Annotated in this window: 96 protein-coding genes, 3 tRNA genes, 2 rRNA genes, 2 pseudogenes and 1 riboswitch (2 of these 104 running past the window's edge); of the genes and pseudogenes, 46 read left to right on the forward strand and 57 right to left on the reverse strand. The window is 24.2% G+C overall.

The features are described from left to right. Positions 1 to 548: the 5' portion of a hypothetical protein gene (locus NX772_RS02125; protein WP_027123548.1), read on the reverse strand. Its footprint begins 178 nt before the window's first position; the window shows 548 of its 726 coding nt (coding positions 1–548); its start codon is at positions 546 to 548; its stop codon lies beyond the left edge, outside the window. A gap of 9 nt (positions 549 to 557) precedes the next feature. Continuing rightward, the gene (locus NX772_RS02130; protein WP_027123547.1) at positions 558 to 1,214 is read right to left on the reverse strand and encodes a uracil-DNA glycosylase; all 657 of its coding nucleotides are present in this window, start codon (positions 1,212 to 1,214) and stop codon (positions 558 to 560) included. Between the two features lie 60 nt (positions 1,215 to 1,274). Between NX772_RS02130 and NX772_RS02135 the strand changes: the two genes are divergently transcribed. From NX772_RS02135 to NX772_RS02160, 6 genes are all read left to right on the forward strand, one after another. Beyond that, entirely contained in the window at positions 1,275 to 2,642 is a 1,368-nt protein-coding gene (locus tag NX772_RS02135) for a glycine--tRNA ligase (protein WP_027123546.1), read from the forward strand. 9 nt (positions 2,643 to 2,651) lie between these two features. Further along, positions 2,652 to 4,376: a DNA primase gene (gene dnaG, locus NX772_RS02140; RefSeq protein WP_027123545.1), complete on the forward strand. Its 1,725-nt coding sequence runs from the start codon at positions 2,652 to 2,654 to the stop codon at positions 4,374 to 4,376. A 67-nt stretch (positions 4,377 to 4,443) separates the two neighbouring features. Further along, on the forward strand, positions 4,444 to 5,766 hold the full coding sequence (locus tag NX772_RS02145) for an RNA polymerase sigma factor (RefSeq protein ID WP_259429340.1): 1,323 nt from the start codon (positions 4,444 to 4,446) through the stop codon (positions 5,764 to 5,766). Continuing rightward, positions 5,753 to 6,538, forward strand: a complete 786-nt coding sequence (locus NX772_RS02150; protein ID WP_027123543.1) for a Nif3-like dinuclear metal center hexameric protein — start codon at positions 5,753 to 5,755, stop codon at positions 6,536 to 6,538. The genes NX772_RS02145 and NX772_RS02150 overlap by 14 nt, the downstream gene beginning before the upstream one ends. After that, positions 6,531 to 7,649 carry a hypothetical protein gene (locus tag NX772_RS02155; RefSeq protein WP_027123542.1) on the forward strand — a complete coding sequence of 373 codons (1,119 nt, stop codon included), beginning with the start codon at positions 6,531 to 6,533 and terminating at the stop codon, positions 7,647 to 7,649. The genes NX772_RS02150 and NX772_RS02155 overlap by 8 nt, the downstream gene beginning before the upstream one ends. Position 7,650: 1 nt before the next feature. Then, positions 7,651 to 8,478, forward strand: coding sequence for a deoxyribonuclease IV (locus NX772_RS02160; protein WP_027123541.1), 828 nt, complete (start codon positions 7,651 to 7,653; stop codon positions 8,476 to 8,478). A gap of 61 nt (positions 8,479 to 8,539) precedes the next feature. Here the strand turns inward: NX772_RS02160 and rplL are convergent, their stop codons facing one another. From rplL to NX772_RS02175, 3 genes are all read right to left on the reverse strand, one after another. After that, positions 8,540 to 8,908, reverse strand: coding sequence for a 50S ribosomal protein L7/L12 (rplL, locus tag NX772_RS02165; RefSeq protein ID WP_027123540.1), 369 nt, complete (start codon positions 8,906 to 8,908; stop codon positions 8,540 to 8,542). A 1-nt stretch (position 8,909) separates the two neighbouring features. After that, positions 8,910 to 9,419, reverse strand: a complete 510-nt coding sequence (rplJ, locus tag NX772_RS02170; protein ID WP_027123539.1) for a 50S ribosomal protein L10 — start codon at positions 9,417 to 9,419, stop codon at positions 8,910 to 8,912. A gap of 260 nt (positions 9,420 to 9,679) precedes the next feature. Then, a complete protein-coding gene (locus tag NX772_RS02175; RefSeq protein ID WP_051542211.1) occupies positions 9,680 to 9,985 on the reverse strand; it encodes an HNH endonuclease in 306 nt (101 codons plus the stop codon). A 274-nt stretch (positions 9,986 to 10,259) separates the two neighbouring features. Between NX772_RS02175 and NX772_RS02180 the strand changes: the two genes are divergently transcribed. The 3 genes from NX772_RS02180 to NX772_RS02185 all read left to right on the forward strand — a co-directional run bounded on the left by NX772_RS02180 (position 10,260) and on the right by NX772_RS02185 (position 11,700). Next, on the forward strand, positions 10,260 to 10,550 hold the full coding sequence (locus tag NX772_RS02180) for a plasmid mobilization protein (RefSeq protein ID WP_036450306.1): 291 nt from the start codon (positions 10,260 to 10,262) through the stop codon (positions 10,548 to 10,550). 315 nt (positions 10,551 to 10,865) lie between these two features. After that, a complete protein-coding gene (locus NX772_RS03995) occupies positions 10,866 to 10,952 on the forward strand; it encodes a hypothetical protein (protein WP_465223510.1) in 87 nt (28 codons plus the stop codon). Positions 10,953 to 11,010: 58 nt separating this feature from the next. After that, positions 11,011 to 11,700 (forward strand): IS30 family transposase, encoded by a 690-nt coding sequence (locus tag NX772_RS02185; protein WP_259429341.1) that lies wholly within the window; start codon positions 11,011 to 11,013, stop codon positions 11,698 to 11,700. Positions 11,701 to 12,073: 373 nt separating this feature from the next. Here the strand turns inward: NX772_RS02185 and NX772_RS02190 are convergent, their stop codons facing one another. From NX772_RS02190 to NX772_RS02220, 7 genes are read right to left on the reverse strand one after another with little or no spacing between them, the layout of a single operon-like run. Beyond that, positions 12,074 to 13,021, reverse strand: a complete 948-nt coding sequence (locus NX772_RS02190) for a hypothetical protein (protein ID WP_027123568.1) — start codon at positions 13,019 to 13,021, stop codon at positions 12,074 to 12,076. 51 nt (positions 13,022 to 13,072) lie between these two features. Then, positions 13,073 to 13,495, reverse strand: a complete 423-nt coding sequence (locus NX772_RS02195) for an iron-sulfur cluster assembly scaffold protein (RefSeq protein WP_027123567.1) — start codon at positions 13,493 to 13,495, stop codon at positions 13,073 to 13,075. 1 nt (position 13,496) lies between these two features. Next, positions 13,497 to 14,657 carry an aminotransferase class V-fold PLP-dependent enzyme gene (locus NX772_RS02200; protein ID WP_027123566.1) on the reverse strand — a complete coding sequence of 387 codons (1,161 nt, stop codon included), beginning with the start codon at positions 14,655 to 14,657 and terminating at the stop codon, positions 13,497 to 13,499. Beyond that, entirely contained in the window at positions 14,650 to 15,381 is a 732-nt protein-coding gene (locus NX772_RS02205) for a TlyA family RNA methyltransferase (RefSeq protein ID WP_027123565.1), read from the reverse strand. The genes NX772_RS02200 and NX772_RS02205 overlap by 8 nt, the downstream gene beginning before the upstream one ends. Then, a complete protein-coding gene (locus NX772_RS02210) occupies positions 15,381 to 15,824 on the reverse strand; it encodes a hypothetical protein (RefSeq protein WP_027123564.1) in 444 nt (147 codons plus the stop codon). The genes NX772_RS02205 and NX772_RS02210 overlap by 1 nt, the downstream gene beginning before the upstream one ends. Beyond that, positions 15,793 to 16,224 carry a transcription antitermination factor NusB gene (locus tag NX772_RS02215; RefSeq protein WP_027123563.1) on the reverse strand — a complete coding sequence of 144 codons (432 nt, stop codon included), beginning with the start codon at positions 16,222 to 16,224 and terminating at the stop codon, positions 15,793 to 15,795. The genes NX772_RS02210 and NX772_RS02215 overlap by 32 nt, the downstream gene beginning before the upstream one ends. Before the next feature lie 2 nt (positions 16,225 to 16,226). Beyond that, a complete protein-coding gene (locus NX772_RS02220) occupies positions 16,227 to 16,973 on the reverse strand; it encodes a YebC/PmpR family DNA-binding transcriptional regulator (protein ID WP_027123562.1) in 747 nt (248 codons plus the stop codon). Between the two features lie 179 nt (positions 16,974 to 17,152). On the opposite strand from NX772_RS02220, the gene NX772_RS02225 reads away from it, so the two are divergent. Continuing rightward, positions 17,153 to 17,368 carry an MAG6790 family protein gene (locus NX772_RS02225; RefSeq protein ID WP_027123561.1) on the forward strand — a complete coding sequence of 72 codons (216 nt, stop codon included), beginning with the start codon at positions 17,153 to 17,155 and terminating at the stop codon, positions 17,366 to 17,368. A 727-nt stretch (positions 17,369 to 18,095) separates the two neighbouring features. Here NX772_RS02225 and NX772_RS02230 read toward each other — a convergent pair. From NX772_RS02230 to NX772_RS02240, 4 genes are all read right to left on the reverse strand, one after another. After that, complete coding sequence (locus tag NX772_RS02230) at positions 18,096 to 18,419, reverse strand: hypothetical protein (RefSeq protein WP_259429342.1); 324 nt, start codon at positions 18,417 to 18,419, stop codon at positions 18,096 to 18,098. Beyond that, on the reverse strand, positions 18,353 to 18,574 hold the full coding sequence (locus NX772_RS04000; RefSeq protein ID WP_416388940.1) for a helix-turn-helix domain-containing protein: 222 nt from the start codon (positions 18,572 to 18,574) through the stop codon (positions 18,353 to 18,355). Before NX772_RS04000 ends, NX772_RS02230 begins: the two co-directional genes overlap by 67 nt. Before the next feature lie 230 nt (positions 18,575 to 18,804). Then, positions 18,805 to 19,068 (reverse strand): HPr family phosphocarrier protein, encoded by a 264-nt coding sequence (locus tag NX772_RS02235; protein WP_027123488.1) that lies wholly within the window; start codon positions 19,066 to 19,068, stop codon positions 18,805 to 18,807. Positions 19,069 to 19,137: 69 nt separating this feature from the next. Then, positions 19,138 to 20,442, reverse strand: coding sequence for a phospholipase D-like domain-containing protein (locus tag NX772_RS02240; protein ID WP_259429343.1), 1,305 nt, complete (start codon positions 20,440 to 20,442; stop codon positions 19,138 to 19,140). Between the two features lie 384 nt (positions 20,443 to 20,826). Between NX772_RS02240 and rpsB the strand changes: the two genes are divergently transcribed. The 6 genes from rpsB (at position 20,827) to NX772_RS02270 (ending at position 29,656) form a co-directional block, all read left to right on the forward strand. Further along, entirely contained in the window at positions 20,827 to 21,702 is an 876-nt protein-coding gene (rpsB, locus tag NX772_RS02245) for a 30S ribosomal protein S2 (RefSeq protein ID WP_259429418.1), read from the forward strand. A 2-nt stretch (positions 21,703 to 21,704) separates the two neighbouring features. Beyond that, positions 21,705 to 22,616 carry a translation elongation factor Ts gene (gene tsf / locus NX772_RS02250; protein ID WP_027123485.1) on the forward strand — a complete coding sequence of 304 codons (912 nt, stop codon included), beginning with the start codon at positions 21,705 to 21,707 and terminating at the stop codon, positions 22,614 to 22,616. A 65-nt stretch (positions 22,617 to 22,681) separates the two neighbouring features. After that, on the forward strand, positions 22,682 to 23,242 hold the full coding sequence (gene hpt, locus NX772_RS02255) for a hypoxanthine phosphoribosyltransferase (protein ID WP_027123484.1): 561 nt from the start codon (positions 22,682 to 22,684) through the stop codon (positions 23,240 to 23,242). Between the two features lie 61 nt (positions 23,243 to 23,303). Further along, positions 23,304 to 25,172 (forward strand): type I DNA topoisomerase, encoded by a 1,869-nt coding sequence (topA, locus tag NX772_RS02260; RefSeq protein WP_027123483.1) that lies wholly within the window; start codon positions 23,304 to 23,306, stop codon positions 25,170 to 25,172. Between the two features lie 48 nt (positions 25,173 to 25,220). After that, positions 25,221 to 28,658: a hypothetical protein gene (locus tag NX772_RS02265; RefSeq protein WP_027123482.1), complete on the forward strand. Its 3,438-nt coding sequence runs from the start codon at positions 25,221 to 25,223 to the stop codon at positions 28,656 to 28,658. 173 nt (positions 28,659 to 28,831) lie between these two features. Continuing rightward, complete coding sequence (locus tag NX772_RS02270) at positions 28,832 to 29,656, forward strand: GIY-YIG nuclease family protein (RefSeq protein ID WP_027123481.1); 825 nt, start codon at positions 28,832 to 28,834, stop codon at positions 29,654 to 29,656. Positions 29,657 to 29,734: 78 nt separating this feature from the next. Here NX772_RS02270 and NX772_RS02275 read toward each other — a convergent pair whose 3' ends face one another. After that, a complete protein-coding gene (locus tag NX772_RS02275; RefSeq protein ID WP_027123480.1) occupies positions 29,735 to 30,757 on the reverse strand; it encodes a YhjD/YihY/BrkB family envelope integrity protein in 1,023 nt (340 codons plus the stop codon). A 106-nt stretch (positions 30,758 to 30,863) separates the two neighbouring features. On the opposite strand from NX772_RS02275, the gene NX772_RS02280 reads away from it, so the two are divergent. From NX772_RS02280 to NX772_RS04040, 9 genes and pseudogenes are all read left to right on the forward strand, one after another. After that, on the forward strand, positions 30,864 to 31,628 hold the full coding sequence (locus tag NX772_RS02280; RefSeq protein WP_027123479.1) for a DNA-processing protein DprA: 765 nt from the start codon (positions 30,864 to 30,866) through the stop codon (positions 31,626 to 31,628). Beyond that, positions 31,621 to 31,920 (forward strand): Mbov_0395 family pilin-like conjugal transfer protein, encoded by a 300-nt coding sequence (locus tag NX772_RS02285; protein WP_051542191.1) that lies wholly within the window; start codon positions 31,621 to 31,623, stop codon positions 31,918 to 31,920. The genes NX772_RS02280 and NX772_RS02285 overlap by 8 nt, the downstream gene beginning before the upstream one ends. A 2-nt stretch (positions 31,921 to 31,922) precedes the next feature. Continuing rightward, positions 31,923 to 33,125 carry an Mbov_0396 family ICE element transmembrane protein gene (locus NX772_RS02295; protein WP_408605428.1) on the forward strand — a complete coding sequence of 401 codons (1,203 nt, stop codon included), beginning with the start codon at positions 31,923 to 31,925 and terminating at the stop codon, positions 33,123 to 33,125. Further along, positions 33,112 to 35,694, forward strand: a complete 2,583-nt coding sequence (locus tag NX772_RS02300) for an Mbov_0397 family ICE element conjugal transfer ATPase (protein WP_027123475.1) — start codon at positions 33,112 to 33,114, stop codon at positions 35,692 to 35,694. Before NX772_RS02295 ends, NX772_RS02300 begins: the two co-directional genes overlap by 14 nt. An 8-nt stretch (positions 35,695 to 35,702) precedes the next feature. Beyond that, entirely contained in the window at positions 35,703 to 39,641 is a 3,939-nt protein-coding gene (locus NX772_RS02305; RefSeq protein WP_027123474.1) for an Mbov_0399 family ICE element protein, read from the forward strand. Positions 39,642 to 39,726: 85 nt separating this feature from the next. Then, positions 39,727 to 41,808 (forward strand): PTS fructose transporter subunit IIABC, encoded by a 2,082-nt coding sequence (locus NX772_RS02310; protein WP_027123473.1) that lies wholly within the window; start codon positions 39,727 to 39,729, stop codon positions 41,806 to 41,808. After that, a complete protein-coding gene (locus NX772_RS02315; protein WP_027123472.1) occupies positions 41,801 to 42,724 on the forward strand; it encodes a PfkB family carbohydrate kinase in 924 nt (307 codons plus the stop codon). The genes NX772_RS02310 and NX772_RS02315 overlap by 8 nt, the downstream gene beginning before the upstream one ends. Before the next feature lie 103 nt (positions 42,725 to 42,827). Next, positions 42,828 to 44,024: a phosphopentomutase gene (locus tag NX772_RS02320; RefSeq protein ID WP_027123471.1), complete on the forward strand. Its 1,197-nt coding sequence runs from the start codon at positions 42,828 to 42,830 to the stop codon at positions 44,022 to 44,024. A 163-nt stretch (positions 44,025 to 44,187) separates the two neighbouring features. Next, positions 44,188 to 45,196, forward strand: a pseudogene (locus NX772_RS04040) (IS30 family transposase). 264 nt (positions 45,197 to 45,460) lie between these two features. Here NX772_RS04040 and NX772_RS02330 read toward each other — a convergent pair. The 20 genes from NX772_RS02330 to NX772_RS02425 form a co-directional block, all read right to left on the reverse strand. Beyond that, positions 45,461 to 46,681, reverse strand: coding sequence for a DUF2179 domain-containing protein (locus tag NX772_RS02330; RefSeq protein WP_051542203.1), 1,221 nt, complete (start codon positions 46,679 to 46,681; stop codon positions 45,461 to 45,463). 52 nt (positions 46,682 to 46,733) lie between these two features. After that, on the reverse strand, positions 46,734 to 48,170 hold the full coding sequence (locus tag NX772_RS02335) for a DEAD/DEAH box helicase (RefSeq protein WP_051542205.1): 1,437 nt from the start codon (positions 48,168 to 48,170) through the stop codon (positions 46,734 to 46,736). A gap of 12 nt (positions 48,171 to 48,182) precedes the next feature. Next, positions 48,183 to 48,887: a pseudouridine synthase gene (locus NX772_RS02340; RefSeq protein WP_027123527.1), complete on the reverse strand. Its 705-nt coding sequence runs from the start codon at positions 48,885 to 48,887 to the stop codon at positions 48,183 to 48,185. A gap of 49 nt (positions 48,888 to 48,936) precedes the next feature. Next, positions 48,937 to 49,203 carry a DivIVA domain-containing protein gene (locus tag NX772_RS02345; protein WP_027123528.1) on the reverse strand — a complete coding sequence of 89 codons (267 nt, stop codon included), beginning with the start codon at positions 49,201 to 49,203 and terminating at the stop codon, positions 48,937 to 48,939. A 2-nt stretch (positions 49,204 to 49,205) separates the two neighbouring features. Continuing rightward, complete coding sequence (locus NX772_RS02350; protein ID WP_027123529.1) at positions 49,206 to 49,937, reverse strand: TrmH family RNA methyltransferase; 732 nt, start codon at positions 49,935 to 49,937, stop codon at positions 49,206 to 49,208. Further along, positions 49,938 to 50,459 (reverse strand): tRNA (cytidine(34)-2'-O)-methyltransferase, encoded by a 522-nt coding sequence (locus NX772_RS02355; RefSeq protein ID WP_027123530.1) that lies wholly within the window; start codon positions 50,457 to 50,459, stop codon positions 49,938 to 49,940. Positions 50,460 to 50,477: 18 nt separating this feature from the next. Beyond that, a complete protein-coding gene (rsmI, locus tag NX772_RS02360) occupies positions 50,478 to 51,221 on the reverse strand; it encodes a 16S rRNA (cytidine(1402)-2'-O)-methyltransferase (RefSeq protein ID WP_036450290.1) in 744 nt (247 codons plus the stop codon). After that, complete coding sequence (locus tag NX772_RS02365) at positions 51,214 to 52,014, reverse strand: hypothetical protein (protein ID WP_027123532.1); 801 nt, start codon at positions 52,012 to 52,014, stop codon at positions 51,214 to 51,216. The genes rsmI and NX772_RS02365 overlap by 8 nt, the downstream gene beginning before the upstream one ends. After that, positions 52,001 to 52,648, reverse strand: a complete 648-nt coding sequence (gene tmk, locus NX772_RS02370) for a dTMP kinase (protein WP_027123533.1) — start codon at positions 52,646 to 52,648, stop codon at positions 52,001 to 52,003. The genes NX772_RS02365 and tmk overlap by 14 nt, the downstream gene beginning before the upstream one ends. Position 52,649: 1 nt before the next feature. After that, positions 52,650 to 53,225, reverse strand: a complete 576-nt coding sequence (locus tag NX772_RS02375; RefSeq protein ID WP_027123534.1) for a toprim domain-containing protein — start codon at positions 53,223 to 53,225, stop codon at positions 52,650 to 52,652. Positions 53,226 to 53,228: 3 nt separating this feature from the next. Then, on the reverse strand, positions 53,229 to 53,513 hold the full coding sequence (locus tag NX772_RS02380) for a YbaB/EbfC family nucleoid-associated protein (RefSeq protein WP_027123535.1): 285 nt from the start codon (positions 53,511 to 53,513) through the stop codon (positions 53,229 to 53,231). Positions 53,514 to 53,527: 14 nt separating this feature from the next. Further along, complete coding sequence (dnaX, locus tag NX772_RS02385) at positions 53,528 to 55,681, reverse strand: DNA polymerase III subunit gamma/tau (RefSeq protein WP_051542207.1); 2,154 nt, start codon at positions 55,679 to 55,681, stop codon at positions 53,528 to 53,530. Positions 55,682 to 55,816: 135 nt separating this feature from the next. Next, positions 55,817 to 56,815, reverse strand: a complete 999-nt coding sequence (gene gap / locus NX772_RS02390) for a type I glyceraldehyde-3-phosphate dehydrogenase (protein ID WP_027123536.1) — start codon at positions 56,813 to 56,815, stop codon at positions 55,817 to 55,819. Positions 56,816 to 56,958: 143 nt separating this feature from the next. Next, positions 56,959 to 57,034: transfer RNA gene (locus NX772_RS02395), tRNA-His, on the reverse strand. A 102-nt stretch (positions 57,035 to 57,136) separates the two neighbouring features. Then, positions 57,137 to 57,637 (reverse strand): redoxin domain-containing protein, encoded by a 501-nt coding sequence (locus NX772_RS02400; protein ID WP_027123537.1) that lies wholly within the window; start codon positions 57,635 to 57,637, stop codon positions 57,137 to 57,139. Between the two features lie 344 nt (positions 57,638 to 57,981). Next, the gene (locus tag NX772_RS02405) at positions 57,982 to 59,013 is read right to left on the reverse strand and encodes an MAG5620 family putative phospho-sugar mutase (protein ID WP_259429344.1); all 1,032 of its coding nucleotides are present in this window, start codon (positions 59,011 to 59,013) and stop codon (positions 57,982 to 57,984) included. 32 nt (positions 59,014 to 59,045) lie between these two features. Further along, positions 59,046 to 59,119: transfer RNA gene (locus tag NX772_RS02410), tRNA-Trp, on the reverse strand. A 111-nt stretch (positions 59,120 to 59,230) separates the two neighbouring features. Next, positions 59,231 to 62,123, reverse strand: a 23S ribosomal RNA gene (locus tag NX772_RS02415). Positions 62,124 to 62,398: 275 nt separating this feature from the next. Next, a 16S ribosomal RNA gene (locus tag NX772_RS02420) occupies positions 62,399 to 63,923 on the reverse strand. The 16S and 23S rRNA genes sit together here with 1 tRNA gene alongside, the layout of an rRNA operon. A 210-nt stretch (positions 63,924 to 64,133) precedes the next feature. Next, positions 64,134 to 65,687: a hypothetical protein gene (locus tag NX772_RS02425; protein ID WP_259429345.1), complete on the reverse strand. Its 1,554-nt coding sequence runs from the start codon at positions 65,685 to 65,687 to the stop codon at positions 64,134 to 64,136. Between the two features lie 216 nt (positions 65,688 to 65,903). On the opposite strand from NX772_RS02425, the pseudogene NX772_RS04045 reads away from it, so the two are divergent. Then, positions 65,904 to 66,914: pseudogene (locus NX772_RS04045) on the forward strand (IS30 family transposase). Between the two features lie 205 nt (positions 66,915 to 67,119). Here the strand turns inward: NX772_RS04045 and NX772_RS02440 are convergent. The 11 genes from NX772_RS02440 to NX772_RS02490 all read right to left on the reverse strand — a co-directional run bounded on the left by NX772_RS02440 (position 67,120) and on the right by NX772_RS02490 (position 79,213). Beyond that, the gene (locus NX772_RS02440) at positions 67,120 to 68,781 is read right to left on the reverse strand and encodes a hypothetical protein (protein WP_259429347.1); all 1,662 of its coding nucleotides are present in this window, start codon (positions 68,779 to 68,781) and stop codon (positions 67,120 to 67,122) included. An 18-nt stretch (positions 68,782 to 68,799) separates the two neighbouring features. Further along, positions 68,800 to 70,626, reverse strand: a complete 1,827-nt coding sequence (pepF, locus tag NX772_RS02445; protein WP_027123448.1) for an oligoendopeptidase F — start codon at positions 70,624 to 70,626, stop codon at positions 68,800 to 68,802. Between the two features lie 33 nt (positions 70,627 to 70,659). Beyond that, positions 70,660 to 72,813: an NAD-dependent DNA ligase LigA gene (gene ligA, locus NX772_RS02450; RefSeq protein ID WP_051542186.1), complete on the reverse strand. Its 2,154-nt coding sequence runs from the start codon at positions 72,811 to 72,813 to the stop codon at positions 70,660 to 70,662. Positions 72,814 to 72,820: 7 nt separating this feature from the next. Further along, the gene (locus tag NX772_RS02455) at positions 72,821 to 73,744 is read right to left on the reverse strand and encodes an energy-coupling factor transporter transmembrane component T family protein (RefSeq protein ID WP_027123450.1); all 924 of its coding nucleotides are present in this window, start codon (positions 73,742 to 73,744) and stop codon (positions 72,821 to 72,823) included. 1 nt (position 73,745) lies between these two features. Beyond that, entirely contained in the window at positions 73,746 to 74,651 is a 906-nt protein-coding gene (locus tag NX772_RS02460; protein WP_027123451.1) for an ATP-binding cassette domain-containing protein, read from the reverse strand. Next, positions 74,636 to 75,442 carry an energy-coupling factor transporter ATPase gene (locus NX772_RS02465; RefSeq protein WP_027123452.1) on the reverse strand — a complete coding sequence of 269 codons (807 nt, stop codon included), beginning with the start codon at positions 75,440 to 75,442 and terminating at the stop codon, positions 74,636 to 74,638. The genes NX772_RS02460 and NX772_RS02465 overlap by 16 nt, the downstream gene beginning before the upstream one ends. A gap of 32 nt (positions 75,443 to 75,474) precedes the next feature. Then, positions 75,475 to 75,825 (reverse strand): YigZ family protein, encoded by a 351-nt coding sequence (locus NX772_RS02470; RefSeq protein WP_027123453.1) that lies wholly within the window; start codon positions 75,823 to 75,825, stop codon positions 75,475 to 75,477. After that, positions 75,825 to 77,033 (reverse strand): YbhB/YbcL family Raf kinase inhibitor-like protein, encoded by a 1,209-nt coding sequence (locus tag NX772_RS02475; protein ID WP_169733382.1) that lies wholly within the window; start codon positions 77,031 to 77,033, stop codon positions 75,825 to 75,827. The genes NX772_RS02470 and NX772_RS02475 overlap by 1 nt, the downstream gene beginning before the upstream one ends. A gap of 62 nt (positions 77,034 to 77,095) precedes the next feature. After that, positions 77,096 to 77,362, reverse strand: coding sequence for a 30S ribosomal protein S15 (gene rpsO / locus NX772_RS02480; protein ID WP_027123455.1), 267 nt, complete (start codon positions 77,360 to 77,362; stop codon positions 77,096 to 77,098). Between the two features lie 96 nt (positions 77,363 to 77,458). Beyond that, positions 77,459 to 78,187, reverse strand: a complete 729-nt coding sequence (gene tpiA, locus NX772_RS02485) for a triose-phosphate isomerase (protein WP_027123456.1) — start codon at positions 78,185 to 78,187, stop codon at positions 77,459 to 77,461. Positions 78,188 to 78,343: 156 nt separating this feature from the next. Next, entirely contained in the window at positions 78,344 to 79,213 is an 870-nt protein-coding gene (locus NX772_RS02490) for a DegV family protein (protein WP_027123457.1), read from the reverse strand. A 109-nt stretch (positions 79,214 to 79,322) separates the two neighbouring features. Here NX772_RS02490 and tyrS point away from each other — a divergent pair, with 109 nt between their 5' ends. Genes tyrS through greA form a run of 10 tightly spaced genes read left to right on the forward strand, consistent with a single transcriptional unit; the run spans position 79,323 to position 90,132 of the window. Continuing rightward, positions 79,323 to 80,573 (forward strand): tyrosine--tRNA ligase, encoded by a 1,251-nt coding sequence (gene tyrS / locus NX772_RS02495; protein WP_027123458.1) that lies wholly within the window; start codon positions 79,323 to 79,325, stop codon positions 80,571 to 80,573. Further along, complete coding sequence (locus NX772_RS02500; RefSeq protein ID WP_027123459.1) at positions 80,573 to 82,690, forward strand: Tex-like N-terminal domain-containing protein; 2,118 nt, start codon at positions 80,573 to 80,575, stop codon at positions 82,688 to 82,690. The genes tyrS and NX772_RS02500 overlap by 1 nt, the downstream gene beginning before the upstream one ends. Positions 82,691 to 82,736: 46 nt before the next feature. Then, the gene (locus tag NX772_RS02505; protein ID WP_027123460.1) at positions 82,737 to 83,816 is read left to right on the forward strand and encodes a nicotinate-nucleotide adenylyltransferase; all 1,080 of its coding nucleotides are present in this window, start codon (positions 82,737 to 82,739) and stop codon (positions 83,814 to 83,816) included. Continuing rightward, positions 83,791 to 84,474 carry a phosphorylase family protein gene (locus NX772_RS02510; protein ID WP_027123461.1) on the forward strand — a complete coding sequence of 228 codons (684 nt, stop codon included), beginning with the start codon at positions 83,791 to 83,793 and terminating at the stop codon, positions 84,472 to 84,474. The genes NX772_RS02505 and NX772_RS02510 overlap by 26 nt, the downstream gene beginning before the upstream one ends. A gap of 44 nt (positions 84,475 to 84,518) precedes the next feature. Then, on the forward strand, positions 84,519 to 85,628 hold the full coding sequence (mnmA, locus tag NX772_RS02515; RefSeq protein ID WP_027123462.1) for a tRNA 2-thiouridine(34) synthase MnmA: 1,110 nt from the start codon (positions 84,519 to 84,521) through the stop codon (positions 85,626 to 85,628). Between the two features lie 9 nt (positions 85,629 to 85,637). Continuing rightward, positions 85,638 to 88,268 carry an alanine--tRNA ligase gene (alaS, locus tag NX772_RS02520; RefSeq protein ID WP_027123463.1) on the forward strand — a complete coding sequence of 877 codons (2,631 nt, stop codon included), beginning with the start codon at positions 85,638 to 85,640 and terminating at the stop codon, positions 88,266 to 88,268. Then, positions 88,261 to 88,680 carry a Holliday junction resolvase RuvX gene (ruvX, locus tag NX772_RS02525; RefSeq protein WP_027123464.1) on the forward strand — a complete coding sequence of 140 codons (420 nt, stop codon included), beginning with the start codon at positions 88,261 to 88,263 and terminating at the stop codon, positions 88,678 to 88,680. The genes alaS and ruvX overlap by 8 nt, the downstream gene beginning before the upstream one ends. Beyond that, complete coding sequence (locus NX772_RS02530) at positions 88,680 to 89,015, forward strand: hypothetical protein (protein ID WP_027123465.1); 336 nt, start codon at positions 88,680 to 88,682, stop codon at positions 89,013 to 89,015. Before ruvX ends, NX772_RS02530 begins: the two co-directional genes overlap by 1 nt. A 1-nt stretch (position 89,016) precedes the next feature. Next, entirely contained in the window at positions 89,017 to 89,589 is a 573-nt protein-coding gene (locus NX772_RS02535; protein ID WP_027123466.1) for a BC85_0335 family putative methyltransferase, read from the forward strand. Between the two features lie 45 nt (positions 89,590 to 89,634). Beyond that, positions 89,635 to 90,132 (forward strand): transcription elongation factor GreA, encoded by a 498-nt coding sequence (gene greA / locus NX772_RS02540; protein WP_027123467.1) that lies wholly within the window; start codon positions 89,635 to 89,637, stop codon positions 90,130 to 90,132. A 73-nt stretch (positions 90,133 to 90,205) separates the two neighbouring features. Here greA and NX772_RS02545 read toward each other — a convergent pair. Further along, positions 90,206 to 90,291 (reverse strand) — tRNA-Leu (locus NX772_RS02545). Between the two features lie 36 nt (positions 90,292 to 90,327). On the opposite strand from NX772_RS02545, the gene NX772_RS02550 reads away from it, so the two are divergent. The 5 genes from NX772_RS02550 (at position 90,328) to NX772_RS02565 (ending at position 95,446) form a co-directional block, all read left to right on the forward strand. Next, entirely contained in the window at positions 90,328 to 92,826 is a 2,499-nt protein-coding gene (locus NX772_RS02550) for a DUF31 family putative serine protease (RefSeq protein WP_027123468.1), read from the forward strand. After that, positions 92,826 to 93,725: an RluA family pseudouridine synthase gene (locus NX772_RS02555; protein WP_036450248.1), complete on the forward strand. Its 900-nt coding sequence runs from the start codon at positions 92,826 to 92,828 to the stop codon at positions 93,723 to 93,725. Before NX772_RS02550 ends, NX772_RS02555 begins: the two co-directional genes overlap by 1 nt. Before the next feature lie 55 nt (positions 93,726 to 93,780). Next, a complete protein-coding gene (locus NX772_RS02560; RefSeq protein ID WP_027123470.1) occupies positions 93,781 to 94,593 on the forward strand; it encodes a hypothetical protein in 813 nt (270 codons plus the stop codon). Positions 94,594 to 94,845: 252 nt separating this feature from the next. Continuing rightward, the gene (locus NX772_RS04010; protein WP_465223510.1) at positions 94,846 to 94,932 is read left to right on the forward strand and encodes a hypothetical protein; all 87 of its coding nucleotides are present in this window, start codon (positions 94,846 to 94,848) and stop codon (positions 94,930 to 94,932) included. A gap of 58 nt (positions 94,933 to 94,990) precedes the next feature. Continuing rightward, positions 94,991 to 95,446, forward strand: coding sequence for a hypothetical protein (locus NX772_RS02565; RefSeq protein WP_259429348.1), 456 nt, complete (start codon positions 94,991 to 94,993; stop codon positions 95,444 to 95,446). 598 nt (positions 95,447 to 96,044) lie between these two features. Here the strand turns inward: NX772_RS02565 and NX772_RS02570 are convergent. The 5 genes from NX772_RS02570 to NX772_RS02590 all read right to left on the reverse strand — a co-directional run bounded on the left by NX772_RS02570 (position 96,045) and on the right by NX772_RS02590 (position 105,357). Further along, positions 96,045 to 97,235, reverse strand: coding sequence for a fibronectin type III domain-containing protein (locus NX772_RS02570; protein WP_027123372.1), 1,191 nt, complete (start codon positions 97,233 to 97,235; stop codon positions 96,045 to 96,047). Between the two features lie 203 nt (positions 97,236 to 97,438). Next, positions 97,439 to 99,268, reverse strand: a complete 1,830-nt coding sequence (gene pepF, locus NX772_RS02575) for an oligoendopeptidase F (RefSeq protein WP_027123373.1) — start codon at positions 99,266 to 99,268, stop codon at positions 97,439 to 97,441. Further along, on the reverse strand, positions 99,255 to 100,985 hold the full coding sequence (gene ptsP, locus NX772_RS02580) for a phosphoenolpyruvate--protein phosphotransferase (RefSeq protein WP_259429349.1): 1,731 nt from the start codon (positions 100,983 to 100,985) through the stop codon (positions 99,255 to 99,257). Before ptsP ends, pepF (NX772_RS02575) begins: the two co-directional genes overlap by 14 nt. Before the next feature lie 93 nt (positions 100,986 to 101,078). After that, on the reverse strand, positions 101,079 to 103,754 hold the full coding sequence (locus NX772_RS02585) for a cation-translocating P-type ATPase (RefSeq protein ID WP_051542172.1): 2,676 nt from the start codon (positions 103,752 to 103,754) through the stop codon (positions 101,079 to 101,081). Beyond that, positions 103,741 to 105,357, reverse strand: a complete 1,617-nt coding sequence (locus NX772_RS02590) for a CTP synthase (protein ID WP_027123375.1) — start codon at positions 105,355 to 105,357, stop codon at positions 103,741 to 103,743. The genes NX772_RS02585 and NX772_RS02590 overlap by 14 nt, the downstream gene beginning before the upstream one ends. Before the next feature lie 208 nt (positions 105,358 to 105,565). Between NX772_RS02590 and NX772_RS02595 the strand changes: the two genes are divergently transcribed. Beyond that, positions 105,566 to 108,697, forward strand: a complete 3,132-nt coding sequence (locus NX772_RS02595; protein WP_027123376.1) for a hypothetical protein — start codon at positions 105,566 to 105,568, stop codon at positions 108,695 to 108,697. Positions 108,698 to 108,818: 121 nt separating this feature from the next. Here the strand turns inward: NX772_RS02595 and NX772_RS02600 are convergent, their stop codons facing one another. After that, entirely contained in the window at positions 108,819 to 109,937 is a 1,119-nt protein-coding gene (locus NX772_RS02600; RefSeq protein ID WP_051542174.1) for a DUF4116 domain-containing protein, read from the reverse strand. 88 nt (positions 109,938 to 110,025) lie between these two features. Beyond that, a riboswitch (SAM riboswitch) is annotated at positions 110,026 to 110,113 on the reverse strand. Positions 110,114 to 110,275: 162 nt separating this feature from the next. Next, the gene (locus NX772_RS02605; RefSeq protein ID WP_027123377.1) at positions 110,276 to 110,629 is read right to left on the reverse strand and encodes a hypothetical protein; all 354 of its coding nucleotides are present in this window, start codon (positions 110,627 to 110,629) and stop codon (positions 110,276 to 110,278) included. A 469-nt stretch (positions 110,630 to 111,098) separates the two neighbouring features. On the opposite strand from NX772_RS02605, the gene NX772_RS02610 reads away from it, so the two are divergent. Then, a complete protein-coding gene (locus tag NX772_RS02610) occupies positions 111,099 to 111,392 on the forward strand; it encodes a hypothetical protein (protein ID WP_027123378.1) in 294 nt (97 codons plus the stop codon). Further along, positions 111,379 to 111,651 carry a hypothetical protein gene (locus NX772_RS02615; RefSeq protein ID WP_259429350.1) on the forward strand — a complete coding sequence of 91 codons (273 nt, stop codon included), beginning with the start codon at positions 111,379 to 111,381 and terminating at the stop codon, positions 111,649 to 111,651. The genes NX772_RS02610 and NX772_RS02615 overlap by 14 nt, the downstream gene beginning before the upstream one ends. Positions 111,652 to 111,885: 234 nt before the next feature. On the opposite strand, the gene NX772_RS02620 is transcribed toward NX772_RS02615, so the two are convergent. Further along, positions 111,886 to 113,694 (reverse strand): hypothetical protein, encoded by a 1,809-nt coding sequence (locus NX772_RS02620; RefSeq protein ID WP_027123380.1) that lies wholly within the window; start codon positions 113,692 to 113,694, stop codon positions 111,886 to 111,888. Between the two features lie 322 nt (positions 113,695 to 114,016). Between NX772_RS02620 and NX772_RS02625 the strand changes: the two genes are divergently transcribed. Then, a complete protein-coding gene (locus NX772_RS02625) occupies positions 114,017 to 114,988 on the forward strand; it encodes a phosphate acetyltransferase (RefSeq protein WP_027123381.1) in 972 nt (323 codons plus the stop codon). After that, a protein-coding gene (locus NX772_RS02630; protein ID WP_027123382.1) for an acetate/propionate family kinase crosses the window boundary here: on the forward strand, positions 114,988 to 115,343 show its 5' portion. The gene runs 850 nt beyond the window's last position; only the first 356 of its 1,206 coding nucleotides appear in the window; its start codon is at positions 114,988 to 114,990; the stop codon falls past the right edge of the window. Before NX772_RS02625 ends, NX772_RS02630 begins: the two co-directional genes overlap by 1 nt.

A 115,343-nucleotide genomic window follows, 5' to 3' on the forward strand; every position in this document is an offset into this window, starting at 1 on the left:
ATATTTTTGATAATTTTTTCAATATCTACTGATTCATAAAAATTGTCAAAAACTATAAATAATGTATTTTGGCTTTTAATATTTTTTAAATCATCATTTATTAAAATTTTATTTTTGTTTGTTGTTAAAAATTTTTCTAAATTCAATGTAGAAAAATCAATATTACTATATTTGACAATTCCTATATTTTCTGCTTTTGAAAATGAATTGTAAATTTGTAGCATAAATTTATTATCTATAAGCAAAGAATTTATATATTGTTTTATGTCATAATAAATAGAAGTTTTAAAAACTGAATTAGTGAAAGGATTTTTATCCTTTTTCTTTTGTTCATCATAGTTTTGAATAACTTGTTGTTGAAATTCTTTATAATTTTTATAACCTATCTTTTTTATATATACACTTATAGCAGAGGGCGTGGTTAAAATATAATCGGCTAATTCATTTTCTCTTAAATTTATAAAAGTTTCTATATTATTTTCTATTCATTCTTCTAATGAATTTTCTATAGATGTTAGTCTTACTCTTTTTTTATGTACTATTAACATATAATAATTTTATCAATTTATTTCTTCTTTTTTCATATTTTTTAATAAAATATTAATTTTTTTAAATACTTTTGAATTTTTAAAACTTTTTGAATAACTAAAGGGTGAAGGGTGTGAATATTCTAAAATTATCTGACTTTTTAAATCTATGATATTTTTTAGTTTTTGAGCTTTATTACCTAATAATAAAAAAATTATTTTTTCTTCTTTTTCAATTAAAAAATTTAGAAAGTTTATAGAAAATTGTTCTCAACCTTTATCATAATGTGAACCTGGTTTACTTTCTTCGACTGTAAGTACCATATTTCATAATAAAATACCTTGTTTAGACCAATCTTCTAAACTAGGATTTCTAGTGACTTTAAAATTAGGATAACTATTTTTTACTTCCTTAAAAATATTTTTAAGAGAAGGTGGAATTTTATTTATTTTTGAAGAAAAAGCCAATCCATCTGCTACATCTTTTGTATGATAGGGATCTTGTCCAATTATAACCAACTTTAAATTTTCAAAATTTGTAACTTCTAGAGCTTTAAAAATATCGATTTTATTAGGATAAATTTTCTTATTTTTATATTCTTTTTCTAGAAAATAGCTTAATTTCATAAAATATTTTTTTCTTCTTTCTTTATCCAAAAAAATATCAATTTCTTCTTTTTTTAACATATAGAAAAATTATAGATAATAAAAATAAAAAATGCATTTTTTTTATTATAATTTTAAATTATGAACAATAAAAATAAAGATATTCAAGAAATAATTAATCATTTAAAAGCAACAGGTTTTGTTTTTCAAGGATCAGAAATTTATGGCGGTTTAGCTAACACATGAGATTATGGTCCGCTAGGCTCTTTATTATCTAGAAATGTAAAAAATATGTGATGAAAAGAGTTTATAACCAAAGATCCTTCTAATTATGCTTTAGACACCAAAATTCTTATGAATCCTAAAGTGTGAGAGGCTTCTGGGCATGTGGCTAATTTTTCAGATCCATTAATAGAAAATAAAAAAAATAATAAAAGATATAGAGCAGATCACATTGTAGAAGAACTATTTCCAGAAATTGATGTTAACAAATTTACAAAAAAAGAGTTAAGCGATTTCATAAAGGAAAATGTTAAAAAATATGATAATTCAGATACCGATTGAAGTGAAATAAAAGAATTTCACCTAATGTTTGAAACTTTTCAAGGTGTTGTTATTGATAAAAAAGAAAAGATATATTTAAGACCAGAAACAGCTCAAGGAATTTTTGTAAATTTTAAAAATGTTTTGCGTTCAACTAGAAGTAAATTGCCTTTTGGTGTAGGCCAAATTGGAAAATCTTTTAGAAATGAAGTAACTCCTGGTAATTTTATATTTAGAACTAGAGAATTTGAACAAATGGAATTAGAAATTTTTTCTAAACCCGAAGAATCTATGGAAATTTATAAAAAATATTTAGAAAAGGTTTGACAATTTATTTTAAAATTAGGAATAAAGGAAAAATCTATAAGGTTTAGAGAACATAAAGAAGAAGAATTAGCTCATTATTCAAAAGCTACAAGTGATATTGAATTCTTGTTCCCTTTTGGTTGGGGAGAATTATTGGGAGTTGCTCATAGAGGTGATTTTGATTTGAGTGCTCATAGTAATTTTTCAGGGGAAAACTTAGAATATTTAGACCCTATAACAAATACTAAATATTTACCTCATGTGATAGAACCTTCTATAGGTTTAGATAGATTAATTTTAGCTTTAATTGTAGATTCTTTTGAAAAAGAAACAATAGAAAACAATGAAACTAGAATAGTGCTAAAACTGAATAAAAATATTTCTCCTTATAAAGTAGCCATATTACCTTTAGTTAAAAAACTTTCTGAAAATGCTTACAAAATTTTTGAACATTTATTAGAACATGATATAAGTGCTACTTTTGATGATAGTGGTACTATTGGTAAAAGATATCGTCGTCAAGATTCTATAGGTACATATTATTCCGTTACTTATGATTACGATTCTTTAGAAGATGGAAAAGTGACTGTTAGAAATAGAGATACAATGGAACAAGAAAGAATTGAAATCAAAAATTTAGTTAATTATCTAAGAAAATAAGGAAGGTAAATGTATAAAAATATAACAGAAGAAATTATTGATAAAATAGATATTGTATCAGCAATATCTTCTTTTATTCCTTTATCAAAAAAAGGTAATAATTATTTAGCGGTTTGCCCATTTCATGGAGATAGTAATCCATCTTTAACAGTTTCCCCTGCTAAAAAAATTTTTAAATGTTTTAGTTGTCAAATTGGCGGAAATATAATAGATTTTATAATGAATTATAATTCATTTAATTTTACTCAAACATTAAATTATATAAATGAAAATTTTAATTTAAATTTAAATATCTTTCAAAGTAATGAAAAAAAACCAGAATATTCTAATTTAGATAAAAAAATTATTCGTGCAAATCATGATGCTAACACATTATTTAAATTATTTTTGAAAAAAGAAAAAAATAATTTAGAAGTGGAGTCCTTTTTAAAATTAAGAAAACTAGATGAAGAAATAGTAGAAACATTCGAAATAGGTTTTTCTAAAAATACAGAAGAATTTAAAGAAATATTGCAATTAAAAAATAATACTAAAGATATTTTAATAAATGCTTCTTTAATAACTTCTGAAGAACAAATATTTTTTAAAAATAGAATAATCTTTCCAATAAAAAATGAATATGGTGATATTGTTGCCTTTTCTGGAAGAATTCTAAACAGTAGTGATAAAAACAACCCTAAATACATAAATTCAGCACAAAATAGTGTATTTTCAAAATCAAAAATATTATTTAATTTTCATCAAGCAGAAAAATTTTCTACTAAAACAAACGAAATAATAATTTGCGAAGGATTTATGGATGTTATCGCCCTTCATAAAATAAATATAAAAAATGCAGTTGCTTTAATGGGTACATCTTTAACAGAGTATCATATTGATTTATTAAAAAATAAAAAAGTGCTTCTTTTATTAGATGGTGATAGGGCTGGTACTGAAGCTACTAAAAAGTCCATATATACACTTTTAAAAAACAATATAAAAGTTGAAATAATAAAAAATAATGAAGAATATGACCCTGATGAAATATTAAATATATTCGGAGCAGAAAAACTAAATGAAATGTTAAAAAATAGAGTTTCACCTCTGTCTTTTGTTTACGAAAAATTTAAATTAAATTTAGATTCTACAAATTTTATTTCAGTAAATACATTTATAAATAACATGAATATATTCTTAAAATATTCTGATTTAAAAGAAAGAGAATTTATTTTGAATAGAATAGAATCAGAATATTCTATTAAAAAAGAACAATTTTATTCACTAGAAAATAAAAGTAAAAATATTAATAATGACAATAATAATTTTTATTCGAAAAAAAATAATAAAAATACTAATAAGATAGAAAATTCATTAGATAATTTAAGGTCTTTAATTATCTCGAGTTTAATCTTAAATCCTTCCATAGAGAATATATATATAAACAAAAGTCAAAATAAACTAACAATTAACGATTTAAAGATTTTTGAAAAAATTAGAAAATTAAATTCAAAAGAAGAAAAAATAAAAAAATTAGTAAATGAAAAACTATTTTCTGAAAAATTATTAAATAATGAAGAAGATTTTAAGAGAGCTTTTATTAATTATGATCAACAAACACAATTTCTAAACGCACAAAAAATACAAAAGAAACTAGCTATTTTATATCATGAATTAAAAGTAACAAATAATGAAGAAGAAAGAGAAATAATTTATAAAAAAATAGAAAACTTAATAAATATAAAAAGAAATTTTTAACTTTTGTGTTATAATTTTTATATTTTTAAAAAAAGACTATAAATTATAAGAAAAGGCGGATTTATATATGATTAAAGAAGAAAAAAATAATTCTTATATAACAATAATAAATGCGTTAAAAAAAGAACTAAATAGAAAACAAAAAAAAGAAAAAAATAAAAACTTTTTAACACAAGAAGAAGTTTTTAATTTTTTATTAGCTAAAAAATTATCTGTAGATGAAGAAAAATCTATGGACTTTTTACAAGTTTTATTAGAAGAAAAAATAATAAAAAATGAAACTGATAAAGGTGATATGGATGAAGTTAGTGAGTCTGATCTAAAAGAAGAAATATCTAAATCCAAAAAAAATAAAAATAAAAAAATTTCTAAATCTTCAGAAGAGTTAGAAGGATTAGAAGATGACGAATTAGAGTTAAAAGATTATGATAATGATGAAACTTTAAGTATTGAAGATGAAGTTATTTATGAAGAAGATTTTAGTTATAATGATTCTCAATATAGAAATAAATTAACAGAAACTAATGATATTATCAAATGATATATGAGGTGAATAGGTAAATATGGTAATTTACTATCACAAGAAGAAGAAATTGAATTAGCTAAACAAATAAAACTCGGTGGAAGAAAGGGTAAAAAAGCTCGTTATACTTTAATAAACAGAAATTTAAGATTAGTTATAAACAACGCTAAAAAATATAAAAATAGAGGGCTTTCATTTATTGATTTAATTTCAGAAGGTAATTCAGGAATTTTAAAAGCCGTTTCTAAGTACGAAGTTGAAAAGGGTTATAAATTTTCAACTTATGCAACTTGATGAATAAGGCAAGCTATTACAAGAGCAGTTGCCGATCAAGCTAGAATAATAAGAGTTCCTGTTCACATGGTTGAAACAATAAATAGATTGACTAAGATAGAAAGAGAACTTAATCAAACTTTAGGAAGAACACCTACCGACCAAGAAATAGCGGAAAAAATGGAAGATGATTTTACAGCCGAAAAAGTTCAATATATTAGAAAAATTAACATTGATCCTATTTCTTTAGATAAACCTATCGGTAAAGAAGATGATTCATTCTTTTCAGATTTTATTAAAGATGAAAGCGTTATGTCTCCTATAGACTTTGCTTCAAATAAAGAATTAGAATTAATATTAAAAGAAATGTTAAACAATCATCTAGAAGATGATGAAAGAATCTTAATAATGAAAAGATACGGAGTTGGCGAAGATGAAAATGGACAAAAATATAGAATACATAGCCTTGATGAATTAGCTAGTGAAAAAGGTGTTTCAAAAGAAAGAATAAGGCAAATTGAAGCTAAAATATTAAGAAAATTAAAAGTTACACATAAGAAAAGAAAATTAAAAGATTACTATGAAGGTGAATAATTCTAATGAAATAGCTGATTATCTAGATTTTCTTTTTCCTCAAAAGGAAAAAGAACAATGAGATAAAGTTGGATTTTCTTATAATTTTAATAATAAAGTTAACAAAATTCTAATTTCTTTAGATCTAACTAAAGAAGTTTTGGATTATGCTATAAAAAATGAATTTAATTTTATTTTAAATTATCATACTTTTCTTTTTTATAAAACTAGTTTAAAAGAAACTTTTCTAAAAGATCCATATAAAAAAAATATGCATAAAAAAATCAGAAAACATAAAATTAATGTTTTTTCTGTTCATACTAATCTTGATACCATACCTAACACTGGATCTACATTAATTATTAAGGCGCTAAACTTAAAAGGTAAAACTATTTCTATTGACAAATTTAATTCAGTAATAGAATTAGATCAAAAAATGATTTTTTCTAATTTTATTGAGGAAATTAAAAAAGTTTTTAAATTTGAATCTTTACAAACTAATATAAATAATAAAAATAGAAAAATTAAAAATATAGCAATATTACCAGGTTCTGCTGGAATGGAAAATATTTTAAAAACTTGAAAAATATATAAAAAAAACGCTTTGTATCTAACCTCTGATTTAAAATGAAATGAATTAATCGCATTAGAAACGATGGGGATATATTTTCTTTTGGTGCCACATTCAATAGAAAAAATAAATTTGTCTTTTTTAGAAAGTAAACTTAAAGAAAAATTTAAAAATACCATTATAGAAATCTTTGAAAGTAAGGAATTTATTAAAAATGTTTAAAAGAAATAAAAATAAAATACTTTTAGTTTCATTATTTTCTTCTTTAATTTCTTTTACATCTTGTAGTAATTCTTTTATTAATAAGCAAGAAGAAGATAAAGTAGTGGTATCTAAAAGTGATAATAATTCAACAAATAACAATAATTCTAATATTACTTCTTCGCAAAACGAAAGTAATAAGGAAATAAAGGTTGAAAATTCAAAAGAAAATGAAAATTATTTTTCTCCTGGATATTTTGTTGAAAATAACTTATTTTTAACAACTATAGTTGATGAAAAGTTGTCGAATTTTGATAGCTTATCTTTTTGAAACATTAAAACAAATGAAGTTATAGAAATGGGTAATTATATTTCTAATGCGAAAATAGAAAAAATATCCGAAAATACAATTAATGTTTTAATATATTTTAAAAATTCAGATTTTTTTTCTTTGAAAAAAGATGTTGAAATTCGCTTTTTTGAAGAAAATAATGAAAAATATTTTAAAAAATTAAAAATTGGAGATATACAATATTTTAGTTACCCTTACTCTATAATGGAGACAAAAGATTTTATAGATTTTAATTTTAAGGTTCCTACATTAGAATTTTCAATTTTAGAAGAAAAGCGATTGAAAATTAACTTTAAAGATTTTGAAAGTGATTTTACTTTTTCTATTATTCAAAATGTAGATGAAGATCTCGATGAAGAAGATATTATCGAAACTGGTCATACAATAAAAATTAGATTAAGTAAAGATTTATTTAAAAGTTCTAATAAGCTTTTTATAGAAAGCATAGATATCAAAGATAGAACATTGAAATTTAGATCTGTAAAACCTTTTATTTTTAAAGAAAATAAAGAAAATTTCTATTTTTTTCAACAAGATAATGAAAACGAAAATAAATATTACTTAAAAAATTTCGACTTAGAATTTGAAGAAGTTAACTTAGAAATTCAACATATTAATTCTAAAAATGAAAAAGAAATTAAATTTATTAAAGCACAACTAACAAAACAAAATGATGATGTATTTTTTATTTTTGACGGTTTTATAAATGAAAAAAAATACAAAATTAATAGTATCCAAATAAATCACGCTGATAAGACAATTAAAATTGAAAGTAGATAAAATGATAAAAATAGGTTCACATGTTTCTTTTAAAAAACCAGATTATTTGTATGGCGCAATAAAAGAATCAATAAAAAATAATGCAAATTGCGCTATGATCTATTTAGGAGCACCACAAACAACATTACGAACACAAGTAACAAACTATAAACTTTTTGAATATTTAAGAGATCAACAAGAAATTATAAAACCAGAAGATATTATAGTTCATGCGCCCTATATTACTAATCCTGCAAATCCAGAAAAATATGACTTTGCAAATGATTTTTTAATTAAAGAGATAGAAAGAATGAATTATATAGGAGCTAAATATTTAGTTTTGCATCCTGGTTCTTATACTAAATTTTCTAAACAAGAGGCATTAAATCAGTTAATAAATTCAGTAAATTATATTTTAAAAAATACAAAAGATGTAGAAATAATCTTAGAAACAATGTCTGGAAAAGGTACTGAAATTGGTGTTACTTTTGATGAATTAAAATATGTATTAGAAAATGTAAAAAGCGATAGAAAAGGTATATGCATCGATACTTGTCATGTATGAGATGCTGGTTATAACTTAGAAAAATACGATGAATTTATAAATATTTTAAAAGAAAAAGACGTTTTAAAATATGTAAAAGTTATTCATTTAAATGATTCTAAAAATCCCTTAAATTCTCATAAAGATAGACATGCAAATATTGGGCAAGGCTATATAAATAAAGAAATACTTAAAAAGATAGTACATGATCCTTTATTTGATAATATACCTATTATATTAGAAACTCCTTGAACAGAAGAAGGTCCTATTTATGATAAAGAAATAGAATACTTACTAAAGAAATAATTTAAAAAAAATATGACACTTAAAATAAAGTGTCATATTTTTTTAAATAGAATTGTTTAAATTATCCTAAAACAACTTCTGCACCAGCAGCTTCTAATTTAGCTTTAATTTCTTCTGCTTCTGATACTTTAACATTTTCTTTAAGAACTACAGGAATTGAATCAACCATTTTTTTAGCTTCCATTAATCCTAATCCTAATACTTCTTTAACCACTTTTATAACATTAACTTTTTGTCCACCATCACCTTTTAATGTAATGTTTACTTCTGATTTAGCTTCAGCAGCTTCAGCAACAGGAGCTGCAGCAACAGCAACAGCAGAAGGATCAATTCCAAATTCTTCTTTCATTGCTTCTACTAATTCCATAACTTCTTTAATGTTCATTTCTTTTAAAGATTCTATAAATGTTTCTTTTGTTAATTTAGCCATTTTATTTTTCTCCTTCTGATACTAATTTATTTTCATCTACTAACATTTTAAATCCAACTGATAGTTGTCTTAATGGTCCCAATAATGAAGATGCAAGCATTGTAAGAGCTTCTTCATAACTTGGTAATGATGCAACTTTTTGCACTTCAACTGAATCGATAACTTGATTTTCGTAAATACCACCTTTTAAAATAACTTCTGGGTATTTTTTACTGAATTTAGAAATAATTTTTGCTGGTGAAATCGCATCATCTCCACCAAAAGCGAAAACATTAGGTCCAACTAAAGTTGATTCTAAAGCTTCATAACCTAAATCTTTAGCTGCTATTTTAAATAATCTGTTTTTGTAAACTTTTATTTTTACACCAGCTGATTTTAATTCTTTTCTTAATTCTTCAAAATTTGCAACTGATAATCCACGATATTCAGCAATAACTAAAGAAGAAGAATTTTCAATGTTTGATTTTACTTCAGCAACAATGTTTTCTTTTTCTTTTCTAAAAGAATTCATTCAACCTCCTTTTATATTAATTATTTTTGCAATTTTATAGAGGAAAATATATTCAAATAACAAATTAAGTATTTTTTATACAGTTATTATCTCCATATATTGCTATTGAATTATAACATATTTTATAATTATGCATCTTAAATTATTTTATTAGAAACTTTATTAATAAAAGCTTTGTATTAAAAAAAATAAATAAAACACCTTGCAGGTGTTTAAAAATGATATGAATATGTATTGATTTTTAATAATATACAATAATGTTATATTTCTTTAATTTTTCATTCACCATTTTCTTTTTTAAGAATTTTGAATTTTTTACCGTTTGCAGAAAATTCAGAAAAATTATCACCTTTTTCTTGGTTAGTCAAAATATGCGCAACAATAAGGTTTTCAGTGTTATTTTTACCATCCTTAGATTTTGGTAGAATATGATCTATATTTCAACCATATTTACTCTTTTCATCGCCATAAGCAGATTTAACTATTTCTCTTCCTGCGTAATCTATTCCTCGAGATGTGTTTCCTATTATTTTGTTTCAAATTTTAAAATGTTTTTTATTTTCCATAAATTTCCTCCTTGTTCAAATCATAAAACAAAAAAAAAAAAAAAAGAAAATAGGTAAAAAATCTATTTTTTAATGTATTTTTTGTGTAAAAATACATTTTTCATAAAAGTATATCAGTGAGAGGGAAATATCGTTAGAACTAAAAAATCTAAATGAAAAATTAAGTGAAACGGTATAGTGTAAAGTTAAAAAGTTATTGTGCTGGATTTTTTTAAGTAAAAATACAATTAACTAAGTTATAATTAAAATATATATTAACAAACTTAAAAAAGGTATGAAAATCAAAATGACTGTAAAAAAAACTATATCATTATCAAAAGAAGATTATGATCTAATTAAAATTAATGCGCAAGAGCGTGGAAAAAGTTTTTCACAATTCTTAAGAGAAACCGCGCTAATAAGAATAAGAGAAGATGATAAATTAACTTTAGCAGAATATCTAAGAAAATATATTGAACCCATTGATGAAGAAGAACAAGCAGAAATTGACGAAATGAGAAGAAACGGTAAACTAGATATAGATCCGGAAGAATGAGAGCAAATTAAAAAAGAGCATGGAATTTAATATTGCTTTTTTTAAAAGACGCTAAAAAAACTTAAAAAATAATTCTGCAATGAATATTAATATTAAAAAAGCGCCGTTTTTGTTTGGCGCATTTTTCCCTGAATGCAAAATCAAGTGCACCACTATAATGTAAAATTAAAAAGTGGTTGCACTTGATTTTTTAAATAAAAAAACAGCTTCATAAAAATTTAAGACAACATACTTTTTATTGAAAGGATCATATGAATTATAATACAACAAAGCATTATTCCCATTTAAATGCTGAAAAAGATTTTTAATAGAGAAATTGTTTTATAAAAATATTCAATTAGACAAATTGCTAATTTTCTTAATGTCAATCACTCAACAGTGTCAAGAGAATTAAAAGAAATTCAAATTTTTACGGATTTTATGATCATTTAATAGCAAATGAAAAAGCCAAAATAAGACATAAACATAAAAGATTGTTTTCTTTTCTCAAATGGATGATTATAAAGAATTTAGCAAACTTATTAAAGATAATTTTAACAAAGCAACATGCGGAATAAAAATGACTTACAACTTAATAAAAGAAGGTATTAAAAATATTAAAATCCCTTCGCTAAGGACTGTTTTTAATTGGATTAATACAGGAAAATGAGTATTAACTAATAAAGATAGATTAAGAAAGCACTATACAAAAGGCGGAAAAAGAAAAAATAATGTTATTGAAAGACTTGTACAATCAAATTATGTTTTTCCTATTTGAGCTAGACCAAAACATATTGATTTAAGAGAAACATTTGGGCATTGAGAGGGTGATTTAGTTATAGGTAAAAAATCCGCAGGGCATTCTAGTCTTTTAACTTTAGTTGAGAGAAAAAGCAGATTAGGAATAATTGTGAAAGTATCAAGTAAAAATCCTTTTTACATTAATAAAGTGCTTTATGAAAGAATAAATACACTAGAATTACCTGTTGAAAGTATTACTTTTGATAATGGAATTGAATTTAATGCGGTTGGAATATTAGCGAAAAAATTAGGAATTAAAATTTATAAAGCCGATAAATACGCTTCTTTTCAAAGAGGAACCAATGAAAATTTTAACGGAATTGTAAGAAGGGTTTATAAGAAAGGAACTGACTTTAATAAAGTTTCTAGAGAAGAAATATTAAATCTTGAAAAAGAATAAATTTTATGAATAGAGACATACTAGAAGGAAAATGCGCTTTTGACGTATATGAAGAAGAAATAGAAAAATTAAATAAATATTAATTAAAACTATTAAAAATTACAAGATTATTACAAGAAAATAATGAAAGGGTCGAAAAATTTTGCCCCATAATTTTTATTAACTTCATTAATAAAAAACCGCTTTACAAGCGGAATTAAAAGAAGGGGATATCCCCTTCACCCCTTAATAGTAAATAGGGGTATAAAATATTGTAAATTGTAGTACAATGTTTTTATAATAAAAACTACTGGTGCACTTCAATTTGCATTTTAGGAAAAAGCGCCGTTTTTGTTTGGCGCATTTTTTAATTAAGAATAAATCAAAATTATTTTTATATCATTTTTTTAACTATGTAAAATCTTATAGGACAAATCATAAAAGGATATAAGAAAATAACTGAAAAGTAAGATAATATAATTAAATTAATATCACTAATTGAGCCATTTACTGTAAATATAGTTATTAAAGTTAATGGTGCAATGAAAAAGATAATAAAAGTTAATCAATTAAAGAAAATAAATTTTTTAATACTAATTTTTTCAGCATATTTTTGATAAACATTTTTTACAAAAAATAATTTATGAGATAAAAATAAAAAAAGAAATATTCATTTTATAAAGAAGCCTTTAAAGTGAAAAATATTATTATTTTTATAGATGATTTTTAAATTTTTTTGCTCATTTTTTCATTCTAATGTATTTTCAAAATTTATTCTAATAAAATTTTTATTTTTAGCAACTAGATAATCAGAAGTTAAAAATCAAATTTTTGTTTCTTTGTTTCTGAAAATTTTAAAATATGATTTTTTTCATTCAGTTAAATCTGTTATATAGTAGTTTTTTACAATTGGTTCTTTTAAAAGATTAAAATGTTCTTTGTAATAGTTTTTATAATATAGTTGAATCATGCTTTTTTTGGCTCAAAAAATTAATAATGGATTTAGTAATATTATTAAAATCGGAATGATTAAGCAAATAACTATTAATCCTACATCGTTAATATATTGATTTATCACTGTTTTATTTAACATTAAAATAACAACGTTAAAGATAGAGATTAAGAATATCATAAGAGGTAAAAAATAAAGTTTTAATACCATTTTTAGATACAATTTTTGAGCTAATTCTCTATCTATTAATCTGTTTCAATAAAAATTCATGAAATTTAAAAAGAATAAAAATGAACCAGAAAATAAACGTAAATATAAAGAACTAGTTATTTTTTCATTTTTAAAATTTTCCATTACTGTAAAATCATTATTTAAATATTCTTGTTTCATTTTATTTCCCTAAAAACAATAGTTATTAAAAAGCAAAAATATTGAAATATTTTAATTACTATCTATATTATCTTTTACAATTTTATAAATCATAGATGCACACTCTAGTCTATTTAGATGAGTTTTTACATCATTAAAAACTATTAAATTACCTAAAATATCTTTGTTAAAATTTTCATTTTCTTTGTTGATCATTATTTTATAATCATTTATTATTTGATTAACTTGTTCTAAATTTTTATTTTTTATTTCATTTAAAAATATATCACATGAAGAAAGGAAAACTGCACAACCAATTCCTTTAAATTTCGCATCTTTTATCACATTATTATCTTTTTTTAAAGATAATCAAATTTCATCTACACAATTTGTGCTATGTAAATAATTATTACTTCAATTAGGTAACTCAGTTAATTTATTATCAGGTTTTGAATAATGATGCATTATTATTTCTCTTTTTTTATTATTGTCCATATTATAAAAAACTTAAAAAGTCTCCTCCTTCTTTAAGTGCTTGTATTAATTTATCAATATCACTTTTATCATTATAAAAAGCCAATGATACTCTAACATAATCATTTTCATCTTCTACTAACGGAATTAATTTAGAACAGAAATTACCACTTCTAACGTAAATATCTTTATGCCCTAAATATGAAGCAATATCTTGAGAAGCATAATTTTTTATATTAAACAAAGTTATAAAATCTCCTCTTTTTGAAGCAATTTTTATATCTTTGATTGTTAAAAGTTGATCATATAAATATTTAGAAAGTTCTAAATTTAATTCGTGAATATTTTCAATTTTTATTTCATTTATTAAATCGATAGATTTTTCAAATTGTCAAATTGCTGCTAAATTTGGAGTTCCCGGTTCAAAAGCGGAAACACCTTTTTTAGAAACTCAATCATTTGAACTTTCTATTTTTTCTACAGCTCCGCCTCCAAAAAATACTGGATTTATATTTTTTAAAATTTTATTTTTAATAGCTAAAACTCCTAAACCGGTAGGTCCGTACATTTTATTAGCACTAAAAACAACTACATCAGAATTTTTGAAAGTTACTTTTTCATGAGCGATAGCTTGTGCTGCATCATTTAAAACAATAGCGTTATTTTCTTTTGCTTTTTTGTATATTTCATCACTATTAAAATTTTGATTAAGATTATTAGTTACTTGTGAGTAACAAATCAGTTTAGTTTTTTCGTTTATATCTTTTAAAATGTTTTTAGAAAAAACTATTTTTAATTTTAATTCTTTAGCTATTTGCATTCACGGAACTATATTGGATGAATGATTATAATATGAAAGTAATATTTCATCATCTTCTTTTAAAAATTGTTTAGCCATTAATGAGAAAAAATTAATAGATTCAGTAGTTCCTGAGCTAAAGATGATTTCATCACTTTTTGCATCAATTAATTTAGCTATTTTTTCTCTAACTAAATCTACTTTTTGTTGAACTAAAATACCTATTTTTGAGTCCGAAGTTCTTGTGCTAATGGAAAATTTAGAATAAAATTCTACTCCAGCTTCTATAACTGATAAAGGTTTTTGCGCAAGTGCTGCACTATCGAGATACACTATATTTTCTAACATAGGGAACATTTTTTTGAACTTATTATTTTTAATCATTTTTTACCTTCTCAAATAAACTAATATATTCAATGTTTTTAGATTTATTTCCTAAAATAGGTGATCTATCGATTTTAGTCATCTTAAAACCGTGTTCTATTCCATATTCTTTAACTCTATTAATTAAAAAATCGTGATACTTTTCTTCTACAAAACCACCTTCTTTTACATATTTTCTACTTGCTTCGAACTGCGGCTTTATTAAAAGCATTAATTTACTATCATCGTGTATTACAAAATTAATTACTTTAAAAACTTCTTTTAAACTTATAAAAGAAACATCGCAAACTACAATATCAATATATTCATTAAATAACGAAAAGTTAATATTTTTTAAGTTAGTTTTTTCATACACTTCAACTTTAGGATTGATTCTTAGTTTATAATCTAGTTGGTTAGTTCCAGAATCAAGAGCAAAAACTTTTTTTGCTCCATATTTTAAAGAAACTTCTGTAAATCCCCCTGTAGATGAACCTATATCTAAAACAATCTTATCTGTAAAATCTAAATTAAATTTTTTAATCGCTTCAATTAATTTAAAAGCCCCTCTAGACACCCATTCTTTTTCATTATTTTTTACTTCAATTTTAGATTGTAATTCATTAACAATAAATCCAGGTGTTGTAATAATTTCTCCATTAACTATTACTTTGGACGTTCTTATTAAAGATTCTGCATTAGCTATGTTTTTTTCTTTTAAAATATCTATAAGTTTCTTTTTCATTAATTAATAACAACCTCTAAAATTTTTATTATGTAAAAATTAAAATTAGGAGTTAATTCCATTAAATCATTAAAAACTTCATTTAAAATATATCTACTTTTATCTTCTAAATCAAAGTCCTCTTTTTTGATTGATAATTGCATTCTTAAAAAGAAAAAAAAAGATATCTTTTCTGCAATTTTTTTTATTTTAGAAGCAGACAAATTTTCTTTAGATAATATTTTAAGAAATAATGGAGTAAAAAAATTTTCATCCACATTGTTCAAAAAGGATAATTCATTTTCTAATAAAGTTTCGTTTGAAAAATTTAAATCAAAATTCAATGCAATTTTTGTAAACAAAAAACGCATGTTTTTGTCACGAATTTCTTTTTTATAACTTTTTCATTTTCTTTTATTTCTTAATAGGTTTTTAATTTTTACTATTTGTCAAGTTTTCTTCATAATATTTGCTAACTTTATCTAAAATGGCATTAACTAATTTAAAATCTTTATCTCCTTTTAAGGTAAAGTCTTTGGTTATTTCTACGAATTCATTAATTACAATTTTTTTATCCAAATAATTTAGTTCAAAAACTCCTAATAAAAGGATTGATCTTATTAAGGGTTTTATTTTGTTTCAGTTAGAATTTTCACTCAAAAATGGAATTATAATGTTTTTGAAAAAATCATAGTGTTTTTCTATAAATTCAATTGTTTTTATTTGTTGATTATCTAAATCAAAATCATCAAAAATCTTATTACTATCTAATTTAATATCTTGTAGTTCAAAAGGGTAGATAACAGAAATAATTTCTTCTCTATAAACCCTTCTAGTCTTATGGTTTTTTACTTTTTGTTCCATAATTAATCATTTTCTAAAACTACTGATAAGTCCATGTTATGAAATACTTCTTGTATATCATCATCGTCTTCGAATTTTTCTAAATGCTCTAATAATTTTTGTGTTTTCTCTTTATCTAATTGAATTTCTTGGTTTGGTATATAAGTAACCTCTGCTGTTTTATATTCGAATCCATATTTTTTATCAATAGCATTTTTTAATTCTAAGAAATTAGATGGACTAGAATAAATTTCATAAAATTCATTTTCTGATTTAAAATCATCCGCTCCATTTTCTAAAGCAAAAAGCATTAATTCTTCTTCATCAACTAATGATTTTTCTATTTCTAAAATCCCTTTTTGATCAAAAACATAAGGAATAGATCCTTGTTTTCCTATTTGTCCGCCAGCTTTTTTAAAAAGAGATTGTACATTTGCGCTTACTCTATTCATATTATCTGTTAAACAAATAACAAGAAAATTTACTCCTCCTGCTAAAGTTCCTGAATAAATAACTTCTTTAAAATCAATTCCTTCTTTTGAAGCTCCAGTAGCTTTTGCTATAGCTTTTTCAATATTAGCTTTTGGCATAGATTTAGCTCTTGCTTTAGATACAACCATTCTTAAAGCTGGGTTAGTATCAATATCTCCACCGCCTTTAGCTGCTGCTACCATTATTTCCTTTGAAAATTTAGCAAAAATTTTTCCTCTTATTGCGTCTTGAGCACCTTTTCTGTGTTTTATATTAGCTCATTTTGAGTGTCCGGCCATTGTTCTCCTTTTTATTCAAGTGGTTATTTAACAATATTATAAATTATAATAAATTTTTATTTTTTTCTTTTTCTTTTTTGAAAAAAGTTTTTTTTATTAAATTTATTTATTTTTTATTCTACTTTGAAAGTAAAACAATGAGAAAGTTTTATAATTATATTGTATGAAAAGAGGTAAAAATGTATCAATATAAAGCCGTTTTAAAATCAACAAAAGAAATTATTGCAAAAGGGCATACATTAGAAGATATTGAGAAAGAAATTGTTCACTTTATAAGAGAGCAAAAAAAGGGAATACACACAAACAGTAATGTTCCTATAGAAGTTTATCACATTCAAAGAAACAAGACAGATGGAACAAATTTGTCTAAAGAAAAATTAGTTAAAACAATTTAATACACTTATATTTAAAAAATAAAATAAAAAAAACCCTTTTAGGGGTTTTCCTAAAATGCAAATTGAAGTGCACCAGTAGTTTTTATTATAAAAACATTGTACTACAATTTACAATATTTTATACCCCTATTTACTATTAAGGGGTGAAGGGGGATATCCCCTTCTTTTAATTCCGCTTGTAAAGCGGTTTTTATTAATGAAGTTAATAAAAATTATGGAGCAAAATTTTTCGACCCTTTCATTATTTTCTTGTAATAATCTTGTAATTTTTAATAGTTTTAATTAATATTTATTTAATCTTTCTATTTCTTCTTCATATATGTCAAAAGCGCATTTTCCTTCTAGTATGTCTCTATTCATAAAATTTATTCTTTTTCAAGATTTAATATTTCTTCTCGAGAAACTTTATTAAAATCAGTCCCTTTTTGTAAACTCTTCTTATAAGTCCGTTAAAATTTTCATTAGTTCCTCTTTGAAAAGAAGCATACTTATCGGCTTTATAAATTTTAATTCCTAATTTTTTGCCAATATTCCAACCGCATTAAATTCAATTCCATTATCAAAAGTAATACTTTCAACAGGTAATTCTAGTGTATTTATTCTTTCATAAAGCACTTTATTAATGTAAAAAGGGTTTTTACTTGAAACTTTTACAATTATTCCTAATCTGCTTTTTCTCTCAACTAAAGTTAAAAGACTAGAATGCCCTGCGGATTTTTACCTATAACTAAATCCCCTCTCAATGCCCAAATGTTTCTCTTAAATCAATATGTTTTGGTCTAGCTCAAATAGGAAATACATAATTTGACTGCACAAGTCTTTCAATAACGTTATTTTTTCTTTTTCCGCCTTTTGTATAGTGCTTTCTTAATCTATCTTTATTAGTTAATACTCATTTTCCTGTATTAATCCAATTAAAAACAGTCCTTAGCGAAGGGATTTTAATATTTTTAATACCTTCTTTTATTAAGTTGTAAGTCATTTTTATTCCGCATGTTGCTTTGTTAAAATTATCTTTAATAAGTTTGCTAAATTCTTTATAATCATCCATTTGAGAAAGAAAAACAATCTTTTATGTTTATGTCTTATTTTGGCTTTTTCATTTGCTATTAAATGATCATAAAATCCGTAAAAATTTGAATTTCTTTTTAATTCTCTTGACACTGTTGAGTGATTGACATTAAGAAAATTAGCAATTTGTCTAATTGAATATTTTTATAAAACAATTTCTCTATTAAAAATCTTTTTCAGCATTTAAATGCGAATAATGCTTTGTTGTATTATAATTCATATGGTCCTTTCAATAAAAAGTATGTTGTCTTAAATTTTTATGAGGTAGTTTTTTTATTTAAAAAATCAAGTGCAACCACTTTTTAATTTTACATTATAGTGGTGCACTTGATTTTGCATTCAGGGAAAACCCTTTTAGGGGTTTTTTAAATTAAATTATTTTCCACCATTGTCGCTTTTAAAGTTTCTATCGCTTCTTTTTTGTCTTCTCCTTCAGCAACTATAGAAATTTCTTGACCTTGTTTAACTGCTAAAGACATAATATTCATAATTGATTTTGCATTAGCTGTAGCTGCTGATGTAACGATTTTTATGTCTGATTTAAATTTTGATGAAACTGATACTATTTTAGAAGCAGGTCTAGCGTGTAAACCAATTGGATCAGAAATTACTACTGTTATTTTTTCCATAATGACCTTTCTTAATTTATATTTTATATTTGTAAAATGTATAATAAAATTTTAACATATTTTTTGTCTTTATAATAGAGATTTGAAAAAATCTATTAAAAATTTTTTAAATAGTTTTTTATTTTTTTTCATATTATTTTTTTTCTCATTAATTATTTTTTTTCTTTTTAAATAATCTAAATTTTCTATAAAATCACTAACAAATTTTCCGCTAATTAATAAATTAATTTCATATTGTGAATAAAGACTTCTTACATCTAAATTCATAGTTCCTGTATAACCTATTTTTTCATCTATAATTAAAGCTTTTGTATGAGAAAAAATATTTTTGTATTCATATATTTTAGCACCTAGTTCTTCTAATTGAGTAGAAAATTCTTCAGTGAATCATTTAACATATTTCTTGTCATATTTTCCCGGAAGAAAAACTTCTATTTCTTTTTTAGTTAATAAAGCTTCCTTAATTGCTAAAAATATTCTCTTTGTTGGCACGAAATACGGAGTAAAAATTTGAATTTTATTTTTTGCTTTATAAATTAAATTTATCAAAGCAGTTTCTAATAATGATTCATAATCATCAGGACCACCCTCGAATAATATTCCTAAGTTTTCTGATGAAATTTTAGGATCTATATTTTTTTCAAAATAATTTTCCAAATTTTCTATTTTATTTTTAGATCATTTATTTCAATCAAAGATAAATGATTCTAAAATATCTAAAACAACATTTCCAGTAACTTTTAAATTTGTATCAAATCAAATTCCATATTTTTTTGAAAAATTATTATATTCATCACTTATATTATTTCCGCCTATATACGAGATTTTTCCATCAATTAAAAAAATCTTCTTATGGATTCTATAAAAATTATTAGAATGAATAAAAGGATAATAAATTTTATTATAAAAGATAATATTAATACCTAATTTTTCTAATTCTTTCCATTCTTTTCTTTTTATATATGATGTACCAAAAGAATCTAGAATCATCCTTATTTCTATACCTTCTTTTGCTTTTTTAATCAAAACATCTCTTATTTTGTTTCAAATAAAATGATTTTTTATTATAAAAATTTCTATGAAAATGTATTTTTTAGCATTTTCCATATCGTTAATAAGTTGTTTAAAAAATAAATAACCATTAAAAAAAGTTTCAGAATTAAAATTTTTAACATTTCTTTTGAAAATATTTGAAAAATTATTAAATATCTCTTTTTGATCTTTGTCATAAATTTCAATATTATTATCAATAATAAAATTTTTATTTGTTTTGTTAATTACATTTCTATATTTTCTTCCGTATACTAAATACAAAATAGGTCCTATTAAAGGTAAAAAGATTATTAATAATAATCATGGAATTTTTGCATCCATATGTCTTTCTTGTAAAAATAAATAAACCGCAAATATTGCAGTAACAGAATAAATAAAAAATAAAGATAAAAATATATCTATATTCTTTTTATTTAGTATTGACTTTACAGTTAAATAACAAAAAAAGGCAAACAAGAATAAAAAAATTATAAAGAAAAATATATTAGCAAATTTTCAAAAAAAATTCTTTTTAATCATGACTACAACTATTATACTAAAAAGAAATTTATTTTACTTATTTTATTGTATTAATTGGATTATATATGGTAAAATTCTAATTATAAATTTCAAAAAATAAAAAGCACTATAGTGAATTCATTTGGGTGTGCTTGAGAAAAGTGCTAAATGTTCGAAACTATAGGAAGAATAACAAAAAGAGGAAAAATGACAGAAAAAAAAGAAACACAAACAATAAAAGAAACTCCGCAAGTATCAGAAAGAGAAATAGTTTCTAAACAAAAATTATTAGAAGCAGGGACTTATTTTGGGCACAAATCATCTCAATGAAACCCTAAAATGAAACCTTATATTCATACAAAAAAATTAGGTACACATATAATTGATATTTTAAAAACTAAAAGAGCTTTAGAATTTGCTTACAAATTAGTTTATAAAACAGCTCAAAAAGGTGCATCATTTATCTTTGTAGGTACAAAAAGACAAGCTAAAAAGGCGGTTGAAGAACAAGCTTTAAGAACAAATTCAATTTATGTATCAGAAAGATGATTAGGTGGTACTTTAACTAACAATAGAACTATTTTTTCTAGAGTTAGACAAATGGAAGATTTAGAAAAATTAGCAGAAACAAATTTTGATGGTTATACCAAAAAAGAAGGAGTTTTAAAAACTAAAGAATTAGAAAAACTTCAAAAAAACTTACAAGGTATCAGAAATATGAAAAGACTTCCTGAAGTTATGATTATTGCTGATCCTAAAAATGATCTAATTGCTATTAAAGAAGCTAAGAAAAAAGGTATAAAAGTTATCGGTATTTTAGATACAGATACAGATCCAGAATGAGTAGATTTTGGTATCCCTGCAAATGATGATTCTGTAAAATCAATCACATTAATTTTAACAATCTTAGCAGATGCTATAGTTGCTGCTAAAAATGGAAAACAATTATTTGCATATCAAGAAGATGAAAAAGTTGTTTTACCAGAAGATCCAGATAAAGAAAAAAGAGAAAACAATCAACAAAGAAGATTTAATAATAACTTCCAACAAAATAAAGAAAACAAAAAAGAAGATAAGGAGTAATAATGGAAAACATAAATAAAACTGCTCTTATAAAAGAATTAAGAGAAAGAACAGACGCTCCTATGGTAGATTGTAAAAAAGCTTTAGAATCTTCAGAATGAAACGTTGAAAAAGCTATTGTTTGATTACAAGAAAACGGAAAAGCAAAAGCTGCTAAAAAAGCAGGTAGAATAGCTGCTGAAGGTTTAGTTTCTGCTGCTAAAAACGAAAAATATGCCGTAATTTTTGAAGTTAATTCTGAAACAGATTTTGTTGCCCAAAACAAACAATTTATTGATTTAGTTAACAAAATTGGAAATATTTTATTAAACAATACTTTTTCTAATAGCGAAGAAGCTTTAAATTTAAAAGATGAATCAGGTAAAAGTATAGATGATCTTTGTGTAGATGCAACAGCTACAATAGGTGAAAAAATTGCTTTTAGAAGAGCGGAAAAAATAGAAATTAAAGAAACTCAAAAAGCGGGTACATATGTACATACAAACGGAAGAGTTGCATCAATAGTTCTAGTTAATGGAGATAGCGAAGAAGCTGCTAAAAATGTTTCAATGCAAGTAGCCGCATTAAATCCTGAATATACTTTAGTTTCAGAAGTTCCAGCTTCTGTTGTAAATAAGTTAAAAGAAGAGTTTGCGAAAGAAATAGAATCTGATGCTAAATTTGCTTCAAAACCTGAAAAAATAAAACAATCTATGATTGAAGGTAAATTAAATAAAGAATTATCTAAAAACGTTTTAGAATTACAAGATTTTGTAATGGATTCTGCTTTTAAAGTAAATACTTATTTACAATCTAAAAAATCTGAATTAGTAAAATCATTACGTTTTGAAGTTGGTGAAGGAATAGAAAAACAAGAAACTGATTTTGCTGCAGAAGTTGCTGCGCAAGTAGCGGAAGCTAGAAAAAATAATTAATTTAATTTAAATAAAAAATTAGGACAAGTTTTTATTCCTAATTTTTTATTAATAAAAGAGGAAAAATGACGGAAAATAATATAGATAAAAGAATTAAAAAAGTATTATATAATAGAGAATTTTTAGAAAACGTGATTAAAAATCTAGCTAAATGAGTTAATGAAACATATAAAGATTCAAAAGATTTAATTATAGTTGGTCTTTTAAAAGGATCTATTCCTTTTTTAGCGCAACTGATAAAAGATGTAACTGTAGATCATATAATTGATTTTATGACTTTATCTTCTTATGAAGGGGCACAAAAATCCAAAGGATCTGTAAAGGTTATTATGGATTTGGCTTATGATGTAATGGATAAAGATGTTCTCATTATTGAAGATATAATAGATTCAGGGATAACTATTGAAAAGGTTGTAGAGTTATTAAAATCCAAAAAACCTAAGAGTGTAAAGGTTTTAACTTTACTAAATAAACCTACAGGAAGAAAAAATAATTATAATCCAGATAAATTCGGAATAGAAGTACCTCATGAATTTTTAGTTGGGTTTGGCTTAGATGTTAAGGAAAAATTAAGAAATTTGCCTTATATAGGAATTTTCGACGAAAAAACCTTTGATGATTTTTAAATTTATAAATTAGATTTTACTTCTGTTTTTGTTTTTATAGCAAATATTATATAATTAAAAAATGAAAAATTTAGTAATAGTTGAATCACCTAATAAAATTAAAACAATTAAAAAATATTTAGGTGAGGAATATGAAGTTTTAGCTTGTAATGGGCATATTTTCGAAATGAAAACTTCAGGACAATTTGGTCTTGGAATAAATTTTGATGAATGAGAGCCAATATATAAACCTGATAGTTCAAAGAAAAAAATAATTCAAGATTTAAAAAAAGCTTCTAAAAGTGCTGATAAAATTTTCATAGCAACTGACCCTGATAGAGAAGGAGAAGCTATTGGATATAATTTAATTGAGGCATTATCCATAGAAGATAGATATGAAAGAATTAAATATAACGAAATAACAGAAGAAGCTATCAAAAAAGCTATAAATAAACCTTTAAAAATTGACATTAATTTAATAAATTCTCAAAAATCAAGAAGAATGCTCGATAGAATAATCGGCTTCCGTTTATCTAATTTATTAGCTAGAAGAATTGCTAATCCTAGAACAAATCCTTCGGCCGGAAGGGTTCAATCTATTGCTTTAAAATTAGTTATAGATAAAGAAGAAGAAATAAAACAATTTATTCCTATAAAATATAATACTATAAAAGCTGAAAGCGAAGATAAAGTCCATTTATTTAATTTTTTCTATAAAGAGAATAAAGATTTTGATAATTCAGAATGAATTAAACCAGAGAAAAGTAAACAAATATTATCAGAATTAATCGGTGATTTAGTTGTCAAACAAGTTAAAACATCAACAAAATCGGATGCTAAAATTACACCTTTAAAACAATCAACACTTTTCAAAAAATCCGGTATGTCATCTAAAAATGTTACAAGAATTCTACAGGAATTATATGAAGGATTAGATGATAATGGAGGATTAATTTCCTATCCTAGAACCGACTCAACTCGTTTGAGTGAAACTTTTATAAATCAAGCAAAATCATATATTAAAAAGCAATTTGGAAACGAATATATCTCAGATACAATTAAGGGTTTTTCAGGAGATCAAGATGCTCATGAAGCGATTAGACCGACAGATTGTTCATTAACACCAGATTTAGCTAAAGAAAAATTCAATTTAAATGAAGGACAATATAAAATATATAAAATAATTTATAATACTTCTCTCCAAGCGATAATGTTACCTCCTAAAAGAGAAATATTAAGATATGAACTAGAAAATAATGGTCATTGATTTAAATTAAGTGGATCTAAAATAGTATTCGATGGTTATTTTGCTTTAATAGGAAAAGATCAGCAAATTGAATTACCTAAATACAAAGAAAATGATGTAGTTAAAATTAGAAAATACATTTTAGATGAAAACCAAACAAATCCACCTAGCAGATATAATGAAGGTTCACTAATAGAGGCTATGGATGAAATAAAAGTAGGTAGACCTTCTACTTTTGCATCTACAGTTAATGTTTTAAAAGAAAGACAGTATGTAGAAAGTGTTAATGGATCTTTAATTCCTAATGATTACGGTTATATAGCTTTGAATATATTAAAAGAATCAACTAAAGACATAATAAAAGAAAATTACACCGCTTCAATCGAAGAAAAGCTAAATAAAATTGCAGATGGTGAAATGGACTACAAAATCATGATGAATGATTTTTGAAAAGATTTTCAAGATAAAATTAATGAAACCATTTCTGAAAATAAAGAAAAAGTAAAACTTCAAGTGGAAGAAACGGGTGAATTATGTCCTGAAAATGGCGCTCCTTTAATATATAGATATAACAAAAAAACAGGTCAAAGATTTATAGGTTGTTCTTCATTCCCGGAATGCAAATTTTTAAAGCCAGATCCTAATGCTAAAACATTCTATAAAAGAAAAAAATATAATACAAAAGAGGAAACTAAAAAAATATAGCAAAAATAGCTATATTTTTTATGTAATTAACCATTAAAAAGAGGAAGTATGAAAAAAAAATTTACTAAATTTTTTCCTTTATTATTAGCAAGCTCTATTTTTACATTTTCTTTAATTTCTTGTAAAGTTATTGATAATAACCAAATTAATAATGATGATTCAAAAAAAGAAACTTTATTAAATAAGAGTTCTGTTTCCTTCAAAGACAATGATCAATATTTAAATTTATATTTTAACAATGATATTAATTTATTTAGTAATATAACTTTAGAATTAACAAACACCAATAATAATAAAACGGTTTTTATTAAAGATATTAATAAAAACGGAAAAAACAATAATATAAAAATTAAATTGGATGATTATAATATATTACCCGAACAAGAATACAAATTAGAAAAAGTTATAGTAGATGAAAAAGAAATTAAAATAGTTAATGAGTTTCTTTTTTATTCAAATGAAACTATAATAAATAATATAAGTGAAGAATTTTCAAGTGATAAACATATTAATATCAAAAACGAAAACGCTTTCTTTGTTGAGCAAGATGTTAATGTTTTTAATATTTTAGAAGAAGAAAAATTGAATGAATTTTTATTCACTAACAAAAACGATTATTACACTTCTTTGATTAATAAACCAACAGAAAATAATGAAGATAACCAAGAAGAAAAATGAAATATTACTAATAATAATTTAATTTTTCAAGCTGAAAGAACAGAAGTGAGTGAAAATTGAATTTCATTAAAATTTCACTATACAGATATATTCGAATTTAAAACTGGTAAGGTTTTAGTAAAAAATTTAAACCCATTTAACCCATTTTCAAAAGTAATAGATATTGATTTAGATTTTATTGCAAAAGAAGTTAGATTTAAAAAATCAGAATTACCCCAAGAACCTAATCAATACATTTTTACAGCTATTTCTATAAATGATAAAGGAAAATCGTTCGCTTATAATGAACAAAAATTTAAATTTTTTATTTCACCTTCAGAAAAGCATTTAAATTTAAATAAAATTACTTATGCCAAAAATGAAGAAAATAAAGAAATTTTTGGTTCAATTGATTTTGATTTTAATGAACTTGAAGCTAAAGAATTAGAGAATAAATGATTTATATTAAATTTTTCAGTAGTTTCTCAAAAAGATAACGTTAATCTTAATGATCTTTCTTTCAATGATAAACCTCAAATAATAGTTCCTTTTAATAAATTATGAAAATTTTCTTTAAATAAACTTGATGAAAATAAAATTTATAAACTAGACAAGATAGAAGTTAGAGAGCCTTTTACATTAAAAGAAATTAATAAAAATATTAATATTAATAAAGAACTTGACACTAATTTTTCATATAGTTTTGCTAATTATAATTTAAATGATTCTTTACTAAAATACAATGATACAGATCTTTTAGAAATAGAAAATGAAAAATTATTAACTAAAAGAAAAAATTTAACAGAAAATGAATTTAAAGCTATTTGAATGGAAAATTTAAATAAAAATTCCGTTCCTTTTTCAACTCAAAATCTAATTTCCTTTTTATCTTATAAAAGAAATTATCATAATATAGAACAAAATAAGGAACAAAACCAAGTTTTGCCAGAATTCAAAAATTTTTCTTTCATAAAAGAAAATAATGATGAATTTTTTGTAAATTCTATTTTAGGTAGAGAATTAATTAATAAAACAATGTTTAGTTTTAATAAAGAAAAAACACAAGCAATAATAATAAAAGATCTTAATAGATATCAAAATTTAAATAAAGTTGATGATGAAAACGTATTATTAGAATTAAACTTTTCATTAAATACAAAATTGCCAAATCTTTTTAATCGTATAAATAATGAAAATTTAAATTCCCTAGTAAAGATTTATATTCCATTAAAATTATTAAAAGAAAATAAAAATATTGAATATTTACCTTTTGGTTTAGAAAATAAATCATTAAATAAACTTGAAAATAAAAAAAGAATATTAGAAATTAAAGAAAAATTTAAATTTTCAGCAGCTTATAATAAAGAAACAAATTCTGTAACCATAAATATTAACTCTAAAAATAATGATATAAAATTATATGATAGTTTAACTTCTCATTTTCAATCACAAACAAAATCTGCTTTTATATCTAATTCATTATTTTTTGTTCATTGATTATCAAAAAAACAAAATGATGATTCTATAACCTTTAACGAAACTCCTTTGAATGCAACTTCATTAGTTTCAGGGAGCGAAGAAACTTCAAATCAAAAAAATTCTTATACATTAAAACCGGAAATTAATGATAAAGAAAACAATGCTAAAAGATTATTTAAAGAAAATAATAATGAAGTATTAAGTGATATTAGAGCTAGAGTTTTCAATTTCCAAAGAAGAGGTGGAACATATAATATGATAGGTAAGGTGAAACCGAATGATCCAAATGATCATAGATATTATGTTTCTAGTGCATATCACGTTTGAACAGGAGAAGGGAATTGAAGAAAAAATCCTTTTGTAACGGGTTCATGATGAGATGTAAAAACAGAAATTAGTAGTACTGATCCAGAAACAGGCGTTCATATCAGAACACTAAAAGACCCTGGATTTAAAGTCCCTATTATTGTTTCTGAACAAGAAAGTGAAAAAACAGAACCTAGTTATGAAGATGAAAAAAAGAAAAATAGTTTTTTCAACGTTGATTTTAAACTTGAAGAATTTATAAATTTCGGTGATGATGAATCATTCCCAACTTACAATGATTTTAGAGATAATTTTGGAAATAAAGTTTTAGATAAAAATGGTCCCGATAGCTGAGAGAGATGAAGAAGTAAAAGTGATTTTTTTGTAGGAATATTAGATATCAGTTATTTCGAAAATAATTATAGTTTAGAAACAATTGATAATGACTCTAACTTGACTGATTTCCATAAACAAGTTGTTAAGTTCTTTTTAAATTGAAAAAATTTAAAAACTTTAGAAACATCACAGACTCCTAAATTTTTATCTAATATTCATAATCTTAGTTATATTGTAGCTGGTTATCCTTCAGATGCTAAAAGTGCAAATGAACAAGCGCCCACTGAAGCGCCTAATAAAAAAGATAAAAGATATAGAGAATATCTTTTATCGAATCCTCCTCAAACAAATTGAGAACATTCAGCATTAGGTCCAAATCAAAGATTTCAAAATAAAGCTTATTTTTTCTATGGAACAAATATTGATTTAAGAGGAGGAGCTTCTGGTTCCTTTGTCTATGATTCCGAAGGTAAAGTTACTTCACTTTACACTTTGATATGAAATCCAACTTCAAGTCAAAATTATACTAGATTGGGATTCTTTTTATTAGACGGACAAGAATATAGTTATTTTGGTGATGGAAGTACACCTTCTAATCCTTCTTCATTCTATGAAAAAGCAAGATTACTTTCTTATCTTTATCCTGAAAAATTTAAAAACGATGATTTCCAAAATAAACCTGATATATTTTATGAATTAAAAAAATAGCCTAAAAATAATCGGGCTATTTTTTATAAAATTTTTTTAATATTTCTGTATTTTTAAATATTTTTTAAATTTTATTTGCTTCTTTTTTTAGGAATCACTCTTTCTTTATATTTCGGTTTGTTTAATTTGATATAATTATAAAAAAATTAAATTCATAAGAAAGAAAATTATTTATGTACGGAAAAACTATAGAATTATTCTTATTAAACGGAAATGCTGATAGTCTTATAACTGCAGAATTATCAAATTGAAATGGTAAGGCTATAAAAATACCTAGAACTGAAGTAGAAAGTTGTGAAAGAGAAGATATTAAAGGCATAGGAGTATATTTTTTAATTTCGCAAGAAGAAGATGGGACAAACTCAGTATATATAGGAGAGGCAGAAAATATTAAAGATAGGCTTATTCAACATTTAAGAGATTTTAAATCAGGGAAAGAAGAATATTATTGAAATACTGCTTTATTATTTTTAGGAAGAGATCTCAATAAAGCCTTGATTAGATATTTAGAAAATAGATTTGTAGAAATAGCTAAAGAATGTCAAAGATATAAAATACTAACAAAAAATACTTTTAAAAATACAATCATTAAAGAATCTCATGTAGCAAGTATGGAAGAATTTATTGATAATGTTAAAATTCTAGCAAATACATTGGGTTATAAAGTATTATTACCTACCCCAAAACCTAATGAAAAAACAGAATATTTATATTGTAAGGGGAAAGATTCAAATGCAAAAGGTTTTATTAGTCAGGGAGGATTTACCGTTGTAAAAAATTCTATAATAGCATCTACAATTACAGAATCTATGAAAAAACATTCTTATTTTAATCTTAGAAATTCTCTTTTGAGTGAAGGTATTATAAATAATAATCAATTTGAAAGAGATTATGAATTTAAGTCTCCTTCAGCTGCTTCTTCTGTTGTATTAGGGAAATCATCCAACGGAAATACCGATTGAAAGACTTCAAAAGGTAAAATGTTGAGAGACATATAAACATTTTCCATCTAAATCATAAAATAAAATTTAAAAACCGCTCTTTTGAAAAATAGAGGGTGTTTTTTATTTAAAATTTTAATTAAAGTTTTTTTTCTTTTGAAATTTATATTTGTGTCTTGTAAATTCACTAAAAAAAGTCTTATAAAATGCTTCGTTAATTATTACACCAAAGTACAGTAAATAAGAAATATAAAAGCAAAAAGTAGAAAGATATAAAAACGTAGCTAGAGTCCCAAATTTATCATAACTAATAAATTTTGCAGAAGATAAAAAACCAAAAATAGCTGAAAACAAAACAGAAGATAAAGAACTAATGAAAACTCCTGACGATATTTGCTTAAATGTTATTTTAAAAACTGGACTAATTTTTAATAAAATTAATCATATAATATAAAAAAATATAAAAACTAAAAAAATAGAAATGGTATAAAAACATAATTCATATACTCATAGTTTATTTTTAAATTTTATTTGTAATTCTATAAAAAGAAAAGTGGATAAAATTAAAAAAAATGACAAAATTAAAGATATTATGATAACGATAAATATACCTTTAATTCTATTAAAGATTATATTGCCCGAATTTTTATGACTGTAAATTATAGACTGACTTTCGATAAATTTTGCATATCCAGAAGAAGAAATTCACAAAGAGGAAAAAAGCAAAATTATTCACGTTGTCGTTTCTCAAGCGGCACTAGAAAAGATATTAAGAGTTTCTGGTATAGATTTTCCTATTCCTGGAATATATCTATTTAATATTTCTTCTAATAAAAAGTCTTTTGTGTTACTAAAATGTAAAGTTTCTTTATTTATAAAGAAAGGGTTAATTATAGAAAAAGAAATTATTAAAATTGGAATAATCGAGATAAATAAATAAAATGCAAATCCAGCTGGAATAAAAGTAAATTCTCTAGAACTTAATTTTTTTATACTCCTATTTATTATTATTTTTAAATTTTCTTTTTTATTTTTTACTTTACTAGATCTAATTGATATTTTTAGAATTATAAAAATAAAAATATAAAAACATCTGTTTAAAAAGTTTTTATTTTTTAATTTTATAACTTTATCTTTGAATCAATCATTTTGTTTCATTTTCTAATTATATAATAAATAATTTTAGGAAAAAATCTTTATATTTTTATATTTTGTACTTTTATCTTTGAAAAATCTTTTTTTATCTATATTAATTGGAGGAAAAATGAATAATGTACTAATATACTTTGCTATTAAATATAAAGGAAATTTTAATGATATTTATAATGCCTTAAAAAATCAAGAAAAAATTTCTGAAAATGAATTGAAAAAAATTGAATATAAAGTTAATAACAATGAAATAAAAGCTTTTACTATTCTAGATGATATTTATCCTGAAGAATTTAAAGTTTTGGTTAAACCTCCCTTTGTTGTATTCTATGAAGGAAATGTATCTATTTTAAAAAATAAATGGAAAATATATTTAACAGGAGACGAAAAAAATAATAAGGTTAATCAATATTTAGAACAGTCTCTAAAAGAAATTGCAAAAAGATACACTTTAATAACGTGCTTTTATAAAAATTTAGATATAGATATAAATAATTTTTTTATAACAAATAATTCACCTATTATTTATGTTTCAACAAATGGAATAAAAAATCCTTATTTTGCTGACAAAATAAATATAAACGAAAACAAATTAATAATTTCAGAATATCCTAACGAAGTAAATATTTCAAAAAACAAATTAAAAAATAGAAATCGCTTAGCTGCTGCTCTATCAGAATCTTTAATTATTTATTCATCTAAAATAGACAGTGGTATTAATAACCTAGTTACAAACTTTTTAAATTTAGGAAAAGAAATATATTGTTTTCCCGGAGATTTTAGTGATGAAGATGGAAATGCTAACTTAATAAAAGATGGAGCAAACATTATTACCTCAATTAAAGACATATATAGTGATGAAAGGAGAAAAAATGCTTAAATTATTTGCAGGCGATAATGGCGAAGTAATCATTAATGAAATTGCTGAAAAAACTAGCGCTATTGGTTATATAGTATTAACGGCTTTTGCCGGATTAATCGGTTTACTTTTAATGATTGCTGTTATTTATACAGGAATTAAAGTTGTATATTCACAAGGAGAAAAAAGAAAAAATAATTTAGTTCACATGATGATAATTGGAATTATATTTATTGTAATAATCATTATATTTGCTATAGGAGTTAATTTTGCAGTTGATGTAAGTAAAAGAGCAGCTTCCGGTATTTCATAACAATGATATTTCAAGATGCTATATACGGTATTTATTATACAATTCTTTCATTCTTTTGATTTATTTTTATATCAATACCATTTAAATTTTTATCTTTACTAACAGATATTTTTAACTTTTTAAGTTTTCCATTAATAAATTTGTTGTTTTTCGGAAAAGCATCTGAAGAACTAAGATATAGTGAGATAAAAACTCCTATTATTTTTAATGCATTCTTGATTATCAATTCAATATTTTTTTTATTTATTATCTTATTAACCATAATACGATGGTCGTTTTCTCAAAAAAATGAAAAAAACTTATCATTGATTAATATGTTACAAAAGATGATACCTGCTTTAATTTTAATTTTTGGAATTCCTTTATTATCTTTTGTTGTGATTAATATTTTTAATACTTTCTTTAATATTTTTACTATAAGTATTAACAATAATCAAAATATATCTCATAATATTTTTTTATCTTTAAAACCACAGGAAATTGATCTTAAAACATGGAAAGATCTAACTATTGATAATTCATTTGGAATAATACCATTTGAAGAATATACAAAAATAAATATAAGTTCTTCTGAATTATTATTTTTTCCTTCAATAGTAGGAATAACACTTTTAAGCATTTTTATAAAAAATGCTATTTATCTTTCTAATAAAACTTTTCAATATTTCTTTTTATTTTTAATTTCACCTTTTGTTTTTTCTACCATGCTTTTTGATGGAGGGAAAAGATTTAACAATTGAAATAAAATGTATTTTTCAAAATTAATTTCCATTTTTGTTTATATACTAGGATTAAAAATTTTTTCTTTTTATTCTGTAATTATTAATAATTCGATTAATGGAATAGATAATATTTACAACTTTACTAAATTATCGTTATTTTCTATTTTACTAATAGGTGGAGCTTATTCAATAAGTAAATTTGTAAAAATGATTTCTAATTTATTAGGTGAATCACATACTTTTAGAAGTACATTAATTGAAAATAAACTTATATATGAAAATATAAAAGAAATAATGTCTCAAAATTTTTACTCAAATTACATAAACAAAAAGAATTGTGTTATTCAAAGCCTAAAAGAAAAAAATATTACATTTTCGAAAATATCAGACAAAGAATTAAAAAGTAAAAATTTATTTCAAACAATAAATTTTGATAATAACAAGGAATTTCGTCATAAAAGGAGTGATTATGCTTCAACCTAAAAATATTAAAAAAAATAAGATATTAATTGCAAAAAATTTCTTTCTTTCTGATTTAATATATATTTTTATTTCTTTAATAATTAGTTTTTTAATATCCTGAACAGTAATACCTGATTCAGTTCAATACAAAAAAATTATCTCTTTTTCTATATTTTTAGTTTTAATTTTACTTATTAGTCCTACTCTATTATTTTTACCTTCTCACAATGCTAGAATTTGGATTATTTTAATTAGAGTTTTTAAGTATTGAATTGAAAACAAAAAGTTTTCTACAAATTCTAAAAGATCAAATGTTAATTTTTTTATTAATATAAAAGAAGTTGATGAAAATGGTAATATTCAATTTAAAAATGTTATTTCTAAAGGTTATAAATATTCTAAAATTATAAAATTTGATGGCTATAATATTTGAACTAAAAACGTTGAAGAAAAAAGAGAATTTCTTGAAAAAATGATATTATTTTTTAATTCTAGAGAAGAAAGAATTACTTTTGTTAAAATTCAAAAAAAATACAATTTTAAAGAAAAAATAGAAGTTTTAAATAAAAAGAATTCATTTTTAAACGATAAAGAGAAACAATATATTGATGAATCAAAAAAAGAAATCGAATACCTTCAAAATCATGAATATAAAGATGAATACTTTTTGGTAATTTATTCTAAAAGTATAGAAAAATTAGAACAAGAAGTTTTATTAATAAGTGATTTCTTCGAAAAAGTCGAAATAAATTTTGATATTTTAGATAAAACTGATGTTGAATTGTTCACAAAATCTTTTTATCTTTTAAACCAGGAAAATAGTAACTCTCTAGATCAATTAACTTTTAAAAATAGCTATTTTAAATGAAATAATATGTTTGCAAAAATAAATACTATAAGCGATATGCCTTTAAATTTAAATGTAGGGTGGGCTGAAACTTTTTTTAGTTCATCAAAATCGTGAATATTATGAGATATAGATCCTATAAACACCAAAGAATATGAAAAGATTGTCGATTCAGCAAATAATAAAATATTAACTAATATAGCATTTAATAAAAAGTCAGAATTTAGAAATAAAAATGATATCAAAAATATGGAAGCAATTGATGAACTTGCATATTTATTAAATATAGAAAATCAAAAATTGTTTAATAGTTCGATGTTATTTTTAAATTTTAATAGGGATTTAAAATTATTAAAAAAGGATATAAATACAGAATTACAAGATGCATTAAAAAAAGAGAAAACAAAGATTAATAAATTGAAATTTAGACAACTTGAAGCTTTTAAAAGTTTTTCTTTATTCAATGATAACATATTAAATGAAAGTATTGAAATTGTATCTAGGAATTTGGCATATTCATGACCTTTTTGTTTTGAAAAAAATGTAGATAAGAATTCTTTTTATCTAGGAAAAAACAAAAAACAATTTTTTATACTTGATATTTGAAAAAGAAATTCTTTTCATACAAATTCTAATTGTATATTTTTTGGAACATCAGGAAGAGGAAAAACAACAGCTATAAAGAAACTTATATTAGATAGCTATCTAAAGAAAGATTCTTCTGTAATAATAGTAGATCCACAAAGAGAATATCAAAATTTTAAAAATATTTTTGATATTTCTTGAATTGACATAAGTAATAGAAATATTTCTATAAATCCTTTGCAAATAATTGAAAAAATAGATTTTAATAATGAAAAAAATATCGATCAAAAAATATCAAGTCAAATTTCTTTTTTTATAAATTGAATAAAAATTTTATCTTTTAGTTGAAGCGAAGAAAAAGAAATTATTTTAATGAAATCAATAAAGAATTTATATTGAAATAATATTGAAAAAATTAAAAAAAATGATTTTCCAATAATATCAGATTTAATAAAAGAATTAGAAAATACTAATTTAAAAAAATACGAAAAAGAAGTATATGAAAAAGAAAAAATAAAAATTATCGAATGATTGAAAATTAATTTTGAAAATAATGGTATTTTTTCTTGAAACTATAACCAAAGAACAACAATGAATTTATCACATGATTTTATTGTTATCGACACAAAAACATTAATAGAAAATACAACAAAAGAAAATGTTAACGCGTTCTTTTATCTAATTTTAAATTTAATTCAGAGCAAAGTTAATCAGAATTTTTATCAAAAAAAGAAAAAAAGTATTTTAGTTTTCGATGAAGTTCATAAATTTATTGATAAAAAAAATATGCAAACTCTAGATTTTATTTTTGACTCTACAAAAACTATAAGAAAATATGACGGATCTATTATTTTATCAACTCAAAATCCTTCAGATTTCTCTTTAAATATAGATACTAATAATAAAACTCACGGTATATTAAAAAATATTCAATATAAATTTTTATTTAACCTTCCTGGTGATGATATAAAAATTGTTAATTCAATTTTTAACCCCTTTGAAGATAATAAAAATTTTAATTTAATTAGTGAATTTGATAGTTCTTTTTTAACAAACGCAGGAAAAGGAGAGTGCTTATTGATATCAGCAAATAAAAAGAAAATGTATTTTAAAGTAAATTACAACAACTTTGAACAAGAATATTTGTTTAATAAATAAAGGAGAACATGAATTTTAATACTGTTACATATACAAACATAAATAAAATAGATAGTGAAATTTTGGCTTCCTCAACTACAAATCACAATATAAATAATCATATTGAACTAGAAGATTATATAAATATTAGTAAAATATTAGATAATTCTTTAATATACAAAAATTTTTCATCTTTAAATTCTACAAAAAAACCTTTTACTAGATTTTATGATTCAAAATTTTTCTACACAAAATCTGCCTCTCACTATTATTCAAACAAACACGGTGGTCATCTATTAGGCTATTGGCAAAATTATTTAAATTCCGGATGATACGGAGCTAATATAAATATAGCTAAGGGATTAGAAGGATGAACTATAGATTTTTTTCAATTAAAAAAAACAGAATACATAGGTTCTAAAAGAAGAAAGAATGGTCTAGATTTTGACAATGGAAATTTTGCTAAACATAGTTCCAATGAAGTAATTGATGTTTTAAAAAATGAACATAAAAGATTACAATTTTATTTTGGTTTAGAAAAAGAAAATGATAATTTTATTGACACTCAATTTTCGCTATATGGAAGCTATGGTATTAATTTAAGCGATTTTGTTTTTAAAAAATTAAATAAAAAAATAGATGAATATAAATTAATATACTCAAAAAATGGAAATAAAATAAAAAGTTTTTATATCAACAATTTAAAAGTGGACTTTAACTTTTATATAGAAACTGAAAAAAGAGATTCAAAGGAATTTGACAAACTAAATTCAAGAGTAACTGATTTAAAAGTAAAAATTTCTTTTGATACAAGAATAAATTATGAAAATACAAATTTTCAACAAGTAGAAATACTTAATAATATTAAACTTGTAAAGGAGAATTTTAATAATTATTTTATACAAAATAATAAAATAGAACTGCAAACAGATTCCGGATATCATAACGGTTTGTATACAGATAAAAAAATATCTTCTTATACTTCCAACATTGAATATTTGGAAAGAAAAATAGCGGATTTTAAAAGACAAATTGCTAATATTAAATATTCTAGTGAATTTAACTTAAAATATTCAACTAATTTTGATAATAGAAAAGAAAAAATTAGTTTTTTCTTAGAATATACTAATAGAATAACTAATAAAAAAGAACTAATAAAAATTTCAAATGCATTGGAAATTAAATGAATAGAAACTGAGATTTTTAAAAGCAAAAATATAAAAGAAAGATTAGAAATAATTCCTAGCAAATATTTAAATTGAAAAAACAATGATTCTTTAGAATTGGTTGACGATGAAAAGACAAGAAAGGAAAATGATAAAGAAATATCGGATATTTATGGAGGTCATTGATATTACAATGCTCCTGTAAAGGTAAACTTTAAAACTACTTTAAATGAAAATGAAATTCTTTATATTAATGGCAAAAAAGTTGATGTTTTAGATCAAAACTTTTTCTTTGATTTAACCTTAAATAAAAACGAAAATTCTAATTCAGTTTTCAAAATAGAATTAGTAAAATTTGATAAAAAATCCGTAGTTGAAGAAAATAAAACAGAAATTTTTAGATGACATACAATAATAGAAATTAAAAATCAAAATTTAAAATTAAAATTAAAATGATTTGCTTGAAATCCTGAAAATAATAAAGAACAAGAAAAATTAATAACTGAATTTTTGAAAAATGACAAAGGTGAGTATTTGCTAAGTTCCGATGGATCTAAAATAAAAAACCCAAAATTTGATCCTTTAATAGACAAAGAAACCGGTACCAAAAAACAAATAGTTTGAGTAGACTTTAGTGATAATGAAAATAATTTGCCCTTAGGTACTCGTTTTATGCAAGATCCTGTTGATAATAACAACAATATTACTGAAAATTATGAAAACAATACAGGTTTTATAGCGGAGGCAGTTGTTGTGGAAAAAGGAATAAATTTACAAATAAATGATAGTTATCCTATTAAAAAGTATAAGATTATAGAAAATAACGATTTTTTCAGAATATTTAATTCTAATCCAGATTCAAACGAACACAATAACATATCTGAAATAAAAGTAAGTGAAAACGAAAATAATTATTTTTCAACTTCTGGATTATGATTATTTAGTAGTAAAACCGAAAAAGGATTAAATAATTATAAGTTAGTTTTGATAGGGAATAATGTTTCTAATAAAAAGTTTACTTCCATATTTGTAAATAAAAAAGTAACTAATTTTTTCGACTCTTCCCAAGGTAAACATCTAAAAAAATTTTTAATAGATAAATATAAACTTAATAATAAAGAAATTAACGCACTAACTTACGAAACTATATTAAAATATTGAACAGAATATGTAAGTGAAACTTTATGAAATCACGCGAAACATAATGAAAATAAAATTTTAATAAATCCTTTAATCCAGGAAGAATTGCTTAAGAAATTTAGTTATCAAATAGAAAGAGAAAAATTTAGTGAAAATGTAGATAATTATAATAATTTTATATCTGAATTTAAAAACAAAGATAAAGTAAATTGAAATATAGAATTATCTGAAGAAGACAAAAATATTATAAAAATTTCTTTTTTCATAAGCAATAATTTTAATTCTATTGATTATGAATTATCACAAGAAATTTTTTATTTTAAAGTTTCTTGAAAAAATAATAAAACTCAAGAAGATGAAATTTCTAACAATGAGAATTTTTTTGAAATAATACCTAAATTAAATAAAAAAGAAATAAATGATTCTTTTAAAAAGAATAGTGACTTTTTTCCTACAAATGAATGATATGACTTTGAAAACAAAGAAAAAGTTGTAGTAAATATTAATAAAAATAGTGATAAACTATTTTTTAATTTTGAAATTTTAGAAAACTTTAAAGATTCTTTTTTTATCAGAGAAGAAAATAAATTCATCGAAATGTCTATTCAAACTAATAATAACTTTTTAAATGAAAATAAACTTTTATTTTTCGATTTTAAAAGTGAAGAAATATATTTAAATAATTTAAAAAATAAAAGTGAAATAGAAGAAAATATATTATCTTTTTTACGCGATAATATTTCTTTAAACTATACTTTTGAAAAAGATTACTATATTGAAAATTTTGAGGAAAAAATAGAAGAAATTTTAGAAAATGGTACTAGTAATAACAAAAGTCCTGTACTCATAAAAATAATAAACGCAAACTCTAACGAAAATAAACTCTTAAAAGTATTTAATTTTCTGAACGTATCTGAAAATAACCGAAAAGAAATAGATTTGTCAAAAATAAAAATTGATGATTTAGTTTTAGAAGACAGTGATAATCAAATAGAAATTGCAGAAGAAATAAAAAAAATTATAAATAAAGAAGTAAGAAAAATAAACTTAGTTTTTGATCAAGATTTAGAAATTCAATTTTTTAATGAGAAATTAATAGTTTTAATCCATAATAAAAATAAATTTATAAAATTTAAAATATTAGGAAAATATTCTAATATAAAAAATTACTTTATTTTAAATGTTAAAATCAATTCTCAACAAGAAAATAAAATACTTGATTTAAGTAATTTTAAAATAGATACAATTAGAACAAATAGTGATAATTTTTTTGAATTGAAAAATACTATAATAGAAAATATTAGAAAATATTTTGCAGAATTTCTTTTAGAATACAAGAAAGATTTTATTATTGAAGAAATTGATTCTAAAGAAAAAATTAGAGAACTTGTATTATCTAAAGGTGAAAATACAGCAAATTTTAGATTAATTGCAAAAAATACAAAAAGAGTATCAGGGCATATAAATTTTTATGTTTTAAATTATTTAAGTGAAAATTCCTTTTTAAAATCTGATGATATTTTCTTAGAAAATAAAAATAGTTTAAAACAAAAAAATAAACATAATTATCAGTGATTATTTACTCCGATCGCTTTTTCATCCTTTTTTATTGTTATTTTAATAACTAAAATCTACAGAAAATTTTTTAAGTATAAGAAATAAATTATTTGCTTGATATTATAAGATATTTAATTTATTATAACTTAAAAGATACTTTGATATAATTTCTAAAAAAAGAAAGGAAATTATGAAAATTAAAAGTTTATTTAAAAATAAAGACACTATATTTTTAAATACTAATTTAGAATCAAAAGATGACGTTTTAAAGTTTTTTGCTAAAGAATTATTTCTAAAAAAATATGGTGCTGATGAAGAAAAAATATATAAACTTTTCAAAGAAAGAGAAAATCAATCATCTACAGGTTTTGGAAATAATATTGCAATGCCTCACTTTGGTGATGAAACTATGAATGAATCTACTCTTTTATTTGCTAGAGTTAATGATATTGATTGAAATTCTATCGACAATCAACCAGTAAAATATATTTTTGGAATTGCTTTTTCTAAAAATGATCGTGAGAATTCTCACATCGAAGTTATATCTAAATTAGCTAAATTTATAGATAAGGAAGAATTCAAAAAGGAATTATCTACTGTAAATTCTTCAGAGGAATTTTTATCATTAATTCAAAAGTTTGAGGAAGAAACACAAGAACAAATTAGTGTATCATCTAATAACAATAAAGAATATGATATTGTTGCAGTAACTGCTTGTCCTACAGGAATAGCGCATACATATCTTGCAGAGCAAAAACTAATTGAACAAGCAAAAGCAATGAATTTAACAATAAAAGTTGAAACTCAAGGTGCGGAAGGAATAAAAAATTCTTTATCTATTGAGGAAATCAAGAATGCTAAAGGTGTTATTATAGCTATAGATCGCGAAATAGAAAAAGGGAAATTTGCTCATAACGATAATATAGTTGAAATTTCAACACAAAAAGCAATTCATAAACCAGAAGAGCAAATTAAAAAAATTCTTGAAAATAAAGGGCAAAAAATTAAAGTTGCTAAAAAACTTGGTGATCAAAATTCTGATCAAGATGAATTATCTTTTGCGGGATTTGGTAAAAAAATGCACCGTTCTTTACTAAACGGTATTTCTTATATGTTGCCATTTATAGTATTTGGAGGAATCATTTTAGCACTAGGGTTTATTATAGACCTTATCACCGGTTCGTTATCTGGTAAAGATATTAATAGTGCAGAATTTTTATCAAATTTTGGATTCAATAATTCAATTGCTAAATTATTTTTTGAAATAGGTAAAATAGGATTAGGTCTAGCTGTTCCAGTTTTAGCAGCATATATTTCTTTTGCTATAGTTGGTAGACAAGGATTATTACCAGGATTTGTTGTAGGTTCAATAGCCAGCGGTGGCGTAAAGGGGACATATGGATTTTTATTAGATTCAATAACAAATTCTGGAGTTCAAAAACCTGGAGACTTTTTAGGTACAGGTTCAGGTTTTGTTGGTGCTATTTTGGGAGCGTTTTATGTTGGTGCTATGGTAATAGTATTTTCAAAATACGTTTTCGGAAACTTGCCAAAAACATTTAACGGTATTAAAAATATTTTATTTATCCCTTTATTAGGAACAATAGCAATTGCTTTATCATTTTGATTAGTTAATATTGTACTAATTTATATTAATTTAGGATTAGTGCTATTATTACAATTAATGCAAAATAAACCTTATCTTGCATGATTATTAGGAGTTGTGCTTGGTTCAATGATGGCAGTTGATTTAGGTGGTCCAATTAATAAAGCTGCATATATTTTTGGAACATTAACAATTGTAAATGGAAATTCTTCAGTTTCAATGGCTGCTGTTATGATAGCGGGTATGGTACCTCCTTTAGGTATTTCATTATCTATGATTATGCATAAAAAATTATGAACAAAAGAAGAAATTGAAGCAGGAAAAATTTCAAATATTATTTTTGGTTTATCATTTATTTCAGAAGGTGCTATTCCTTATACTTCTAAAAACCCTAAAGTATTAATTCCTTCTAATATTGTAGGAGGAGCAGTAGCAGGAATGATTTCAGCTTTACTAGGTGTTAATATCGTTGCTCCTCATGGTGGAATATTTGTTGTATTTTTAGCAAAATCTAATTTATTTGTTAACAACGCAGTTTCTATAGGTATGGGTATTTTATTTTGATTTATTGCTTTATTTATAGGTGCTTTAGCATCAGCACTAATGATATGAATATTAAATAAATATCCTATTAACTTTAAAACAAAAAAAAGAAAAAATGTCTAATAAAATTTATACTTTAACTTTATCACCTTCTAAAGATTTTATAATTGAAAATTCTCGATTTGAATTAAATAAAGTTAATAGATATGTAGAGTCAAGCATATACCCTGGAGGAAAGGGGATAAATGCTTCTATAATTCTAAATAGACATGGTATAGAAAATACTGCTATTTCATTTTATGACAATGATACATTTAAAGAATTCAGCGGTATTTTTCAAGATGAAAATTTAAAAATAACTAATATTGATCATCCGAAAAAAACAAGATTAAATATCAAATTTTACGGTTCTAATGCAGAATTTGAATTAAATGGCCCTAAAACTACTTTAACTTTTGACTTAATTAATAAATTAAAAAAAGAAATTTCAAAATTAAACGAAAATGATTTATTGTTAATAATGGGGCAAAGTAATGACTTTTTAATTGAGGAAATTTTGGAAATAATATCTAAAAGAAATATAAACTTTGTTTTAGATATAGATACAGAAAAAATAGTTGATTTTTTAAAATACAAACCTTTTTTAATTAAACCTAACAAATTAGAATTAGAAAAAAATTTTAATGTTAAAATTGAAAATGAATCAGATTTGCTTGAAGTAATGAAAAAAATTCAAAGTAATGGTGTTAAAAATATAATGGTGTCTCTTGATAAAAACGGTTCTTATTTATTAACAGATAAGGGTGAAATTTATAAAGCCACAGTAATAAAACCTATTAAGTTAGTTTCTGCTACAGGAGCAGGAGATACATTAATTTCAATGTTTTCAGCAAATTATTTTTTTAATAAAAATAATGCTAAAGATTTTTTTAAGTTAGCGAATGCTTCCGCTATGGGTACAGTAAATTCTACTTGACTAGGAAATAAAAAACTAACAGAAAAATTCTTAAGCAATGTAAAAGTAGAAAAATTAGCATAAAAATATCTAGAATTAACTAGATATTTTTATATTTCTTTTTTTATTATTTAAAATGAAATAAAAGTTTTATAATTTTAAATAATAAAGAAATTAAAAGGAAAAAATGAAAAAAAAGTTTAAAAGAATTTTTATGATTGTTACAGATTCATTAGGAATCGGAGATGATGGTAGACAAGAAGAATTTTCCGATAGTGGAGCAGATACTTTATTCCACGTTAGTCAAAGCGGATTATTAGAAATACCAACATGAAAAAAATTAGGAATAACAGAAATAACAAAAGTTTTTAATCACAACCAGAAAAACAAAGATCATATTGCTTACATGGGAAGAATTATAGAAAAATCCAATGCTAAAGATACACTCGCTGGTCACTGAGAAATGATGGGAATAGAAACACAAGTTCCTAATCCTCAATTTATAGAAAACGGTTTCCCTGCAGAACTAATTGAGAAACTAGAAAAAGCTTTTGATGGTAGAAAAATCATAGGTAATAGAAATGCAAGTGGGACTGTAATTTTATCTGAACTAGGGGATCAAGAAATAAAAAATGGACATATAATAGTTTATACTTCTCCAGATTCTACATTACAAATTTGTGGTCATGAAAAATATACTGGATTGGATAATTTATATAGATATGCAAAAGCTGCAAGAGAAATTTGTTCTTCGAGACCCGAATGAAATGTAGCCAGAATCATAGCAAGACCTTATGTAGGAGAAAACGGAGAATTTACAAGAACATTTAATCGTCATGATTATGCTAATAAACCTCCTAAAGACACCATTTTAAATAAATTACAAGAAAAAGGCATAAAAACGATCGCTGTCGGAAAAATTAATGACATTTTTGTAGGTCAAGGAATAGATAAAGTTTTCCCTCCTGCTAGCGATAACGAAAATATGGATGTAGCTATTGAACTAGCTTCACAAAAAACAGAAAATGAATTTATTTTTGTTAATTTAGTAGAATTTGACTCACATTATGGTCATAGAAGAAATTTAGAAGGTTATGCTCATAATATTAATTCATTTGACATAAAACTAGCAAAATTAATAAACGCTATGAACGAAGATGATTTATTAATAATGACTTCTGATCATGGAAACGATCCTTCATTCCCAGGAAGTAATCATACTAGAGAAGCTTTACCATTAACTATTTATTCTAAATCATTTACGGGGAAAAATAGAAATTTAGGAATACTAAAAGGACTTGGTACAACCGGTAATATAATTGCTAGAAATTTTGACTTGGATTTAATAGACACGGGTGAAGATATTTTTGATAAGTTAATATAAATAAATTAATTATTTTAAAAAACCACATAATTGTGGTTTCCCTGAATGCAAAATCAAGTGCACCACTATAATGTAAAATTAAAAAGTGGTTGCACTTGATTTTTTAAATAAAAAAACACTCTATAAAAATTTAAGACAACATACTTTTTATTGAAAGGACCATATGAATTATAATACAACAAAGCATTATTCGCATTTAAATGCTGAAAAAGATTTTTAATAGAGAAATTGTTTTATAAAAATATTCAATTAGACAAATTGCTAATTTTCTTAATGTCAATCACTCAACAGTGTCAAGAGAATTAAAAGAAATTCAAATTTTTACGGATTTTATGATCATTTAATAGCAAATGAAAAAGCCAAAATAAGACATAAACATAAAAGATTGTTTTTCTTTTCTCAAATGGATGATTATAAAGAATTTAGCAAACTTATTAAAGATAATTTTAACAAAGCAACATGCGGAATAAAAATGACTTACAACTTAATAAAAGAAGGTATTAAAAATATTAAAATCCCTTCGCTAAGGACTGTTTTTAATTGGATTAATACAGGAAAATGAGTATTAACTAATAAAGATAGATTAAGAAAGCACTATACAAAAGGCGGAAAAAGAAAAAATAACGTTATTGAAAGACTTGTGCAGTCAAATTATGTATTTCCTATTTGAGCTAGACCAAAACATATTGATTTAAGAGAAACATTTGGGCATTGAGAGGGTGATTTAGTTATAGGTAAAAATCCGCAGGGCATTCTAGTCTTTTAACTTTAGTGGAAAGAAAAAGTAGGTTGGGAATAATTGTAAAAGTTTCAAGTAAGAACCCTTTTACATTAATAAAGTTCTTTATGAAAGAATAAATACACTAGAATTACCCGTTGAAAGTATTACTTTTGATAATGGAATTGAATTTAATGCGGTTGGAATATTAGCAAAAAATTAGGAATTAAAATTTATAAAACCGATAAATACGCTTCTTTTCAAAGAGGAACTAATGAAAATTTTAACGGACTTATAAGAAGAGTTTATAAAAAGGGACTGATTTTAATAAAGTCTCTCGAGAAGAAATATTAAATCTTGAAAAAGAATAAATTTTATGAATAGAGACATACTAGAAGGAAAATGCGCTTTTGACATATATGAAGAAGAAATAGAAAAATTAAATAAATATTAATTAAAACTATTAAAAATTACAAGATTATTACAAGAAAATAATGAAAGGGTCGAAAAATTTCGCCCCATAATTTTTATTAACTTTATTAATAAAAACCGCTTTACAAGCGGAATTAAAAGAAGGGGATATCCCCTTCACTCCTTTAATAGTAAACAGGGAGTATAAAATATTATAAATTGTAGTACAATGTTTTTATAATAAAAACTACTGGTGCACTTCAATTTGCATTTTAGGAAACCACATAATTGTGGTTTTTTTAAAACTTTAAAATTTTTTCTTAGGAATATAAATATAACCATCTAGTGCAACTACATCAGAAATTGATATAAATGCCTCTGAATCTATTTTTCTTACATCTCTTATTATTCTATTTACTTGCCTAAATAAAGTTATTGTTGTAACTATATTTATTTTTTTAGAAGAATAACCACCATGACCATGAAACATAGTTATTCCAGTTACTATTTTTTTATCGAAAACCAAAGCTTTAGCTATTTCTTCGGAATTAAAAATAGAATAAACTTCTATTCTGACTAATTTAAATTTAGGATACAATTTATTTAAAGTTATTACATAAATTACATTAACTAATATTGTGGCTATAAAATTGGGAGATAAATATAGTTCGAATGTCCATGCATGCTTAGAAATTTCTTTGGCTTCAAAAATTGAAGAATTTTTTACCTCACTAAGTAATAATGAACCAGGTAATCAAGATCCTATTAATACACTAATAAAAACAATAACAATATTAATATAACCACTTATAGTGCCAAATGATTTCCTTTTTTCATTCGCATATCATTCACCTATTATTCCAGTTACTCCAGCTGTTCCACCTATTATTTGAATTAAAGCAAATATCCACGCTAATATATATCCATAAACTATAGAGAATACAAATAAAGCTATAATATTCCCTCCATCACTTCAAAGCAAAGGAATAATAGAACTTAATTCTTTTTTATATTCAGGCAATGATTGATAAATAGAAATATTCAAAAAATTCCCTATTATAAATATATTATTTATTCCAGGTATTAACCCTAATAAAAAAGACGTAAAACTTGAAACTAGTAAAAATAAAATGGTAAGATTTACAAATGTTTTTCCTACTTTTTTATATCCGAATATAAAAATTGGAATGCTTAAAAATATATAAAAAATTCAAAAAATAAATTGTTCTATTATATTTCTTGTTGTCTTCGTTACTTGTTCTTCTTTTAAAAGAACAGATATTAACTTTGATAATGATTGCCCAAATGCCGCTAATCCAAAATTGTAAATACCAACATTTTTCACAAAAAATACACTTATAATACCAAAAAATATTGCAGTAAATATTACAATTAAAATTATTTTTCACATTGACATATTTTTATAAAAAATATTCATTTTTAAACCAAAATTGGACATTTTAGTTCTATTATAAACAGTATTTTTTTTAAATAAACATTCCTTAGATGATAATTGCTTTTTATCCATATTTATAAATTTTATACTTTATTATTTAGATTCAAAAAAGTATTTAAAAAAATTATTTTCTATTTCTTTTTTGTTTAGAATGTATATTTTTTATTTTTTTATCTAAGAAACTTTCTTTTTTATGTTTTTTATTTTTATTTTTTATATTTTTTATGATAACACTAGGTTCAGGACTTAATTTTATTTCTTTTTTAATCGATTTACTGTTAGCGAAATACTCAGCTAAAATAGTTGCTAATTCTTCTGTATTGAAAGTTTCAAGCAATTTATCTTTCAAAAAAGTATACTTAGCATTTTTATTTTTTTCTAATATTTTATATGCGTTTTCAAAAATTCTTTTTTCTCAAAGCTCTTTTATAAGAGAATCTGCGGGAATATTTATTTCTTCTATTTCGGATTTAGTTTCTATAGCAATTCTTTCCATGTGAAGTAGTTCATTATCTTTAACAAAAGATAATGAATAACCTTCTCTTCCGGCTCTTCCTGTTCTACCTATTCTATGGGTATAATATTCTATTTCTTGTGGTAAATCAAAATTTATAACTCACTGAACATGATCAACATCTATTCCTCTAGCCATAACATCAGTAGCCACTAAAATAGATATATCTTGCTTTCTGAATTTATCCATGACAAATTCTCTTTCTCTTTGTTGCATATCTCCTTGAATACCCATAGCTTTAAAACCTAATTCTCTTAGAGCGTTACTTAATTCATCAACTCTTCTTTTAGTTCTACCGAATATAACAGTTGATTCCGGCTTATAAAAATCTAAAAATTTTATTAAATTATTTAATTTGGATGATTCTTTCATAACAACATAATCCTGTTTTATAGAACCACTAGTTGACATACCATCAGATATATTAATTACTTCTGGATTTTTTGTTATTATTTCACTTAAATTTTTAGTTTTTTTATCGAAAGTGGCTGTAAAGAAAAAATTTTGCCTGTCTTTAGGTATAAAATTTAATATTTCTTTTATTTCTTCATAAAATCCTACTTTTAATAATTCATCAGCTTCATCTAATGTTAAAGATTTTAGACTTGATAAATCTAAATTTAATTTTATTTTCTCACTTGTCAAAATATCAATTAATCTTCCTGGTGTAGAAATTAAAATTTGTGGTTTTTCTTTTAAATATTTACTTTGCTTATCGTAAGATACTCCACCTACAATTAAAGCCGTTTTTATTTCTGTAAATACTTTTGTGAATTCATTTATTGTTGAATATATTTGATTAGCTAATTCTCTAGTAGGCGCTAAGATAAGATGTTGAATTCTTGAATTTGTAGTATCTGTATTCTCTATTATAGGTATAGAAAATGCCGCTGTTTTTCCTGTTCCCGTTTGTGCTTGCCCTATAATATCTCTTCCTGCTATTGCCTTTTCTATAACAGCTTGTTGTATTGGTGTCGGTTTTGTATAACCCAATTCCTTTATGGCCATTTCCATTTTTTTACTTATATTTAGTGTTTTAAATCCCATATTTTCCTATTCTTAAATTAATTTTACTAATGATTTTAATCATCTTATTTCTTTAATATTTAATTTTCTAAATTGTCCTTTTTGTAAACCTATGTGAGTTAGTCCTGCAAATTCAATTCTGTTTAAAGATCACACTTTTAAATCAAACAATTCAAAAAGTTTTTTTACATGATGATAAGTACCTACTTTTAAAGTAACTATATAAGATTTTGTATCCACTTTTTTAACTTCTTGCTTCGAAACGACTCCATCAATTTTTACTTGATCACTATTTAAAAAAGATAATTGATTTTCAGTTAACGGTCTATTTAATCTGGCTTTATATACCCTAATAATTTCATACTTAGGATGCAATAATCTTTGAGTTAATTCTCCATCATTTGTCAAAATAATTGTACCTGTAGTATTATAATCCAATCTACCTACAGGGAAAATAAACCTATTTTCATCTATTAAATCGGTAATAACTGTTCTATTTTGAGGATCCTTTAATGAACATATAACTTTTTCTGGTTTATTCATTATATAATAAACTTTTTCTTGTTTTGAAATAACTATTCCATCAACTATTATTTCATCATTAAAACTCGCTTTATCGCCTAAAGCTGCTAATTCTCCATTTATAATAACTTTTTTATTTTTTATTAATTCTTCTGCGCTACGACGCGAAGCAATCCCTGCTTGAGATATGAGTTTTTGAACTCTTTCTTTTTTCATAATCTTCATTATATATTAATTTCTAAAATTAAAAAATAATAAGCAAAATTTATAAAGGTTTTTTATCTAAAACCTCTGAAATATTTTTTAATTGATTGTTTTGTAATTCAAGATTACTAACTTGTAATTTCATTTTTTTTATTTTTTCTAATAGTTCTTCGTTTTTTAGCTTATATATTTCAATTATTTCATCCTTTTTTTTATTTTCTTCTAAAACATTATCAATGAAATTATCAACTTGAGTAGGATTGTAACCATTTATAACAGTATCAAACTTTTTTTCTTGTATATTTTTAATAAAATCCTTATTATTCATATTTAATTAATTTCCTTAAATTTATTTAAAATAATACCATTAGCTACTGCTACATTTAAAGATTCAAAATTTATACCAATATAAATGTTTTCATCAATCATTTTTTTAATTTGATCACTTATACCATTGCCCTCATTACCGAAAATAATTGCAAATTTTTCTTTATTATTAGTGATTGTCGCTAATTCCTTACTATTTTTATTTAGAATTGTTCCATAAAAAAAATATTTATCCTTTAGATTTTTTAAAATCAATTCTAAATTATTAGTTTGAACTATATTCAAATGAAAAAATGCACCTTGTGATGATCTTATTACCTTTTCATTATAAACATCAACTCCTTGAATTATTAATGAAAAAAAACCAAAAGATAAACAATTCCTTAAAATTGTTCCTAAATTACCAGGATCTTGAATATTATCTAATACAACAATTCTATTATCAGTTATATTTTTTACTTCTTCCCGCTTTTTACAAATAGCAATAAAATCTTGAGGGTTTTTATTAGATGATAGTTTTTTAATTATTTCTTGAGTTACATATGTTATTTTTATATTTTTTATGAAAAATTCTTCATTTGAAGTTAAAATTTCAACAACAATTTTTTCTTTTAAAGCTTCTTCTATAATTTTTCAATTTTCTATTATATATAAATTGAATTTATCTCTATATTTTTTTATTTTTAATTTTGCTAATTTTATAATATGCTCATTTTTTACGGATGTTATTTTCATTTAAGAAGTAATAAAATCCTTTCCTTTTTGTTGTTCAAAAACAGAAAGACCCTTAAAATTTAATTGTCTTAATATTTCATATCCTACAATTGAAACAGAATTAGCGAGATTAATTGAACGATTTTTTTCTACCATAGGTATTCTTAAACAAGCGGATAAATCTTTTTGCAAAATTTTTTTTGGTATTCCTGTTGATTCTGTTCCAAACATTATAAAAATTTCTTTATTTTTATTTTCTATTTTCAAAAAATCCACATCACTATATGTTTTTAAACCATATCTTGTGATATAAAAAATCTTTTTATCATGATACTTTTTTTCAAATTCTTCATAATTATTGTGTATTTCGTGCCTAATATCGCTTAGTCTTTTGCCTGCCGCTGGTCTTTTTAATCATTTTGGTTCTAAATCAAAAGCAATAGGTCTAATTATATGTAATTTTGCTCCTAGCGCAAAACAAGTTCTTATAATATTACCTGTATTAGGACTTATTTCAGGTTGATATAATATTATATTTAACATAGTTTCCTTTCGTGTATTTTATTTTATAGAGTTTTGATTTTTAAATTTAGAAAATTTTTCGTACTTATTTTTTTTGATTCTTATCTCTTTTGGTTTTTCAAATTTAAAACAAAGTGTGTATTCTCCTTTTATTGTTGAAGGTAAATTTTGCATTATATCTTTTGGAGAGCCAAAATAGTGTTTTTCATATAATTTAGTAATTTCTTTTGATAAAAATATTTTAACATCGTTTCCAAAAACTTTATCTATATCAATTAAAGTAGAAATTAATTTATGCGGTGATACATATATTATATAAATACCTTCATTTAAATTTTCTAATTGTTTTGTTCTTTGACTACTTTTATCCTTTAAAAAACCTAAAAAAGTAAAATGACCATTGAAAGGAGATAAAACATAAGAAGAAACAAAAGAAGAAACTCCCGGAATTAGTTCGAGTTGAATATTTTCTTCATAACACTTTTCAATTAACCAAAAACCAGGATCACTAATTTTCGGCATTCCAGCATCACTAACTAAAGCAATTTTTTTTCCTTCATGAAATAAATTAAAAATTTTGCTTATCATTTCTTTTTCATTAAACTTATGATAAGACAATAATTTTTTATTTTCTATTTTAAAGTGATTTAGTAATTTACTAGTAACACGAGTATCTTCGCAAAGAATTATTTCCACTTCTTTAAGTGTTTCTAAAGCTCTAAGAGTTATATCTTTTAAATTCCCTATAGGTGTACCTATAATAAAAATTTTGTTATTAAACATTTTTCAAAATAATTCCTTTTAATCTTATTAAAAAATTAGTTTTTTGTAATTCAAAATTTATAAAATATTTTTCTTTCTTTTTTAATTCAAAAATTTCTTCTATTATTTTTAAACTATTATCTGTATCTAAATTAAACATTTTATTAGCTTTTTTAATTTCCATTTTAGTAAAAAAAATATTTTTTTCATCAAAATAAAGTATATTCTTAATAGTTTCTAAAAGTAAATCCAGTATAAAATCATTATTATCTTTATTTCAATTATTAAATAAAAAAATAAAATAATCAAAAACTTTTTTGTTATTAATTATTTCTTTGTATTTTTCAATTAAAGTAGAATAATTTATGTAAATATTTTTTAAATTTTCTTTCATTACTTCTTCAGAATTATTAAAAATTTTTAAAACAATAGATCTAGATTTAATGGTTTTTAAAATATTTTTGTCATTTAAAGTAGTCATTATTATTAATGAACTATCATTAGGTTCTTCTAAAAATTTTAATAAAGAATTTGCTATAGTATTATGATAATTTTCTATATCATTTAATAGCAAAATTGTTTTTTCTGAAGTATTATTACTTAAAATTCTTAATGCATCTTTTAATTTTTCTTTTTCTATTTCATCTTTACTGAAAGAAATTATTTTATTTTCTATATTTTTATCTTTAAATTTTTTAAATATATAATTAATCATTTCTTGAATTAAATTCTTATTTGAAGCGCTTATAATAATGGAATGAAAAAAAATATTCTTTTCAAAGAAATTGTCTATGATTTTTTTACTTTTTTTCATTTTCTACTTTACTTAAAATCATATCAATATGAATCTTCACTTCCTGAAAAACATCTTCTACTTCTTGTGAAGCATTTATAATTATAAAACGGTCATTTTCTTTTGCCGCTAAGTCTTTATAGCATTCATAAACAGTTTCAAAAAAAGCTTGATTATTTTTCTCCATTCTATCAGCATTCCCTTTATTAAAGGAAAATAAACGCTTTTCCGCTTCTTTCATTGGTAAATCAAAAAGAAATGTATATTTAGGCTGAGTATTTTCTGTTATTAAATCATTTAAGTCTTTAATTTTCTTAACCCCTATACCCTTTCCTGCTCCTTGATATGCAACAGAAGAATCTATATATCTATCACAAATAACTATTTTATTTTCTTTTAAAGCTGGCCAAATAATTTGTTCCAAATGCAATCTTCTAGAAGCTAAAAACAATATAGCTTCCGTCATTGGATCAAAATTATTATCTTTATCTAAAATTAGTTCTCTAATTTTTTCAGCCTCTTTTAAGTTATCTCCTCCAGGTTCTCTTGTAAAAATAAAATTTAAATTTGAATATTTTTCTAAAAGATATATTTTCAATTTTTGAATTATCGTTGATTTACCACTACCATCAACACCTTCAAATGTTATAAACATTTTATTTTACTTCCTTTCTGTTATTAATAGATTCTTTTATAGATAAAGAATCCATATAATCTATGGACGAACCTATAGGTATACCAAAACTAATTTTTGATATTTTTTTATTAATCTCTTTATTTAATTTAGAAATTAATAAATTTGTAGCAGCTAACCCTTCTATAGTTGGGGATAAAGAAATTATTATTTCATCAATATTTTTTGAAAAATCTATTATTTTTTTAATATTATTTTCGATTTCTTTTTCATCTTTTATATTATATATAAAATACTTACCTTTAAAAATGGAACTATTTTCTATTTTTAAAACTTCGTTGTTATTTTCTAATATTAATAATTGTTTATCTCTAGATGGATCTAAACAAAAATCACATTGTTTATTTTTAGAAATAAAATTACAAGTTATACATTTGTTTAAATTTTTATTTACATTTATTAAAGAAGTCGTTATTTTTTCTAACTCTGAAAAATTTAAGTCTAAAATATAAAAAGCTATTTTTTCAGCTTGTTTTTTAGTAATTCCTGGGATTTTTTTTAAATTTAATATTAGTTCATCAAATTCTGATCCAAACACTTTCTATAACCCCATACCGCTTGATGGTGCACTTTGTTCGTGTTTTTCATTTATCTTAGCAATTAATTCATTTATCGCTAAGATAATTACATCTTCTAGTGTTTCTTTATCTTCCGGATCTACTAAAGCTTGATGGATATTAATAGATTTTAAAGTTCTATCTCCATACATTTCTATTTTTATACCTTGTTTTTCTAATTCAAATACCGTTTCATTCAACTCTTTTATTTTTCTTGTATATTCTTCTTGCATTTTTTTTGCTTGTTTCATCATTGCTTGTATATTCATATTTTTCTCCTTTATTATTTTTTATATTTTTCTCCGAAAATTTCGAAAATTTTTTCTTTTTCTAATTCTTCTAAGGTTTTTGTTTGTATTTCTGGTAATTCTTTAAATAAATCAGGTAGCATTTTCGTCTCTTCTAATCTTTTTCATTTTTCTGTACTAGATAAATATAGTTTTTTAGTTATAGCAAAAAAATATATCTCTTTTCCGAAAATGGATTTTAACAACTCCTTAAAATCTACTTCTTCTTTTGCGCTATTTAAATTTCAAATCGATTCATTATTTTCTTCTTCAGCTGACAATAGAATAAAATTATCAGATGCAGCTATAAATTTCATATCATATAATCAAGATATATATTTACTATATTTTGAATCCATAGAGTAAAGTTCAAATTCTTTAAATTCTTCTTTCCTTTTAGAAGAAATAGTTTTACCATTTAAATTAGTTTTAATAAGACCAAAAAGATTAATAATTTCATCTATAGAAAGTAAATCATCTTTAATGATTTTGTTAATATTAAATTCTTCTGTTTTTATAGTTGGTATTTCTTTTTCTTCTGTGAATAAATTAAAATCAGATAAAAGATTTATTTCATTAGTTTCTAGCGTATTCTTTTTATTTTCTAATATAACTTCCTCTGTATTTATTATATTTTCATTATTAAATTCTTTTTCACCTATTAATTCATTATCTAATAAAATTACTTCTGTTGTTTGATTTATTATTTCAGTGTCTGATAATTTATTTATATCATGAGAAAAAATTGATGTAATATTATTTATATTTTCTACATATTCATTTTCTTCGGATTTTAAATTTTCGGTAAAAATATTTACTTCATTAGTTACATCTTTGGCACTAACAACATCTTCATTTTCCTGAAAAAATATATTTTTAAAGACATTATTAGTTTCAACTTTTTTATTTTCTAAAGAATGCAATTCAAAATCATTTCTATTATCTGGTATAACTTTGGCAAAAGAAAATAAATTATTTAAATCATGTAGATTTTCTTTTTTATCTTTTTCTATTATATCTAGGTCTTTTATTTCTTTTGGTGTTTGTATTTCATTTAAAGGTTCTTTAACTTTTTCTTGTTCTAAGCTAAGAAGTTTTAAAAATAAAATTTCTAGAAATAATTTACTATTTTCAATATAATAATGATCTTTATGTGCATTTTCTAAGATGCTAATTAATTTAAAAGCATTATTTATAGAAAAATTGATTTTTTTTACCTCTTGTTCATCTAATAATTCTAAGTTTTTTATTTCATTAGTCTTTTTAAAAATTATATAATCTTTCAAAATTAATAAAAAATTGTTTATAAAACTAGAAATATCTAATCCTCTTTCAAATAAAAAACTACTTTTTTTCAAAAGTAAATTTGTATTATTATTTAAAATAAACTCTATTATTTCTAAATAATCTTCTGTAGAAACTAAAGAAAAAACTTCATTTAGTGATTTTAACGTTATATTATTATCTGAGTAAATTATTAATTGTTCTAATAATGATAAAGCATCTCTTAAACCACCATCTGATAACTTTGCAATTTTTTCAATTGCTTTTATTTCAAAAGGAATTTTTTCTTTATCCAAAATTTCTATTATTTGACTAATAATAACATTATAATTTATTTTAGAAAAATTAAACTTTTGAAGTCTAGATAAAACTGTTAATGGTATTTTTTGAGGATCAGTTGTTGCTAAAATGAAAACAACATGTTTGGGTGGTTCTTCTAAAGTTTTTAATAAAGCATTAAAAGCTGCTTTTGATAACATATGAACTTCGTCAATTATATAAATTTTGAATTTTGAATTAATGGGTAAATTTTGAATTTTTTCTTTTAAATTTCTTACTTCTTCAACCCCGTTATTTGAAGCAGCATCCATTTCGATTATATCCAATTGTTTTTCAATGTTTAAAACACATTCGTCACAAGGATTATATTCATTTGTTTTATCTAAACAATTTATTGCATTAGCAAAAATTTTAGCTACAGTGGTTTTACCTGTTCCCCTAGGACCAGAAAATAAATAAGCATGTGATATTTTTTGATTTTTTATAATATTTTTTAATGTTTTTATAATAAATTCTTGGCCTTTTACTTGATCAAATGTTTTAGGTCTATATGTTCTGTATAATGCTTTATAATGTTTATTTTTCATTGTAATATAATTTTAATATAAAAATATTTTTTTAAAAGTGTTAAATAAATAAATTATCAAGTTTTAATTTTATAAAAAGAAATAAGAAAAAAATTCCAAATAATGGAATTTTTATTAATTATTAATTAGTTAAAATTATAATTTTGAAATATGTTTTAGAACTCTTACATATTGACTAACATATGATAATTCATTGTCGTATCATGTGTAAATTTTGTATAAATTTTTACCATCTACTGACATTACTTTTGTTAAAGTAGCATCAAAAATTGATCCTTCTGTTGAACCGATAATATCAGATGAAACGATAGGTTCATCGGTATATCCGAATGATTCACTTGAATTTGCTTTCATTGTTTTATTAATGTCTTCTACTGAAGGTGATTCTTTTAATTCTACAACTAAATCTACAAAAGAACCTGTAATAGTTGGAACCCTTAAAGCAATACCATCTAATTTTCCTGATAATGAAGGAACAACTAATCCAATAGCTTTTGCTGCTCCAGTTGAAGAAGGAACTATATTTGTAGCAGCAGCTCTTGCTCTTCTTAAGTCTGAGTGAGGAGCATCTTGTAATCTTTGGTCAGCTGTATAAGCGTGAATTGTTGTCATATAACCACGTTCAATTCCGTAAGCTTTATCTAGAAAATGAACAACTGGAGCTAATGCGTTTGTTGTACATGATGCAGCAGAAACAATTGTATCTTCTTTTGTTAATATTTGGTGATTTACATTATATACTACAGTTTTTAAATCACCTGAAGCTGGAGCAGAAATTAATACTTTTTTAGCACCGGCTTTTAAATGTTTTTCTGACGCTTCTTTAGAAGTAAAGAATCCTGTTGATTCAACAACAACATCTACATTTAATTCTTTTCAAGGTAGTAATTCTGGATTTCTTTCAGCAATAATTTTGATTTCTTTTCCATCCACTATTAAGCTACCATCTTTAACTTCGATTGAACCTGCAAATCTTCCGTGTGCAGAATCATATTTTAATAAATGAGCTAATGTTTTAGCATCAGTTAAATCATTTATAGCAACAACTTCAAAGTCATTTTTATATAATTTATGAATAGTTCTAAAAACTAATCTACCGATTCTTCCAAATCCGTTTATAGCAATTTTTTTCATTTCTTCCTTTCAATAAACAATAAATATTTTTTGCAAATAAATTATATTACTTTTAATTAAAAAACATAATTTTTTCGTATTTTATTTGAAATAAAAAAAACCATTTTTTAAATTTTTTATAAAAATATAAAAAACTTAAAAAATGGGGCGGATGACGGGGATCGAACCCGCGAATGTCGGAGCCACAACCCGATGCGTTAGCCACTTCGCCACATCCGCCAAATAATATATAAATTATACAACATAAAATTAAAGTTACAAAATTTTTCAATATAAAAAAATATTTAGAAAAGTCTCTAAATATTTTTTTATATCATTTTACTATTTTTTATTATCTAAAATAATGCTTTTAATTTTTTCAAAACTTATTTGATCATGAACATTTTCATTATAAGAAAAATCTATAACTTTATTTTGATCGTTAATAACAATAAATCCTCTATCTAATAAAAAAATTTCATCAATCAAAAAACCATATTTTAATCCAAATTCTCTTCTTTTATAATCAGAATAAATTTCTATATTAGGTAGCATATTAACAGATTTTCATTCAGCAATAGCGCTTGGTAAATCTAAAGAAATAGAAATAAATCTAACATCTTCAAACTCACTAGCTAGTTTGGAAATTTCTTTTGTTTGTTCATCACATACTCTAGTATTAAGAGAAGGAAAAACAGAAATTACAGTTAATTGATTAAATTTTTCTAATTTTACATCTTCAAACATTGTATTTGTTGCTGTAAATGAAATTTCTTCTCCTAATTTTAAAAAGTTTTCATTTTTTAATAAAGAATATTCCTTTTGTTTAAATTTAGTAATCATTTTTTACCTCTTTAATTAGTTTATTTATTAAACCTTTAAATTTTAAACTACTTTTTTAAAAAATAAAATTTTAGCTTCGGAAGATGAGAAATTGTAAAAAATCATATTTTTCACTTAATTTATTTTCAAAATAAGAAAAAAGTTTGAACTATTATTTTCTTTATTAGAAAAAATGAGTGTAAATCCTTTTTTTGAATTTTATCAATTATTTCTTCTTTTTCTATATTAATATATAATTCTACTTCAGTTAATTCATTAAAATTATAAATTTTTTTAATAACTCGTTTATTTTTATAAAATTAAAATTTTGAGTCTTTTCGTAATTTAAAAAGAAACTAATAAAATTATTTTAATGATAGAAAAATCATAAAAATATTTTCTTTTTCAAAAAATAAAGAAAGGTCATTTTTGAAAAATAAAATCATTTCTTTTTCAGAATAATTATTTTCTAATCTTTTTAAAACGGTTTCTAGATTAAAAACCATATCTAACTCTGTATTTAATTTTATTTTATATTTTTTTAATTTTTTATTTAAAAAATGTGTTATTAAAAAAAATAATTCATAGTTATTTAGTTTTCTATATTTTTTCATTTCTTTAACATAGAAAGTTACTTTTTCTTTTTCATCATCTAAATCTACTAAAAGATCTGGTTTTTTAAAAAACGAAAAATACACTAAATTTAATCATTTAAGTTTGAAAAAACTCATTTTAGAATATATAAATTTAAAATCTAGACGACCTATTAATTTTTCCTGAAATTTTTTAACATCAGAATTACTATTTAAAAAACCTATAGATAACAGTTTTGTTTCTTTTTTTCAAAAATAAAACTCTTCTATCATTTTATTTATATATTCTTCTTCTATTTTTTTTCTTTTTACAATTGTGAATGTTGATTGTTTATTAATATTATTTTCTATTTCTGTAAAAATTTTATTTAGAAAAATATTCTGTAATTTTGCAAAAACATCATTTTTTATAAAATTGAAATTATGATCAAAAATAGAAAAATTAACTTCTTGTCGAAAATTATTCGTTGAAACATAAAAAGAATAATCAAATTTAATTTTTTTAGCAATAAAAGAAAACAAAGAGAAAGAAATGTGTTCTTGTTGTTTAGTTAAAAATACTTTTATTTTATCCTCTTTGCTAAATGTATTTATAATTTGCTCAAGAAATTTTAAAGAAAATTCATCACTATCAGAAGAAATAAAAATTTTTAATTCACTTTCTTTGTTTAAATCAATAAGAGAAAGTATAAGTTTTCTTATTTCTTTAAAATTTACAATATTGAAAAAAATAGTTTTTTTTATTCTAAAATAACTAGTTTGATTTATCGAAAAATCAAATATATTATTTTTTATTGGATCCATTATTTTTCCTTTTTTTTGGCGAAATTTACATATGGCGGAGGTTAAAGGAATCGAACCCTTACCAATGGGTTTGGAATCCATTGTACTGCCATTATACTAAACCTCCATTTACTTATTTTTAATATAAAAAATAAAAAAACCCTTTTTAAGGGAGAATAGTTCTTTCAAAACTGAATAGCAATTTATTACTCAATTAAATTAAATACCTAAGAATTTAGCTATTAAATCAATCAATTTATTAGTATTGGTTAGCTCAATGTATTACTACACTTACACACCCAACCTATCAACCTCATCGTCTATAAGGAATTTCAAGGGAACATTAATCTCTGAGGAGGCTTCCCGCTTAGATGCCTTCAGCGGTTATCCTTTCCGTATTTAGCTACCCAGCTATGCTTCTGGCGAAACAACTGGAGCACCAGTGATACGTCCGCTCCGGTCCTCTCGTACTAAGAGCAGCTCTCATCAATATTCCAACGCCCACATCAGATAGGGACCGAACTGTCTCACGACGTTCTGAACCCAGCTCGCGTACCGCTTTAATTGGCGAACAGCCAAACCCTTGGAACCGACTCCAGCTCCAGGATGCGATGAGCCGACATCGAGGTGCCAAACCTTCCCGTCGATGTGATCTCTTGGGGAAGATAAGCCTGTTATCCCCGGGGTAGCTTTTATCCGTTGAGCGACGGCCATTCCACAATGTACCGCCGGATCACTAAGTCCTGCTTTCGCACCTGCTCGACTTGTAGGTCTCGCAGTCAATCACACTTTTACCTTTGCGCTCTTCATATGGTTTCTGACCATACTGAGTGTAACTTTGAACGCCTCCGTTACCTTTTAGGAGGCGACCGCCCCAGTCAAACTACCCACCACGCACTGTCCCCCTCCCAGATAATGGGAGCAGGTGAGAAAATCAATATAACAAGGGTGGTATTTCAAGGTTGACTCCATAAGAACTAGCGTCCTTACTTCAAAGTCTCCCACCTATCCTACACATGTTAGACCAATTTTCAATACGAAGCTATAGTAAAGCTCCACGGGGTCTTTTCGTCTTGATGCGGGTACCCAGCGTTTTCACTGGGACCATAATTTCACCGAGTCCAATGTTGAGACAGTGGGGAGATTGTTACGCCTTTCGTGCAGGTCAATAATTAGTTGACAAGGAATTTCGCTACCTTAGGACCGTTATAGTTACGGCCGCCGTTCACCCGGGCTTCATTTCACTGCTTCGCATAAAGCTTACAGCTCCACTTAACCTTCGGGCACTGGGCAGGCGTCACCCCCTATACATCGTCTTGCGACTTAGCAGAGAGCTGTGTTTTTGATAAACAGTCACCCCCCCCATTTTACTGTGGCCTACTTAATGTAGGCATCCCTTCTTGCGAACTTACGGGATAATTTTGCAGAGTTCCTTAACATTGGTTTTCTCGCTCGCCTTAGAATACTCATCTTGGGAACGTGTGTCCGTTCTCGGTACAGGTTCCTATAAAATTAACGCTAGAAGCTTTTCTTGGAAGCATGAAATCATATAATTCGTTACTTGATCTCTCTTTCACTATGCATAACATCTCAAAGTTATGATGACCGGATTTGCCAAATCATCCTTCTTAATGCTTACCCCACAATCCAATAAGTGGTAATACTATCCTTCTCCGTCACTCCATCACTTTTATAGGAAGTATAGGAATATTAACCTATTATCCATCGACTATGCTTTTCAGCCTCATCTTAGGTCCTGACTAACCCTGGGTGGACGAACCTTGCCCAGGAAACCTTTCCCAATAGGCGTCGGAGATTCTCACTCCGAATCGTTACTCATGCCGGCATTCTCACTTCTAAGTACTCCACTAATTCTTACGATTTAGCTTCACCGCCACTTAGAACGCTCCTCTAACGTACTTTCGTACCCGTAGCTTCGGTATTATGTTTAGTCCCGTTACATTATTGGCGCAAGATCTCTTGACTAGTGAGCAATTACGCACTCTTTAAATGATGGCTGCTTCTAAGCCAACATCCTAGTTGTTTATGAAACCTCACAACCTTTCTCACTTAACATAATTTTGGGACCTTAGCTGACGATCTGGGTTGTTTCCCTCGCGACCACGGACGTTATCACCCATGTTCCGACTGCATAGTAATACACACTGGTATTCGGAGTTTGATTATAGTCAGTACAGCTAGGCGCCGCCATTCCATATTCAGTGCTCTACCCCCAATGTTTAACACTACACGCTAGCCCTAAAGCTATTTCGAGGAGAACCAGCTATCTCCAGGTTCGATTGGAATTTCACCCCTATCCACAAGTCATCCGGGCACTTTTTAGCGTACTACGGTTCGACCCTCCACTTAGTTTTACCTAAGCTTCAGTCTGCTCATGGATAGATCACCTGGTTTCGGGTATATATCAACATACTATAATCGCCCTATTCAGACTCGGTTTCCCTACGGCTCCGTTTTTTTCCACTTAACCTCGCATGTTAACATAACTCGCCGGCCCATACTGCAAGATGTACGCCATCACTCATTAACGAGCTCTGACTAATTGTAAGTATACGGTTTCAGAATCTATTTCACTCCCCTCTCGGGGTTCTTTTCACCTTTCCCTCACGGTACTGTTTCACTATCGGTGTCTGGTTAGTATTTAGCCTTACCGGGTGGTCCCGGCAGATTCAGACAGGGTTTCACGTGCCCCGCCCTACTCAGGATACATTCAAGAGAATTTATTATTTCGTTTACGGGGATATCACCCTCTATGTCAAAGCTTCCCAACTTTTTCAACTATAATAAATTTTTGTAACTCTATATAGAATGTCCTACAACCCCATCAAAATGATGGTTTGGGCTCTTTCGCTTTCGCTCGCCACTACTAACGAAATCATTATTTATTTTCTTTTCCTGTTGCTACTAAGATGTTTCAATTCACAACGTGTCTCGCCTTTATAACTATGTATTCATTATAAAGCAACTGAAGTTTATTCAGCTAGGTTCCCCCATTCGGAAATCCCCGTATCATAGCTCAATCCAGCTCCACGAGGCTTATCGCAGGTATTCACGTCCTTCATCGACTTCCAGACCCAAGGCATCCACCATATACTCTTACTTATTTAAAAGCTAATATAACTTATTTATTAAGCCTATTGTTTTTGATTTGTATTTCTAAGGTATCTAATTTAATTCTAACTTTTTACAGTTAGACTCGGTTTTTGTATTGTAATGTCGTTGTTGAAATATTTAAAAAAAATATTTGCTATTCAGTTTTCAAAGAACTATTTTGAAAGTTAAATCTTTCAAAACTAAGTGCAAAACTCTTTGGCTAAGCCCATAATATGAATTATTAAAAATTATAAAATGCCAAATTATAAAAAGATGTCTATGTACTCCGTAGAAAGGAGGTGATCCATCCCCACGTTCTCGTAGGGATACCTTGTTACGACTTCACCCCAGTCATCGGTCCTGCCTTAGACAGTCGTCTCCGAAGTTAACTAACCGGCTTCGGGCATTACCAACTCCCATGGTGTGACGGGCGGTGTGTACAAGACCCGAGAACGTATTCACCGCAGCGTAGCTGATCTGCGATTACTAGCGAATCCGACTTCATGAAGTCGAGTTGCAGACTTCAATCCGAACTGAGATTGGTTTTTTGAGGTTTGCTCCATGTCACCATATTGCTTCTCTTTGTACCAACCATTGTAGCACGTGTGTTGCCCCACTCGTAAGAGGCATGATGATTTGACGTCGTCCCCACCTTCCTCCTGGTTACCCAGGCAGTCTCTCTAGAGTCCTCAACTTAATCTAGTTACTAAAGACAAGGGTTGCGCTCGTTGCTGGACTTAACCAAACATCTCACGACACGAGCTGACGACAACCATGCACCATCTGTCACCTTGTTAACCTCCGCTATATCTCTATAGCATTGCAAGGGATGTCAAGAGTGGGTAAGGTTCTACGCGTATCTTCAAATTAAACCACATGCTCCTCCGCTTGTGCGGGTCCCCGTCAATTCCTTTAAGTTTCACTCTTGCGAGCATACTACTCAGGCGGATCATTTAATGCGTTAGCTGCATCGGTAAATTCTCTACCAACTAATGATCAACGTTTACGGCGTGGACTACCAGGGTATCTAATCCTGTTTGCTCCCCACGCTTTCGTTCCTCAGTGTCAATATACAACCAGTTAGCTGCCTTCGCCTATTGGTGTTCTTCCTAATATCTACGCATTCCACCGCTTCACTAGGAATTCCGCTAACCTCTTTGTAATTCCAGTTTGCCAGTATCCAAAGCGGGCTGGAGTTGAGCTCCAGTATTTAACTTCAGACTTAACAAACAACCTACGAACTCTTTACGCCCAATAATTCCGGATAACGCTCGCGACCTATGTATTACCGCGGCTGCTGGCACATAGTTTGCCATCGCTTTCTAACAAGGTACCGTCAGTTTTAAGGCATTTCCTCCTTAAATTTTTCTTCCCTTGCAACAGCAGTTTACAACCCGAAGGCCTTCATCCTGCACGCTGTGTCGCTCCATCAAGCTTTCGCTCATTGTGGAAAATTCCCTACTGCTGCCTCCCGTAGGAGTCTGGGCCGTATCTCAGTCCCAGTGTGGCCGTACAGCCTCTCGGCCCGGCTAAACATCATCGCCTTGGTAGGCCTTTACCCTACCAACTAGCTAATGTTCCGCACCCCCATTTCTAAGTGAAGCTTTAAGGCTTCTTTTAATTTATCATCATGCGATAATAAACCGTATTTGGTATTAGCTACTGTTTCCAATAGTTATCCCAATCTTAAAGGTAGGTTAGGTACGTGTTACTCACCCATTCGCTACTAAGTCAGTGCAAGCACTGCTTCGTTCAACATGCATGTATTAGGCACACAGCCAGCGTTCATCCTGAGCCAGGATCAAACTCTTGAAATTGATTTGTGTGTAATTATGGTTTTTGCACTTAGTTTTGAAAGATCTAAAATTCAATTTGCATAAATTCAAAATGCAACAATTATTATACTATATTTTTTAGTAAAAACAAAATATTTTTTATTTAGTATTGCATTTGCAAAAAGAATGCTTTATTAGTATACATCATTTTCACAAAAAACAAAATATTTTTTATTTTTATTTTTTTAATATCTAAATTTCTATCATTTCGAATCTATTAGGATTAGTTTTTATTGCCTCTGTAAGTTTATTTTTAAAAGAATTTGGATTATTATTTGTTTCAAAACCAAAATAATCATATTCATTTGAAGCTAGTAAACCAAAACCGTATCCATCATCTCCGGTATTTTGCATAAATAACGCTACCATATCTCCATTTTCATCATAAACAACACTTCCAGAACCTCCGGAAATTAAATCATAAGATAATCCAAATTGTTTATTATCATATTGAATAAAAGTTCTAAAATTACCATATTTTATAAATCTTTGATCTTGATCACTCAATTGCATTTTTTCAATTCTATTTATAACATGTTCTCTATATCTTCTTCCAGAAAAACCTGCATGACTATCTAGAGGAAAACTTGATAAATATAATTGAACATAATTATTTGGTTCAATATATTTTGTTTTTTTACTTAATTTTAATGCTTTTAAATTTTTTCAATTTTCTAAATAATCAATTATTAGTTTGTTATTTAATCTTTTTGCATTTTCTAAAATAGGAGCAATATCAATGATTGATATCGAAATATCAGCATGTCTACGTGCATCACTTTCTTTTGTTCCGTCTCTTTTTGTTTGGTCACTTGATTCTCAAAAGTTAAATACAAAATTATCTTTATTAACGTTAATAGATATTTCATTATCTGCGTTTCTAACTTTAGAATCATCAAAACTAGGAATTAAGAATTTTTTTAGAACTTGAGAATTACTTCAATTATTTTGAAGAATATCACTAACATGTCTATTTGTAATAAAGTAATATCTTTGATCGCTATCATCATTAGGTTTAACTTTAGAAAGCATTGTAGAAGTACCTCCTCCTACAACAAATACTCTTTTTCTTATTTCATCAAAAGGTAGATTACTCTCAGAAGGTAAAATTATTTTTCCAGTATTATTTCTTAAAGGATTATTTATATCTTTAGAATAAAATTCGCCATTAGAAGAAAGTTTTGCACTTAAATCATCTTCATAAATTGGAGATGATAATGAAAAGTTTTCATCTTCACTATCTAAGGTTAAATAAGAAATGTCTATTATATGATTATATTTTGAAACAAAAATATTGTTAGAATTGATTTCGTTTGAATTATCAGTTAAATGCAAGTTTGAAGATAAATTAGGATCAATTCTTAAGTTAAAAACTAAATTATTATTTTGATCAATATAATAATTGAATTCTATTTTATTTGAAATAGAAAATTCTTTTTTTCAAATATCGCTTGGACTATTTTTATTAATTAATAATTCTTCTAGATCTATATTGATTCTAGAAGAGATTGAACTAGAATTAGATCAAGAATTTCTTGGAGTTTCTTTTAGATCTAGTGTAATACCTATTTTTTTATTGGTAAAAGGTTTTGATAAAAAATTATTAATATTTAATGTTAAAGTTGCTTCCTTTTTATTTTCATTAATTATAACCTCTTGATCTTGAATGAAAATTGGCATAATTTTATTAACATATTTATATAAATTACTATTTTCTTTAAAATAAACATTTAAATCAGGAATCATTTCCAAGAATTTTGTAGGATTTAATTCTCTAGTTTCAAAATCTTTATAAAAATTAGCTCACCTAGGAAATTCTGTTGCAAAACTAGAATTTCCCTGAATGCAAAATCAAGTGCACCACTATAATGTAAAATTAAAAAGTGGTTGCACTTGATTTTTTAAATAAAAAACAGCCCCCATAAAAATTTAAGACAACATACTTTTTATTGAAAGGATCATATGAATTATAATACAACAAAGCATTATTCGCATTTAAATGCTGAAAAAGATTTTTAATAGAGAAATTGTTTTATAAAAATATTCAATTAGACAAATTGCTAATTTTCTTAATATCAATCATTCAACAGTGTCAAGAGAATTAAAAAGAAATTCAAATTTTTACGGATTTTATGATCATTTAATAGCAAATGAAAAAGCTAAAATAAGACATAAACATAAAAGATTGTTTTTCTTTTCTCAAATGGATGATTATAAAGAATTTAGCAAACTTATTAAAGATAATTTTAACAAAGCAACATGCGGAATAAAAATGACTTACAACCTAATAAAAGAAGGTGTTAAAAACATTAAAATCCCTTCACTAAGGACTGTTTTTAATTGGATTAACACAGGAAAATGAGTATTAACTAATAAAGATAGATTAAGAAAGCACTATACAAAAGGCGGAAAAAGAAAAAATAACGTTATTGAAAGACTTGTGCAGTCAAAGTATGTATTTCCTATTTGAGCTAGACCTAAACACATTGATTTAAGAGAAACATTTGGGCATTGAGAGGGTGATTTAGTTATAGGTAAAAATCCGCAGGCCATTCTAGTCTTTTAACTTTAGTTGAGAGAAAAAGCAGATTAGGAATAATTGTAAAAGTTTCAAGTAAAAACCCTTTTACATTAATAAAGTGCTTTATGAAAGAATAAATACACTAGAATTACCTGTTGAAAGTATTACTTTTGATAATGGAATTGAATTTAATGCGGTTGGAATATTAGCGAAAAAATTAGGAATTAAAATTTATAAAGCCGATAAATACGCTTCTTTTCAAAGAGGAACCAATGAAAATTTTAACGGAATTATAAGAAGGGTTTATAAAAAGGGACTGATTTTAATAAAGTCTATCGAGAAGAAATATTAAATCTTGAAAAAGAATAAATTTTATGAATAGAGACATACTAGAAGGAAAATGCGCTTTTGACATATATGAAGAAGAAATAGAAAAATTAAACAAATATTAATTAAAACTATTAAGAATTACAAGATTATTACAAGAAAATAATGAAAGGGTCGAAAAATTTCGCTCCATAATTTTTATTAACTTCATTAATAAAAAACCGCTTTACAAGCGGAATTAAAAGAAGGGGGATATCCCCCTTCCCCCTTAATAGTAAATAAGGGGTATAAAATATTGTAAATTGTAGTACAATGTTTTTATAATAAAAACTACTGGTGCACTTCAATTTGCATTTTAGGAAATTCTGTTGCAAAACTAGAATTTCCCTGTATTTCTTGTGTTAATTTACTTATTGAATCAGAAAAATATCTTTTTACAATAGTTTCATTATTTTGGTTTTTTTCTAAAACAACATTTTTTGGGAAAGTTTCAAAATCAAATATTTCTTTAGGATTAGAAATATTTCCTTGTCTTGTTAAATTTGTATTTACTAATTGTTTAGGTTTTATAAAAGTATAATTTTCTCTTGTTAGTTCAAATTCAAACTCGTTAAAACTTATATTTTTTAACTTATTTTTAATAGAAGCGACTAAATAAACATTGTTTTTTTTAATATTATTAGGTAATTCAAAAACGAAACCTTTGTTTTCTGGATTATAAATTTTATTACTTATTTCTATTATATTATTTAGATTATTTTTTGATGCAATAGATAAAACAAATTTATAATCTTCTAAATTACCTTCTATACTATTATCAAACTTTGCTAATATAAAGTTTGATTTGTTACTTTTATCTTTAACTAATTCTAAAGAAGAAAATTCTTCAATTTCTCTATCTTTTGTTCTAAAGTTTCTTTCTTTAGTCTCTATGTTAAGATTATTGTCATTTAATTTTATTTCATCAATTATATAATTTGTTCCAACTTTTAAATCAGGCAACATTATTTCTATTAAATTTGTTTTAGAAACATAGTCATTGTAAACTATTTCTCTAGTAATTTCGCTACCTTTTTCTTTTAAAATTATTTTAAAAGTTTTATTACTTTCATTTTTAAGATCATGATGACTAAAAGATAAAATTAATTTAGCACTAGTTTTTTCAATATCACTAATAACAATATTTTCAATTACAAAATTATCGTTTTCTATTATTTTTTCTTCTTTTATAGTAGATGTTGTGAATTTATAATCTAAAATTTTAGAATTAATAATTATTTTTTCTGTTTTTTTATCTAAGTATAAATCTACTATTTTTAATTCTTTAGCATCGCTTGACAATAGAGAATCTAATTCAAATAAAGCGGTTTTATCATCTTTGATTAAAGATTTTATTTCAATTTCTTCTTTTGTTCTGACATTTTCTAATTTTAAAACTATTAGTTCGTTTGTGAATTCATTTATATTAAATCTAAATAATAATTTTTTAATATCATCTCTTTTTTCTTCTAAAGAAAAATATTCAACTTTTAAAATTTCTTTTTTGATTTTAAAAGTTAAATCGTGATTTTTTAAAATTAAATTTTTTTCATTAATTTTTATTTCACTTAATAAATAAATAGTATTTACCTCTAATTCTTCAATAGAAAACTCTAAAATATTGTCATTTAATTTACTTTCTACTATAGAATTATTTAATACCTGTTTTTGAACGTTTTTTTCATTTTCTTTAATATAAAAAATGTCAATCAATTCTTTTTTTAATATTGAGTTGTTAGAATTTTTAATTTTTAATTTGAAATTGAAAGAATTATTATTTCCCTTTGCTATTTCTACTTTTTCTAAAATATATTCCTCTTTTTTTTCATCAGTTTTTGGTGCTAGATTGTTTTGAGAATCATCATTAATTTTAGTTGCACATGACAAAATTGAAATAGAAAAAACCGGTATTGATAAATGGGATAATATGTTTTTTAGTCTATATTTTTTCATTATACTCACTTTAATGCTTTATTTTTTGAAAATTGTTTTACCTAAATTTTCATATAATTTTACTTTGTCTCTTAATAATTTAAAAGCTTTTTGTATTGTATCGGTATTTAAAAGATCTATGCCAGAATCTTTTAAAATTTCTAATGGTCAGTCTTTTGCGCCTGTGCTTAAAAAGTTTTGAATATATTTTTCTAGTTCATTAATCCCATTTTCTTTATATTTTTGGAAAAATATATTTGCAACTATATAACCAACAGAATATTTATACACATAGAAATTATAGTAAAAATGAGGAACCATAACAGCATAAACATTGCTTTTTTGCCCTATTTTTTCTTTATTTTTCTTATTAGTGTATTTTTGTAAAACAGATACATAAACCTTTTCAAAACTTTCAAATGTTTTCATAGGGATAGAATTATCAATATTTTTATATATTTCAAATTCATAATTTGCTCATTGACACTGTTTTACTACTGTTGACATGAAATCTTGAATTGATTTTTCTAATAAATAAAATTTCATTTTTTTATCTTTAGTATTTGAATACATATAATCAAATAACATTAATTCATTAAAAATCGAAGCAATTTCTGCTAAAAATATTGGATAAGAAGCTAGTTCAAATGGTTGGTTACTATCAGAATATCAAGAATGCATTGAATGACCTATTTCATGCGCCAAAGTAGCAACTGAATTTAATGTACCATCGAAATTCATTAATATATATTTTTTATCTACTGAATAATGAGCGCCTATAGAATAAGCGCCTCCTCTTTTATTTTCGACATGAATATAATCTACTCATTTTTCTTCAATCGCTTCTTTTACTTTATTTAAATATTTTTCTCCTAAAGGAGTTATTGCTTTAAAAAGTAAATCTTGGGCTTCTTCAATTGAATATTTTTCTTTTACATCAACTAAAGATAAAGCGCTGTCTCAAGGTTTATAATTCTTTTTATATTTTAATTTAAAGAATTTTTTTCTTAGATCTAAAAATTTATCATAAATATCTGCATTTGATTGAACATTAGAAAATAAAGTATTTAAAAAGTCAACAGGAATTTTATCTTCAAAAATTTCTTTTTCAACAAGAGAATTAAATTTTCTAGTTGAAGCTAAAACTGATTTATTTCTTAAATGTTGTTCTAATAAAGAACTGAAAGTTTGCTTATGAGCTAGATATCCATCTAAAAAATTTCTTTGAGCTTGCTTTCTAATATTTTCATCTTTATTTTTAAGTAATTTTAAATAGTTAGAAGTATTTAAAACAATATTTTTATTATTTTTATCAACAATATTTTTAAACTTAGTCTCTGAATCTCTCAAAATAGCAAAAGTTGAATATAGAGAAACATCTCCTTTTTTAGTTTCTGAAATATAATTTTCTATTTTATCGTCCAATTTATGATGTTCTCTTTGTAAAATTGATTCAATTTCTTTTCAATGATTTTTTAATCTTTTATCTGATTTTCATTGATTTATTTTTTCTATGTTGGCAAAAAAATCATTTTCTTCTGAACCAAGATTTTTTATAAAATCGTTGTATTTAGTCATTAATAATGCAAAATTTTTAGAAGTTTCTACATCTATTAAATTTATGTTATTTTTATTTGATAAGTAATTATATATTTGATTAAAATATAAATTAAAATCTTTTCTTAGATCGGCATATAAAATAAAGTTTTCTATATCTTGAAATCTTTTCGCTTTTTGAGAGATTACTTTTTGTGAATAAGCTTCAAAATCATTTAATCATTCTTCAACAGTTTTATTTTTTAATATAAATTCTAAGTCAAATTTATATTTATCTGGAACTTCTTTATAATTTTTATATTGTTTCATTTTTTCCTTCTTTATCAACTTTATTAAAATAAATTATTTATTAATCATATTATTAAATTCTTCTTCAGTTATTTGTTTTATTTTATTTTTTTCTGCAGATTTTATTTTTGATTCACCAGGATCGTCTCCTACTATTAAATAAGATGTTTTAGAGGTAACAGAGTTTGATAGTATTCCTGAGTGCATAGTTATTATATTTTTAATTTCATTTCTTGATTTAGAAAGTGTACCAGTTATTACAAAAGATAAATTTTCTAAATTTTTACTTTCTATTTTATGAATTTTTTTAACAAATTTTAAATCTATATCTTTTAATTCTTCCAGTAATTGGATATTATCACTATTGCTAAAAAAGTTTTTTAATTCTTCAATAATAATTTCTCCAAATTTATCTACATCTACAAATTTTTCATAATCATAATTTAGCAATTCATCTATGCTATTAATTCTTTTTCCTATTTCTATAGAACCTTCTATTCCTACGTTTTTTATCCCTAAAGCATAAATGAATTTACTAAATTCAATTGTTTTAGATTCTTCAATAGCTTGTAATAATTTAGTAGTTGATCTCATTTTGAACGTTTTTTGCTTTGTATTTTCTTCTAAATTGTCTAATTCTGTTAATTTTCTAATAGAGTCTTTTAGTTTAAATACATCTATAACATTTTTTATAATTCCTTTTTCATAAAAATTTTCAATAGTTTTTTTTGAAAGTGTTGAAACATCGAAAGCTTGTTTAGAAAAGAAATGTATAATTTTTTTAATATTTTTTTCTTTACAAGAGTTATTGATACAAAATTGTTCTTTTTCCGTTTCTTTCAATTCGCTATTACAACTAGGGCAGAATTTAAGAATTTTAATATTAGTTTCATCAAATTGTTTAACAGAGGCTATTACTTGTGGAATTATTTCTCCTGATTTTTTAATATAAACTTCTTCGTTCAAACGAATTTTTAAATTTATTATATTAACAAAATTATGTAAATATGCTTTGGAAACCAGTGTACCATTTAATAAAACTGGCTTTAGTTTTGCTACATAAGCTATTTTCCCCGTTCTACCTACGTTATATTCTATATCTAATAATTTTGTTTTAACCATTTCATCATAAAATTTAAATGCAATGGCTCCTTTCGGGTATTTAGAAGTCGATCCTAATTCTTCATAAAATAAATTATTATTTACTTTTATAACAACACCATCTATTTCATATTCTAAATTGTCCCTATTTAGTTCAATAAACTTTATTTCTTTATTTATTTCTTTTGCATCACTTACTTTTTTACCTAAATCATTAGTAATAAATCCTTGTAATTTTAGAAAATCTATTATTTCACTATGTGAATTTAAATTATGTTTTAACGGTTCTATTACTTGATAGAAAAAACCTTTAATAGATTCCATTTCTATTTTAGAAATATTTTTTAGTTTTCTAACTATCCCTGCGGCAGCATTTCTTGGATTTAAAAAAAGATTTTTTCTTTCTAATTTCGGAAGTGTTTTTAAAGGTCTAGTAATGTTATTTTGTTTTATATATTCATTATTTTTTTTAATTTCTTCATATTCATCTATTTTTTGTTGAATTAAAGAATTTAAAAAGATAAAATCTTTTTTACTTATGTATAATTCTCCCCTAATTTCTATATTTTCAAAATAATTAATAGTTCTAGGAAAAAAATCTATTTTAGTTAGCAAAATATTTTCTATAATATTTTCACCTTCTGTTCCATTTCCTCTTGTTAATGCTCTTACTAATTTTCCTTTTTCATAGTGTAGTGCAATTGATAAACCATCAATTTTTGGTTCAATATAAAACTCGTTTATTTCCTTTATATTCTCTTTAGAATCATTAACAAATTTTTCTATTTCTGAAACAGAGTAAGCTTTATTTAAGGAAAGCATCGGAAAATTATGCTTTATTTTTTCAAATTGAACACTTTTAAAATTATGAATTTTTTGTGTAGGTGAATTTTTATTTTCTTCAAAAGTAAACAAATGAAAGAACTTATGTTCTAATTCAATAAGTTCTTTCATTTTATCTTCGTATATTTCATCACTTATTTCTTGAATATTTTTCTCAAAATATAATTCATCGTGATATTCTATTTCTTCTCTAAGGTTTTTGATGATTTCTTTTATTTCTTCTTCACTTTTATTTTTGATTTTTATTTCAGTTTTTTTTCTCATTTTTTCCTTAAAATTGTTGAATAGTATAAAGTCAAAAGGTAGGTAAAGGACCTATTATATTTTGTTCAATTAAAATAACAAAAATTATAAAAGAAATCAAAAGGAATATGAATAAATAATCAAATCACTTAAATGATAAATGACGGTATTTTGTTCTTTTTTTGTAAGGATCATAACCTCTAACTTCCATAGCATTTGCTAAATCTTCTGCTCTAGAAAAAGATAAAACAAATAAAGGGATTGTTAATGTAACCATTGATTTTACTTTATCTTTTATTTTTCCGTGTTTAAAATCAACACCTCTCGAAGCTTGCGCTTTCATTATTCTGTTAGCTTCCAATAAAAGTGTTGGAATAAATCTTATCCCTATAGTTATAATCATAGCAATAATATTTGTATTTATTTTAACTAATTTTAAAGGAGAAATCAAATCTTCGATAGCGCTTGTAAGTAAAATTGGTTTGGTTGTATATATCAATAGAGTTGTTACGATAACCATGCAATAAATTCTTAAACCTAAAACGAAAGCTCTAACGAAAGAAAGTGTTGTATACTTAAAAACAGTAAAACCAAAATTTATTTCAAAAAAAGTTTTTTTAACAAAGTTTAAAGATTCTTCGTGATTTAAACCAAATAAAGAAAAATCAGGTTTTTCAAAATTACTAAAGTCATTTAAAATAAACCCAAATATTACTGACATAAAAATAAACACAAAAATTGATAATTTAGCTAACTTTAATAAATGGAACGGTTTTCCTGTTGTTGTTACAAAAATTATTAGTATAGGTACAATTAAAAAACTTAATGTAAGTAAATGTGAAGTAACAAAAAATAATGTAATGAAAATTATATTAAAAATTAATTTTAACCTTGGATCTAATTTGTGTAAAAAAGTATTTTTACCAACATATTTACCAATAGAAATATTCATATTATTCTTCCTTTCTTAAGTTATTAATTTTTTCAGCTAAATCTTCAATTTTTCTTACTTTACCTAATTTTATCCCTTTATATTCTATTTTTTTAACAAGGGTTAAAAGTTTTGTTGGTTGCATATCATTTTTTAACAAAAATTCATTATCGCTAAGAATATCAAATGTATCTCCATCTTTTATTATTTTACCCTTTTTAAAAACAATAGTTCTTTTAGTTCAAGCGAGAGCATTGTCTAAATCATGAGTAACTATAACTATAGTTTTGCCGGATTTATAAAGATTATCAAAAATTGCTAATGTTTCATTAATACCTACAGGATCTAAACCCGCTGTTGGTTCATCAAAAAAAATAATATCTGGCTCCATAGCTAAAATACCTGCTATAGCAACCCTTCTTTTTTGTCCTCCCGATAAGTCAAAAGGTGATTTTTGTAGGTAGCTTTCATCTAACCCTACAAGTTTTATGATTTTCTTAGCATTTTCTAAAGCTTTTTCTTTAGGTACACCCATTGAAATTGCACCAAAAATTATGTCTTTTTCAATAGTTTGTTCAAATAATTGATATTCTGCAAATTGAAAAACCACTCCCACTCTTTTTCTTATTTGCTTTATTTTTTTACCTTTTAATCCTTTAAAAAATGATGGTTTTTTTAAAACCACTCTTTCTTTAATTTCGTTATTTTGCTTGTCTTTGTTAATATATAAAAATTCTATTTCACCTAGATCAGGAAAAATTAAACCATTCATATGCTCAATAAATGTTGTTTTACCGCTACCAGTTTGCCCTATTATAGAAATAAATTCTCCTGGGTTAATTTCAGTTGAAACTCCATCAAGGGCATTAAATTTAGTAGGTAGATCTCTATCATAAACTTTAACTATATTATTTATTTTAATTTGCATATTTCCTCTATTAATTTTTCTTCGTCATAAGTAGTTTCTATTCCTTTAATTAAACTTGAAACTTTATAGATAAAAGGTGAATCAATTTTAGCTTTTTCTAAAATATTTTTATCATTAAGAATTTTTCTCGGATTACCTTGTGCGATAACTTGCCCTTGTGATAAAACTATTACCTCATCTGCTAAGATAGCTTCATCCATGTCATGAGTTATAGAAATTAGTGTTTTTTCCCTAGTTGCTTGAATTTCCTTGATTATATTTAGAACATCGAATTTACCTTTCGGATCTAGCATTGAGGTGACTTCATCAAAAATTATTATTTTTGGATTAAGTGCCAAAATAGAAGCGATAGCTACCCTTTGTTTTTGCCCTCCAGAAAGAGACTGAGGTTCTCTTTCTAATTGATCAACCATATTAACTTTAGTTGCTAAATCTAAAATGATTTTTTTCATTTCTTTTGTTGATATTAATCTATTTTCTAGACCAAACGCTATATCGTCTTCTACTGTTGCTCCCACAAATTGATTATCAGGATTTTGAAAAATAATACCAATATGGGATCTTACTGCACTTAAAGTTTCTTTAGATAATAAAATATCATTTACTCAAACTTCACCAGAATTAGGTTTTATAATTCCCGTTAATACTTTAGATAAAGTCGATTTACCTGAACCATTATGACCTAAAATAGCAATGTATTTACCTTTTTCGAAATTTAAATTAATATTATTTAATACTAATTTAGCTTCACTTTCATCATAACTAAAAAACACATCTTTAACTCTTATCATAATATATGGAATTATACTATAATTTATAATCTTTATTTTAATATTAAATTTGCTGAATTTAGATAGGAACGAAGAAGTAAACTAGCACCAAGTTTAACACCACCAAAATATCTAACAACAATTAAAATTTTATTTTCTATATTTTTAATTTTCAATAAGTTTAATAAAGGCTTTCCAGCTGTTCCAGAAGGTTCTTTATCATCACTCATTCCATGATAAATTATTCCATCAGATTCTTTTACAACATAAGCATAACAAATATGTCTAGCTTTTTTGTGTTCTTGTCTTAAATTTTCAATTATTGTTTTAACTTCAGATTTCTCTTTTATATCAAAAATAAAAGAATAAAATTTAGATTTTTTTATTTCGTATAAATTATTCATTATTTAAGTTTAAATTGAACATTTCCTTCTGCTATAACATGAGATTTAATCTTAGATAAAACTTGACCTAAATTTATTACATCAAAATTTTCTCTTTCTTCAAATTTTATTTTTTCATCTAGAGCATAAACTGTTAAAGTGTATATTCCATCTTTTTCTGTTGCATTAGGTATTTTTATTAAACCATAAGAATTTGCAATATATCTAAAAATTTCATTACTACTGTTAAATTCACTTGCTAATTTAGTTGATAAATGTGTACCAAACGTATTTACATAATGGAATTTTTGTGTAGAATCTACATTAAATTCATTAATTTGTTCACTTTTAATTTTAATAATTGTATTATCAGCTTTTATATTTGTTTTTAATCAAAAAATTAAAGGTACACCATATGTTTTTACTTCAGCATTTCCTAATAAAGTAATAACATAGGACTTAGCTTTTTCAATATTTTTAAATTCTAAGGGTATAGAGAAATTGTGAAAATAGTTATTATGAATTTTTCCAACAAAAAAATCTTTTAGATATAAATTGTTATTTTCTTTATAAAAAGCATTAGAAAATATTTCTATAGTTTCTTTTAAATTATCTTTATAAAAATATATATTATTTGATTCTAATCCTTTGTTTAATTCTTCAACTGTTTTATTGTTTTCTATTAGGTTTTCTAATTCAAAAGTGTATTTTGTTCTATATAAAAAAGTGTAAAAACCTTGTTCTATAACTTTTCCTTTTATTAAATTTTGAAAATCATCAAAAAATAAACCATTTTCTTTCTTATAATTTGAGTTTTCCAAAATATTTTCACAATTTAGTGCATAAACTCTTAATTCATAATTATGATCACTTTCCACGGGAAATGGACCAACAAAATAATCGTTTTGTTTTTCGTTTGATAAATTCTCTAATAAAGGATTTTTAATGAGTGAACTTATTGTGTTTTCAAATTGTAATATTTTATCTTTGTTTTGAAAAGAAAAATCTCAACCTAATTTATTAGTTTTAATATTTGCTGCTATCCAATGAATAAATGGTACTCCTAAAGATTTAGAAGCCTCTTTATCTATCAATGTTATCGCGTATGATTTTGCTCCTTTTATTTTTTTTCATTTAATCGGGAAGCTTACCGAATTATTTTTTAAATTACCATTACCAAATTGTGTTTCTAAAACACCTTTTTTAACATTTTTTACTATTATTTTCATATCTAGAATTTTAACAAAATAAAAACACATAGTTAAAAAAACTATGTGTTTTTCAAGATAAATTATTTTCTAATTCCTAATTTTTCTATTGTCGCTTTATATGAATCAAAATTTGTTTCTTTTAAATAAGATAAAAGTTTTTTACGTTTATTTACCTTAGCCATAAATCCACGTTTTGAATGTTTATCTTTTTTATTCACTTCAAAGTGTTTTTTTAATGATTCAATATCTTCTGTCAATATAGCGATTTGAACTTCAATCATACCTGTGTTTTTTTCGTTTCCACCAAATTCGATTGTTAATTCTCTTTTACGTTCTTTTGAAACCATAATTTCTCCTTAAAATTTATATGATCTAAACCCAGTTAAAACCTGAACGAAAATGTTATAACCGAGCAAAAATTATTTTTATAAATTTTACCACAATTATTTATTAAGTGTTAATAATTTAATAAAGGAATCTGCTTTTAAAGAAGCCCCACCAACTAATGCACCATTGATATCTTTTTGAGACATTAATTCTTCAATATTACTTGGTGATACAGAACCACCATATTGAATAACAACTTTTTTAGAAGTATTTTCTCTAATAAATGAACAAATATCTTGAGCTATTTCTGCTGTGGCAGTTTTTCCAGTACCTATTGCTCAAACTGGTTCATATGCAATAATAACTTTTGAAAAATCTTCTACACCCGCAAGTGATTCTTTTAATTGTTTGGCAATAACATCTTTTGTTTGTCCTGCCTCATATTCTTCTAATGTTTCCCCAACACAAACAATAGGTGTTATATTTTCTTTTATTGCTTGTAAAGTTTTTTTATTTACAACTTCGTTAGTTTCATTAAAATATTGTCTTCTTTCAGAATGACCTAAGACAACCATACTTACCCCTAAATCTTTTAACATTGAGGCTGAAACTTCTCCTGTATACGCTCCTGAATCAAAATTAGAAAAATTTTGTGCTACTGATTTAAAAATTTTATCTTTTAATAAAAATAAATTTGTAAATGGAGCAGCAATACCGAATTCTATTTTTTTATTTATTTTTCTTTTATTATTTAAATATTCTTTTTCGAAATCTGATAAAAATTCTTGAGTTTCATGTAAATTTTTATTCATTTTTCAATTTCCAATAATTACTAATTTTTTCATTTTTCTCCTATTTTTATAAAATTATACAAAATTTTAAATAGAAATATATTTTATAATTGAAATTATTAAAAGATTTTATTTAAAAATAAATAATTTAAAGTTGATAAAAAAAACTAATAGAAATTATTCTATTAGCTTCAATTTATTAAATTTAAATTATTGTTGAAAAATCATTTTTAAGAAATTAATTTGTTCATCACTTATGTCTAGAATACCAAAAGCGACTGCCTCTAAACCTGTATGAATAGCTATTGTATTAGGAATATCAAATAACTCAATTTTGCTATTTGAATAACTTTCAAATTCTTCTTTTATTTCATTAATTTCTTTATTTCCTGAATGAATAATTATGGTTCTTAAATTTTTTATATTAGATTTATAAAGATCAAAATTTTCTTTATAAAAATTGAATAAAGTCTTTCTAAAAATTCTTCCTTTACCCTCTTTTTGCAATTTACCATTTTCTAATTTTATAACAGGAACAATTTTTAGTAGTTTTGCTATAGAAGCTGCTGATGGACTTAATCTTCCGCCTCTAACTAAGGCATCATTATATTTGGGAATTAATAAGAATTTACCTTTATAATCTTCTTCCATTTTTTCTATTGCAGAATCTAAATTCATATTTTTCATTACATTATTTCTAAAATTCAATATGTCTATTATTGACAATAGTGTAACTTTATTAGATTTTACAACATAAACTTTTTTGTTATTTGAAAAAGTTGCCTTTAAATTAGCATATTGAGATGATAAACCTTCACTAATGGGATAAATTATTATTTTGTCATATTTACTATTTAAATATTCTACTAATTCTAAAGCTGAACCTAATGGTGTAGCAGAAGTTGAAACTTTAGATTTTAAAGTTACATGTTTTAAAATTTCTCCTGATTCTAAATCTATTCCATCTGCAAATTCTTTATCATCAATATTTATATATAAAGGTAAAAAATATAAGTCCATTTTCTCTGCCATTTTTTTTGTTAGTCCTGTTGCGGAATCTACTATAATTGCTATTTTCATAAATTTAATTATATAATAATTTTGTATATTTTTCAAAAATTATAACTCTTATAAAAAAGGAAGAAAATAATAAAATTTAGTATAATTTGACATAATAAAAAGGAGAAAAATGAAAGAAAAATTGATCTTAGATTTGGAAAAAAGAGGCATTTTAAAAGATATTACAAATAAAAACAAATTTATAAATCTACAAAAAAATGAAGCTATTTATGCTGGTTTTGATCCTACCGCAATTTCTTTACACTTAGGAAATTACATTCAAATTTCTGTGTTGTTAAGATTAAAAAGATATGGAGTAAAAGTAATTGCATTAGTAGGTGGTGCTACGGGTATGATAGGAGATCCTTCTTTTAACCTTAGCGAAAGAAAACTCTTAGATTTTGATGAAATAGAAAAGAATAAAAATTCTATAAAAAATCAACTCTCTTCTTTTGGTATAGAAGTTTTTGATAATTATGAAATTTACAAAAATATGAATGTTTTAGAATTTTTAAGAACAATTGGAAAAAATTTGAATGTTAACTACATGATTTCTAAAGATTCTGTTGCTGATAGATTAGAAACAGGATTGTCCTTTACTGAATTTTCATATCAACTTATTCAAGGTTGAGATTTTAAGTATTTATATGAAAATTTTAATGTAATAGGACAACTTGGTGGTTCAGATCAATGAGGAAATATTACAAGCGGTATTGAAATAATAAGAAAAAACATAGGCGATCAACATAAAGCTTTTGGTATTACAACAAATTTATTAACAGATAAAAATAACAAAAAATTCGGTAAATCAACAGGTGGTGGTTCTTTATGATTAAATAAAAACTTAACTTCTCCTTTTCAAATGTATCAATTTTTACTTTCTCAGGATGACGAAGTAGTTGAAAGACTTTTAAAATACTTAACCTTTATAGAAATTGAAGAAATTGAAAACATAATTAATAAACATCAGTTAAAAAAATCAGATAAAATCGCCCAAAAAACTTTGGCTTTTGAAGTCGTAAAAGATATTCATGGTGTTGAAGAAGCTAATAATGCAGTTAAAATAACTAATATTTTATTTAATAAAGGTGATTTGGAACAATTAACTATAGAAAATATTCAGCAACTTAAAAATTCTATTCCCTTTATTAAAATCGATAAAATAGAAAACGCTTCTCAATTATTGTTAGATAGCAAAATTATATCTTCTAAAAGAGAATTAAGAGAATTTCTAGCACAATGTTCAATATCTATTAATGGATCGGTAATAAAAAATGAACAAGATTCAGTTGATACTAATAAATTTGAAAATAAATTTATTTTAGTAAAAAAAGGAAAGAAAAATTACTTTGTTTTAGAAATTAAAAAAGAGGAAAAATAATGGATGAAATTATTATAATTGAGTTATCTAAAGAATTAGACATTAAACCTATTTACATTAAAAGAGTTTTAGAATTGCTTGAGGATGATAACACAATCGCTTTTATTTCTAGATATAGAAAAGATTATACAAATGGTTTAGATGAAATTCAAATTAAAGAAATCTATGATCGTTATAAATATAATCTAAAATTAAACCAAAGAAAAGAAGCTATTATTAAAAGCTTAAAAGAAAAAGACATTTTAACTCCGGAACTAGAAACTTCAATTTTAAACACAAAAAAACTTATAGAACTAGAAAATCTCTATAAACCTTACTCTACAGGTAAAAAAACGAAAGCAAACATCGCTATTGCGAAGGGATTAAAACCGTTCGCTTTATTTTTACTTTCCCTAAATAAAAAAGTTTCTTTAGAAAATGAAGCAAATAAATACATCGATTCTTCAAAGGGAGTTAATAATTTGGATGATGTTATAGAAGGATCCAAAGACATTATAGCTGACATAGTAAATAATGACTTAGAAACTAGAAACAAATGACTAGATTTGATTTATGCACACTCTAAAATAACTACTAAATTGAAAGATAAAGAAAAGGATGTAGAAAACAAATATCAAATTTACTACAATTTTTCAAAACCTATAAAGTACTTACAAAGTTATCAAATAATGGCCCTAAATAGAGCATATGATAAAAAAATTATTTCTTTTTCTTTTGAATACAAAAAAGATTTTTTAACAAAGTTTATTGTTAATAAATATACGAAAAAAGTGCAATGAGAAGGTCAAAAATACATTGAAGATGCTGTTAAAAATGGGCTAAAAAGACTTTTAATTCCTAGTGTTGAAAATCAAGTTTATTCTGAATTATTATCTAAAGCCCAAGAAAAAAGCGCTAATATTTTTACAAATAATTTAACTAATCTTTTATTACAAAAACCAATAAAAAATAAAACTATTTTAGGATGAGATCCTGCTTATAAAACCGGATGTAAATTAGCTGTTGTTGATTCCACAAATAAAGTTCTAGAAATAGATGTAATTTACCCAACTAAACCTCGTAATAATAACGATTTAATTGATGCTGAAAATAAAATTATAAATTTATTAAAAAAATATAATATAGACTTAATTGCCATTGGTAATGGTACTGCTAGTTGAGAAAGTATTCAATTTATTTCTAAAGTTATACAAGATAATAAATTAAATGTTAACTTTATAATAACTTCAGAAGCAGGAGCTTCCGTCTACTCCGCTTCAAAAGTTGCTATCAAAGAATTTCCAGATTTATCAGTCGAACAAAGATCTGCAATTAATATAGCTAGAAGAAATATCGATCCTTTAGCAGAACTTATAAAAATAGACCCAAAAAGTATTGGAGTTGGTCAATATCAGCACGATATTCCTTCTAAATTATTGGATGAAAAATTAGAGTATTCTGTTACAAGTTGCGTAAATAAAGTAGGGGTTGATGTTAATACTGCTTCAACAAATTTATTATCGTACATATCTGGTATTAATTTAAAAATTGCAAAAAATATAGTATCTTATATTATAAAAAATGAAAAAATCAAAAATAGAAATGAACTTTTAAAAATTTCTGGAATTAGTGAAAAAATATTTCAACAAGCTGCTGGTTTTTTGAGAATTTCTGATTCAGATGAATTTTTAGATAAAACCTCTATACACCCCGAACTATATGAAAAAACATATAAAATCATTAATCACTTTAATTTAGAACTTAAAAATTTAGATAAAATAAAAGACATAAGCATTGAAAAAATAGTCAAAGAATTAAAACTAGACTATTATGAAACAAAATTAATAGTAGATAATCTTTCTAATCCTCTTAGAGATTATCGCGATGATTTAAGTGACCCTATTTTAAGAAATAATATTATTGAAAAAGAAAAATTAGAAATAGGAATGCAATTTAAAGGAATAATTAGAAATATAACAGAATTTGGCGCTTTTATAGAAATCGGACTAAAAGACGATGTATTTTTACACATTTCTAACTTTAATGATAAAGAAATTAATATAAACGATGTTGTTAATGTAGAAATATTTCAAATTAAGCCTGAAGGTAATATTACTGTTAATTTAATTAAAGAATAAAAACAAAAAACCTAGATTATCTAGTGTTTTTTTATATAATTAAAAAATGAAAATAGGAATTTTTGGTGGATCTTTTGATCCCATACATAAAGGGCACATTGAAATTGCGAATGAATCTATTAAAGTTTTAAGGCTAGATAAATTATACTTTGTTCCAGTTTATAGAAATCCTTTTAAAAGTAAAAATAGTTATGCAAATTGAGAAGATAGAGTAAAAATGATAGAGGATGTAAAACCTGATAAGAGCGAAATTTCTCTTTTTGAAATAAAAAGAAAAGGAATAAGTTACACAATTGACACTGTATCATATTTTAAAAATAAGTTTCCTAATGATGAGATTTACTTAATATTAGGATCGGATAATTTAGATAAATTACACAAATGAAGAGAAATTGAAAATATTTCTAAAAGTGTAAAAATTGTTATTTTTAAAAGAAGTAAAAAAATTAATAAAGAAAATATAAAGAAATTTAATTGTATACTTTTAAATAATAGAATATTTGAATCTTCTTCAACGGAAGTTAAATTTGGTAATTTTAAAAATCTTTTTCCTCAAACCTTAGAATATATAGGAAAAAACTTTCTTTACATTTTAGACATTTTAAACAACACAACTGATGCAAAATTAAATAAACATTGTCGTTTTACCGCTTCTTTAGCGGCAGAGTATGCTAAACATTTAGGTTATGATGCTAAAATTGCTTGATTTTCAGGACTTGTTCATGACTTAACTAAAAAATGAACTATAGAAATCCATAGAGAATTTTTAATTGCAAATAATCTAGATGAATCAAAATATCCTGATTACAAACTACATCAGACAACGTGTTCACTATGGCTTGAAAAATATTATAAAGTAAATAATCCTGAAATAGTTAGAGCAATTTCTGTTCACACATCATTAGATTTAGAAATGGGTACTTTGGATAAAATTGTGTTTATGGCTGATAAATTATGCCAAGGAAGAAAATGAGAAGGAATCCAAAAAATCAGAGAACTTGCATTTCAAGACTTTGACTTAGCTTTCAAAAAAGTTGTAGAACATATAAAACAATTTAATTTAAATAAAACTTCTGTTTCAGAGGAGCAATTAAACATTTATGATTACTGAATTTCAAAATATTAAAAATGCTATAATAATAGCAGATCCAAACGAAGTAAATAATTTGACTAAATATAGTTGAAAACTAGTTCAAAAAATTAATTTATTAAATAAAATATTTTATATTTATCAAAAGAATAACAAACAAATTGTTTTAGTTTATTCCGGTATAGGACTAATAAATGCAGCCAGCACAACTGGTATTTTGTTATCAAAATTTTCTGGAATAGAAAATATTTTTAACTTTGGCGCAGTAGGCGCATTTTCAAAAAATTTAAATATATATGATGTAGTTATTCCGAAGCACTTTTTTAATCTCGATGTTAAAACACCTTGATATGAAGATGGCAAAACACCAGGTGAAGAGGCTTTTTTTACAAATAAATTAATTTCACTTGAGAAATTTTCGAAAGTTAATCTTTGCTCTTCAAATTCTTTTATTTTTGACAAACAACAAGCTAAAACATTTCAAGAAAAATTTAATTGCTCTATTTTTGATATGGAAAGCTTTGCAATTGCTCAAATATCTTTTCAAAATAAAATTAATTTTTACTCTTTTAAAGCTATATCAGATAAAATTGGTCAAAACATTGAGCATGTAGATAATATAAACAAGAGAATTGCGCATGCTTCAGAACTAGCTTTTAATGAATTAATTGATTTTATAGATCAAAATTATTAATTTATCTTATATTTTTTTTTATATATTATAATTATAATTTAATTATGGCAAAAATTATAGTAGGTTTATCTGGCGGAGTTGATTCATCTGTATCAGCACATTTATTACAAAAACAAGGACACGAAGTAATAGCTGTTTTTATGAGAAATTGGGACTCTATTGTTAACAATGATATTTTAGGAAACAATTACTCTCAAGAACAATGTACACAAGAACAAGATTGAGAAGATGCAAAAGAAGTTGCTAAAAAATTAGGAATACCTATTTTTAGAAAAGATTTTATTCAAGAGTACTGAGATTACGTTTTTCAATATTTTATAGATGAATATAAAATAGGAAGAACACCTAATCCTGATATTTTGTGCAATAAATATATAAAATTTGATAAATTTTTAAATTACGTTTTAAGTGAATTTGATGCCGATTATATTGCTATGGGTCATTATGCTAAAACTGTTGGTGATAAACTTTTTAGAGCAAAAGATAAAAATAAAGATCAAACTTATTTCTTAGCTCAACTAAGTAATTTCCAACTATCAAAAACAATTTTCCCTTTAGCAGATTTAGAAAAATCAGAAGTTAGAAAAATTGCTGATGAACTAGGATTAATAACAGCTAAGAAAAAAGATTCTACAGGTATTTGCTTTATAGGAGAAAGAAAGTTTACTGATTTTTTACAAAATTACATCCCTTCTCAGCCAGGAAATATTATAGATATTAAAACTAAAAAAATTGTAGGTTCTCATATTGGGGCGATGTATTATACATTAGGGCAAAGAAAAGGCTTAAATTTAGGCGGTATGAGTGAGCCTTATTTTGTTGTTGGACACAATATATCAAAAAAAGAAATTTATGTTGCTCCTGCTTCTGAAAAAGAATGATTAATATCTGATGAATTAGAAGCTATTAATTTGAATCTAAATGATTGAAATTTTAATCCAAACAACATAACTGCTAAATTTAGATACAGACAAAATGATGTTCCTATAAAAATTAAAATAATTGATGAAAATAAAGTAAGAGTATTTTATCCCCAAGGAGCCGAAGCTGTTACACCTGGGCAACAAATAGTTTTTTATGATGGTGAAAAATGTTTAGGCGGGGCAACAATAAATAAAATATATAGAAAAAATAAAGAAATTAATTACGTTTAGGAGTATATTATGCTTACATCTAAAGAAATAAGAAACTTATGATTAAAGTATTTTGAATCAAAAGATCATTTAATTGTAGAAACAAAATCTCTCGTTCCATTAAACGATCCTTCTTTATTATGGATTAATTCTGGAGTTGCTACTTTAAAAGATTATTTTTCAGGTAAAAAAATTCCTCCAAAAAAAAGATTAACTAATTCACAAAAATCTTTAAGAACTAACGACATTGAAAATGTAGGTTTTACAACTAGACATCATACAATGTTTGAAATGTTAGGAAATTTTTCGATTGGAGATTATTTTAAATCAGAAGCGATTGAAATGGCTTATGATTTTTTAATTAACGTTTTAAAATTAGATAAAGAAAAGTTATATTTTACTTATTTTTCAGAAGATTTAGAAACAAAAGAAAAGTGATTATCAATGGGTATAGAAGAATCACACATCATTAAAGGTAATAAAGACACCAATTTTTGAGATATTGGTTCAGGGCCTTGTGGTCCATGTACAGAAATATTTTTCGATAGAGGAGAAAAATTTGATAAAAGAGGGCTTGAGCTTCTACAAAACGACGAAGAAAATGACAGATTTATTGAAATATGAAATATTGTTTTTTCACAATTTAACAACGATGGGGAAGGAAATTATACTGAATTAACTCAAAAAAACATAGATACAGGTGCTGGTTTTGAAAGACTAGTATCTATTTTACAAAATGCTCCCACTAATTTTGATACAGATTTATTTTTACCAATAATCAAAGAGATTGAAAATTTTACTAACTATAAATATGATCCTGAAAATTACTTCAAAAAAGACAAAGAAATTGAAAAAATAAATGTTAAATTTAAAATTATAGCAGATCATATAAGAGCTGTAGTTAATGCTATAAATGATGGCGTTAGTCCTTCAAATGTCTCTAGAGGATATATAATAAGAAGATTAATTAGAAGAGCTTATAGAGCAGGTTTACAATTAGAAATTAAAGAAAAATCTTTTTTATTTAAACTAACTGAAGTTGTAAAGTCCTCTTTACCTTTTAATATAAATGTAGAAAAAGTTTCTAAAATTATTAAAGATGAAGAAATGTTATTTTCACAAACGATAGAACAAGGTCAAAAACTTTTAGATTTAGAACTTAAAAAAAATAAAGATCAATTCGATTTAAAAATCGCCTTCAAACTTTTTGAAACTTATGGTTTTCCTATTGAACTAACACAAGAGATTCTAAAAGAAAAAGGGGTGACTATAAATATTTCTGACTTTGAAAAACTTAAAAAAGAACATGCAGAAATTTCTAGAAGTTCTAAAAAAGAAGGAATGAAAAAAGTAATTAATTCTCTAAATTTAGTTCAATATAAAATTTCTGAATTCATAGGTTATGACTCTTTAGAAACAACAGCAAAAATTCTATTTCTTGCCGATTCTGAAAAAGAATTACCTTCTTCTCACAATCAAAAATTATCATATGTAATTTTTGATAAAACGGTTTTATATGCAACTGGCGGTGGACAAAAACACGATCAAGGTTATATAATCCAAAACAATATTAAAATTCCTGTTTTAGAAGTCTTTAAAGATAAATTTGGAAATAATGTTCATGTTGTAAAAGGAAAATTAGAAAAAAATAAAGAAGTAAATATTTTTGTAAACGAAGATAATAGAATAAAACTAGAAAGAAATCACTCTAGTACTCACCTTCTTTTTAAATCATTAAGAGAACAATATGGAAGTTTTATCAAACAACTGGGTTCAGATAATAATGAAAATAGGCTAACTTTCGATTTCCCTTTGGAAAAAAAACCAACAGAAGAAGAAATTCAACAAATTGAAAATAGAATTATTTCTTATATAAAAAGTGAAACTAATCGTAAATACCTAGAAACAGATATCAAAACCGCAGAACAAATGAACGCAATCATGACGTTAGAAGAAACAGAATATATGGATCCTAATAATGTAAGATTGGTTGAATTTAAAAACATAACTGTGGATTTATGTGGTGGTACACATATAGAAAATACTAAACTTATTGAAAATTTTAAAATTGTTTCTGTAGAAAATAAAGGAACTGGTATTTTTAGAATTAGAGCAATAACATCAAATCAATTAGTTGATGAATTTTACGATAAAGAAATAGAAAAATCAAAAGAACTTTTAAATAATATACTTTTAAAAATACAACAATTAGATTCCAATTATGTTTTAGAACAAATTAATTATGATAACAAGAAAAATGCACTGGAAAAATTGAAATTTTTAATTGAAAAATCTAGAGAAAAACACAAAGAACTTCTCAAAAATACAACTAAAAAAGAATTCAATCAAGAAATTAACACTATAAATTTTAATAGTAAAGAATTTTATATAAACATTGATTTAGATAGTAATTCTTTGAAAAATAATGCAGCACACTTAAGAGAAAAACACCCTAATATAACATTTATTTTAGGTTCTAAACAAAAAGATAAAATTATTATTGTTGTTGCTTCTAAAAGTTTAAATTCCAAAGAATTATTTATAAAAATAACTTCTCATTTCTCAGGTTCCGGAGGGGGAAATGAGATAATGGCACAGGGTTCTGTTAAAAATATTGATAATTTTAAAGAAAATTTAATTGAATTTTTAAAAAATGAATAAAAGAAAATTAGGTATAGACTTAGGAACAAAAACTTGTGGTTTTGCAATAAGTGATCCTTTTAACATAATTGCTACTGGTTTGGAAAATTTCTTTTTTAAAGAAAATGATTTTAAATCAGTAATTGAAAAAATAAGAGAATTTACTAAGTTGTATAATATTGATATTTTCGCTTTAGGATATCCATTAAAAATGAGCGGAAATAAAAGTGAAAGAACTTTAATGGTAGAGAATTTTAAAAAGTTATTAGAACAAAATTTCGATATCCCAGTTATTTTAATAGATGAAAGAGAAACAACCAAAAATGCAGAACAATTAATGATTAATGCTGGATTATCAAGAAAAAAAAGAAAAAAACATAAAGATAAATTAGCTGCTCAACTAATATTAGAAGATTACTTAATGAGGTTATAATGAAAGAAAAAATTAATTTAAAAGATAAAAATAGGGAAATAGAAATAAATTTTCAAAATTTAAATAATAAAGTTGAAAATATAAAAGTAACTACCTTATTTTCTACTGATATTGTTGGAGAATCAATATTTTTTGCCTTTGATGAAAATAAAGAAATTTTTTCCTTCAAATATAATGAAGAAAAAGATCTATATATGCCTTTGGAAAATGATGAAATAGAAATTGCAGAAGACATTTTAAATGATTTTATAGACGAAAATAAAGAAAATTTTTATTTAGAAAATGAAAAAATTAATATATTTGATTTTTTTAATTTCGAAGAAATAGAAGAATAAAATGGACACAACAAGAATTGCATTAATTATTTCTATGTTTGTTGTTTTAATCATCGGTTTTGCTATTTATTTCATCTTAAGAATAAAGGCTTATAAATTAAGACAAAAACTAATTTTAACTGACAAAAAATTTGAATTAGAAGAAATAAAACTGTCAAATGAAAATATTGAAAAAATTACTAATACTGACTTAATAGTTGAGGAATTTGAATTTATTTTTAATAGCATTAAAATAAATGATTATAATAAAAATTTATTTATAGAAAATTCAAATAATGCTTTTATTTTAGCTAAAGACATATTCAAAGATAAAGAAATTTATGAAGCAGATATAAATAATCTAGAATCTTACTTAAAAAAAGAAAACTGGGATTTTATTTTTTTCAATTACGAATTAATAAATGGGAATTTAGTCAGAGAGTCAATAAAACAATTAAAAAAGGGCGGAATGATTATTTTAAAAGAAGCTAAAAATAAAAAGATAGAAAATGAAATTTTAGAATTTTTAAAAACAAAAAAAATTAAGTATGAATTTAAGAAAAATAAAAATAGTTTTTTATTAATAGTAATTTAATTTGGTAAAATTAAATAATCAAATAAGGAGATAATGAGTCAACAAATGAAAAAGAAAAATGATAATGAAATTCTACTAACTCAAGAACGTTTAGATACTTTTAAAAATGAGCTACAACATTTGATTAATGTAGAGCGTCCAAAAGTAATTGAAGATATTAAAGATGCTAGAAATCAAGGAGATTTATCAGAAAACGCTGAATACGATGCTGCTAGAGAGAAACAAGGTATAATAGAAGCTAGAATATTAGAATTAGAAAATATTATTTCTAAAGCTAAAGTTATAAAAGAAGTATATAAAGGTGATACTGTATCAATTGGATCAAAAGTAAAACTAAGATTATTTGATGCAAAAAATAAAGAAAATGAAGGAAAAATATTAGAAGTACAAATTGTTGGTTCATTAGACTCAGATCCGATGGCATCTAAAATTTCCAATTTATCACCTTTAGCTAGTGCAATATTAAATCAATCAATTGGTGAAAAAATAGAAGTGGAAGCTCCTGAAAAATACTCTGTTGAGATTTTAGAAATAGCAAAATAAAAGTTAGTTAGAGTTTTACATAAATTAATCTAACTAACTTTTATTTTATAGTTCTATGGGTGCAATTAACATATGGTGGCTCATATCGGACTTGAACCGATATGCAATCTCTTGCGGGAGGTTTTGAATCTCCTGTGTCTACCATTTCACCAATGAGCCTTATCTGTAAAAAATTATAATATAAAAGAGATGAATATGAAAGAAAATAAGAAAAAAAATATTTTATTTAAAACAGTTTTAGCAACAATGACTATAGTACCTCTTAGTTCAATTGGTGTTGCTACTTATTTTTTACTTAAAAATGAAATTAACGATACTTCCGATCTCATAATTTCCGATCTAAATATTAAAAAGAATTCAATAAGTGACTTTATTTCTGTTCAAGCGGATGTAGAAAATGCTTCAGATATTCTTCCTAGTGAAGCTCTTAAAAAAGAAAATGAAAAATATTTTAGAAGTTATTTAAGATATAGTTTAAAACCAGATGCAAGCATTAACGATATTTTAGAAGAATATGACGTTGAAATAAATAAGATCGAAAATAGTGAAGATGATTTTAATGGAACATTAAAAATAAAAATGCAAGCTACTTCTAAAGTGAATAAAGACATTAAAGAAGAAAGAATTTTTATCGTTTCAGGTTTTAAATCAACAAAAGTTGGTGATATAAGGTTTAAAAACAGACTAAATAAAGTGCTTAATAATTTTCAATTTATCCAAAAACAAGAAGTAAATAGCATTAATTATAGCGAATTTAACCAAAATACTTTTTTTAACTTTTTTGATTTAGATGCGGATGATTCAAATGAAGAAAGAGTATTTAATAAAGTTGAAAATGAATACTTTTTAAAAGAAAATATGAATTATAAAGCAAATATAGAGCTTTTAAAAGAAACATACAATAATCATAATAAAACTATTGATGTAATTGTTAGTTTCTCCCACTCTGCTTTTAAAAATTTCTCTTATGGAAAAGTCTTTACTTTAGAAAACATCAATTTAAACTTAAACCAAGAAGAAAATACTAATTACAACAATTCTATTTTCAATAACAACATTAATCCTTATAATCTAAAATTTGAAAAAGAAGTATATAATATTTTCCCTTCATCCTTTAGTGAAAAATCAGATGTTATTATAAAAGATTTTTCTAATATAAATCCTAATATTTCAATTAAATTAATAAAAGAAAGTATTAATGATCAAAATGGGAATATAGACTTTCTAGTTACGGATAAAATTACCAATTTTAGTAAAGTTTTCAATTTTAAACTATTTAATTTTGATAAAATTAGTAACGACATTTTCAATATTACTCAAATCAATAAAAACTATATAAATAATTCTTATAATATAATTTCAAAAAAAGACTTAGCTGTTTATACTTTAAACTCCAGTGATAAAACTCTTAGATACAAAACTATTGGAGAAGAAATAGAAAAATACTTTAATAGCCAAGAATTTAAAAATAGATTTTTACCTTTTAAAATAGACGCTGAAATATTTAAATATTCTCTAACTAAAAATTTTAAAATTGAAAACAATAAATTAAATTTTGTTTTAAAAAATTGAAATGGAGATGAAAATAATTTATTTATTCCATTTCAAACACCAGCATCTGATGAGAAAAATATTTCTTTAGATTTTGAGGAAAATCCTAAAATAAAAAGTAAGGAAGATGTATTACAAGATATAAAAAATAGAACTATTTCCATTCATTATATAGTTAATGAAAACGAAAATACTTCTAGAATAATAAGCGGTACTGCTTGAGTTTTTGATAGAGTAAAAAACACTAATACTTATTATTTAGCAACAAACATCCATGTCGTTTCAGAACTTACTAAAAACATGGATAAAATTTCATCTTTTTCTTATAGTTTTAATACAAAATACACAAAATTACCACATTTAAATAGTCCAATAACAACAGAAGGGGTAACTTATAACCAAGTCTTTAAGAGATTAGATAGAAGAATTAATCACTCATTTGCAGAAAAAAGTATTAATAAATCTAGATTTATAACTAAAGAATCTGAAGAATTTTGAAAAAATTTAGAAGTGATTAATTTAGGCGTTGATACTCCTAATAAAGGAGAATATAGTGATTTTGCTTTAATAAAAGTAACTTTCCCTAAAGATAAAATTATTAAAAATATTTTTAATCAACAATATGTAGATCAATATATTCCAGATCAAGCAAAATATTATAACGATAATAAATTGAACTTTTTTATAAGTGATAAAATAGAATTTCCACAAAACACCAGTGATAATAATAATTTATTACCTTTACCTATGGAATTAAATTATGCAGGATATTTAGGCGGAAATGAGTATGTAGAAGTTTCACAGTCACCTTATTTAAAATATGAAAATTTAATTCAAAAAGAACAAACAATTAATAATCAAAATTATAAATATAATAAAAGCATTATTAATCTACCTGGTGTTAACAGTGGGCATGGGATGTCTGGCTCTTTAGTTTTAAATCAATTTGGACAAGTTGTAGGAATATTTTGGGGGGGATTCTTTGACAAAGAAACCGCAAATGGCCTCTCTAGTGGAACGGGAATAATAGATACTTTATCAATTAAAAAAGGAAGTGAAAAAACTATTCTAAGAAAATGATTAGATAAAACTAAAAATATAATAACTGATTTAGATGAATATGAAGGGAAAATTAAATATTAATGGATTTAGAAAATATTAAATTAATAGTAGAATACAAAGAAAGAATTGATAAATATATAAGTGATAATAGTGAAATTTCCAGAAATGATGCCAAGGATTTAATATTAAATAAAAAAGTTTTTGTCAATGATGAAATACAAGTTTTAAAGCCTAATTTTTTTGTTTATGAAGGTCAAACTATTTCCATTAAAGAAATTCCTCAAAAAGAAATTAATATAAAACCTCAAAAAATGGATTTAAATATTGTTTATGAAGACAATGATTTAATAGTAATAGATAAACCTAGTGGTATAGTTGTTCATCCTGCTCCTGGAAATCTAGAAAATACACTTGTTAATGGATTACTTTATCATTTTAAAAATAATTTATCAAATATAAACGGACAAATGAGACCTGGAATACTTCATAGAATAGATAAAGATACATCCGGCTTATTAATTATTGCCAAAAATAATAAAGCCCACTCCTTTCTTTCAGAACAATTAAAAGAACATAAAATAAAAAGAAAGTATAAAGCAATAGTTGAAGGTTTTATTCCCAATGAAATTACGCATATCGATTTACCAATCGGAAGAGATCCTATGCATAGACAAAAAATGGCTGTTATTAAACAAAATTCTAAAAACGCAATTACTCATGTTTTTTTAGAAAAATTATTTACAATCAATTCAAAAAATTTTTCACTTGTACGTTGCGAGCTAGAAACAGGTAGAACACATCAAATAAGAGTTCATATGGCATATATTAAAAACCCTGTTTATGGAGATCCTCTATATGGAAAAAAGGTAGACGAATTTAATCAAAGATTACATGCCTATGAAATTGAATTTTTACATCCTAATGGTAAAATAATGAAATTTAATTCTGCTTTGCCTAAAGAATTTGAAATTGGCAATTAATTAATAAAAGTGCCAATTTATTTTTTTAATGTATAATTATTAAAAAGGAGATGATATGAATCTAAATTTTACTAATAACAAATCTGTAGAAGAACTTTGGAAAGAAGAAAAAAAACACAAACCAAAATTGATCTTACTAGCAATATTAATGATATTTATTCTTTTAATTAGTTCTGCTTTACTAATTTCTACCTCTATTTTCTTAACGGTTGAAGATCAAACGTTTTACAATTATGAACAAAATATTTTATTATTTTCTCTTTTAAGTATGTTTATTGCGAGTTTTAGTTTTTATTCTTACATTAGTTCAATTAAAAAAAGTTATGATAATAAAAATTTAGCTTTCATAAGTCAAAGATCATATAGTTTATTATTTTTACTAAGTTTTATTTTTCCAATATATCTAATTAGTTATTTTGTTAATAATGATTTTTTAAAAAACAAAAGTTTATTTAAAACTGTTGAAGTTATTTTACCTTTTATATTAACTTTAATATTAGTACTAATTACTTGAATAACACTATTTATTTTTATGAATATAAGAAAAATACAAAAAGATTTTTTAATAGCACATCATACAGAACAAGCTAAAAAAGTACTAGAAAATTTACCAGAATTAAATAATATATTTGATAAATTTTCCAGCTTTGAAAATACAGACGATTTAAACAAACAAAAACAAAAAACTTCTGAAGATAAGCAATCAAAAGAAGAAAATAAATTTTCTAAAGAAAAAGAAGAGTTAAAAGAAAAACTTCAAAAACTAGAAATAGAAAAACTAAGAAATATAGCTTCAAAATTAGAAATTTCAGGCATCGAAAATATGTCTAAAGAAGAATTAATTCAAATTATTGTAAGATTAAGTTAAATAAAAAATTCCTAGAGATATTTCTAGGAATTTTCCCTGAATGCAAAATCAAGTGCACCACTATAATGTAAAATTAAAAAGTGGTTGCACTTGATTTTTTAAATAAAAAAACTACCTATAAAAATTTAAGACAACATACTTTTTATTGAAAGGACCATATGAATTATAATACAACAAAGCATTATTCGCATTTAAATGCTGAAAAAGATTTTTAATAGAGAAATTGTTTTATAAAAATATTCAATTAGACAAATTGCTAATTTTCTTAATGTCAATCACTCAACAGTGTCAAGAGAATTAAAAGAAATTCAAATTTTTACGGATTTTATGATCATTTAATAGCAAATGAAAAAGCCAAAATAAGACATAAACATAAAAGATTGTTTTTCTTTCTCAAATGGATGATTATAAAGAATTTAGCAAACTTATTAAAGATAATTTTAACAAAGCAACATGCGGAATAAAAATGACTTACAACTTAATAAAAGAAGGTATTAAAAATATTAAAATCCCTTCGCTAAGGACTGTTTTTAATTGGATTAATACAGGAAAATGAGTATTAACTAATAAAGATAGATTAAGAAAGCACTATACAAAAGGCGGAAAAAGAAAAAATAACGTTATTGAAAGACTTGTGCAGTCAAATTATGTATTTCCTATTTGAGCTAGACCAAAACATATTGATTTAAGAGAAACATTTGGGCATTGAGAGGGTGATTTAGTTATAGGTAAAAAATCCGCAGGGCATTCTAGTCTTTTAACTTTAGTGGAAAGAAAAAGTAGGTTGGGAATAATTGTGAAAGTATCAAGTAAAAATCCTTTTACATTAATAAAGTGCTTTATGAAAGAATAAATACACTAGAATTACCTGTTGAAAGTATTACTTTTGATAATGGAATTGAATTTAATGCGGTTGGAATATTAGCAAAAAATTAGGAATTAAAATTTATAAAGCCGATAAATACGCTTCTTTTCAAAGAGGAACTAATGAAAATTTTAACGGACTTATAAGAAGAGTTTATAAAAAGGGACTGATTTTAATAAAGTCTCTCGAGAGGAAATATTAAATCTTGAAAAAGAATAAATTTTATGAATAGAGACATACTAGAAGGAAAATGCGCTTTTGACATATATGAAGAAGAAATAGAAAGATTAAATAAATATTAATTAAAACTATTAAAAATTACAAGATTATTACAAGAAAATAATGAAAGGGTCGAAAAATTTTGCCCCATAATTTTTATTAACTTCATTAATAAAAACCGCTTTACAAGCGGAATTAAAAGAAGGGGATATCCCCTTCACCCCCTTAATAGTAAATAGGGGTATAAAATATTGTAAATTGTAGTACAATGTTTTTATAATAAAAACTACTGGTGCACTTCAATTTGCATTTTAGGAATTCCTAGAGATATTTCTAGGAATTTTTTTTATAAACTATTGCAACTAGATTAAACAATTTCATCTATAATAATAACTTTTGAAAAGTCTTTAAAAATAGTTAATTCTTTATTTTCTTGTCCTTCTTTTCCTTTTTGAACAAAACTTACAACTTTATAACTTTTTCCTCTTGCTGTCTGACCATCAGACCCCGTTTGAGGAATATTTGAAAATACAAAATATAATCTATTTAAAGAATCTGATTGCGCTGTTGCTTCAACAGAATAATCAATAAACTCTTCACCTGAATCTTTTGATACTTTTACAAAATCTCCAGATTTTCTATCAAACTCTCTAATAGTTAAAATATAAGCTTCATTTTCAATTATTGAATGTGTTTCTGCATTAATTGTTAAAGGCTTCACACTTTGATCGCTTGTAGATACTGTACTTGAAGGTACTCTTTTAAAAGAACTCAAATATGCTTTTGTCGTTAAATGATTATTTAAGTTTTGATCCTCATAAGTTAAATCAGTAGAACTTGTAAGAGTTGAGTTTTCATCCCCAAATTTAAGAGATTGAATAGCGTATGTTTTTTGTGATAATAACCCTGGTATTGTAATTTTAAATGAAGAATTTTCATCTGTATATAAACCACTAACTTCTTGTATTGAATCATTAACAACTTTATATATACCTTTAGGCTCTATTTCTACTAATTTTACTCATATTTTTTTACCTTTAAAATCGCTTGGTGTGCTAAAGTTCAATGTAACATCTACTGAACTAGCTTCTTTACCTTGAGTTAACTCAAATTTTGCAGAGGAAATTTGAGGTTTTGCTGTCGTAGTGAATCAAGCAATATCATTTGTGGCTCCTGCAATTATTAATTCTTTAAACTCTCCTGATGTAGCATCGTTTTTAGCTTTTCTAAATACTTTAAAAACATATTTAGTAGAATCTGTTAGATTATTTAGTGTTACAGTTGCTTTATCAGAGTGTCTTTGAATTAAGTCAAAATTTGCTGTTTTAAAATCATTGTCAGTTGCTTTTTTATATTCAAATTTATACTCATAATCTTCACTAGAAAATTTCTCTTCTTTAGCTTGAAAATTTAATATAACTGAAGAAGAATATAAATTAGTTGTCGAAAATACTATATCAGATTTTTCCTCAACTTTTGAACAAGATAAAACCATCAATCCACTAAGTGAAGCAACACTAGATACAATTAAAGGTTTTAAAAATTTATTTTTTTTCATATTTTCCTTAAATTCTTTTTTATTGATAAAAATTAAAATAATTACTTTTATTTTGTTTTAATATTTAAATTATATATTAAAAATCATTTTTGGTTACCAAAATGGTTACCAAAATGGTTACCAAATTGGTAACCAAAACAACAAACTAAATAAAAAAACAAAAAAATCTTTAATTATGGGTTATAAATTTAAAAATATCTATATTATTTATTCTTATTATTCTTAAAAATTTTGTTTCCTAATTTTATATAATCGTTAACCATTTTTTTAAAAACAGATAAAGATTTTAAAAAAATATCTTCTTTTTCCAAATCAATCTCTGATTCTTTTAAAATATTAAGAGGTTTATCCTTTCCGCCCGCGGATAAAAATAATTCTATATATTTTTTTAGTTCTTTTTCTTTATTTTCTTTATATTTTGAGAAAAATATGCTTCCCACAATATAACCTATGGCATATTTATAAACATAAAAATCATAATAAAAATGAGGAATAATGACTGAATAAATAGTGAGTTTTTTATTAGGTATTTTTTTAGCAAAATATTGTTTATATAAATCAGAATAAATCATTGATAAATCTTCAAAAGTAGATATATTTTCTTTACTATCTATTTTTTTGTAAAGCTCATATTCATAATTGGCCCAAAATGTTTGTTTGATAACTGTAGAGATGAAGTTATTAATATTTTCTCTTAACAATTGGAAACGAGTTATTTCATTTTTTGAATTAGATAATAAATAATCACTTATAATAAGTTCATTAAAAATAGAAGCTATTTCAGCTAAAATAATTGGATAATCGCTTAAATTTTGAGGTTGATTTTTATTAGAAAAATAAGTATGTAGAGAATGTCCCATTTCATGAGCTAAAGTTAAAACTGAATCTAAAGTATAATTTCAATTCATTGAAATAAATATTTTATCTAAACCAAAAGAGTTGCTTATAGAATATGCTCCAGATGCTTTATTTGAATAATTCATATAATCTATTCATCTTTCTGAAAAAGCTTTTTCAGAAACCTTAATATATTCCTCGCCCATATCTTTCGTTGCTTTTAAAAACGTTTCTTGTCCCTTTTCAACTGAATAATATTCTTTTTTAGAAAATAAATCTAAATCGCCATCATAAATTTCTTTTTTTTCATTAAATTTAAATTTAAAAAATATTTTATCTGCTTTTTCAAACTTTTGTATTATTTTATTCATCTTTTTAACATTTAAAAATAGGTTTTTAATTACTTTTTCACCCACATAGTCTTCACTAAGTAAAAAATTTACTGAGGACTTAAAATTTCTTTTAAGGGCAAATACAGAAATTTTTGTAAAATGTTGAATTAATAGTTTTGAATATGTATTTTTATTTTTATAATATGCATCCAAATAACTATTGTAGGCTGTTTGTCTAATTTTTCTATCCTTGTTTTTTAATAAAAGTGAATAATTACCTTGAGTTATTTTAATTTTTTTACCTTTAGAGCTTGTAGCATAACCTAAATCTGTTTCAATATCACTTAAAATCTGAAATATTTCCCCAAAATCACTTTGTGATCTACTAATTTCCATTAAAAAAGTTTCAATTTCATCAGAAAACTTATACTTTTTAAAATCAATTACTTGTTCAAATTCAAGTTTGTAATCTTTTAATCTAGGATCTTCTTTTCAAATTTTTATTTTTTCAATATTTTGAAAAATTCTATTTATTTCAGAACCATTTTTCTTATCAAATTCATCAAAATCATTTTCAAATTTTGTTTTAATTTGATTTATTTTTTCATCTACAGAATTTATAGTTAATTTATTAGACAAGTAATTTATTATTTTATTATATTTTATTTCATTTTTATTTTCTAATTTTTTAAAATAAAGAAAAGATTCAACACTTTCGTATTTTGAATCTTTATAATCTAATTCTTTATTTTTTATTTTTCAATATTCTTTAATAATATCTTCGATTTTTTTATTTTCTAAAAGAGATTCTAAATCAAATGTATATTTTTTAGGAACATCTTCAATTTTTTTATAAAATTTCATTTTCTTTTTTAAATTGATCTAATAATTGTTTTACTTCAAACTCGTTGTCACATTTTAACGCTTGATGAACTAACTTGTGAGCTTTTGAGTATTCTATTTCTGAAATTAATTTTTTAGCTTCTAAAATGCTTGTAGATGACATTGAAAATTCATCTAACCCCATTCCTAATAATAAAGGAATTGCATTTAAATCTCCAGCCATTTCTCCACACATACCCGCTCATTTACCTGCTTTATGTGCTCCATCAATAGTCATTTTAATTAGTTTAAGAATTGAAGGATTTAAAGGTTGATATAAATATGAAACTTTTTCATTCATTCTATCGGAAGCCATTGTGTATTGCATTAAGTCATTTGTACCAATTGATACAAAATCTGCATATTTACAAAATTGTTCAGTTAAAACTGCAGCAGAAGGAACTTCAACCATCATACCCACTTCTATATTTTCTGAGACTTCATATCCTTCTGATTTTACTTGTTCATAAACTTCATTATAGATTTTTTTAGCTTCTTTAAATTCATCAACTGTAGCAATCATAGGAAACATAATAGCTAAATTCCCGTAAGCAGAAGCACGAATTAATGCTCTTAGTTGTGTTACAAATGTGTCTTTTCTATCTAATGATAATCTAATTGCTCTATAACCTAAAAACGGATTCATTTCCTCAGGGAATTTAAAATATTTTAAAGTTTTGTCTCCTCCTATATCTAAAGTTCTAACTACAACTTGTTTACCATTCATTTTTTCTAAAACAGCTTTATATGAATTAAATTGTTCATCTTCTGTTGGTCAATTTTCTGCATCCATATACAAGAATTCACTTCTAAATAAACCAACTGCATCAGCATTAAATTTTAAAGCTCCTTCTGAATCTTGGACTGAGCCTATATTTGAAGCTATTTTTACTTTTTTATTATCTTTTGATTTTGATTCTTTATTTAAAAAGGTTTCTAATTCTTTTTTGTAATTTAAATAATTTTCATATTCATTTTTAAAAGTTGATATTTCTTCTTCTGTTGGTTTAATAATTGCTATTCCGGTTTCACCATTCATAGCAACAATGTCATTATTTTCAACCAACTCAGTAATATTACCTAACCCTAAAATTGCGGGTATTTCTAAACTTCTGGCCATGATAGCTGAATAGGAAGTTCTACCTCCGATATTTGTTAAAAATCCTTTAACAAACTTTTTGTTTAATTGCGCTGTATCAGAAGGTGTTAAATCTTCTGCGACAATTATGGTTTCTTCATTAATTTCTGAAAGATCGACACTTTCTATATTTAATAGGGCTTTAATAATTCTTGATGCTACGTCTTTTATATCGGCAGCCCTTTCCTTAAAATAAGGATCATCAAAAGCTAGAAATTCTTCTATTTTTTGCTTCATAACTACATCCGTTGAATAAACTGCATTAAAATTATCTGTAGTTATCATAGCTTCAATTGGTTCAATTATTGAAGGATCAGAAATAAATAATAAATGTGCGTCAAATACACTCGCTTCTTCTTCTGAAAGTGTTAATAAAGCTTTTTCTTTTATTTTTTCAACTTGTTCTGTTGCTTTTTTGAGTGCTGATCTAAATGTTTCTAATTCTTGTTCAACATTAACTATTTTATTAGAATTTATTTCTATTTTAGTTTCTTCGATTTTAAAAACTTTAGCTATTGAAACTCCGTTAGATGCTCCTATTCCTTTGATTTTTTGTGACATAAATAATCTCCTTAAAATTCTTATTATTAAAATTATATTATTTTTTATTTTTTTCTTATTATTTTTTGGTAAAAAAAATAAGAAATAGACTTCTTATTTTTTACGAATTAAAATTTGAATTGATTTAACTATTTCTATCGATAGTATAGGTATTAATCCAAAAATAAAAGGAATAAAAGGAATTCAATTATTAAATTTTTCTACATAAAAATTCATGTTAAATATTTTAGAAAACTCAGGAATATAAGCAACGGGTAATAAAATAATAAAACTTACTATAAAAGCAAAAAATACAAATTTTATATCTTTAATTTTTTGTTCTATTAGCAATTCATTACTTCTTAAAACAATTGAGTTTAAAGATAAAATAATTCCCATAGTTATAAAGCATGAAAGTGATGCTAAATGTAGAGTATTATTATTTAATTGTAATGTATCTCTTACTCCTAAAAAACTAAATGACCCATAAGAGCTTGCTGCTCCTAAATAAAATGAAAACAATGATAAAGTTGTTGTTAGTAATGATAATATTAATATTTTTATCATCATACCTTTATCTAATATTGAAGCATTTTTTTCTAATGGTTTATTTTTCATTAAATCTTGCTTGGTTCTATTTAGCCCTAAAGCTATTCCTGGAAAAGTCTCAGAAATTATGTTTATTCACAAAATTTGTAAAGAAGATAATGGATTGATACCAAATATTAGCATTCCAATAAAAGTAGTTAATAAAGCACTTAGATTTGTTGTAAATAAGAAAATCATAAGCCTTTTTATATTATAAAGAATTTTTCTACCTTCTTTTACGGCACTAACAATGGTAGAAAAATTATCATCTGTTAGAACCATATCAGCAGCTTGTTTAGAAACGTCAGTACCTGTAATGCCCATAGCGCAACCTATATCAGCTGCTTTTAAAGCTGGAGCGTCGTTTACTCCATCTCCAGTCATCGAAACAACTTTGTTATGTTTTTGTCAAGACTTAACAATTCTTATTTTATCTTCAGGGCTAACTCTTGCAAAAACTGCTACTTTTTCTATTATTTTATCTAATTCTTCATCTGACATAATTTTAAGTTCTCTTCCACTTAAAACCATATCATTCTCATTTTCTACAATTTTTAATTCTTTAGCTATAGCATAAGCTGTATTTTCATAATCACCGGTTATCATTACGGTTTTAATACCTGCTTTCTTAGCTATTTCTATTGAAGTTTTTACTTCTTCTCTTGGCGGATCTATCATCCCTATTAAACCAATTAAAGTTAGATTATTTTCTATATTTTCTGAATTTAAATTTTCAGGAATATTATCTCATTCTTTAATAGCTAAAGCTAATACTCTTAAAGCTTTACTAGAAAATTTTAGATTATAATTTTCAAAATCTTGATTGTAGTTTCTTGAAATTCTAAAAATAGAATCTGGTGCCCCCTTGGTTATAGAAAAAATCCGATTGTTGTATTTAATAAAAACAGTCATCATTTTTCGTTCTGAATCAAAAGGAATTTCGTTAATTCTTTCAAATTCATTAGATAACTTTAATTTAAAAATGTTTTTATTTAGTGCATATTGAATAATTGCTGTTTCAGTAGGATCACCAATTAATTCTATTTCATCTTTTTCATTTTTAAAATATGTTGCATCTGTACATAAAACAAAATTTTCTATAAATTCTTGCTCTGTAAATAAAGGATCTATATATGTTTCAACTACTTTCATTTTGTTTTGTGTTAAAGTACCAGTTTTATCACTGCAAATAATAGATACATTACCTAATGTTTCTGCTGCTGGTAACTTTTTAACTAAAGCATTTTTACTTGATAAACGCTTAACTCCTATAGATAATATTACAGTAACTATAGGAACTAAACCTTCAGGAATAGTTCCTATTGCTAAAGTTATAGCAATTATTATTCCTTGTGCAAAACGATTTCAATTACCTGATGCAACTACAAATATATAAACTAAAAAAGTAACCACACATAAAAAAGCAGAGAAAATTCCGATTTTTTTGCTTAAAGAGGATAACTTACTTTGTAAAGGAGTTAATTTTTCTCCTTCATTATTTAATAATTCCGCAATATTTCCTAATTTCGTATTATTACCTGTTTTAGTTACTAGAAATTTAGCTCTTCCGTTTATTACATTAGTTCCGGCAAATACATTAGTTTCTTCATTATCTTCTCAATTAAATGTTTCGTTAGTGATATTCTTTTTAAAAACACTTAGTGATTCACCTGTTAAAATAGATTCTTCTACTTCTAGTTGTGCTGAATTTATTAAAATTCCATCTGCTCCAATTGTATTTCCTGCTTCTATTAAAACAATGTCTCCTACAACTATTTCTTCTGTTAAAATAATTATTTCTTGTCCGTTTCTTAACACTCTAGAAGTTGGTGAACTTAAAGAACGTAGTGATTCTATGGATTTTTCTGCTTTATTTTCCTGAATTAAACCAAATATAGCATTTAAAATTACTATAAACAAAATAACAAAAGGTTCCATAAAACTTGTAATAATTTCTATTTTAGTATGTTCATTTCCGTGCACTATAAATTCATAAATAGCTATACCTAAAGATAGACCGGAAGCTACTAATAATAAAATTATCATTGGCTCAATAAATTGTTTTAAAAATTTTATGAATAAAGGAGTTTTTTTCTTTTCTCTTAATTTATTTTCTCCATATTCTTTTCTATTTTCTAAAACTTCTTCATTATTTAAACCTTTATTAAAATCAACGGTTAAAAAATTGCTATTTTTTTCCATTTTTTCTTTCTGCAGCTTTTTCTACAAAAGCATTAAATAATTTATGAGGACTTAAAGGTCTAGCTGTAAATTCTGGATGATATTGAACTCCGATATAAAAAGATTTGCTTTTATCTTCACAAGATTCAACCAATTTTAACTCTGGATGGTAACCTGAAAAACTAAAGTTTTCATCTTCTAATAATTCAATAAAATTGTGTTGAATTTCATAACGATGTCTATGTCTTTCATAAACTTCTGTACTTTTATAATATTTAGCAATGTGTGAATCTTTTTTAAAAACTGAAGGAGATTCTCCTAATCTTAATGTTCCACCCATTTTATCTTTTTCATTTTTACCTTTGATATAATCCAATACATAAACTTCGTCTTTATCTCCTGAAGCAAATTCTTTAGAAGTAGCTTTTTTAAACCCTTTTAATCTAGCTTGAGCTACTGACATGGCTTGCATTCCAAGACAAATTCCAAAAGTTGGTATATCTTTTTCTCTTGTATAAATAGCTCCTAAAACCTTTCCTTCAAAACCTCTTACTCCGAATCCTGGTAAAATTATCACACCATCCGCATCATCTAAATTAGTACTAATATTTTCTTCGTTTAATAAATTAGAATCAATATATTCAATTTTTATATCATAACCCAAATCAATTCCAGAAATTTTTAATGCTTCATTAATGGATTTATAAGCATCAGAAAAACTTGTGTATTTACCTAACATTTTAATTAATAAAGTATCTTTTTTTTCTTTATTAACTTTATTAGCGAACATTGTTCATTTTCTTAAATTAGGTTTAACATCATTAATTCCAAAATAGTTCAAAATTATATTTGCTGCACCTTTTTTTTCTAAATATAAAGGCATTTCATAAACATTAGCTAAATCTGGAGCGGATATAACGCTTTTTTCACTTAAAAATGTAGCTTTTGCTACTTTAGTTAAAACAGCATTTTCAACTTTATCATTAGACCTTAAAAGAATCATATTTGGTTTTATACCCATTCCTCTTAATTTATTTACAGAATCTTGTGTTGGTTTTGTCTTAAAATCACCTGATGTTTCTAAAAAAGGAACATATGTCACATGGATAAAAAATGTATTTAATCCATTTTTTTCTCCACTCATCTGCGCAATTGCGTAAATAAAAGGATTGGACTCTATATCTCCTACTGTTCCACCAATTTCTACTATAATAAAATCACTATTATATTTTTTTTCAATATTTTTAATTATTAAAATTATTTCATCCGTTACATGCGGAATGTATTGAACAGTTTTACCTTTATATTCACCTAGTCTTTCTTTTTCTAATATATTTCAAAAGATCTTACCACTTGTATAGTTTGAATCTCTTGAAAAATTTTCATTAATAAATCTTTCGTAGTGACCTAGATCTAAATCGGTTTCTCCTCCATCTTGCGTTACATATACTTCACCATGTTCATATGGCGACATAGTTCCAGGATCTACATTTAAATAAGGATCTAATTTTAAAACAAATACACTAAATCCTCTAGATTTTAATAAATTACCAATAGAGGCAGCGGCAACTCCCTTACCTAGCCCTGAAATTACCCCACCAGTAACAAAAATAAATTTTGACATCTTTCCCTTTCTGAAATTAAAATAAATTTTTAAAACTTAAATTTTAATTAATATATTTAATTATACAAAAATTTATTTTTTTATTAGATGTAAATTATTAAATATTTACTTTTTATTATTTTTAAAAAGAGATGAATATAAAAAGTTGTTTTAAATTTAATTTACATTTTGCTTTTTTTAAAAATTAAAAAAGTTTTATAATTTTAATATGAAAAATAAAAGTAAAAAAATAATATTTACATCCATTGCAATAGGGTCTTTAGCAGTTGCGACTTTAGGAGGATCATTAGCATTTTTATTAAACAAAGAAAGAAAAGATTCTGTTTATGAAAAACATTTTTCTTTTAGAACAGAAGAGAAAAAAATAATTATTTCTATTCCTCAAAGTTTTAAACAAAAAATAAATAATATCAAGATAACTATTAAAAATGAACAAAATAATAATTTAGAAATAAGTTTAGAAAAATTTGTTTTAAATAACAAAAATGAGATTGAAATTGATACAGAAAATAAAATACAAAAAAATTCAATCTTTTATCTTTCTAATGTAATTGTTAATAATGAAACTATAAATTTATCACAATATACTGAAGAGGAAATAAAATTAATCTTTACATTGAAAAATAATGATAATGATGATAAAAATCAAGATTCTAATGAGTCAAAACCGATCGATAATTCACAAGAAAATAGTGATACTAACAATAAAAGAAATGAAAAAAATCCAAATAATACTGAAAATGATGCAAAAGATAATTTTCATAATGATTCTTCTTTAGAAGAAGAACCCGAAAACAAGGTGGAAGATTCTAATCCAAGAGATGAATTTGTTGTTGAATCAATCGAAATATTAGAAAAAACAGATCAAGGCGCAAAAGTAAAATTTATTTTTTCTAAACATATTCTAAAAAATTCTTTAATTAAAGATTTTCAATTAGAAATTGAAGGAACTAAAAGCCAAAAATTGTTTTTTAGCTCAGAAACATATACAGAAAATGACAACTTTTTAATTTTTAATATTAATAATTTAGATTTTAGTGAAAACTATCCTATTAAAAAACTAATTTTAAATAATGTAGAAATTAATTTTAAAAATGCCCAGAAGTTAGGAAACTTATGAGAAGAAAGTAGAGAAAATGCAGAACCTTTCTTATTTTCTACATTACAGTACAATACACCAATAACATACGAAAGTATTACTACATCTATTGAAAATGATCAAATTTCTTTATCTTTCAACAACATAAAAGGATTGTTTATCTTTAATGATGAACAATATTTAGCAAAAATAAAAGTAAAAGTATTAAGTGATGAAAATGAAACTGAATTAGAATTATTTCCAATGGTAACTAAGCAAAAAAATTCAGAATTAAAAAATATAAATTTAACTATTATGCCTAAAGATTCTTTTGATTATGATGATTATTATTCAGAAATACCTGATAATTCAACGTTTGAAATTTTAGAATTCAAAATTGATAAAGATGGTAAAGCAAATATAATAGAACCAAGAATTAGCATCGTACCAGCTGATGGTGTTAATAAAACATTTAATTCTCAAACTAATTATGATAAATATTCAAATACTTCTTTTATATATGATGAAAACTTGAAACATCTTACAATTTCTACAAATATTATTAAAAATTCTTCAACAGAATTAAATAATGTTCAATTTGAATTAAGGTCTGATTTTGGAGGATATTGAAAAATCCCAGCACTTTATGTAGATTCTAAGTGAAAGGCAGAAATTAATAATATTGATATTTCTGGAAAAATAGAACTTCTAAGAGTTTTAAGTAATGAAACAGAAATAAGAATAGATTCATCTAATAAAGGAATAACTAGTTTTACAAAAATAAAAAATACAGAAATTCCCGAGATAAACAATATAACAATAGAAAAAGATTCAAATAATCCTATTTTTAGTAGTATAAAAGTTGAATTTACTGATAGTGATTTAGAACTAGAAAAATTTAATTTTATAGAACCTATACTTACATTAGTAAAAGAGTCTGAAAAAAATAATATTGATGCTAAAGTCATAAAAGCTAAATTTACAAATAAGAACAATAATAACTATGTTTTCAGTACTTATTTAGAACATAATGTAAACTATATAATAAAAGATTTTTCTTTTTCAAATACACATTTTAACTATAAAAATGTAATTAACAAAAGTTTAACTTCCCATAGTTTAAACCAAGAAAATCTCGACAATTTATTGAATAATATTTCCACCTTAGAACTACAAAATAGATTTTGAGCTTCTGGAGCATTAAAACACTTAAAAACAACTTCTGATTTTATTTTAAATACCAATTTATCAAAAATTACAGGTTTTAACGAAACTGTTGAAGTGGTTGTAGATGAAAGTAGAGATAACTTAAATTTAAATGAACAATTAGGAATTTTAGAACTAAGAATTAAACTAAGATCTGAAAATTATTCTACTAACTTTAAAAAAATTTCAATTTCTAATCTTTTTACAGCTAATTTCTTTAAAAATTTCAATCATGCACCAGATTTTTATGATAATTTTATAAAAATATCCAATAATGGTTATCTAAAAAGTACATCAGAATTTGATGAAACATTTACAGAATTAGAAACTAATGATCTAACTTATTCTTTTGGTAACCCTATTACATGAGTAGAAATTAAAAATCAAAAACTAAAAGACTTTGTAGAAATTTCTGAACAATTAGCTGATTATGATAGTTCAAAATTAAGAATTTATTTAGTTAAATTTAGAGATGTTAAAAATCTTTATGAGCCACATCAAACCTCTAGTTTTGCTTCTCAAGGTGTTTTAAATTATAAAATCGCATATTGATTTGATAATTTAGAACAACCACACCCAGAATCTAAATATAGATATTCTTCAGGATCGCTTATTTTAGGCGGATTTGCGATTAAAAATAAGACACAAAATCTTTACCAAAACTTTAAAGAAATGTTATCTGATTTTTCTTTTAATAGATGGGAAAGCTTTAATTCTCAGTTTGGTCTAAAAACAAATAATAATAATTTGGATAATATTATAAATGATATAAATTCTATAACCAATAAAAGAGAAAAATGAAATAAACTTCTAGAAATTTCCAATTTAGAAAAATTAATAAACCAAATTAACGTTTTGGTTTCTAATTCTTTTAATCCTTCTATAAGAAAAGAAAATTACGCCATTGAAATAGAAAATTTAGAAAAAGTTTCTATAGGTTTAAATAATTTTATTAAAGTCAAAATAACATTAAGAAATTTATCACTAAACACTAAATTCTCTAAATATAATAAAAATAATGTAATAAACTTTCCACTAGAATTTATAATTCATTAATATTAACAAAAACAAGCAACTAATATAAAATTATTAATAAGTTGCTTGTTTTTCATTAATTTTTACAATTTTATTATTATGATTTGCATTTCGTTTAAATTTTTTGATTTAACAAATTTCATTATTTTAAAATTGTTCTTATTCATGTTTTGCTATCAATTATTTTAGATATTTCTTTTTTCTCTTCGTTTTGTAATGAATAAATAAATAAAAAATTCTCTTTATATGCTTTAAAAATGCATTCAAAAACTTCTTCATCTTTTTTTATATTTTTAGAAATGTATTTAGAATTTTTGTAAGCAATAAAGTTTTTAAGACCTTCTTTAACTACATCTTTGTCATTTTTTAGTCTATCTGAAGCATATTTAAGTGATAAAGGATCTTTTTTTATTGCTAATAATACAAATCCTTTATCATCCTGAATATCATTAGAAACAAACTCAAGAGCATCTCCTCTTTTAGTTATTGCAATTTTAGCAATATCTTTGTCATTTTTTAATCTATCGGAAGCATATTTAAGTGATAAAGGGTCTTTTTTTATTGCTAATAACACAAATTCTTTATCATCTTTAAAATGGTAAGGTGCGTATTTTAAATTGGCTCCTCTCTTTTTAACTGCTAGAGTTGCTATATTTAAATCATTCTTTAGTCTATCTGAAGCATATTTAAATGATATAGGCTTACTTTTTATTGCCAATTCCATAATTTCATAATTGTCTCTGAATTTATCATATATATATTTTGCTATATCAATATTTTTAGATAATGCTTCTAGTATAAAATCTTTACTATTTTTAAAATCATAATCTAAATATGAAAATGTATAGTTCTTTTCTTTAATCATATTTAATAAAATATTTTTATGCTCAATATTTTTAATATCAAAATCAAATAAATGGTAAAAACCATAATCTAAAACAGATTTTTTCATAAAATTTATATTTTGTAATAAATTTGAATCAATGTATTTTTTTAAAATAAGTATAAATAAATCTTTTTCAGGTTTTACTTTTATTTCATTAAAAAGTTTATATAAAAAGTTTTCGTTATTTAAATATTTTTTACTTAATAAATTTCATGCTTCATTAGCTTTATCGCAATTTAAAATAAATTGTTTAGATGAAACGATTAAAATAATCGCCTTTTCTTCATCGTGCGGATTAATTTCTTGAATAACTTCGTCATTAATTAAATTATTTTCTAAAAAATTTTTTATTAAATTTTTGAATGTGTTTGTCATATTCTCTCCTTTTTTTGTAACTAAAAAAGAAAAAAACCTCCTATAGACTGATAGGAGGTTATATTATAATCTTGAATCTTAAAAACCTTCACTATCATACAAGCTTTAGCACTTTGCCAAAATGGTAAGTTGCTGAAGGTTCACAGAGCTTGTCTCTCCCCTTCTCTTTATAGTTACAATAATATTATAAACTATTTTTTCTTAATTAAAATCAGAAATTGTAAAATAACAAATTGTGTGTAGTAACATATATTTTGAATAATATGAATATTTAAAAATTAATTTTAAAAAAATGTTTCATAACTAAGTTAATATCTTTAATGCAATTGAATTAACTACTATTTATCATTTTTTGTATTTATTTTTTGAATTATTAATATATTTTTAATAAATAAATCTATTATATCTTTGGAAATTATTCCATTATCATAAAAATTTTTAATTATTTTTAAGTTTTCATCATTTCTTTTTATAATTGTTTTACTATCTTTAAATTCTTTGTAAGAATATATGAATTTCACTAGCGAATAGATAATTGTAGAAATAAAAATTATTCCAGAAATCGAAACTAAGATAAGTCACGAAATAAATCAATTAAAATTTTCACCAATTCCTGGTAGTCATTTATCGTGATTTCAAGTCGCTACTTGCCATAATCCAGAGATTGATAAAAGTGAAGTCCCTATAATCACTCATAATGCTAAGACAGATTCTCTAAAAGATTTTTTATAAATTTTCTTGTCTTTTATAATAAAATTTTTCTCTTTTTTATAGATATTAATTTCTTCAAAAAGTTTAGTAAATTTTGATTTTAAATTATATTATAAATATTATGTATATAAACCAATCTCTATATTAATAAATTCTGAAATAAACAAAGATCAAAAGGAAGTTATTTATTTTAATAGAATAGTGATGCAATAAAGTTTTTAGTACTTTTTTTATTTTCTATGTTAAAATTAAATTGTGATTAGAGCCTACAACTCTCCTGAGCCGGGCACGTTAAAAAAATTGGTCATAGTTCATACCACCTGTTGAGTAGGCAACGCTAAGGGGTGGCGTTTTTTATTTTTTTAATATATCAATATTTTATTAATGAGGGTTGTTTTTAATTTTTTTTATTATAATTTAATATATAAGAATGAATGAAAGGAATAATTTATGCTTAAAAAAATTATAACTTTAACAAAAGAAGAATGAGACCAAATAAAAGATGCAGCGGAAGAGCGTGGATTAAGTTTTGGAAATTTTTTAAAAGAAAGTGTATTCATTAGAATGAGGGAAGATAAAAAATTAGACCTCGCTGGATACTTAAATAAATATGCTCCATTCGTTGATGAACAAGAACAAGCAGAATACGATGAAATGATAGCTAATGGAGAATTAGATTTAGACGATATGAGCGATGCATCAGAACTAACACTTGCAGACTTAGAAAGTGATGATGAAATATAAAGTCCAATATTCTAAACAAACAAAAAAATTTATGAAAAAAAGACCAGAAACAGGTAGAAAATTTTTTAAAACTTTTAAATGAGTATCAGAAAATAAAATAACTAACCCGTATTATTACGATATATCAGAAATAAAAGATAATAAACACAAGAATGTATTTAGATTGATAATAGAAATATATAAGGCGATTTTCAGAATTGAAAATGATAAAATTATAGTTATATTATTAAAAAGAGATATAAGAAAAGAAGTTGAATAATAAAAACCAATAACAATGCTCTTTTCTATGTTCTAATTTAAAGATAAAATCAATAAAAGATAGTCCGCAAGAGTGCGGACTTTTTATTTTAAGGTGCCAAAAGAGTATTTTAAAGAACGTAAATAACTAAGATAATGTTTATATAAAAATTAAAATAGCATTTGTAAGCTAACGCATAAAAGCAATAGAAAAAAATTGAAATATAATCTTTTTTATTTAATTTTGAAATAGTTTTTAGTTGGTTTTGTTTATAGAAAATTGTTCATTATTCTTTAAATTAGTGATTTTTATATTTTCTAAGTCGTTGATATTAATATTTTCGGCAAAAAATACTAAATCATCTAATTCGCTAAAGCCATAAATTATATTATTTTTATATTCTAAAGTAAATAAATAATTATTCATTCTCTTATATTTTTCGGGTAATTTTATTCTTAATAAAGTAGATTTTTCAATTTCTTCTTTTTGAAAAATAGATAGTTTAGTTTCTTGTTTTTCTGTTAAATTGAATAAATTTAAAGAGGATTTAGTAAAATTGAATATTTCATTATTTCCCCCATGTCTTAGTTCAACTAAACCAGGAACAATAAAAGCTGTTTCATTATTAATTAAACTATTTAATTCTATTTCAAATGATTTTTTTTCATTAAAATTTGTAAAAAGTTTTTCAATTTCAGTAATTTGGCCTTCTTTACTAATTAATAAAATTTTAAAATTAACTTCTGAATTTTCATTACTATTTAATACGTTTGTAAAATTGAAGGTTAATTTATCATTTTCTATAGAAGATGTTAAACTATTTTGAGATTTATTAATATTTTTACTAATATTAAAATCAGGATTAACAATTTTTATATTATCTGATTTTAAGGTAATTTTATCTCCGAAAGAAAATGGTTTATCATTTTCAATTTTTATTATTTTTAATTTTTCATTTAAAAATGTTCAATTTAAAGTTGATTGATCATTAAGTTTAAAATTAATATTATCACTAATTCAATCATTAGCATCTTCAACAAAAAATAAGATATTATTAGAATCTAGAAATTCTACTTTTTTTACTTTTATCTCTTTTTCTTCTTTTTTGTATATATCTTGAATACTTTTATTAAAATCTTTGTTTTCTGCTAATGTTTTTTCAAAACCATTTTGATTATTTTTAGATATTAATCTAAAAGGATTTCATTTATAATCTTTGTTTAAACTTTTTATATCAAATATAATGTTATTAGAATCGTATATTCCCTTTATTACACTTATTTCATTAATATTATTTATTAAATAAAGTTTCTTTTCTGTAGTTTTATCTTGATCGAACTCTAAAGTGTCGGAATTAATAATTATTTTGTCACTCTTTAATTCACCCAATTCATAATTTGATAAAGTTAAAAGTTGCTTATTTGTATTAAAAAAAATGTTTGAAAACAGCTTTGTTTTAGAATCTAAATATATGCTTGTTATAGCGTATTTACTTTTCTTTCATTCTGAAGGAATAGAAATAACAATTTTGTTATTAGTTATTTCTGCTGATTTTGTTAAATTAATTGAAGAATCATTTTCTTTTTCTAATTTATAGGATATTTGTTTTGGACTAAAAAGTTCATTAAAATTTATAACTATTTCAGATTTTCTTTCAGAAGGAACAATTTCAAATAAAGGTCAATTCAACTCAAATTCACTTATATTTACTTTTGTTGTCATATTTTCAGAAAGAGTTATTTTATATTTCCCTTTTTCTAATGCTGTTTTTTCTGGAATTTCTACTCTTCAAAAATTGCCATTTTCTTTATTAATTAATGTAGCGATAAAACTTTGATTATTAATAAAAACATTTTTATTATCGCTTTTTTTATCTTCAGTTTTTAAATAAATAAATCAATTATTTTCACTTTTTGTTATTTCAACTTCTTTTTTATCTAAATTAACATCGCTTTGAACAACGTTTTTATTTTTAACTATAGCAATAATCGAACCTATAGTCGCTAAAGAAACTATAGGAACACCAAAAATAAATAACTTCTTTAATATACTTTTTTTAACCATTTAACTCTCCAAAATAATTATTATTTTTCGAAAAATATATAATTAAAATTATAGCAAATAAAGAAAGTAAATACTGAATATAAAAAATATTTTAGTAAATAAATTGATTTATATTTAAATTCTTTTTTAGAATTTCTAATAACACTAATAAAGATTCGCAAAAATTAATAAACAAAAAAATAAAACTTATTTTTATTTATATTTTTACCATTTCAATAAAGTAAAGAAAATGGCTAAATAATTGATAATTATTTTAATTTTTAGTATTTATTTTATTTTTATTTTATAATTTTTTTATATTTAAATTAATCAAGGAGAAAATATGCATTTTCAGAAAGAATTAGAAAATAAAATTCAATCAAAAAATAAAGAATTTAATACTAAGAAAACCATTTTATTAATTGACGGAGATGATGAAAGAGCTATTAAAGCTGCTGAATTAATTGCTAAAAGTGGATTATTAAACGCTGTTTTACTAGTAAATAAAAAAAACGATGATGTTTCCAATAATATAAAACAAGAAGTTGTAAGTTTAGAAAAACAAAAAGAATATGCAAACTTATTTCTAGAATTAAGAAAAGGAAAAGAAACTCCAGAATCAGCTGAAAAATCTATGAAAAACAATCCTTTTTATGCAATGATGATGTTAAAAAATAAAGAAGTAGATGGAATAGTTGGAGGGTTGAATTATACAACGGCAGATATTTTAAGAGCTGCTTTTAAAGTGATAGGTCCTAAACAAGGAATAAAAACTATTTCTTCGGCAATGATTATGCACAAAGAAGAAGAAAAATTTATTTTTTCAGACATTTCTGTAAATATAAAACCAAATTCTGATCAACTAGCAGAAATAGGGATAAATGCAAAAGAATTTGCTAAAAATTTAGGATTAGATACTAATGTAGCTTTTCTTTCTTTTTCAACAGATTCATCCGCAGTTAGTGAAGAATCTAAATTAGTAGCTGATGCAGTAGAAAAATATAATTCTATTTCTAAAGATAAAAAAGCTATCGGAGAAATACAATTTGATGCTGCAATAGATCCTAAAGTAAGACAAGCTAAATACAAAAAAGAATCATATTCAGGTAAAACTAATATTTTTGTATTCCCAAATTTAGATGCAGGAAACATTGGTTATAAAATTGCACAAAGATTAGGTAATTATGGTGCAATCGGTCCTGTTATCACAGGAATAGCTGAACCTGTTAATGATTTATCTAGAGGTTCAACAGTTGAAGATGTTTATAATACTATTTTAATAACTACATTACAAAGTTTTAAGGAGGAAAAATAATGGGTGGAAAAGTATTAGTAATTAATGCCGGTTCCTCTTCTATGAAATGATCATTATTTTCAAAAAATGATTTTTCAATCGTTGCATCTGGAATTGCGGAAAGAGTTGGAATTGAAGGTTCTTTTTTAAAAATAAACTTTGAAGGTTCAGAAATTAAAAAAGAAATAAAATTAAATGATCATAAAGCGGCAGCAATTGAAACATTAAAACTTTGACAAAAACATAAAATAGTAAAAAAAATAAATGAAGTTGAATTAATTGGTTTTAGAGTTGTGCACGGGGGAGAATATTTTAATGATTCTATTAAAATTGATTCTAAGGTTATTGAATTAATTGGTGAATGTTCAAAATTTGC

This window comes from Mesomycoplasma molare (genome assembly GCF_024918955.1).
GTDB lineage: Bacteria > Bacillota_I > Bacilli_A > Mycoplasmatales > Metamycoplasmataceae > Mesomycoplasma_A > Mesomycoplasma_A molare.